Below are 113,741 nucleotides of genomic sequence, written 5' to 3' on the forward strand. Positions count from 1 at the left end.
GCCCCCTGAATTTTGCAGATCAGAAAACCTTTCATTTTTTCAGCCGCTTATGCTTTTTTAAAAATGCTCTGTTTCCAAAAGAAAGTCATTGCATGCACGCACTTTCGTACCTGGACCTTGCCGCGGCCGCGTGGTTTCTTGTCGCCTGGTTCGGCTTCAGCCTGATTGTCGACATCAGTCCCCTGCGCACCAGAACCCTGTCGGCCGTGATGGACGAGTACCGCCGCAGCTGGATGATCGCCATGAGCAAGCGCGAGGTTCGCATCATGGACACTTCCATCATGACCGGACTGCAGCAGGGAACAGCCTTTTTCGCGTCTACAGCGCTCCTCGCGATTGGAGGCGGTTTTGCCCTTTTGGAAGCGACCGATCGCATCGTTCAGATTACAGGCGATTTATCGATACCGGTCGAAAGCAGCCGTGCGCTGTGGGAAATCAAGGTCCTGGGGCTGATGCTCATATTCGCCTACAGCTTCTTCAAATTCGGCTGGGCCTACCGGCTCTTCAACTATGCAAGCATTGTCATGGGCGCCGTTCCGGAGAAGGGTAACGCGGGTGAAAACGAAATTCGGCAAATGGCCGTTCAGGCCGGAGACCTGAATGTATTGGCCGGCCGTCATTTCAATCGCGGCCAAAGAGCCCTGTTCTTTGCAATCGGATTTCTTGGCTGGTTCGCGGGCCCGTTCGTCTTTGCCGTCACCACGCTGGCCGTGCTTCTGGTATTGCTTCGTCGTCAGTTCGTGTCCCGTGCCAGGGTTGCCGTGTTGTCAGGGCAGTATCCCAGCTTGTCCCCCCTGAGCAAATCAGGCGAGTAGACCGAAACCGGATCGTCAAAGCCCTTGACCTGATAGCGACCGAACAGGCCCGACCGGCAGCCCATGATGTCTGACAACGCGTCGGAGACGAGAACTTCACGATGAAGGTCCTTGGCAAGCTCCGCAATTCGGGCTGCCAGATTGACGACCGGACCGACCACCGTGAAATCGAGCCGTGTTTCACTGCCGACATTGCCATAAAAGACATCACCGGCATGCAGTGCAATTCCAACGCTCAAGTCTGGGGTCTGGGCACATTTGTTAGACCGGTTTATCTCGTCGATCCGGCCAAGCGTGTCACGCGCTGCAAGCAGAGCACGCCTGGCGGCATCACGAGCTTCCTCTTCGGTCTCGTAAGGAAAGATTGCCATGACTTCATCGCCGATGAACTTGAGCACTTCTCCACCATGCGCTTCGACAGCGGCAGTCATGGCACCAAAATACTTGTTCAGGAAATTCACGATCATGTCGGCAGGAAGCGTGTTGGACAATCGCGTGAAACCGCGAATATCGGCAAAGCTTACGACGGCCTTGATCCACTCTCCCTGTCCGCGTCGCGTTGTTCCGTCGAGAACCTTCGACCCCGCACGCGGACCGACATAGGTATCCAGAACCGTTTCCGCGGTTCTTCGGAGCGTTTTCAGTTCACACACCAGTGCAAGTGGACGGATAAGGGATTCAAAAACGCTTATGTGCCCGGACCTGAAGCCGCCCGGCGCCTTGGTCGCAAAGCTTGCGACCTTGACTGATCCGTCCGAAAACGGCATCGGCAACGCGATATAGTCCGTGTACCCTTCATCGCGGAGGTCAATCGCGACCGGAAACTCTTCTGCTTCCTCGGGACGCTCCGAAATCCGGACCCTCACGGCCTGATTGGTTTGATGAACGCGTTGGATCGGACTGCTCTGATAGTCTTCGTCCGAGCTGTTGTCGGCAGTATAGAGCCGAAGCTCCTTGGTACCGTCACTGGCCCAGACCGAAGCCTCAGCCCTCACGTTGGGGTGCACCACCCATATTCCGGTGGTCGCCCTGTCGACCGGCACATTCCCGTCGCGCAGGCGCGCAGCCATTTCACTTACAATTTCCAGCGTATCATTGAGATACGACGCATCACTATAGAGCCACTGTACGACGTCTGCCGCGACTATCGGCGCTTCAAGGACCATCTGCCCACGTCCTTTTTGTTCCCTGAGACACCCATCATATGGTGCATTGCGGCGGACAGTAAAAGAGGTGATTTTCAACCAGTGTTAACGGTCCGGGCAATCTTTAGGATTTTGGTTCTGGAAAAAGTGACGCACTGCGCCCCGTCAACCGGTAGACAACAAGCCCAATCCACTCCCTGAATGCCAGATCAAACCGTCTCAACCCTTTCGAAACGCCTGAAAATCCAAGCATTCTGTCCGCTTCTCCACGAGTTCTGTAGTCGACTGGATAGGCAGTCAGGCCAGTCCAGCCTGCTCTTTCGAATACACCCATTGCTCTTGGCATATGATAGGCGGACGTTACCAGAAGCCAGCTTTGTTCAGGTTGGGGATCGACAAGCACCTTTGTTAGTACGGCGTTTTCCCAGGTATTTCTGGACTCGTCCTCCAGTATGATTCTGTCCGCCGGAATACCAAAGTCCTCGAACAATCTGGCAGCCCCTTCTGCTTCGGTCGCCTGTGATGCGACGATGAAGCCCTGCCCCCCGGTATGAATCACGACGGCTTTCGGAATCTGGGAAGCCAACCGCGCAGTAATGGTGATTCTCTCGCCGGACGTCGTCAGGGCCGTATCCCCGCGTGCTCCGGTGACAATGGTATCGACGGCGCCACCCAACACTATGATTCCATCAAATCCCTCAACGCTCGCAGGCCGTGGAAACCGCTCTTCGAGCGGCAGGATGATCCAGTTGGCCACCGGGGAAATTCCGCACACAGCCAACGCTACAACACCGAACCACGCCAGGCGGATACCGGTTTTTCGTCGGATGCCAAGTGCGGCAACTGACAATCCGAGCAATGCAAGTACAATGAAAAAGTTGGAAGGCTGGATAAAAAAGTAACCGACTTTTGCAAGATAAAAAAACATGAAATTAGCTCACGGCGTTCATTTTTCAGCAAAAATATGAGTATCTTAAAGTAGACGATTTTATGGCCAAATTGTCCACGGAAACAGAACTTCCAAAAAAGTTTTCCAACAAAGAATTCAAGGAAATAATTTCCCCAAGTGCAAATTAACGCTTATCAATATTAAAAATAATACATAATTTTTCGCGATATGCTCACTTTTATTCGAGATTTCGACGACCACATTACCGAAACAAATCTGTAATTCGAACGTAACAATATGCGGCGATGCTACCGCCGTTTTCCCACAATCGGGTCAATCCGGCGGAGGAAAAACACTCATTTTTGCTGTGAGTTATAATTGTCGGTTTTCACAAAGGTGATAACCGTGATCAAGGTCACAGGGGCGTGAACGGAACTGCGGCATTCTGTGTTCATCGTTGAAAGGCACAGTCGAGGGTATCCAAATGACACTCTATATGAAACTCGGTGGACGCGAAGCGGTCGTCAGATCAATGCCACGCTTGCAGGCGCGGCTGGAGCAGGACCCCTGTTTCGATGTCACAATGTTCCGTCAGGAGTTTGAGCACTCCGACGACCTGACCGAATTCCTGATCTTTCTTGCCGGTGGAGCCCCGTTCTACGATGGCAAGCCGGTTTGTGAACTCCTGTCACCCATCTGTACTTGCACGGATGTGTACGAGCGTTTTGTCGACCACCTGGTCGTCGTGTTTTTTGCCGGCAGCAGAAATGAAAATGATGAAGCCGAGTTCCGCAGTTTGATGGACGCCTTGCAGCCCCAGGTTCTGGATCCGAGGCCTGTCGACCCGATCATGGTCTATTCAGTTGAGCAGGAACTCATCAGCGCTTAACAGCGCGCGGTAGTATCTCGTAACAAAAACGCCGGCGATCCAGCGCCGGCGTTTTGTTCTCGAAATGGACGATTGTCAGCCCAGTTCTTCGACACTCGTAACGACTTTGCCCACAAGGCCGTATTCGATGCCTTCTTCCGGGCTCATCCAGTAGTCGCGGTCCGTATCTTTTTCAATTCGTTCAATCGGTTGACCGGTCGCATCGGCGAAAATCTTGTTGAGTCGATCCCGCATCTTGATGATTTCCTTGGCCTGGATCTCGATATCCGTTGCCATGCCGCCGGCTCCACCGGACGGTTGATGCAGGAGGAAGCGGGTATTGGGTGTGCAGAACCGCTTGTCCTTGGGAACTGACACGTAGATCAATGCACCGGCACTTGCCACCCATCCCATGCCGAGAATGCGCACTTCGGGTGCGATGAACTTGATCGTGTCATGGATCATGTCACCTGATTCAACGTGCCCGCCCGGAGAAGAAACGATCACCGTGATCGGATCATTGGAGACCTGTGCAAGGGCCAGAAGGCGCGCACAAACATCGCGCGCCATGTCCTGGCTCACTGGTCCGGTAATCAGAACAGTTCGCGCTTCAAACAGGTGCTTGTCGACCTGAATTGACGGCTGGCCCTTGGATTTGTCCTCATCGTCATCGTCGAGGCGTGCTGGCACCGGGGTCGAATAGTTTTTCATGCGCAGGATTAAGCTCCCTTGGCTGTTGCACCGGCCGGGCCGGCTGATTGAAGGGCTGGCGAAAAGACAAACGCCATGCCTGTTTGGTCCATGTGTAAGCGAAGTGGCGGTTCCTCGCAAACCTTGAAAATCTGAATAGCGCGATAAGAGTTATCAAATCGGGAACAAGGGTCCATGCGCGCCGGTTATTCTTCGTGCCGGGGGGTGTCCGGAAAAGAAGCACCCTTGCGTCCGACAACGAAATGCCACACCAGCATCACGGCAAACGGAAGCGACGGCCACACGAACCAGAGGGTCGAAAGACCCGACGTCAGAAGGTTCAGGACGAAAAACAATCCGATCATGAAAACGCACGTTCTCACGCGTCGAGGCTGCGCACGCAACCACCGTCGCGCCTGTTCAAACCCATTCGCAACGGCGCGGGTGTCCTTGTCCCAGCTCGCCGGGCCGGCTGCGTCATGCCCAGCATCACCGCTCTCACCGCCAACGTCTTTTTCGCCAGGAGTTTCTGCCGGCGCGTTTCGGCCGCCGAGCCTGACGGAGTAGGTTTCAACGGGATCGCTGACATTTTTCACCTTCTGCGGACCAAGCGGATCAAAACCGAGTGCAACCTTCGCTTTGACCTGATCATAGACAGATTGCGACAGCATGATCCCGCCACGCGGGGCGAGTTCCTGAAGTCGCGCGGCAACATTCACACCATCACCATAAATGTCATCGCCTTCGACCATGATGTCGCCGAGATTGATTCCAATGCGAAAATCCATCCTGTTGAGGTCCGGAAGATCCGCGTTGCGAAGCGACAGTTCATTTTGAATATCGACCGCGCACTGAACCGCTTCAATCACCGAAACGAATTCGATGATGACGGCATCACCCCAGGTATTGACGATGCGGCCGTTGTGTCTGTCTGTTAGCGCGGACATGACATCCCGGTAAGCTTTCAGCCGGTCCAGTGTCCCGTCTTCGTCCCGCTCCATCAACTTGGAATACTGTGCAACATCCGCGCACATGATGGCCGACAGACGTCGCTTGACCCGTTGCATGCTTAAAACCCCTGACTGCTCATGCTTAGGAATGGGAAGCCAGAGGACAAATTGCAAGAGAAAAACCGGAACTCGGGCCGATCGTGCGCAAAGACCTATTTGTCCAGGTCTGCAATGTTTCGCAAGGCCTGAAGCGCCTCATCGGCCCTTTCCGCGGGCACGAAAACATGGTCGTGGAAAAATGCGGCGACCACGTTGGCTGAAATCCCTTCTTGCGCAAGCGCGCCGGCAACCGCAGCCGTCAGGCCGACCGCCTCCAGTGAAGAGTGCACGGTTAACGTGATCCGCCGAAACCATTCGGCATCCGCAAGTCCCAATTCGCGTGCCCTTTCAACGGGCAGGATCGCGGTCGTTCCTTCTGTCTCGGCAAAGAGGGCGACCGGTGCATATTCAGCCAGGTCTTCAAATGTCCTGTTGGCAAAGGTACAAAAAACATACGGCTCCGGATCAAGCATCGGCCGCATGTGGGATATCAGGATTTTCAGATCTGTTTCGCCGGTCATGATTGGACTATCGCCTTGATGTTCTGTCAGTTTTCGCGTTTCGTCACAGCCAGGGCCATGTTGCAGAGCATCTCGAACATGATGGAGACCCCAAGAAACGCGGTGCCACCACTTTGATCGAATGGCGGTGAAACTTCGACCAGATCCGCTCCCACGATATTCACGCCATCCAGCATGCGAGCGACCTGAATTGACTGATAGGAATTCGGTCCACCCACTTCGGGTGTGCCGGTTCCGGGCGCAAAGGCCGGATCGACAAAATCAATGTCATAGGAAACATATGTCTCGCCGTCTCCCGCGATTTCCCTGGCTTCAGCCATGACATCCTCCGCACCGCGCTCATGAAATTCCTCGATCGGAATAACCCTGATGCCGACGCTCTTCGCAAAGTCACGGTCTTCGAAGTCATAGGCGGTACCACGAATGCCGATCTGAACAACGCGGGCGGGATCGAGCAATCCTTCTTCGACGGCCCGTCTGAATGGTGTGCCGTGCGTGTATTGCATGCCGCCGAAATAACTGTTGAACAGATCGGTGTGGCTGTCGAAGTGAATCATTCCCAGCGGCTTTGTCTTTGCGAGCGAGCGGAGAATCGGCAGCGAACACAAATGATCTCCACCTGCGGACAGTGGAACGATACCGGCTGCGACGATTTCGTCATAGAACGCCGTCATGCGATCAAGGCTGTCATCGACACTTGCCGGGTTTGGACCGACATCGCCCAGGTCGGCGCAATTGACGAGTTCAAACGGTCTTACCCCGGTTGCTCCGTTCTGGGCGCGAATCATTGTCGAAGCGTCCCTCAGCTGCCGTGGGCCGTGACGCGGACCTGGCCTGTTCGTTGTCCCGCCATCCCATGGCGTCCCGATCAGGCCGATCTGCACCTTTGAAATCCTCGGATCGTCCAACCCGACATGCGGCAATCGCATGAAGGTTGGTACTCCTGCAAAGCGCGGTAATTCAAACCCGGAAACCGGATGAAAAAACGGATCTGTCATGCAAGCCACCTTTAGACTGCGCCGCCGGGATCATTCGGCTCGGTTCTCTATTACTGTCAGAAAATGGCAAGCCTTCAACAAAAACCGGCTTACCAGGGAATGACAGCGCCCCGATGATCGAAAAACTGACCCGACTGTTCTGGTGAAAGTCCATCGATGACCGACAGGAGGCTCTGCGAAGCAGCCTCCGGCTCCTGAACTTCAAGACCAGTCTTGGAGAAGCCGTCCGTCAGAGATGTGCGAACTGTTCCCGGATGCAAGGCAACGCAAATGGCGTTGGGTTTCTTTCGTGCCAGTTCCACCGCTGCGGTTCGAACGATCTGATTGAGCGCCGCCTTGGCAGCACGGTAGGCATACCAGCCACCTGCCCTGTTGTCGGTGATCGATCCCACTCGCGCCGACAAAGTCACAAAAACACTTCGCTCCTCCCTCGGGAGAATCGGGAGAAAGTGTTTCATGAGCAGCGCGGGACCGATCGCGTTGATCGCAAATGACCTTGCGAAATTGACCGGATCAATCTCGCGCATGCTTTTCTCCGGACGCACTCCCTCGGGCGTCAGCGCACCCGTCGCATCGAAAACCAGCCCGACTGAGCCTGAAATTGATCTGGCACGGTTGGCGCATGCCTCGACGGATGCTTCATCGAGCAGATCAAGGCCGGGAACCGTCGAGCGGCTGAAACCTATCACCTCATCATACTGCTCGGAGCAATTCAGGGACCGCATCAACGCGGAACCGATACCGCCTGTAGAACCAAGGACCAGGGCAATTCTTGAAGACATGTCTGTTCCCGAAAACCAACTCCTGTCAGTACGATCAGTTCGCGCATGGAGATCAATACATCTGAAAAAGTCACAAACTAGGCAGTAACAGTTGCCTGCCAGATGCCATCGACATATTCAGCTTCGTCGTCACCCGGCCAGGGTGGCATCGAAATGCAGATGAACTTCAGGACTTCCTTGTCGTCGCTTCGGTACTGAAATGCGGTTCCGACGGGAATGTCGATCGAAACACCTGGCAAGAGATCGACAACGCTCTCGCTGTGACCGTCAGATCGCCAGATCTGTCCTTTGCCATCCAGCACATGCCAGAATTCGCTGACTGTCTTGTGCCGTGTCGCACGATTGATCTGCCCCAAGGGCACCGTCGAATGGATCATGTTCCCGGTCGGACCATCCATGATGAAGCGGATGTCGGCACCTGCAGGTGATTTCGCGTCGAATTTTTCATTCAGTCTGCTCTGCTTCACGACACACCCACCGATCTTTCAATCTTCATTTGAAGATACTCGGAAAACCAGCCTTCATACCGCTTTTGAAGCTCGGCGATTTCCCAGTCCTTGCCGGAAATCTCGTTCCTGCACCTCGCCGACCCGCATCGGCAGATCATTGTCCAGTCATCGTCGTCGCCGGTCGCATAGTCAAAAGTCAGTTCTTCTCCGGGCTCAACAACATGCATGGCATGAAAACAGATCTGTCCCTTTATCCCGACATTGGGATCACAGGAGTGATTGAGATGCATCATCGAGCCCACTCTTTCTTCCGGCGTCAGAGGTCCGATGAAAAGATTGTCACCTATCTGAATTTCAGCAGGACCAAGCGTCTCTGCCAGCCTATCGCGGGCAACGCGGTCAAAAATGTGCCCACCCTTCACGACAACCAGTTCACCTTCGTTGATCTTCTCCTTTGCAAAAAGTCCTGTACCATCCAGTGGACTGGTCCGTTTTTCCACTTTTTGCGAAAACCAGCTCGCTCCCATCGTTTCCTCTGCCCGATGCTCCGTTAAAATCCGGCTTGTTTTCACATCATGTGGTTTTGTTGAAGATCTCCCGCCCGATCAGCATCCGGCGGATTTCCGACGTCCCTGCCCCGATCTCGTAAAGCTTGGCATCGCGCAAGAGACGTCCCGTGGGGTATTCGTTGATATAGCCGTTGCCGCCGAGAAGCTGGATGGCGTCGAGCGCGACCTTCGTTGCATTTTCCGCAGCATAGAGAATAGCCCCCGCAGCGTCCTCTCGCGTTGTTTCTCCTCGGTCACAAGCTTTTGCAACCGCATACACATAGGACTTGGTGGCGTTCATCGTGACATACATGTCCGCAACCTTGCCCTGCACGAGCTGGAAGGTTCCTATGGGTTGCCCGAATTGCTCGCGCTCATGCACGTAAGGAACAACAACATCCATGGCCGCCTGCATGATGCCGACGGATCCGGCTGCGAGCACGGCGCGTTCATAGTCGAGACCCGACATCAGGACGTTGACACCCTTGCCCACTTCTCCAAGAACGTTTTCTTCCGGCACTTCGCAGTCCTGGAAAACCAGTTCACCTGTATCGGAGCCACGCATGCCCAGCTTGTCGAGCTTTTGCGCAACGGAAAATCCGGAAAAGTCCTTTTCGACCAGAAATGCGGTAATTCCCTTCGGGCCCGCATCCGGGTCGGTCTTGGCGTAGATGATCAGCGTGTCTGCGGTGGGACCGTTGGTAATCCACATCTTGGTACCGTTGAGAACGTAGCGGTCACCTTTCCTTTCGGCGCGCAGCTTCATCGACACGACATCGGATCCAGCCCCTGGTTCTGACATGGCCAGGGCACCGAGATGTTCGCCGGTGATCAGCTTTTCCAGATACCGTTTTTTCTGGTCTTCGCGCCCCCAGCGTCGCAGCTGGTTGACGCAAAGATTGGAATGGGCGCCATAGCTCAGTCCGACCGAGGCCGACGCACGGCTGACTTCCTCCATCGCGATGCAATGCTCCAGATATCCGAGTCCGGAGCCACCCCATTCTTCCTCAACAGTTATGCCGTGCAGGCCGAGTTCACCCATTTCCGGCCAGATTTCCCTCGGGAACCAGTCTTCGCGGTCTATCTTTTCGGCGAGCGGTGCAATCCGGTCCTGACTGAAGGAACGAACCGTGTCTCGAAGCATGTCGGCGGTTTCGCCCAGGTCGAAATTGAAACCGGGAAAATCGTTGCGAATCATAATCTTACCTCCCGACGCACCTGTCCTCAGGAACGTACGTAGCGAATGTAGTCACTCAGCTCGCCGATTCGATCGTAGAGCATCTGAGCGCGTTTGTTGTCTTGATTTGTATGCCAGTAGACCTTGCCGTTTGCGCCTGGCTCCAGATCCGCAGCAGTGTAGACGGCCTCGATGAGTTTTCGGCCGGCACCGCCCCCTCTGACCTCCGGGCTCACGTAGAGGTCCTCAAGGTAGCAGACCTGATCCAGTGACCAGGAACTGTCATGAAACAGGAAGTGGACAAAACCGACGATCCGGTCCTGCTTCTCCGCGACAAATGCACTATGGGACCCGGCTGAAAGCAGCCGCTCGAACAGGCCGTCGGTCACCTCTTGCGAGAGATCCTGCTGATAGAATTCCAGGTAGCTTGCCCAGTGTTGCTGCCACGCCGACTTGTCTGTCCGCGCCAGTTTTCGAACCAAGATGTCTGACATCGATCAATCCTTTACGCCGGAAACGCTCACCAATGTGAACAGGCCGGTAGCCACATGAACCTGCAGACCGTCGTCCAGCCCGTAGACATCTGCCTTGGCAATGGTCAGCGTCTTGCCCGGCTTGACCACACGCCCCCTGGCCAGAAGGACTGGCTGGTTCGCCGGGTTCAGCAGGTTGATCTTGTATTCGCTGGTGAGAACACCGAAGTCCGCAGCGAACAGGGAAAGCGCAGCATAACCGGCAGCGCTGTCGGCAATCGAAGATGTTGCCCCGGCGTGGAAAAAACCGTGCTGTTGTGTCAGTTCCCGGCGCATCTTCAGTTCAATATCAACGGCACCGGGTGCAAGATGCACCAGTTCCGCACCCAGATGCGTCATGAAGTCCTGAGCAGCGAAACTGTTCCTGACGCGGGTGTTCCAGACAGGGTCTCTGGGGCTGAGATCCATCACTCGGTCTCCACATGCATCTTGGTATGCAGTTCGCTCATGCGCGCTTTCGCACCGCTTTCCACCTCGTCGAGTTCGAGCAAGGTGAGCTCGATGTCCCGCTGTTTTTCGAGCAGTTCCTCTCGACGCGCGGCGATTCTCTCAAGCAGCAGTCGCAATTGTCCGGTTTCACCCGGTGAGCTGCCGTACATCTCGATCATTTCCTTGATTTCATTCAGGGAAAAACCGAGCCGTTTGCCACGCAAGATGAGTTTGATGCGCGTCCTGTCCCCTGGCGTATACAGACGCTGTCTGCCACGTCGCTGAGGTAACACCAGGCCCTGCGCCTCGTAGAAACGCAGGGTACGCGTCGTGATGTCGAATTCCTGTGTCAGCTGGGTTATCGTGAAATAGCGCTGCATGCCCGCTCCTTGTTGCCGGCACATTTCAGCCTTTTTACGTTAAAGTCAATAGATCAATTTTTTTCTATTATATTCAATAATTTAACTTCTATGATCGCAGTTCATCGATGGTCAAGTCAGCGTTCAGCACATTCATATCGACATTGCCTGAAATGCCTTCAATCGTTCCGCTGTCCTGATACTGCCAGAGGATCCAGTCCTTGGTGTAGGACGGCGAGTGCCAGATCGAGCGGGTCCACAAACGCCGGTTCAGACCCTGTCCCTTGAGATAGGTCCGGAAAAACTCTTCCGGCGCATAAAAAATGACCTGTTTTCCTGCCGATCGCTCAACCAGGGTAACGAAATCCGAAATCTCCTGAAGAACCTCGTCTACCGGCGGGCGCTTGGTGCAGTTTCCGGTAAATTCCAGATCCAGGACCGGCGCCAGCATCTGTGGGTCATCCGGCAGCACACTCAGAAAGTTTTCCGCCTGTTCCTGCCCCGGCTTGCACAGGCTGAAATAATGATAGGCACCTCTGGCCAGTCCGGCCGCTCCGGCACCAGCCCAGTTCTGCACAAACGCACTGTCCTTGAAGTCGCCACCTTCGCTGGCCTTCATGTAGACGAAGGCGACATCGTCAGCAGAAACCTTGTTCCAGTCGATTTCACCGAGATGATGTGAAACGTCGATGCCGCGTTTCGGAAATTCGTCCCGGTCCGGTTCCCAGTTCATGAAAAAAAACGCTGCTCCTGCGATCGAAATAACGCCTCCAACCACAACGTAGAACACCGTGCGAAAAATTGCCTGCAAGAACTTCATATTGCCACCCACACCCTAGGCGACACGAACTTGCCGGAAATTTCTTAAAATTCACGATAGAAAATTCGGCCAGAGCGGCGGTGCAGCCAATTCAAGGATGTTGCCGTCGGGATCCTTGAAATAAAGGCTCGTTCCACCGGCAGGCCAGACGACTTCGCTGATGACCGAAACGTCATGATGCTTCAGGTATTCGCGCCAGGCCTGTAACTCATCCGTCGATATATGAAACGCAAAATGACCATGCCCGGCAGTATCGTGCCCGGGGACGACCCCACCCGGCGTCGCAACATCTTCCCCGGTATGGCCGCGATGAAAGACGAGCAACGTCTGGGCCGGGCCTGCGTTATAGGCAAAGAGCCTGTCACCGGCCACCATACGTTCCAGGCCCAGGACATTGCTGTAAAAAGTATGTGCGGCTTCCATGTCATCAACATAGACGGCGGTTTCCAGAATGCCACCGACCTTCGGCGGCTTTACTTTTAAACCAATTCTCACTTGAAGCCTTTCGAGGAAGTTTCCGATCCAGCCTATAATCTACTATTTTCGTCAATGAAGCGATTAGTCTCCACCTCAATCAATCATTGTGGCGCTAAAGGGCGAAAGAGAGATTCGAATTTAAATGTGGGTGACAATTTGGAAACACAAACCATCAATTAGCCGGATTCCACATGGTTGATATTTTTCTCTTTCAACTCGAGAATGCGAGACTTTCTCGTCTGATCGTAGTTGGGAACAGTCAAATACCTTACGTGAGAACCTAGTATATTACGATCACCATGTCCGTTAAAATTTATACCTACCTGGTCAATTTGGAGTTTGGGGTTTTCCTCGAGAGCAGTCCAAAAGGATTTGGTGAAGATGCCCGGTCCAGTCAATTGGAGTATCGCGTTTTTTGGTCTTTCAAAATTCCGATTGGCAAAATAATGCGCATAACTGCAAATATTTTCGATAACAGTTTTTAAAACAGGGCTGTTTTTCTCAAATGCAAACCCCCATTGCGCTACAAATCTGTCAGGATGGGCGACCCGGTGCAGAATGCTTTGATTTGGCAATATCCTGTGTGAACCCGGCTCGAAACAGACCATTCCAGCAGCATCTTCACTATGTAGATTCTTTAGAGGAACCGATACTGACTTGTTAATATCAAAATAATATCCTCCGCGCTCAAATAACAAACAGTAACGAAAGATATCGACTTTCATCGGCCCCAATACGGCACCTTTGTAGATGTCAAATATCTTATGTTCACTCCACCTTTTTTTCATGTACTCATCTCTGTCAGAGGCAAGTATCAGGCAAAATTTCAAGTCTAAGTTTAATAGCTGAAAATCTCTTAAAGATTTCAAGTGATTTTTGCCAAATTCGTTAAAGTCCCAAGTCTGATAAACGACTTCGGGAATTCTGTTACTCGAAACAAATGGTTTATCTACAGAAAAACATGTTTGAAGATCCATTGGCTTCAATGGAAATTCCGTTAAATAATCTAAGTACTTTCCAAATCGCTTTTTTACAGAGTTCCTTATTCGCCTCATACTGCCCTCGCCCTTGCACTAGCAACGCAAGCACCAAATGACTCAAAGGAATTCAATCTTCAAGTGCAAATTTCAACGTGAAGAGCGTTTCGATTAAGAGCGAAGCGGTCGTCGTCGTCACCACTTTCTAAGTAATCAGCAATTTGACATTGATGTTGTTGCGGGTCGCATTCGAATACGGACAGACCTGATGCGCCTTGGCAACAAGGTCCTCTTTCACCTGACCGTCCAGACCCGGAAGTGAAATTTCAAGCGCAACTTCCAGACCGAAACCGCCCTCGGATCGCGGTCCGATTCCAACCGTCGAAGTTATTGATGTGCCGGCTGGTATTGCGACACCTTCCTGTCCACCGACGAATTTCAACGCGCCGATGAAGCAGGCCGCATAACCGGCCGCAAACAACTCCTCGGGATTGTTGCCGGCGCCGCCGGCACCACCGAGTTCCTTTGGAGTGGTCAGATCCACCTTGAACGATCCGCTCAGGGTTTCGGCCTTGCCGTCACGCCCGCCCGTGGCCCGCGCCCGGGTCTCGTAGAGAACTTCCACCGTCATCTCGTTTCTCCTTATCAGTCTGAAAAACAGACATTTTTTATCAGGATATTTTCAACTTATATCGTGCACGATATATTTTACACACATATACTGGGGCTGCAGTAGCGTCAACATGTTGCGACCATATCGCGCACGACTTATAAGTTTCGAATGAGTGAGACGACAGATCAGATGTCTCTGTTGGACGCGATCGGTATTTCCGCGCCCGAAGAGACCAAAAAACCCAAAAATGACACGTCTGAAAAAGCGAAAGCATCTTCAGGACAGCCATCGCGCAAGCGACCCGTGCGCACGAAAACCTCCAGGAAGTCCGGTGCTGATCCGGACCCCATTGAAGAGGTCCAGGAGAACGCGTCGGGGAAAACTGAACGAGCCGACGGAACGGTTTCTTCAGCTGTTGACGACGGCATTCCGGATGCAACGGCGCCATTGCCGCTGGATCGGTATCTTTGTTTCGCCCTTTACTCGGCGAACCATGCCATGCACGGCGTCTACAAGGGATTGCTGAAGGAGATTGGGCTCACCTACCCCCAATTCCTTGCCATGACCGTGCTTTGGGAAACCAACAACGTGCCGGTAGGAAAAATCACCACCAAACTGCAGCTAGATACCAATACACTGACACCATTGCTGAAGCGACTGGAAGCGATGGGTCTGGTGACGCGGACGCGCAACACGAAAGACGAGCGCCAGGTCATTCTCAAACTCACCCGCAAGGGTCGGGCACTTCAGAAAAAAACCGAGCATTTCGGCACTTGCGTCCTCTCGTCCACGGGGACCAGCATCGAAGAGGTCATGGATCTGCAAGGCAGGATCATGAAGCTGCGTGACAATCTGCGAGCAGCCGGATCGAGCTGACGGAAATCAGGTTCTGGAGACTAGAACGGTAACCCGAACCAGAGCGCTGCAATCCCCAGAAATGCAAAAAACCCGACGACATCGGTGACCGTCGTGACGAATACGCTCGAAGCAATCGCAGGATCGACGTTCAGCCGGTCAAGCGCGATCGGGATCAGCAGGCCGGAAAACCCGGCAAAAAGCATGTTGATGATGATTGAGCCGGCAATCACCACACCGAGACCAGGACTTGCAAACCAGACCCAGGCGGTTATGCCGATCAACAGCGCCAGGGCGACACCGTTCACCGCACTCACCAGGATTTCACGGTTGAGGACGCGCAAAAGGTTCCGGGCGCCCAATTCCTGTGTCGCGATGCCGCGCACGGCCACCGTCATTGTCTGGGTTCCGGCATTCCCGCCCATGGACGCCACGATAGGCATCAGGACCGCGAGGGCGACCATCGCCTCGATCGTGTCCTCAAAAAGTGCGATCACCACGGATGCGAGAATCGCAGTTCCGAGATTGACCACCAGCCACGCAAGACGCGAGCGCGCAATCGTGACGACCGTGTCGGAAATCTCTTCATCGCCCACCCCGGCCAGGGCACGCAGGTCCTCTTCCGCCTCTTCCTGAATCACGTCGACAATATCGTCAACCGTCAGAACACCGACCAGGCGTTCGTTTTCGTCAACCACAGCAGAGGAGACCAGATTGTAGCGCTCGAATCGTCGGGCGACCTCTTCCTGGTCCTCCGTTGCCAGCACCGCCTGCCGCGTCTCCTCCATTATCGAGGTGACCTTCTCGGCACGTTTGGTCCTCAGGATCTTGTCCAGGTGAACAGACCCCAGCAATTTGAAGGCCGGATCCAGGACATAGATTTCGTAGAAGCTGTCAGGAAGGTCCCGAGCTTCCCGCATGTAGTCGATGGTCTGTCCGACGGTCCAGAACGGCGCAACGGCGATGAATTCGCTCTGCATGCGCCGGCCGGCGCTTTCTTCGGGATAATCAAGTGCTTTCTTGAGCTGCGCACGGTCGGCATAGGGCAGTTCTTCCAGGATTGCCGCCTGATCGTCTTCATCCAGGTCTTCCAGAATGTAGACGGCATCGTCGGAATCAAGGTCTTCCAGACCTTCTGCAATGACCTCGTTGGGCAGGTCTTCCAGAACCTGTAGGCGAACGGCTTCGTCGGTCTCAGTCAGCGCCGTATAGTCGAACTCGTCCCCCAGCAATCGGATAAAGGCGGCGCGTTCATCGGCATTGAGCGTTTCCAGAAGGTCGCCGGTGTCAGCCTCGTGCAGATCGCCGGCAAGCTCTTTCAGCGCAACCCTGTCATCTCCTCCGATCGCCGCCTCGACAGCAGCGATGAAGTCCGGATTGAGATGCTCGTCCTCGTCGCGCACTGGGATTACGGGTTCCGGAGAAGGCGTGACGTCAAGCTCGGCCGCTTCGCTCATCCATTGCCTCCCTCGATCTGAATTACCCGTTGCTGCTGTCCAGAACTAGCCTTTACCGGTACAAAGCGCCACAGCAAATGCGGCACCGGTCCACAGGCGCTCCCCGTTTTGGCCGGAGCGACTTTGAGCAGTTTTTCAAAGCGGTCTGAATAGTTCAATATCCGGCGCAAGACCTGCTGCGCGCTGCGTTCCTGAGCTGTGTCAGATAGTCCTGCGTCTTCTTCGGCAAGATGGCTTCGCTGGACGAAATGCAGCGATCCGCCCGACTGAAGGCGCGTTTCGCGCGCGTGCTCTTCAGACACACCCTGCCCTCAGCCAGCGTCTTTTGCTCGACATACCAAAGTTGCTGACAGGTCATCGCACCGAACCGGCCCGGATCGGTAGCAAAGGCCTGTGACGAGACTGGCGCAAGCAGAACAAAATGAGCCAGACCAATTGTGAAGAGCAAGCCGGAAGCGGTACGTCTTGATGAGGAGAAGACTCTGGTGGGCATCATTGGCCTGACTTGTTGCAAAATTCTTCAAGCTTGATTGACGGCAATTGTCGGGAAACAACTCTGTTTTTCCAAGGGCACTGAAACTCCAAACACGGAGAGAAAGCGCTCACCGGAAAATCACTCCCAACGACCCAATAGCTCCGCATGAGGCACAAAATGTGACGCATATGCATCAGCACGTGCTTGCAGGAGAATTCTGCGCCCTTCTTTCGACCTGACCGAAACAAGATCGGCGGACGAAACAAGATCAGTCCAGCGTTCCAGAAACACCTCCGCAAACGCCCTTTTTCTGGCGATCCTGTCCGGAACCGGGTGGTAGTCGACTGTCTTCTGGCCGAAGAGGCCGACACGGCGAACGATCATGTATTTTGGATTCTCAATTGGCCCCAGCAATTGCTTCATGGCGTCCAGAAACAAGGCACATTCCTTGGCATCAGCGCCCTCGACCGTACAAAAATAGTCACCATGATGCGCTCTGACGCTGAGCTTCAGTTTCTCCTGAGGTGTCTTGATGTCGCCGGTGTGGATCATCGTCTCCAGGACGGCCTGACCCAGTTGTGCCAGGTTTCCGCGCAGGGTTCTGTTTTGAATGGTCAGGCGAACCGTGCGCAAAGGGTTGCCTCCCATTTTCAGCACCAGGAAAAACACCACGACAAAAGCCAGACCCAAGAATGCGGTGAAACCTGGTGGTTGATCCTTGTGTGGCAAAATCGCGAGAAATACCGCTCCTAGAAGTGTCCCCAATCCAAGCGATCCGATGTTGCTCCGGTAGACCCAGGTCTGAGGAGCCCTGCGCACTGTTACCATGCGTTTCAGGAGGGCTTTGTCTCCAAAGTTCTCCAGAGCCTTGTGCCATCGCTCATAAAGCAGGTCCCGGTTCGCGCATCTGGTAAATGACCCCGCATTCTGCTGGTCCGGGGTCTCGCTGGTCCAGCCGGATGCGGGAAAAGCCATGCGGCCCATGCCCGTTTCAATGTAGGGCGGATCTGCAACACTCAGTCCCTCGAATGCCCGGAACCGGCGACACAGATCATCCCAATCATCACCCAGCAGCCTGCTCAGGTAGCCAGGAGTGGGTGTCGTCGTTTTGAGCGGGTTGAGGGAACGGATGTCTCTCTGCACACCATCCAGTGAAAATTGCTTTTCTAGGCTGTTCACGCACGCCAGATGCCAGATGTTCGCGGTCTTGTTCGGCTTGTCAGGGTCAATCCGGATTGCCCGTCCCCGCATCTGGTTGGACAGCATGAACGAGCCGACCGTGGTGGCAAGCACCAGACTGTTGATGCAAGGCGCATCCCATCCCTCGCCCAAAAGCGCCTGTGTTCCGACGAGGATCGTAACGCCTCCCTTTTCAAAAACCTCGGTCACAAGGTGAACGATTTCGTGTCGGAAACGCGATTTCAGATCGATCTCCGCGTAGTCAGCATCGTGTGGCAAGGATCGGAGTTTGAAATCCTGTTTTCGAATACCCTTCTGGGCCGCAGCGGTCTCAAACAATGGAACGGCGTCGACAGGCAAAATCACCAGGGAGCCGGTGAGCAATCCGACCTTGTAGAAATAGTCGCCCTTTTCCCGAAGCATCTCGAAAAGCGGAACCGCTCCAATTTTTACCGGTTCATAATGGTGTTGTCCCGGCGACGGTGCCAGATCGCGGTAAATGTAGTCCGTGAGCACCACCATGCGCAGCGCTTGCCCGAGACCGGAGCTTTCCGCTGCGACAATGGATTGAATGCTCTGGATCTTGCCGAGACTGTTTCTCAGGCACCGGTCGATTTCCTCCACCTGGGCCAGCATGGGTTTTCCGCGCCGCAACGCCCCGAAGGATCGAAGATCCTTCAGGATTCTCTGCCTTAACCCATTGTCTTCGAACCACTTTGACGCGTCCCCGGACGTAATGCCGGTGACCAGGGTTTCCAGAAACTGGCGATCCAGTGCAGGCAGATCCTTGTTGGCCGTTGCAAACAACGCAAGCGCGTCCCCGGGAACAGGTCTTCGTGCTGCCTTCAGAAACACCAGTGCTGCAATAAAGAAGGCGGAATTCGAAAAAATCTCGTCTTCGTGTTCGAATGGCGCTGAAAACCAGGGAATGTTTTCAAGGCACGAAAGAAATGTCGCATCATTCAACAGCGCATGCGCAAAGGCATTCAGGCTGTTCCAGAATGCGTCGATGAAGTCCGTTTCGGAGGAAGTCGGCGAGGACAGGCAGATGAGGTCCTGATGCGGACAAAGATCACCGGCCCTGACCAGTTCGGGAACCGAGATCTCGCAATCGATTGGACCGCACAGATCTTCATAATTTGCCCATTCCGAAGCGCTGACGTCGTAGGGAGGCGTGGCTGTCAGGGCAACCGTTGTCACATCACTCGACAATGCTTTCTTCAGATCGACAAGAGATCTCTGCCAGTCCTTGCGCAGGTGATGCGCTTCATCGAAGATCAGGGTGCCAACGCCGGCATCCTTGAAGTGACTGATCAGATCCAGGTTCGCGGTATCAACCGCCTCGCCGGTTTCTTCATCGACCGCACCGGCAAGCGCGGCATGAAACCCCTGATAGGTCGTGATGGTGAGCAACTTCGGTCGCCTGACATCCAATGAGATCCAGCTCTGGTCCGCCCCGTCCTCAAGAAACAGGTCCACAAGTCGGTTTTTCCATTGGTTCCGGATCGCAAGTGACGGCGCAAAGACAATCGCAGGCTTTGCAAGCCTGCGCATGACTTCCAGTCCGAGGACGGTTTTGCCGGACCCCGGCGCGGCAACAACATGAAGCTGCGCGTCATCGAGATGGGACGTCAGCTCATCAAGAACTCTTTGCTGATAGGTCCGCCAGGGATGTTTGAAATCAAGGTTCTTCAACGCTTACCCGGACATTTCTCGGAATTGAAACAATACAAACCCAAAGTAGCCCGCATGAGCCTGCCTTGAGTAGCCCGGCAACCACAAAGATCCACAGCGCAGGTGAACACTCGCCACGCAAACGCACAACCCCGACCTGATTTTCAGACCATTGGTGGCAAGAGGTCATCATGCTGAGGAACTTTCGGTAACTCGAAATACCGGTCAACAAACAATCGCAAGGCTGCACCAAATGACGAAGTTGTGGAAGGCTCAACAAGCAAGAACCGGCCAAATGAATGGTGCGGTCGAGAAGCTCCCCTTAACTGGGTTTTCTCTTATTTTCCAATACCTGAATCCCACGTTGTCATAAGATGTTATGTCTATTGTTATGTCTTTTGCTATGTCCACCGCACCGTCATTAAAGTAAGCAGAACCGCTCCTCATGAGTCTTTGATAATTTTCAATACGATCGCATACTTTTTCCTGAAACTTGCCACAATGATTTGATTCCAAAGGGTGTAATTAGACAAAGCCACTTCCAAGATTTACACTTTAGAGAATATGTTGATTTACTTACTAATAAGGATATTTAACAATCGCCGACCATAAGAAGCCATTATGTAAAACGTAAATGCTATGCAACATATCAGTATTTTACTTACATATCTCGAGTCTCCATTATACGTTAAATAGATAACAATATAAAAAATCCAACAAATAGCAAAAATAATCAACTCTACTTTCATTGATGCTTCTTTTATTTTCATAATATTATCCACTCACATAACAGGATCCCATTACATTAGATTTCACACTTCCTCTACCTCCAACTCAAGCACTTTTTTTGTGACTCTATCCATGAGTTAACCGTAAACAAATCGTGTCCAGTCTCTAGATGAATTTGGTTGTCAGCGACCTGTATGACTTCAGATGACACAGACGAAATTCAATTCTCGCCGCAGCCTTGGCTCCTCTAGAGTCTCTTTGAGTATTCAGAGCACTTCACCGCCTTGACGCCATCAGGATAGATCTTAATGACCGGCATAGATGCGAAGTCCAAATGAGCGCAGCAACGCGTTGCGAATATGCAATTGGCGCAAAGCCCGCCTTTTGGCTGAAACATGGCTCTCGGCTCCTTATGAGTCACGGTTAAAATTCAGACAGCGGCCGCATCGGAAAGGTTGAACTACTGCTTCGAGCCCTTTTTGCTCGTCACATGGCAAGTATCAGGTTAGGTTCTCGTAGAATTTGGAAGGAAGAAATAGATCTAATGCCAGATATTTACGAACTCATTCTTTGCGACATTTCCGGCGAGCATAAACCTGTTGCCGCATTTCAGTCAGAACGCCCCTTTATGCCACTTCACGTTGGCGAACGCTTTGACGATCATGGTTGGGATCGCCTTGATGGTGTTGGGAAAATCGGCACACCTGAGGAACCGATCCGTTACCTTGTGTTTGCAACCAAGCATGTCGTCTTCGAGCTGGACGGCAAGACGACCTATCAGTTCTGCGTCGACCTACAGCCTTATAGCGGCCCACGCTCACCGGCTTGGGGGCACCACAATCCAGTCGTACAGTAATGCGCTTCATCGGATGGCAGAAAAGTCCGCAATGCTGACCTACGTGGTTGATTGATCGCCTTCGGAGGTTCCACCGAAAGCGGTGTTCTGCGCTCGCTCCTTAGGAGTCAAAGTTTCAGTCCAACTATGTTTTCATCTACTGAAAAAAAGGCGCTCCATTGGAGCGCCTTCATTTCTACTATCCGCGGAAATACTATGCGGCGGCGCTCTTTCTGCGGCGCCAACCGGCGATACCAAGCAGACCAATCCCACTGGCAAGAAGAGGTAGAGCCGCCGGCAAAGGTACTACGGTAGCGCTAGGGTCGAACACGCTCAGGGTTAGTGTGTAGTCAATTGTACGGGTAAGCGGAGCCGTGCTACCGCCTACAAAGCCTCCCGAATCTATGAAGAAACGAGCTTCTGAAGTACTAAAATCTGCAAACACAAAAGTATTTACACCAGTGTTCAGCGGTCCAGAAAGAATCCCACCGCCGACGAGTGGAGTGCCGGAACTGTTAACAAATCCCCCGGACGGACCAGTCACATTAAGAGTCAATGATCCGTTTGCGAGAAAACTGCCGAAAGGTAGAAAAAAATCATCCACGTCGTTTGAAAAGACAGAACAACTCGCACCAGCACTACATGTTGACACTGCCTGCCCTGTGATCGTAGTGGTTCCCAAGCCAATATTTTGGACGAAAATCGGGACAATATCTCCATCGACCGCTTCATTGTAAGTCAATGCGCTTGCATGAGTTGCAAACAGCAACGCAGTCGCCGCCACGGCGAAAGACAAGAATCTCTTCATATTCAAATCCCCTGTTCCTCAAAGGATTACACGACAGATATGTACGGGAGTCAATTTGGTCACGCGCGCCCTGGATCAACCACAGCGCGAGACTGATCGATCGGCTCCTTATGAACCAAGCGCCAATTTCAGAGCTTCCAGCACTTGCCCTTTTGTCACGGTCATCGAATAGGCCCCTAATCGTGAAAAAGTTTCCGTCTCCCATGATGGAGTTGCTCACCGCGTCGGGTGAATTCAAACGCAGCGCAGAGGCAGCATATGCCACCCAGGATGTTTGCGATCATGCGACAACCGATGAAGTCCTTGCATCCGGTGGTCCCGACTTCATGGCCGGGCAGCAAACCGATGAACCTGCCGAATGACATTGGACCACTCGCATGGCACGTCAACAAGCGTAATCAGAAAGGCCCCTCCTTACACCGTGAACACAAGAGGGAAATGACGTGAACATGCCGGGAAGCCTTGCAGAAAACCTGCAACATGTTGCCGGACGATGAGAACAAAGTAAGGCAAGTGTGCCCATCATGGATCTGGTGCAACACTTACAAAGCGCTGATGGCGTGGCGAATTCAAAACCCACGCACCTTAAAACCGTGAGACGATCCGGCTTGCGCTGCGATCATCGAAAAATGCCCGCAAAACGAATTCATCGACCCAGACACATGTCACTCCGGCGATGGAGCCCGCGCCTTTCATCACTTTAGGCAATCGTCCCGAGCTGTCGTATATCAGGTAGAGCGTGATGCCCAAAACCTTGTTTTTTCCCAAAACGGCAACCCAATGCCCAATTGACGGGCTAATCACATTGTTGAGCGCAACCATGGCAGGCGATCGCCCCGCATTTGTTCGCTCATCCAGAAATTCAATCAATTTGTTTTCAGTTGCGAAATTGCCGGAAGTCATATCGCGCAGTCGGAACCCACTTGCGCCCAGGCTTTCCAGATACCGCGCAGCATCCAGGACATGCAGGTCTTTTCCGGTGTTTTCCTTCCCGTGATCCTTCTCATCAATCGTTTCGTCAAATTTGTCGCGCGCCGCCAGTGCATCGTCGCGGTCAAAGCTGATCGAGGTCGGACCGAAAGAGGAATTTTCTGTTGCTGCCACGGCGTAGCCTGCAAAATAGCCGCAATCCGCGCCACCGGGCAGAGTCTGCTTTGCATTGATGAGATTGGGTCTATTGTTGAGCGCGGCCCTCAGTATCTCGCGCTCGACAGCCATCATGGCATGATCAAGGGCGGGCCATGTCTCTTTTGTGCCCACGATCCCGTCAATTGTCGGGAGCTTGAAGTTGTCCTGAAAAATAACAACCCGCCCTGCGGTGAGACGGCCGTATTTCCCATCCGTTTCCAGTAGCAGATCACTGTCCTTCAGATCACTGAAGGTTTTATGGCCCATTTTGGAAAGGGCTTTACCGCTTGGAGAATAGTGTTTTTGCAGGTTTTGCACTTTTGCGATCATATTCAGATTATTCTGGAGCACTTCGACAGTAAATGACTCCGTATAATTCTTTAGCAATGGCCAGTACTTGGGCCCATCAAAATCTGGCATTGTGCACGTCCTTTCCATCAATTCGTCTGCAATAAATCTGCGTCAATACTTGCGCACCAGTTAGCGCGATACCCCGGTGTCCAGCGTCTTGCCAGTCCCTCACCGATTAAAACACTTCCGGCCGATCAGCCATCCAGAAGGATTACCAAGATCAACAGGCGTTGGTATCGATCGCGAACACTTGAGTCTTTCCCTCTCACCCCTGACTGGCTGATCAACTCCTGCATTCTCGCTTTTGCTGCTCGCCCTTGTTCAAGTTCTTACAGGCATTTCGGGCTGTAGATCTCTGGCATCTCAATTCCGGACCGATTTGGCACTGAGAAACCCTCAATCACATCGAAACATTGACTTCGAAACAGCGCAAGAAGTTGTAGAAATTCTGATGCTTGCCAATTACTTAATGCGAATTCTCGATGTGCGGCGTGCTGCGGCAGAGACTGGTTAGAATGTTCATTGTGTTGCCTTTCTTTTTTCGGCCCTGCACCTAGAACATTGCAGGAACAAATACGAGATCCGGCATGACACGTCGAAGCGGTCGAAGGACCATCAACAAAGATCCAGCCCTTGAAAAACCCGGTTCCGGCCGCACCGGCGCAGTCCAGGTCATGTGTCAGGCAATGATCGGCTCGCCAGAATACAAAAGCGCCGGCTAAGTCGCCGACACTATTGATGATCTTGCTAAGAAGCTCACCGGTGACCGGACGCACTTTCACGCAGGGCCGGCGTCGACAGCTCCGAAGGATTGAAGCCGGTTATTCAATCCGTTCGATCAATCCAGGGTCGTTCCCCGTCCTGGACGAATTGACCTCCCGACCAACACGATAGAACTCGAAGCTTGCTCCGAGATTGTTGGACAGAAGCGCCTTGGCATCGCTCACTGCCGTAGCCGGATCCAGCCAGGCATCATAATGCTCGGGCGAAAGCACGATCGGCATGCGGTTGTGAACCTGATCGATCGGCGAGACGGCCGCGGCTGTCAAGATCGTGCAAGACGTGACTTCGGCATTGGTATTGTAGGCCCAGAGTCCGGCAAAAGAGAACGGCGAACCATCAGCGAGATGGATGAACCAGGGATCCTTGCCACCGTCATCGCCCTTGGTCCACTCATACCAGCCGTCCCCCGGTATCAGGCAGCGTTTTGATTTGTAAGCCTCCCGGAAGGACGGTTTCTTCTCAGCGTCTTCCGACCTTGCATTGAACATTGGGTACTTGCTCTGAAGTTCTTTTGCCCAATGTGGCACGAGCCACCAACGCCCTTCGGAAACGACTTGAGATCCTTCTTTGTCGAGATGCACGAACGGCACATCCTGTGTCGGCGCAATGTTGTAGCGAGCCGCGGTGTTGCGCTCCGCGTCCTTGTCGTTCAATCGGTAAAGCGCATGAATTTCACGCCACGGTTTGGCAAGAGTGTAACGACCGCACATGACTGGAGAGCCTCCCTGTTAGTGCGGCCATTAGAGACAAGTGGACACACAATTGAAAGCAGCACTGGTCATGTCTATGACGCAGCAGGGTTTGCGCCAATTGAGTACAGAAGTTGAGATTTCAAAGAAGTGCAACCTAGGTTGCGCGAGCTCTCTGGCCCGGATATGGTTACACCCAACAAATAATGATTCGTGCTGGGGCAACAATGACTTACAAACTTTTTGCAATTGGATTTCTTGTGACTTTTGGCCTTGCTGGTTGCCAGTCCGTTGTTTCCTCAAACCCTTCAAACGTGCTCATACAATACGATCCAGCAGCGCACGACGTAGCGAAAATGGCAAGCTTGGCGCAAGAAGAATGCCAAAAGCACAATAAGGACGCTGTGTATTCAGCGACGATTCCTTCGGCCGGCTGGGCGCTGCCAACAGCTTCTTTCAGGTGTGAATAGCCTAAGAATTAGCGCTACCTACCACATCCTTGCCGCGATCTGCCGTTCTTCCGGCCCACCGCCTGAGCATAGATCGCCGTTGTCTTCATGTCAGCATGACCAAGCCAGCGTTGCAGCATGTGCAGCGGCACGCTCGAGGCGATGGCGTGGATACCATAGGCATGCCGCGACTCCTTCGAAAAAAGCCTTCGGTTCGGTAATGCGAGCAAAGGATATAAACGCAATGGTTGTCTTTATCCATTCCGCACCATAACTTGCAACCTGACAATCGACTAACGGGTCAGTTCCACGTCAATTGTATCGCAACCAGGTTTAACCAAAGGTCGGTCAATGTTTTGCTACTTCGTGGTGACGCCGGATTTCGGAGATAACGGCAAGTGCATACTGTCGGATCACAACGCAAAAAAGATGATCATATTTTGCAAATTTGGCATCACCAAAGACGGCGACCTAGATGCTGTCAGGTCCGGGTATAGAACGCATAACCCGACATTCAGGTTTCTGAAATTTCAATTTAACGAGAACATAGTCGGCCAGCAGATCACCGTTGGCGCCCAAGGTGGTCAAACTTTCACTTTCACGAAAGACCTTGGTAAAGACTTGCAGAAAATTTTGCTTTCCGGGCCATTTGGTCAAGTCGGAAATACTGAGTGGATGTGTACCGATAACATAAATTTCACTATAAATGTATTCGACTATCTTCTTAAGAACTTTGATGTAAATCACAAAATTATCTCCAAAGATAATGTCCAGGAATTTGGCCGCAATATCTTTAATTTTGGTCGCCGCGGTGCCGCACCACTTTAAAGCGAACTCAATTCCAGTGGAACGTGACACTGAGCAAATTAACCGTTTTTATTGAGTGCTGTTGCGCCCGTTCGACCATGCAAGACGAGCTTACATTTTGTCCCGCATGGCTCCAGTAGTTCAACATGCATCAGTTTCGCGTGTCACTCTGAAAGAGGACACTGGTTGTGTAACGCTCTTCACCACATCCGCGCCGCAATCTGCCGTTCTTCCGGCCCGACGGCCTGAGCATAGATCGCGGTTGTTTTCATGTCCGCATGACCAAGCCAGCGTTGCAGCATGTGCAGCGGCACGCTCGAGGCGATTGCGTGGATGCCATAGGCGTGCCGCAGCCCCTTCGGATTGGCCTGTTGTCCGGTGATGCCGGCAACGGCCATGACGTGTTTCAGATGCCGCCATGTAGTTGACCGGGACACCGACCAGAGCGGCGCGGCCTGGTCGCCGGCGAACTCGGCCGCTTGTGGCGAAGATGCGCACTGATCTCGGGGCGAGCATACAGGGCTTCGGAAATTGACGGACGTTCCACAGCACCCAACAGAGCGAGTTCAGGAATTCACTCCAAACGTGCTAGAGCAAACAAGCATATCGAAATTTGCATAGCATCAGGAAAGCACGATGAGCAGTGATTTTGTCTGGAGTTTCAACGCTAAAGGAATGGGACGTCCGTTTGTTGAACGACGCTATCTCGATGGTGATACATCGATGATAGAATATTTGGATACAACTCTTGATGTTGGCCTAAATCCACTCTTTGAACCAGGTAGAACTTATGCTGGCCGCGCTGTCAAATCAAAGTATGTCCCCACAAAAATGGAATGGAGAAGCACAGAAAAATTGCCTCCAGATATCTTATTTCACAGGAATATATTATTAGTTTCCGAGAAAGTTAAATATATTGTTGAGGATATTGATGAATACGTGCATCAGTTCTTTCAAATACAAATATACCTTGAAGGCGGTTCGTTAGCGAATCAGATGTTTTTTTTCAATATTTGTACGCGAATAGACTCCATGGATAGGGAACGTACGACTTCAGATTTTGATGGACGCGTATGGCTACCTGGAATTGGTGAATTTGCTTTTTCAAAAAAACGATTGGAACGCATAATGTATGGATTGACAAACATGTGGACCCTGGGCGGTTCATCTCTAATTCTTTGAAGAAAAAGCTAGAAGAGGCTGACGTAACCGGTCTTTATCTTGAGAAATTTCCTTTATACTGAGGTTGTACCAATCGTCATTGTTCAGAGTCGATGCGCCCAGTGGCGCAATCCGATGGACATGATGGTCCAAGGCTCCTCGCCTTCGAAAGGAAACACCTATGCTTTTCTGGATTGTCGTGGTTGTGTTGGTGTTGATCGTCGTCGGAGCTGTTGGCTACTTCTATCTCGTCAGCCAAGCAACTTAGGCATTACCACATCCTTGCTGCGATCTGCCGCTCTTCCGGCCCGACGGCCTGCGCATAAATCGCCGTCGTCTTCATGTCAGCATGACCAAGCCAGCGTTGCAGCATGTGCAGCGGCACGCTCGAGGCGATCGCGTGGATGCCGTAGGCATGCCGCAGCCCCTTCGGATTGACCTGCGGTCCGGTGATACCGGCAACCGCCATGACGTGTTTCAGATGCCGCCAGGCTGTCGACCGGGACACCGACCAGAGCGGCGCGGCTTGGTCGCCGGCGAACTCGGCCGCGAACACCTTTCCGAGATCCTCGACCAGGGACTGCGGCAACGGGATTTCCCGGAAGACGATCTTGTTCCGCTTTTTCAGCGCGCGGATCGACACCACGCCCGTTTGCACCTGGAAGCTCTGAGCCGTACGCGACAAGGCTTCTGAGAGCCTGCAGCCGGAATAGGCGATCACCCGGCAGAGAAACCGTCTCTCCGATAGGCAAAATGCGTCAATCGACTTCCCAAGCGTTGCACTGAATCAAAAAGGCCGCTCGAAAGCGGCCTCTTGAGACATGTCCCAATCAAATGAATGGTGCGGTCGAGAAGACTCGAACTTCCACGGGTTTTACCCCACAGCGACCTCAACGCTGCGCGTCTACCAATTCCGCCACGACCGCATATTCGATTGTTTCCCGAAGCTGTCAGCGTCGAGGCGCCCCGTGTAGCAAAAGGAATTTGGGCGCGCAAGAGCCGATGTCGCAATAATTCACAGGCGCACGAATTTTCTTCACGCCGGGGTTACAGCGGACCGTCGATCCGCATCGGTCTGATTTCCGGCGGACGCATCAAAACCTCGGTGATCGAGATTCCTATCCGCTCGCCAAGCAGCACGACCTGCCCACGCGCCACCAGCGTGTTGTTGGCGTAGATCATGACGTCGTCGTCCTCCGACACGTCCAGATCGATTACAGCACCACGGCCCATGCGCAGAAGCTGATGAACCGGCATTTCGGATTCGCCAAGCACCACGGAAATGTCGACTTTGATTTCGTCAAAGGTGGTCATAAGACACCAAGATCCTTAAATAGGGCGGAACCCGCCAGCGCCCCACCATATCACGGCCCGGCAAGCCAGCTCAAAAAACAAAGAAGTGTCATCCACATGTCACCAGCCGATAGAGACGAGATTTCCCTCAGTTTTCTGCCGAAATCCGGGTCTGACCCGGTTGAGTGGAGAATTTCGGACGAGCTTGTCGACTATGAAACCGCGCTTGCAGAAATGGATGATCGGGTCGAGAGAATCATTTCCGGAAAAGCGCGCGAACAGGTCTGGCTGCTGGAACACCCCCCGCTTTACACCGCCGGAACCAGGGCGGAAGACACTGATCTCGTCGCGCCAGACCGCTTTCCCGTCTACAAGACCAAGCGCGGTGGCCAGCATACCTATCATGGGCCGGGTCAACGTGTAGCCTACCTGATGCTGGACCTGAAACGGCGCAAACAGGACGTCCGGGCCTTTGTTGCCGCCGTAGAGAGCTGGCTCATCAGCTCCCTCTGGCACTATCACATCCGTGGCGAGCGCAGGGAAGACAGGGTCGGTGTCTGGGTACAGCGTCCCGAAAAGGGTGCAGTAACGGAAGACAAGATCGCGGCAATCGGGATCCGGCTTCGCAGGTGGGTCACCTTTCACGGGATCAGCTTCAATGTCGAACCCGAACTCGAGCATTTCTCCGGCATCGTGCCCTGCGGAGTGACCGATCACGGTGTTACCAGCCTGGTCGATCTCGGCATTCCCGTGAGCATGGCAGAAAACGACATGATCCTGCGCGCCGAGTTCGAAAAGGTTTTTGGGCCGGTCGTTTCCGCTGATACCGACTAGACCTCGGTCCTGCAACAGCAGGTTTCCAGGAACGAACTCAACCTGGACACACCGCCGGGCTTCCATCCGAGCGCGTGCAGTTTCTCCGTGTCCATGGTTCCCGGCAAGGCCGCAGACTTTGGCGGCAGTTCGCCTCCCTGGCCGCAGGTAGCCCGCAGCATTTTCAGCAGCGTGTGTCGATCAAGCACAAGATCGGAAACGTTGAACACTTCAAAGTTTTTTGTCTCCGGGGAACAGGTAGTCGTCAAAGCAACCGCCGAGGCAAGGTCGTCGCCATGGACTTCTGTTCCGCATCTGGGATCGACCGGACTGCCGGACAGAAAGTCATCGAACAGGCCGGACCATTTGTGAGATGATGCGCCGGGGGCAAGCCCATAGATGCCGGTCGCTCGGAGCACGGTTCCGTAAAATCCGCCGTCGCAACAATCCGCCAGCAATTTTTCGCCGGCCAGCTTGACCTTGCCATAAAGCGTGTCCGGCGACGGATCGTCGGTTTCCAGCAACACCTCGCCAGCCCGATGATCACCGTAGACAGCCCTGCTGGAAAGAAAAACAGCCTTTCGGCAGCCGGCCTCTCTTGCTGCCGAGAAAAGTGCCTTTGTTCCCTCGACATTCAGATGCCGGAACCGTTCCGGATCCTGCCCTTCCCCGCCGCGGAACTTGCCCGGCTCATGCCTTAGGGCACAGTGGACGACCACGTCTGCAGCGGGCAGCACAGGTGCGGGGTCTGAAAGATCATAGGGAGAATAGGCGACCGGCAATTCCTTGATCGGAGCCCGGCCAAGGGCCGTGACACGGTGTCCTTTTCCAAGCATGTGGCTGGCAACAAAACGCCCGACCGTTCCGCTTGCACCGGTGATCAGAACATGCATCTCAGGACGCCTGTTGCTCGGCCCAATCCGCGGGACCGGGCAACCGGGTTGTATCCGCCGGCATGCCGTCTCCCGTCGCAAAAGACTGCCAGAGTTCGATCAGCGGCCGAAGCCGTTCGGCCTTGTCGTGCGCTGCCTGCCACGGCTTTTCATACTGGTAGTGGAGAATATGGATCTCCTTCCAGCTCCAGAGATCGGGCAGATTAAACCAGACATATTGCAGCATGTTGTAGAAAACCGGCAGCCCGTGCCAATCGGGAAAGTGATTTTCCAGAAAAGTCTGGTCGGTCCGCCTCCAGAATGCGTCCGGCCGGTCCAGTGCCGTCAGCATGTTTTCATAAGTTTCCAGGCTTGGCCGCGCGGTGAAAACACCGCTGTTGAGACGGTGAAAATCGGCAAGTCCTTCATAAACATTGGGAGCTGCGCTGAATTCGGGATAGTCGAACAGCCTGTCGCAATTCTGCAGGACCAGCGCGTCGGCATCGATGAAGACCACGCGATCATATTCCGCAAGCTGCCACAGGCGGAGTTTTACGAAGTTGTCGAGCGGCGTATGAAAGACCGGCTTGCCACCTTTCGTGAAAGGCGCAGCCCTGTGCAGGCGGCCTTTCTCGTGCCTTTCGTTGAAATCACCGGAGGTCGGCAGCCGATCGCAGCGTCCCAGGCGTGGTTCGAAGGACTTCAGCGCGACAAGATCTTCATCATCGACGCCCGGCGTGTAAAGCACGACCAGGTCGGCTTCGGTATTCGTCCGGCGGAGCGACCTCAAGAGAGCCGTTGCCCCGAGCACGTAGTCCCGATTTGTTACGAGGCTCACATAGGCATTGCGAGCACCGGCCGGGCGATCGAACTGAGGTCCGTTTGCCATCTGCCTGCCTTCAGGAAACTGATTTCAGACGCGGATGCTCCGGATCAAGCTCGATTTCGGAGGCGATTTCCCGTGTCCAGGCAGAAACCGCTGGCACCCGGCTGCGATCGACGCGGTAGGCGAAGGCCTTGGCCACATCGACAACTTCCTCAAGCAGGCCGTCTTCGAGCCGGATCGGATCAAGGCCCAGCTGAAGAAACTGTCCGTTTTTGACCACAAGATCGTTTTCAGCTGCCTCTTTGCGCGGATTGGGCAAGTAAGCGACCTTTGCATCCGTCAGACGGGAAATCAGCTCCGCGAGATCCCTGACGCGGTGTGTTTCCGTCATCTGGTTGAACACTTTCACACGGTCACCGCGCTGAGGTGAATTCTGCAGCGCAAGTTCGATACAGCGTACTGAATCCTGAATATGAATAAAGGCCCTGGTCTGGCCTCCGGTACCATGTACGGTCAGGGGATAACCGATCGCTGCCTGGATCAGGAACCGGTTGAGCACCGTGCCATAGTCGCCATCATAATCGAACCGGTTGATCAGCTGTTTGTGGCGCCGTGTCTGTTCGGTATGCGTGCCCCAGACGATTCCCTGGTGCAGATCGGTAATCCTGAGACCGTCATTTTTCGCATAGAACTGGAAGAGAAGCTGATCGAGGCACTTGGTCATGTGATAGATCGACCCGGGATTGGCCGGATATAGGATCTCCTGAGCGGCCTTCTCGCCCGAAAGCGTCTCAACTTCCACATCCAGATAACCTTCCGGAATGGCAGCACCGACACTCGAATAGCCGTAAACACCCATGGTTCCGAGGTGAACCAGATGCGCGTCAAGTTCAAGCTCGACCATCGCATTCAGCAGATGATGCGTCGCATTGACGTTGTTGTTGACGGTGTAGTTCTTGTGCTGGTCCGATTTCATCGAATAGGGCGCAGCACGCTGCTCGGCAAAATGAATTATTGCGTCCGGGCGATTGTCGTCCAGCCAGCCCTTGAAGACCTCATAATCTTCCGCAATGTCGATCAGATGGAAATGGATTGTCCTTCCGGTCTCCTGCTTCCAGATGCGCGTGCGCTCCTGGATGGAGTCCATCGGCGTGAGTGACTGTACACCCAGCTCGGCATCGATCCAGCGGCGGCTCAGATTGTCGATGACATGAACTTCGTCGCCCTGGTCGGACAGATGCAGGGATGTAGGCCATCCGACGAAACCGTCACCACCGAGAATCGCAATCTTCACGAGAAGTCTCCCTAGTTAGGCAGCAAAGAACAAAAGCGCCGATCTGATTGTTGCACACGAGAAATCAGATCATTGCGATAATTCAATGACAATTCAATGCCAAATCTCCCAATTGATACACAACTTGGTGGAATCACAGGCCCTTACGCAGTATCCCTGATCTCGAATGATCCGTTTGACGGCTCAACAACGTCGAGTTCGTTCACAGTCCTTACCCTGGCAAATCTCGGGCCGTGCCACACCGCATCGAGCATGTCCGAGACAGTCTCCTTGTTACCGGAAAACACCGCCTCCACCGCTCCCGATTTCAAGTTGCGCACCCAGCCGGACAGATCCCGGGCAATGGCCTCGTCGGCACACCAGGCCCGATATCCGACACCTTGAACCCGGCCTTCGATCAGCACATGAATGGTCAACAAGTCAGACATTGTAACCCTTTCCAATGGAAGCGGAGATCTTAAATCAAGCTCGCCTGGGTCGGAAATGCCACTTGTTCAATAGCAATTGGTCAAGGCTTGCCATGTGCAGCAATCTCGGAGCTCGTTCGCTTTTTTTCGTCCAGCATGACCAGCAGCGACGCGCCGACGATCACAAGCGCTCCCGGCCAAAAGGTACCCGTGGGAGCAAAACCGAACGCAAGGAAACCGACAGCGATATTCAACGGCAACTTCAGATGATCGAAAGGCTGTACAAACGCTGCGTCCGCACTCTGATAGGCCAGTGTCAAAAGGTAGTTTGCCAGAACCGTCAGGATACCGGCGCCGACCAACAGCCACAGCGCTGCTCCCGGTGGCACAAGGCCTCCTTCGCCCAATGCCAGGAGCGCGTTTACCGGTGTTAAAAGAAGAAGCAGATAGACCGTTATCGAATCCGCGTTCTCACTTGCCGTAAGTTTCTTTGTCACGAGAGATGTTCCGGCCCAAAACGCTGCAGCTCCGAGCGGTAGCAACGCGCCCCAGTTGAATGTTTCGGTCCACGGTTCGAGAATTACCATTCCTCCACCGAAGCCGGCGATTGTTGCAAGCCAGCGAACCGGTCCAACGCGCTCTTGAAAGAACAGTTTCGCGCCAATGATGACGAAGAAAGGGGATGTCATGACGAGTGCAATGGCCTGCCAGATCTCAACGCGTGCAAGGCCGGCGACCCACAACTGGATTCCGATCACCGCGAGAAAACCGCGGAACAGATGCCAGCCGATTTGTTGTGTTTTCAAGGCGGAAACACCGCGACGCAAAACCCAGGGCAACGCCACGGCCAGGCCGATTGCATATTGCCAGAAAGCTGCGGAAGTCGATGACACCCCGAGTTGCATCGTCGATGCCTGAAGGGCACCGTTGACAAGTGCGAAGGACGCGCCCGCCCCGACCATTGCCAATGCTGCGAACAGCGGTTTCCTGGAGGAAAAATTGTATTGTGCCGACATTGTCCATCTCGTTCCAGTTGTTCGTCCAGAACAGTCTCAAAAGACACGTGTCAGCGGATCCGAAAGTCGGACCGTAACCAAGTTCTCTATCATCCGGACTATAACCGTCGGCCCCGGCATCTCACCGGATCTGCTGACCCTCGGCATTCGCTGAACCTGCCAAGGCGCTCGCGGGCTCCAGGTTTCCCTGATACCGCCGGTGGGGACTTTCACCCCGCCCCGAGAACTGTTCTCTTACGGCTTATCTATCCGGGAAAAGCATGAGTGACAATGCCAGTCGGGCTACTTTTTCAGTATCGCTGAAATATCGGTAGGGTTCTTGGCAATCAGAACCGGATTCTCGGCTTCGAATTCTGTTCGACTTCCATCGCCAGAGAGAACACCGATACCGGCAACGCCGTTCTCATTTGCGCCGATAGGGTCATGTGTCCGATCACCGATCTTCGCCATGTCTGCAGCAGACAACACTTTGCCGCCGGAGTATGTGCCACAGGTCTGCCCGGTCAAACCTGTGGCCACTCAACTCCGAGAGCCGGGCTTTCCCGATCTACGACATCATGTCGAAGTGCTCGACATTCCGAATTACCTCATGCGCTTCTGTCTCACCCGGTGGTTCAAGTTTCTGCACAAGATTGGTCAATGCGGTATCCGGTATGGCCGCAGACCTGTTCAGGTTCTGATCGTAAAGCACGGCCAATGATGGCTCCACGTAGACGATTTCGACGCGAGCGCCGTATTCTCTGAACAAACGGATGGGTTTGCCCCTGAGTTGTTCGGAGATGTTGGTGGCATTCCAGACGAAGTCCTGTCCCTTTCGCAGATAAGAGCGCGCCAGTTCGTAGGCGGCCTGTATCACCCTTCCCTGGTTGCCGGTCGCCCGCCCGCCCATGCTTTCTCGAACCGTATCGAGGCTGACAACAGGCAGGTCAGGTCGATTTGACCGGATCCAGGTGTCTTTCCCCGCACCGGGCAGTCCCGACATGAGGGTGACATTGCAATTGAAGCTTTCGTAGGCTTCGAAAAAAGGATCCCGATCCTGTTTTTCAAAAAAAGCAACACGGCTCTCGTCATTGGCGAAGGCAAACGGTTCGCGGAGACTGCCGTTTTCCTCAAACAGCTGTTCGGCCAGGGCAACGTTGTCCAGAATGGACCGCTGATCTGCACAAATGCGACCCATTGCGTCGGCTTCGGCATGAAGACAAACAAGGTCAGCCTGGCATTTCCAGGAGGTCTTGATGGCCTGCCTTTGGCAGTCTTCCCGTTCGATAAGCCAGAATGGAATCTGATGGCAGACAATCAATCCGCAGACTTGCTCCCGCCAATCGAACGGGGCTCCGGCTTCCCACAACAGATGCCTTGCGATTCGCGCACCGAGCCTCGAATGCCCCCGCGACGAAATGCGACCATTTCCCTCAAAGCTCGTGGTCGCCGGTTTGCCGATGTCGTGGAGAACCGCAGCCCAGAAAACGCAGGAGCGTTGCCTGGTTGAAAGGTCCCGCCAACGCTGCAGCGACACCAGGGCCTCCACGACCATACGTGTATGGGTTCCGACATCGCCTTCGCCGTGATAGTGCGGGTCCTGGGGACAACTGTCCAGGGCACCGAGATGTTGCCAGAGCGGCCAAATCCGCTGCCAGTCCACCTTCCATACCGGCGCGGTCGGTACAAGTTCAAGGAGGGCCCCATAGGAGGTCCGAGCAGGCTTACTCGTGCTCATCATACGCTCCTTTCACGCCCAGAACCGCCGCAAAGATATCAATGCCATCGGCAAGTTGATTGGGCAGGATCGGTCGCGACTGCCAGTGACTGTCGGAATCTGAGAGAGTTTGGATGAACCCTCCCCTGACAAATTTGAACCTGTCCAGAACAAATCTCTCATCTTCCGTCTTGATGTAGAGACCTTCCGCGAGATCGCTGTCTTCCGTTTGCTGGTCGACCATATCAAGCCGGTTTTTCGAGGCTTCCGCCGCCCGCTTCAAGGCGTCCTGCCATTCCGCCGACTTGTAGAGAGACGGCTTCATCAGTTTCTCCACTTGCGCGACAGAGGTCAGTTGTCCGTCATGAACAACTGGCACCGGCATGACGGGAAGCCCTCCGAGCAGGTTTCTTCGACCAGTGGTACTGAGAAAACGGGCTTCTTCCCGGTCGTAGACATCAAACTCGAGAAAGTAGTGCGGCAGCCGATCGTAGAAGCTCGTATGTTTGGCATAGAGCCACTCACCAAACATGATGTACCGCGTTCCAAGCACTTCGCAGAATGCCGACGCGTGAATGGATGCCCATGTTTTGAGGAGGTTGAAATGGCGTTCGCGATGACCGCCGGTCAGGTAGTGGCCGCGACTTTGAAGGCGCAGTTCTCCATTTGCACTGAAGGAAACAGCACAGTTGGCACCGTCGATCTTTTCTTCGACAACAACGGGTATGCCCGCCAGTTCTGTGACAGGCTTGTCTTCGCCAATGTCACCCTGCTGAAGACGCGACCCCTCCAAGTGCCGCGTGCGCGGGTATTTCACAAGTTCCATGATATCGCTCGATCTTGTCCGGACGAAATCAACCCAATAGGTCAAGCGCCATCAATCGCCGTATTAACAGGCGTTAAACAACTTGTCTGGTCTGACGTCCGGTATTGCAAAATCGTCAATCCCTATCTTTCGGATCGACTTGTTTTCGGCAAAGTGCGCGAGCGGATTACATCTTGAATGCTCAAAAATTCGAGTTGTTTGTCCCTGCTCTTCTACAATGATCAGAGTGTTGCGAAAAGCCGGACATGGTCTGCAATGTCCAATTGCCTGCAACATGAGGAGAATTGGCAACAGACAAAATCTTGCACTTTCCGGATGGAACGTCTGGAATCAAGCCGCTTTCTGCACGAGTTGCAGGATTTCGGAGGGCTTTGCCGCGACCAGAACCGGCCCTTCCCCTTCCAGTTCCTCACGACTTCCATAGCCCCAGAGAACACCGATACCGGCAACGCCGTTCGCATTTGCCCCGATAAGGTCATGCTTTCGATCACCGATCATCAACGTTTGCGCGGCAGACAATCTCTCTTCTTCCAGAATATGGGCGATAAGGTCTGCCTTGGCGGACCGGTGTCCGCTCAATTCGGAACCGTAGACCTTGCCGAAATGCGGCATCATGTCGAAATGTTCGACAATTTTTCCCGCATAGGCATGCGGCTTCGAGGTACACACGTGGAGATCAAGACCGGCCTTTCGCAACGCCTCGAGCAGGTTGGTAATCCCGTCGATAAGCGTGTTTTCGTAAAGCCCCGAAACCGTATACCGCTCCCGGTAGTAAGCAACCGCTCTATCCTGCACCGAGCGATCACCCGTGTTCAGCAAAACCTCGAAACTCTCCCAGAGCGGAGGGCCAATACACCAGTGAAGATCCTTTGCCTCGGGCACAGGCGCGTCCATCTTTTCCAGTGCGTACTGGATGGACCGTGTAATGCCGTCAAATGGATCTGTGAGTGTACCATCAAGATCGAACAACAGGGTCTTGTAAGGCATGGATCCTCGATGACTACCGATGGAATCGGCCCGGACAGAAGTGTCGCGGGCCGCTGCATTAGAACCGGAAAGAAGACCCTGTCAATCTTTCGCGTCAGGAAAATTCCATGATGACGGCGTCAACGGCGAGACTGTCTCCCGGCGTCGCCTTGATGGCAGAAATCACACAGTCGCGCTCAGCACGGAGCACGTTTTCCATCTTCATTGCCTCGACGACCGCCAGCTGTTCGCCCGCCTTGACTTCCTGGCCTTCTTCCACCGCGATAGATACAACGAGCCCTGGCATCGGACAGAGCAGCATCCTGGATGTGTCCGGTGGCAATTTCTCCGGCATCAACCCGTCAAGCTCTGCAACACGCGGCGTCATCACACTCGCGACAACGGAATAACCCTGCCAATCGAGGCGGTATCCGCCGGTGACCGGCCGCACCTGCACTGTCACATCCCTGGAGCCGACTTTCCCGGACCAGAGAACATCACCGGGACACCAGTCAGATTTGACATTCATGATCGGACCGTCACCGATGGCAACATCCAGTTCGACCGGTGTGCCCGGGAACCCGGCGGCGAGCCGGATGGGCACGTAGGTCTTGTCCAGTTTGACGACCCAATCCTCTCGAACATCCCCTGAATGCGGCCGGAGCCGTCCGGGAAGATGGTCGAGCCGTTCTCGTTCCAGAGCACCCATAGACAAGGCGACCGCGGCAAGCACCGAATACGCGGGATCGTCCGGAACTGCCGGCAAGAACCCGTCCGGATATTCATCGGCGATGAAACTCGTTGCAAGGTCGCCCGAGCGCCAGCGTGGATGGTTCATCAAGGCGGTCAGGAACGGGACATTGTGCTGGATGCCATCGACATAGAAAGCATCAAGCGCGGAACTCATCGCATCGATCGCTTCATCCCGGGTCGGAGCATGCGTGATCAGCTTGGCGATCATCGGATCGTAGAACATGGAAATTTCCGACCCCTCGACGACACCCGTATCGTTGCGGATCGTCACATCCTCGCCGGCGACTTCTTCAGGCGGCTGGTACCGGACAAGACGCCCTATGGAGGGAAGGAAATTGCGGTAAGGATCTTCCGCATAGATGCGGCTTTCAACCGACCAGCCGTTCAATTGCACCTCATCCTGGGTCAGGGCGAGTTTTTCACCGGCCGCGACACGGATCATCTGCTCCACGAGATCGACACCGGTAATCAGTTCGGTAACCGGATGCTCTACCTGCAGGCGCGTGTTCATTTCCAGGAAGAAAAAGCTTTTGTCCTGTCCTGCAACAAATTCGACAGTTCCGGCACTGTCATAGTCGACGGCCTTGGCAAGAGCCACGGCCTGCTCGCCCATCTTTCGGCGGGTTTCCTCGTCCAGAAGCGGTGATGGAGCTTCCTCTATCACTTTCTGGTTCCGCCGCTGAATGGAACACTCACGTTCACCAAGGTAAATCGCGTTGCCGTGCTTGTCGCCCAGAACCTGGATTTCAATGTGCCGCGGGTTTTCAATGAACTTCTCGATAAAGACCCGGTCGTCGCCGAAGGAAGACGCAGCTTCCGATTTCGATCTGGCGTAACCGTCCCTTACTTCGTCGGCGTTCCAGGCAATTCTCATGCCCTTGCCGCCACCGCCGGCCGATGCCTTGATCATGACCGGAAAACCGATGTCCTTTGCGATTTCGACGGCCTGCTCGGGTGTCTCGATGACACCCAGATGCCCGGGAACCGTGCTCACATTTGCGTCGTTGGCGAATTTCTTTGACTCGATCTTGTCGCCCATCGCCTCGATCGCCCTGGTATTGGGGCCAATCCAGACAATGCCTTCTTTCGCCAGAGCGCCGGGAAAGCTCGAACGTTCCGACAAGAAGCCGTAACCGGGATGCACGGCCTCGGCGCCGGTCTGCTTGCAGGCCTCGATGATTTTTTCGGCGACCAGGTAGGACTCCGCTGCCGTCGCCGGGCCAATATGGACGGCCTCATCTGCCAATTCGACATGAAGCGCATCCCGATCCGCGTCCGAGTAGACCGCGACAGTGCTGATCCCCATGCGCCGCGCCGTTTTCATGACCCGGCAAGCGATCTCGCCCCGGTTGGCAACAAGAATTTTCGAAAACATGTATTTCCACCCAACTGGATCATTTTCTCGTTTGTAGGCCGCACACCAAACCAGCGCAACTTATCCAAAGGGCGAGAGGTGGTAATACGGATGGCTGGGATAGGTGCGGGAAAGAACCAGTGCCGCTGCGACGCACATGCCGACGACCTTCAGGATTTACCCCGCGTGCGCCAGGCGCGAGCCAGGTAGTGGCCGACATCGGCATTCATGCGGTTCGTGAGGAAACTTACGCTGGTGCATCAGTCGGTTAAATGGCACTTTATGTGGTGCCGATCACACTACTTACACAATGCCTAAAGCACACTTGAAAGTGTAGAGCGCCCCTGAACGGGCGTGACTAGTTTTATGACAGGGTGAAGTCTGAAACCCGAAATGGGGTTGGGCTTGTCTTTTCAAAGCCAGACACCAACGGAGGCAGAGATGAAAAAGTACCGTTTAGCGACCGTTGCTCTAATGCTCGGAAGCATCTTTATGGCAACCGCCGCCGAAGCCAGGCCGGACCTGCGCCAGATGTCCTGCCAGCAGGCACAGAATATGGTGAGACAGCATGGCGCCGTGGTTTTTACAACCGGTCAGCACACCTATTCGATGTTTGTCTCGAACAGAAGTTACTGCGACTTCAATCAGGAACTTTTCGTTCAGTATGGCCCGACACGCGACCATCGCAAATGTCCGGTCGCCTACGAATGCAAGGAACCGCTTTTCCCGCGAGGTGGCTTCAATCGCTGGAACTGATGCGATACGGGCCGGTTGAACCGGCCCGCACTCGTTAGTCACTGTCCTGGAAATCAAGGCCCTGTGTTCAGAGCGGAATATTGTCGTGCTTTTTCCACGGCATCTCGTCTTGTTTTGACCGCAGCAAGGCCAGCCCTTTGGCAACACGCCTCCGCGTTGAATGCGGTCGGATGACATCGTCGATATAGCCGCGCTCTGCTGCCACGAACGGATTTGCGAAACGGTCTTCGTAGTCCTTCGTCCGTTGAGCAATCCTGTCTGTGTCACCCAATTCGGAACGATAGAGAATTTCAACCGCGCCCTTGGCTCCCATCACCGCAATTTCCGCACTTGGCCAGGCATAGTTCAGATCGCCGCGAATATGCTTTGAGCTCATCACGTCGTAAGCACCGCCGTAGGCCTTTCGGGTGATCACCGTAATTTTCGGCACCGTCGCCTCGGCGTAAGCAAACAACAACTTGGCGCCGTGTTTGATCAGACCGCCATATTCCTGTGCGGTTCCAGGGAGGAATCCGGGAACGTCGACAAAAGTCACGATCGGTATGTTGAAACAGTCGCAAAAACGTACGAAACGTGCGGCTTTCCGGCTGGCGTCGGAATCCAGCACACCTGCAAGCACCATCGGCTGGTTTGCGATGATCCCGACCGACCGGCCTTCCATGCGCCCGAACCCGGTAATGATATTGCCGGCAAAATTCTTCTGGATCTCGAAGAAGTCCCCTTCATCGACAGTCTTCAGGACAAGTTCGCGCATGTCATACGGCTTGTTCGGATTGTCAGGGATAAGTGTATCCAGGCTCGTGTCGATGCGATCCGGGTCATCGAAATGTGTCAATTCCGGCAGATCTGCCTGATTGTTCATCGGCAGGAAATCGATCAGCCGGCGCATCTCCAAGAGTGCCTCGACATCGTTGTCAAAAGCTCCGTCAGCTATCGATGATTTCACGGTGTGAACAGAAGCTCCGCCGAGTTCTTCAGCGGTCACGGTTTCATTGGTCACGGTCTTCACGACATCGGGCCCGGTGACGAACATGTAAGACGTGTCACGCACCATGAAAATGAAATCGGTCATGGCGGGCGAATAGACATCGCCACCGGCACATGGCCCCATGATCAGGGAAATCTGAGGAATCACTCCGGACGCCAGCACATTGCGCTGAAACACTTCACCATAGCCGCCCAGCGCCGCGACGCCTTCCTGAATGCGTGCGCCGCCTGCATCGAACAAGCCGATGATCGGCGCCCTGTTGCGGAGTGCCATGTCCTGCAGCTTGGTAATCTTTTCGGCATGCGTTTCCGACAGCGATCCACCGAAAACGGTGAAATCCTTGGAAAACACATAAACGGTGCGTCCATTGACCGTGCCCCAGCCTGTCACAACGCCATCGCCAGGAATGTGCTGCTCTTCCATACCGAATTCGGTACAGCGATGCTGCTTGAACATGTCGAATTCTTCGAAGGACCCTTCGTCGAGCAGGACCTCGATCCGTTCACGCGCCGTCAGCTTGCCTTTGGAGTGCTGCGAATCTATCCGGCGTTGACCACCACCAAGTCGAGCCGTGTCGCGCCGCTGTTCCAATTCGGCCAGAACTTCTTTCATCCGGTCCTCCCAATTCTCATTCACAGAGGCCGTAACATGTTCCAGGTTCAAGGCAAAGTCAGCACATGGGCTTATGGGAGACTACGTCAATCCTCAAAAACCGGCGAATTTGAGGGAAATTTACAAAGGTTTTCGTTACACCGTTGTGTTTTGCCGAAGGGGATAGGATTATCGGGTCTGACGCAGCGTAATTGTTCATTTTCCGAGGTTTTATCATGTGAATTAGGGCGGCCTTTGCAGCCCCGCAGGAGGATTTGAAATGTCTTTATATAATCCCGACACGACCTGGATCGCGCTTTTGGGCGGTGGATTTTCCGGTTCGGTACTCGCCGGTGGCAGTGTTTTTCAATTCGATCTCTGGAACATGGGAAGCAAGCGGTTGCCCGTACAGGTGCTCGTGGTCGGAAAAAGAGCCGGCATCATGGCTGAAATCGGATCAGCTTTTGCCTTGCTGCTGGTGACCGGGTGCAAGACCGAAAGGGAGATGGACGGCATCACGTCGTCGGGTGTCGATTGGGAAGCGTCATTGGTTGGAGATCTGGACGCCAGCATCAAGTCCGGGGCCAAGCTTTTCAAGGAAGTCATGAAGCATGCGGGCAAAAAGACCGGCGAGTGGGCCGTTCAGGAATCCGGCAAGCGATTGGCTCAATACATTACAAACGATCTTGGTGTCGTTAAATCCGGACCGCAATTCAATCTGCTCCCCACCCCTCTTTCCGTTTCCGCCGGCGCCGGTATCTTTTATGAATGGCAGAAGCTGCATCTGCTCGATAACGAAATCGGCTGGAATTACATTTCTCCTAAGTATTCGGTCGAGAACAAGGGCGGTGCGGTCTACATGCAAATGAAGGACATTCCGGTCAAGGACGGAACAACCATTCACCTCGGTTTCGGCGTGTCGGAGTGGCTTTCCATCGATCCGGACATCAGATGGGCGCCGACGCGAGGTGGTCCAAGTATCGGCCGCAGCAAACTGCATATTGATTGTGTGGTCTACGGCGGTGTTTTGTATCAGTCCCGCAACAAAGGCAGCCATCCCGGCATCAACTTGAGCCAGCTCCAGCCTGCGGGGCGCAGCGAAACCGGAATGTTATCGGTTACGCAGACGAAAGAAGTCGCCAAAAGCGGCAAGCTGACCATTTATCCGAAAATCTTCAAGTTCACCAACTACGCCTATTGGAGTGCCGACGACACAATGAAGGTCCATGTGGACAGCAAGGGACAATTCACAAAGGTCGAAGGCACAGCCAGTTACAGAGACTAGATGTCTTCTGAGTGACATGACTGCCTAAACACTGGGCAACTGCGCCGCGAGAATGTTCTTTGACACCTCCCGGAATTTTGCCATGATTGCGAAACAAGCAAACAAGGCTAAGGGGAGGCAATGGCGGACGATCGGACTTTCTTCAATGAAATGCTCGACGATGCCGGTGGCGCACGCTCGCCCTATTCAAGGCTGGCCACGTGGCTCGAAGATAAACCGGCAAATTTTCTGACCAAAAAAAGCCGGGATGCGGAAATGGTGTTCCGCCGACTCGGAATTACCTTCGCAGTCTACGGCGCGCAGGAAGCAACCGAACGTTTGATACCGTTCGACCCCATACCCCGCATCATCTCTGCTTCGGAATGGCGCAGGCTTTCGGCCGGCATCGATCAGCGCGTTCGCGCCCTGAACGCTTTCATGCACGACATCTATCATCGTCAGGAGATCCTCAGGGCGGGCCGAATTCCGGCAGACCTTATCCTGCAGAACGAAGCATTTCTGCCTGAAATGGCCGGGTTCACGCCGGCACGCAAGGTCTATGCGCACATAATCGGAACGGATCTCGTACGTGTTTCCGAAAACGAATTCTACGTTCTTGAAGACAACACCCGCACGCCATCCGGCGTTTCCTACATGATGGAAAACCGGGAAACCATGATGCGTCTGTTTCCCGAACTCTTTCAGACGCACCGCGTTGCACCGGTCGAGCAATATCCCGAATTGTTGCGAAGGACATTGGAGAGTGTCGCGCCCGACCCGTCGAAGTCGGCGCAAACGATCGTATTATTGACCCCAGGCATCTACAATTCCGCATATTTCGAACACGCCTTTCTTGCCGACTCCATGGGTGTGGAACTGGTCGAGGGACGCGATCTGTTCGTCGATGCCGGCAAGGTCTTCATGCGTACGACCCGCGAACCGGAACAGGTGGATGTCATCTACCGGCGCATCGACGACGCCTTCCTTGACCCCCTCACCTTCAATCCGGACAGCATGCTGGGCGTTCCCGGACTGTTCGATGCCTATCGGGCCGGCAATGTCACGATCTGCAACGCGCCCGGAACCGGCATTGCTGACGACAAGGCAATCTACGCCTACGTTCCTGATATCATCGAGTTCTACACGGGACAGAAACCGATACTGAAGAATGTCCCGACCTGGAATTGCTCAAGAGCGGATGATCTGGCTTACGTTCTCGACAATCTGGAGAAGATCGTCGTCAAGGAAGTTCACGGCTCGGGCGGCTATGGCATGTTGATAGGCCCAACGGCGTCCAAACGCGAGATTGCGGAATTCCGGAAAGTTCTGGAGGCCACGCCTTCAAACTACATCGCGCAGCCCACCCTGGCGCTTTCCGCCTGTCCGACACATGTGGCATCCGGTGTCGCGCCGCGCCATGTGGATCTAAGGCCCTTCGTTCTGATTGGCGACCAGGTTCGCATCACCCCTGGTGGACTGACCCGCGTAGCCCTCAAGAAGGGCTCACTTGTCGTCAACTCAAGCCAGGGCGGCGGCACCAAGGACACCTGGGTACTCGAGGACTGACTGTTTATGCTCGGAAGAACCGCTTCTTCGCTGTTTTGGATGTCCCGCTACCATGAGCGCGCCCAGAACGTTGCCCGGTTGCTGGAAGTCGCCTATCGCGGGGCAATGATGTCCCACAGGGGCCAGGAACACGGAACGCACTGGACCTTCGCGCTCACCTGCTCCGGCTGCGACGCTGATTTCAGTGAAAAATACGACGAACTGAATATCCGGAATGTGACCGTTTTCCTCATGTTCTCAAAAGAGAACCCGGTAAGTGTGCGCAACAGTCTCGAACTGGCCCGCAACAATGCACGAGCTGTTCGCACCGGCATCACGGCTGAACTCTGGGAAGCTATCAACACCACGTGGATAGAATTCATCGAGGTCAATCCGCAGACGATCACGCAGGAACGGTTGCCGGACTTCCTTGCCTGGGTCAATCAGCGTGCGCACTTGTTCCGTGGAGCTCTCCTGAACACAATTCTGCGCGATGATGGTTATTTTTTCTCGCAGATGGGCAATTTCGTCGAACGGACCGACAACACCGCCCGGATCCTGAACACGCAGTATTGGGCGCTTCTGCCTGACAGCGACATTGTTGATGACGGCTCCATGGAACGATACCAATGGTCAGCCATCCTCCGGGCTCTTTCAGGCCGCAGAAGCTACCGGTTCGCCTATCCAAATGCCAGGCTCAAGGCGTTTAACATTGCCGAGTTCCTGATCTTGAGAAAGGAAATGCCGCGGTCCTTGGCCCATTGCTACAACTGGATAGCTGATACAGCCGAAGAACTTGCGCAGTTCTATAGTTCCCGGGAGCCGAGCCTGGATCTTGCCAAGGAAATCGCCAGCGGTCTATCCGAGAAACAGATGCGCGAAATCTACCATGATGGCCTGCACGATTTTCTGACCGACTTCATCGGCAAGAACAACCAATTCGCGCTGCAGCTTTCGAAAGACTACAATTTTGCCTGACCAACAAACCCTGTTTTCCGGTGCCGCATGCAACTGAAAGTCCGACACACGACCCGCTACCGCTATGACGTCCCGCTCGCCAACGCCATGCAGCAGCTGCGCCTGACTCCGGAAGACGGGCCTTCGCAAAAGGTTGTCGAATGGGAAATCGACGCACCCGGCATTGCAAGGGCGACCACCTACAAGGACGCTTTCGGCAACCGTGTACATATGGTGTCACGCAGCGAACCCGTCGAAGACGTGGAAATTACGGCGACAGGTATTGTCGATACGGTGAATACGGACGGTGTGCTCGGTCACGAACCCGATGCCGTGGTCCCACCGCGCCTCTACACCAGGGTGACCCCCCTCACCCAATCCAACCAGGCCATCCGAAGACTTGCCACCCATGCAGAAACCCACGACCGGATTTCGGGGTTTCACGCGCTCATGCACGCGATCCGGGAGAAAGTGGACTACAAGATCGGCGTTACGGAAACGCACGCGCCTGCGGCATCGGCACTGGCGGCCGGTGAAGGCGTTTGTCAGGACCACGCCCACATTTTTATCGCTGCAACCAGGTCAATTGGCGTTCCGGCCCGTTATGTATCCGGATATCTTCTTCTGGAAGACGAACAGGCCTCCGAAGCACACCATGCATGGGCGGAAGTCCTGATTGAAGGGCTGGGCTGGACTGCATTTGATGTATCGAACGCCATCTGTCCGACAGATCGGTACGTTCGGCTGACAACCGGTCTTGATTCCCGTTCCGCTGCTCCCATCCGGGGCATCCGTTTCGGAGGCCTGGAGGAAAATCTTCAGGTTGAAGTCGACGTTTCCCAGGCAGCTTTTCAACAACAGCAATGAATGTCGTTTTCCAACACCCTAATCCCGGCCCACTGTGCTAAGACCAGCCGAAACAAACAAAGACCTATCTAATGTCTTCTTTCGATTGGTGTTGCAGGTCATTGGAACAGTCTGAGGGGCTCTGGGATGACGTATTGTGTCGGATTGAAACTGGATCGAGGTCTGGTGTTCGCAGCGGATACCCGCACCAATGCCGGCGTCGACAATATAGCTACCTACAAGAAACTTCATGTCTGGGAAGAGCCCGGAGAGCGCGTGATTACGCTTCTTTCGGCCGGTAATCTGGCGATAACGCAGGCTGTCGTTTCACTTCTCAGCGAACATATCACATCAGCTGACAATGACCGTGCCACGCTTTTGACGGCCAAGACCATGTTCCAGGTAGCCAGGCTTGTCGGCAGTGCGGTGCGCGAGGTCAAGGAAATTGACGGTGAGGCTCTGGCGACCAGTGCCGAGAGTTTTTTCGTGACGTTCATTCTCGGCGGACAGATCGAGGGCGAAGAACCGCGCATGTTCCAGATCTATGCGGCGGGCAACTTTATCGAAGTGGCCGAGGACACGCCGTTTCTGCAGATCGGTGAACATAAATACGGCAAGCCCATCCTCGACAGGGTAACCCGGTCTGACATGCGCCTTGGCGAAGCCGCCAAGCTCGTTCTGCTGTCTTTTGATTCGACATTGAGATCAAATCTTTCCGTCGGCACGCCGATCGACATGTTGCTCTACAACAAGGACACCTTCTCAACAGAACGCCAGGTCCGTATCGAACAGGACGACCCGTATTTTCAGAAACTTTCGCATGGCTGGTCTGAAAAACTGCGCGACGCTTTTGGAGAACTGGACGAATTCGACGTCTGAACCTTCGAAACACATGTCAGCAAGCCGTCACAAAGCAGCATTAGAAGCGGACCGATCAATCCGGAGGCCTTCATGAGCAGCACTGCGAGCGAACTTGAACCCGTCGCCTGGACAAGGGAAACGTCGCAGGAACCTCTGGAAACAAACGACGATACGCTCAAAGCCGTCAGGGAAATGATCAAGGCGGGCAAGAGAACCCAGATCGTCGAACTGCTCAAGAAATGGGATCCGATCGATGTCATGCAGTTGCTGACGCGGTTGAGATTGAAGCACGCCCGCAAACTGTTCCAGTGGCTGCCCGCAAATCCGTCGATCAAGGTCGTCGCGGAACTGCGCCCCGAATTCCGCTCGATTCTCATGGAAGCCACCACGCTTGACCAGTTTCGCGACATTCTAGCCGGTCTGGATCCGGAAGATGCCACTGAAATCCTCAACGAGTTTCCCGATGATGTAGCCGACGAACTCATCGCCCGCCTGCCGGATGTCGAGGAAATCGCGACCAGGGCTTCCTATGCCGACGATACTGCCGGCCGGGTCATGGCGCGCAAGTTCGTTGCCTTGCGAGAAGATTGTACGGCCGGGGAAGCCGTTGAACAGATGCGCGAGGAAGCCGATCGGATCCGCAAGGTTTTCACGGTTTACGTAACCGACTTTGATGGCAAGCTGACCGGCACCGTCGAAGTCGGCAAGCTACTGCTTGCACCGGACGAGCAGACGCTCGGCAAGCTGATGAACAGGGACGTGATTGCCGTTTCAACCGACACGGATCAGGAGGAAGTGCTGCGCCTTGCCCGCAAACGGGACATGCGCACAGTTCCGGTCGTGAGTGGCGAAGGTCACCTGATCGGCAGGATTACCCCAAAGCAACTGACCAGGATTGCGGCGGACGAGGCCAATGAAGATATGCTGCTGATGAGCGGTGTCTCAGGCGAAGCGCGTTCGGATGACACGGTCTTCAGAATTGTGCGCGGCCGCCTCCCCTGGCTGCTGGCCGGTCTCGTTGGTGCAAGTGTCGCGGCAACCGTGGTCGGTTCTTATGAAGATCAGCTTGCCGAAGCAGCCATCCTTGCGGCATTCATTCCCGTCACCATGTCGATGGCCGGAAATGCCGGACTTCAGGCTTCCGCTGTCGCCGTGCAGGGCATCGCCACCGGCGCACTTTGGTCGGGCGACATTTTGTTTCGTCTTGTGAAGGAATTTTTCGCGGCCTTGTTCAACGGCGCGGTTGCCGGTGTGATACTCGCAGCTCTTGTGCTGATCGCCTCCATGATCGTGCCATTGGAGGCTCCTGGCCGCCTCGCGATAGCGACGTCACTTTCGCTCCTGTGCGTCACAACGCTCGCAGCGATGGTCGGCGCGACCGTTCCCATCATTCTTGACAAGATCGGCATTGATCCCGCGATGGCGATCGGCGTTTTCATCACTTCGTCCAATGACGTTCTCGGCGTCCTGATCTTTTTCCTGATGGCGACGACGTTCTACATGTCCTGAAACCGTGCTGACGGCCTCAGGCCTTTTGCAGGATCAGGACCGCGGCATCGAATTCGGTGCGTTTGTAGGCTCGGATCTGCGCAGCCTCCGCATCTTCACCCCACCGATCGATGTTGAAGTCTTCCTCGACATGCGCTGCAGTCCATGCGTCGTCAGCGCCAAGATGGTTTTCCTTCACGGCGAGAGCCAGCAGCGCGGACCCTGTCAGACTGGTCGCCGTGTGGAGCGCGGCAAGACGAAGCGGCGTTTCATCAGATATCCTGGTCTTGAAAGAGCTCAGCAGGTGATCCGGCTGTGCTGCGTGAATGATGCCTTCAATAAGCACAAATCGCCCACCCAGTAGTCCACCGGCCCAGTCAACCACCGGATCCCAAAGATGCCGCTGGGTGTCCACGAGACTTTGAGGGTCGTCAGCCCGGTAGCACAACGCATCGTTTCCGGCAAAACCGACGATGTCATCCGCAACCTCTTCGAAACGCTCGGAAACCGCGTCCTGAGCGGAATTGGCCATCCTGGTCAGCGGCATCGTTGCGGGATTTATTTCCTTTTGCTGGACAGCCCATTCCGCCGCGACCGCCTCGGCAATAACCCGATTGGGCAAAAGCAGCGTCGCCTTTCCGGGCGTTTTCACGGTTCGGCCGTCCAACTGTATCGAATAGCCATCCTCCGTTTGTGCGCAGGATGCCACTTCATAGAAACGTTTCGGCAGTTCGCGCTTTGAAAGTTCTCTAGCGCGTTGTTCCGGATCCTTGGCCAAGTCTTCATGTAACTTATCAAGAAAATCACGCATCAGGCTGTTTCCTTGTCATATTTCAATATCTCATTCAACGCTTGATCCAGTTGATCGAAGGCGTGAATAATCTTGTCCGCTCCCTCTTCGGCGAGCCTTGAATGATCATGATACCCCCAGGTCACGCCAACCGCATGAACACCTGCAGTCCTGGCCATCGCGATATCAAAGCCAGTGTCTCCTATCATGACCGTCCTGGAGCGATCCGCACCGGTTTCGGACAAGGCGCGTTCGATCATGTCCGGGTGCGGTTTGGAGGGCGACGTATCGGCTGTCTGGATGGTTACAAACCTTCCATTCAGGTCGTGGGTCTCCTGCATGTGCCTGACCCCGCGCATGGCCTTGCCGGTCGCGACACCCAGCAAAAAGTCGTCTCTTGCATGGAGCCGCTCGATTGCCTCCTTCGCACCTGGATAGAGCGGATCCACCTCGAGCCCCTGTTTACGCCTGGAGATCTTGGACTGACGATAGGCGTCGGCCATTGCCGGCACCTTGTCCAGATGCCCACCTCCGACAAGATCCGCGAACGCTTCTTCCAGCGACCTTCCGACGATGGAAAGGGCGGTCTTGCGATCCGGCATGGGCAATCCGACAGCCTCGAACCCGACCTGTAGCCCATGAAAAATTGTATCCTGACTGTCGACCAGGGTGCCGTCGACGTCAAAAATGATCAGGTACATGATGAGCCTTTTGCAAATGCTGTAGAAGGCTCGCATGTGCAGGGTTTTGCGCTCGGGGTCAAGAGCCGTCGGACTGAACCGGGTCGTACAAGACAGATTGGCGCCGTTCCCGCCAAACACCGGGAACGAACGAGACCAAAAGGCAATCCACAGCCGGTCGCTTCAAAGCCGCTGACTTTGGGACAATTCGAAATTCGAACAACTGCCTGAAATTCGCCTCTTTATGGTGGTTTTCGAGGGGTCAGCCCTGCGTAAGGTTTGATTAACCACGTTTGTAAACCAGCCGGTTACCATAACGCTGGATACTCGTGTGCGGGTGGGCAAAGTCGATTGGGGCAGTTTGTCGCCAGATCGAAAGACTTTCGGAACGCAGTTTGAGCAACTGCGGGCAACAGGGTGGTTTTGCCTGAATGCAGCAGAATACAAATCAGACTGATCGAACGGACCGGAAGCGTGTCCATCGTGTTTTCCATGTGCTGATTGCCGGAATGGCGATCGTTCTCGGTGGTCTCATAGCCTCAGTCACGTTGTTTGATGCGCCGCGGACACCTTCCCGCGATTCCGCTGCACACGCGGCTGGCGACAGCCAGTTCTTTGCGTCGGTCACTTTCAATGACGAGACTGCCCGTGTCGGCAACTCTCAAGGCGTCGACGATCAGGCAGGAAACGAACAACAACTGATCCGATCAGCCACCGAACAACTGGGTTCCGCACTCCCGCAATTCACGAGGGAAAAAGAGGCGAAGAGCGCAGCGAAACGGAAACTTGCTGAAAAACTCGCACGGCTGAACCTTGCACTTTCGCTGACCGAGAGGCGAACGGAACCGAATGAAATTGAAACGGCCTCCGGCGTCTCCGGATCCCGCTTAACAGAACGTACGACGGCAGTGGCCGAAGAAGAAGAGATGGTAACGGGTTCGCTCCCGTCGCCCCGCGCGATTGCCAAAGATGACGTTTCCGGCACAGCCGAGACGCTTGCGGAAACTGAAGAGCCATCGAATGCTGCCGAGCCTGAACTGGAGGTCACTGCTGCGTTCTCCCATCCGGTTCCAGGCAGCAAACCGGCACCTCCTGTAGAGACGGCTCGAGCAGCGGTCGGTGATGAAAGTCAGAAACGGCAAACACCGGCTCCAGTCCTTGCCTATGCGACACCGGGAACTCCGGAAACGGAAAACAACGGTGCTTTCGGCGGTATCGGAAAGCTGTTCAGCGGTCTCAAGGGCGGTCTTCCCGGTCGTGGCCGCGGCGTAGCGGTTTATGACATCAGCGCCGCAATCGTCCACATGCCTGACGGTTCCAAGCTGGAAGCGCATTCCGGCATCGGGCATCGCAAGGACAATCCGAAATATGCGCATGTGCGAAATCTTGGCCCGACTCCACCGAATATCTATGACCTGAGAATGCGCGAAAGGCGTTTTCACGGTGTTGAGGCCATCAGGATGACGCCGCACGACAATGCGGCGATGAAAGGCCGCGATGGCATGCTGGCGCACACGCCATTGTTGCGCCGGTCAAACGGGTCGCATGGCTGTGTTGCCTTCAAGGATTACAACAAGTTCCTGAAGGCCTTCAAAGCCGGCAAGGTCAAGAAGATGATCGTCGTTCCATCCATGGATAAACTGCCGAAATACATGGCAGCTCTCAACAAGGGCGCCGGCGCATAGACGGCTTGCGGTCCGTCGGCAGATTGTTTAGAGCGGGTATTCCATCGTCCTGTCCGGAGCCTTTCCTTGACCAAGATACTGGCCGTTCTGCTGATCCTGATTGCCGCGATTCAGGTCATCAAACCCCTGGGCTGGCCTGGCCTTCAAAAACGCTCCGACGCCTGGAAGCTTGTTGCCGGCGTTGCTGCCGTCACAATCCTGTCCGTGATTGTGAGTGCACTCTTCCAGGGGCTTTGATCCGGTATTGAGGTTCGAATAGCCTTTCTCACCTGTAGCAGTTGAGACCAGCCAATGCGCAACGAGACGACCCTGCATCTGATTTGCGGAAAAGTTGCCTCGGGAAAATCGACGCTGGCGCGATCGCTGGCAGAAAATCCCGACACGATCCTGCTGCAGGAGGATGTCTGGTTATCAGGCCTTTACGCCGATCAACTCAAGACGCTGTCCGACTATGTCAGATACTCTGAAACGCTGAGAAACACGCTGGAGCCGCATATCGTGGATCTCTTGCGCGCCGGTCTTTCCGTGGTACTCGATTTTCCTGCAAACACGCTTGAATACCGGCGTTGGATGCGGCGTCTGTTTGAAACGGCAGGTTGCTCCCATCAATTGCACCTGATCGATGTTGCGGACGACATTTGCAAGCAGAGGCTTCGGGTGCGCAACGCCTCTGGAACGCACGAGTTTCAGGTTTCCGACGACCAGTTTGACCGGATCACGAGCCACTTTCAGCGGCCGTCAGACGTTGAGGGGTTCAACATCGTTGTCCATGGATCCGAACGTTAAACGGAGGAGACCGGTCAGCGTTTGATGACCGTCTCGTCGGGATCGTCGGCCTCAGGATCGTAGTCGCTCGCGTTGAAGCCGAGAAGGTTCCAGGTCTGCTGCATGTGCGGCGGCAACGGCGCCGACACGTCGATCTTGCCATGACCCGAAGGGTGTGGAATGACGATACGGCGCGCAAGCAGGTGCAGGCGGTTTTGAATGCCGCCCGGCAATTCCCAGTTCTCGATATTGAAATACTTGTCGTCGCCGATGATCGGATGACCGATGTGGGCAGCATGCGCCCTCAGTTGGTGCGTCCGGCCGGTAACGGGCTTCATGGTAACCCATGACAGTTTTTGCGCGGACTGCTCGAATACGGAATAGAAGGACACAGCATGCTGGGCATCGTCATCTCCCTGCCGCACGACCTGCATCCGTTCTTCAGCCTCGCTGCGGGCAAGAAACGTCGAGATGCGGCCCTGTTTCGGCTTGGGCACGCCTGCGAGCATCGTCCAGTAGATCTTGCGGGTATTGCGATGCCGGAAGGACTTTGTAAGTTCCTGCGCTGCCTGACGCGTGCGCGCGACAAGGATGATGCCTGATGTCTCGCGGTCGAGACGGTGAACCAGGCGCGGCTTGTTGCCCTTCCTGTCCGTAAAGGCATCCAGCATGCCATCCAGGTGGCGCTTGAGACCGGACCCGCCCTGGACAGCGAGACCGGCAGGCTTGTTAAGGACCATGACCTGATTGTCCTCGAACAGCAGCATCTCCTCGATGGCTTTGCGATCGTCGGCAATCAGTTTGGTGGACTTGGGTTTGGCATTCTTCTTGTCGTCCGCGGGAAGCTCGACACCCAATGGTGGAATTCGGATCATCTGGCCCTTGGCGACCCGTGTGCTGGCCTCAACGCGCTTGCCATCCACCCGCACCTGGCCGGTACGCAGGAGCTTCTGCAGCCGTCCGAACCCGAGACCGGGATAATGTGCCTTGAACCAACGGTCGAGGCGCATGCCCGCTTCATCGGCGGTCACATGTTTTTGTTCTACTGCGGACATATTGTTCTCAAATCAGGCTGCGGGCCGCAAAAGGCCACTGTCAACCAGGGCACGGGACACGAGCACCGCGCGGACATTCGTTCCGGAGCGTATAGGCGTAATCAGGGTGAAATGAAAGGGAAACTTAAGAGACGACCTGGCGGGCTATCATCAATCCTGCGAAGACCGCGCCAATCGACAGAAGGACGGACGCCAGTACATAGATCATCGCAAGATAGGTATCTCCCCGCTCCCACAGCACCGACGTGTCCAGCGAAAAGGCGGAAAATGTCGTGAACCCGCCGAGTATGCCGGTGGCAATGAAGTACCGGACCGTCTGAACATGCTGAAAATCGGACTTTACCAGCCATCCGATCAAAAGCCCCATTGCAAGCGAACCGACCACATTGACGGTGAGCGTCCCGACCGGAAAGCCGGCACCAAAAACTCTCAGCGTGAAAAGGCCAACCAGATGGCGCGCGCCGGCTCCGAGCCCTCCGCCGAGCATGACAAGAAGAAGATGTTTCAAGTGATTTCAATCTTTTTCAAACGACAGTTTCCGATTTGCGCAGCAGTCAGCACGAAGTTCGTAACTTGTAGGACACCGGCAGGCAAGCGGAAGTGAGGAAATGCCTTTCAGTCACTTCCGATCGAGAAGCTTCCTCAAAATCTTGGCTTTGGAATGCACCGGAACACCATTGACAAAAATACCCATCGAGTCTCCATTGATTTCGCCAATAGGTTGAAGTGTTTGACATGGATTATTGTTCAAGCTCTCGGACCTTTCCGAGTTCTCGACAACATCTGCGAGGTAAAAATGAGAAGCGCCATAGGTCTGCTGTCCGGCCTGGTTTTGACCGGTTGCGTTGCGGACGGGTCTCCTTCGGGATCACAGCCCAGCAAGGATGAGTTGCTTTGTATCGAATCTGGATTCGTCCCGGGAACATTGGAATTTTCGCAGTGCCTGGCAACTGCAAAAATTGCCCGGGAAGCAGCCGCCGACTACGAAAAAGAACAGCAAAAGGAGAGAGAAAAACGCGATACGATCAGTGACGAAATGGCCAACAGGATCTGCGTCGACTACGCCAAAAGCCAGATGCCATTTCCCGTTATCAGGAACCAGAGTTCACCTTTCAACGTCAATGGCGGATACGAAAAAACGGTGAAGGTGAGTTTTGAACTTGATAATCCGAAGACATCGTATTCCAGCAGAAGTGCCGTTTGCAAAATTCGCGGCAGGGATATTGTCGACTTTAAGATCAACTAGGCCGCATCCTGGCAATTTCTGACATCCGAATTCACTGATTGAGCGGTCTTTGACCCTGGAACGGACAAGAAAACGAATGCTACGAAAACCACAAGAGCGTAATCGACCCATAGTTCCGTATTCATGTAAGAGGCAAACTTTGCGCCCAATGCGGCGCCTACCAAACCGAAAAGAAATCGGCCGACAGATGCCGGCAGATCTTCTGGGCTTGTCAACAATCCCAAAAATTCAAGAAAGCCAGACAGACGCCCGCTCCTTATGAGTTGCAGCGAAATTTCCTAACCGGCTCTTTGAGCACTTGCGTTCCAGTGAGACTATTCTTGCCCATGCGGTGCTCGGGTGCACATTTCGTGCACCCCGCGCCATTCTTCGGACCGTTACATGTGTATGCAGGACCTTTAGTAAGTTGTCACCCTAAGATCTTTCGGCACTTCCAGCCTGCCAGTCGCATCGTTACGGCTGTAGCCTTTGCCAGCAATACAATTGTCCCAAATGTCATCGTTGACACCTGTTTCGCTGCCATATTCCGTTTGCCGAATTCCCTTTGCCTGGGCGGCACAATCAGCGCGATCAGTAAAAAGCTGTTGTTGACTTGCTGTTGGATGATCGTAAGCCACACGATCCACAGTGGTACTTGTTACACATCCCCCCAGAGCCAACAGACCTAAAATATTAACTATCGAAAAAGCAATTTTCACCGGACACTTCCTCTAAATTGTAATAATATTGGAACGGAAAATCTTTCAAGGCATAAATCTTTACCATAATTCAATCATCGTTGCACCATTGCGGCACCGACTTTTGTAAATTGCGCACGATCGCCCTAGCCTCTTCAACATTGCGAGACACACCAACTCTGTTTTCGCCGTCTTTGGAACTTGACCGTACGGGTTAATGCACCCTGACCCGGTGCCCTAAGGTGCCATTCGTCACCCCGAATGAAGATTATTCTTGGTTTTCCTGAAAACGCGTGGCTTTGGCTAATTCGTGATGGTTGATCTCTCGCTATTTTCAGTTATCGCCGCTCCATGTTCGCAAGCAGAATTTTCAACCAGATCCTGGCAGAGACCGTCCACGCTCTCTGAGTCGCGCGCATCGAACACAACCATTTAACGGCTGACAGCAGGCATGCACAAAACAGCGAAGCCCGGTCCCACAACGATGAAAAGTACCGGCATTCAAGGCCCGTGCCTCAACTTGATGGCCATGATGTGCCATCCAAAAAACGGACGGAGAACGGCAAGGCAACCAATATGCCGATTGAGCACGTCGGTGCCCAAAACTCATGGCGGATAAACAAATCTCCGAGCCAATAACTTGCTTGCTTCCTTCACCGCTTTCCTTGTGAACCATCGTTTGATTTTGACCACGCCTTTCGCGTGGCACGGCACCTGCGGCCTGAAGAAGAATTGTCAAAAGCTGTGACAGTCGCAAACAGGGTGATGGAGATCATGCCGGTCATGACATTTTCCAGACTATCGCCAGGGAAAAATGGGCATTTGAACAATCGAAACTATGCATGAACCCGAAACTGCATTGAAAGCAGTGCGATGCTCCAAATACACTTGGCACCGCGAAATTCGTTTGGACCCATTTGCCGAGCTGTTCCTCAGATGATTGAAACCCGTCCGATAAACTCGAATGATCAGGACCTTGTCTGTCGCCACCGCATTTCGATGTTCTGTGATGATGGCAGACGAAAAGCGTCGGAGCTTGAAACCATGGATCGCTCGTTCCGGGCGTGGCTGAAGCCGCGTCTGGTTGACGGAACATATTTTGGTTTCATTGTTGAGGACGACGGCAAGCCGATCGCGGGCATTGGATTGATGGAGCTGTCGTGGCCACCTCATCCGCTGCATCAGGATGATGGCCGGCGGGGGTATGTCTTGAATATGTTCGTCGAGCGCAGCCACCGAAAGCGGGGCATTGCAAAACTGCTTTTAGATCTGGCGGATCAGGAATTCAGCCAGCGGAAACTACAATATGCGATCTTGCATAGCACATCGGCCGGTCGACCTGTTTACGAGACGGCGGGATGGCAGCCGACCTCTGAAATGGCCAAGGTGATTGAATAGTCCACTGGCACTGCCACGTATGGCAACTGGGAGAAATGGAATGCTAACTGATTTGCTCATGAGACAGATTAGGAGTTTTGCTGCCGAAACAGGAATTCGGGCTGATTGCCTGTCTTGTAGTCATTGGCTCCGTCGACGCTTCGACAATAAACACCCGGCAAACCAGTTTCACGCTTCCTCCTCCACATGCGCGAAATCCGGATAGATCGAGCGTATCAGGTCGTCGACCCGGTCGATTTCTTCAGGGATCGTCAACAGTTTTTCACGCTCCTCCTGAAGGATCGCAAGGAAGATCCGGGCCCGTGCCTGGTTGACCTGTGGTTGCGGCAGAACGCCCTCGCCGGCGGCCGACAGGACGATGCTGACAAGCCTGTCGGCGGCATTGAGCCGTCCCCAAAGGTAGTCGTGCTCTCTCCAGCTTCGATTGAAGAATGCGCCGAAAGCGTTCAAAGACTTGCCCTTCAGTTCAAAACCTTCGGTGTAAAGACTGTCGGCGTCTCTCGGACTGATCCGGTCGACCAGGATTTCGGTCACCTCTGAAAAGTCGTTTCGCTGCAGGACGGGGAATGTGATCAGGTCATAGAAACCGAAACCGATATAGGATCGCAGCAACGACATGTGCCGGTCCCGGTCGAGAAGGTCTCTCGCCGTTTCCGCGAAGAGTTCGTCGTGCAGTCGGTCGAGATCGGCCAGGCCCATCATCTTGGTCAGACTGTCCAGCAACGGCTCGACATGATCTTCAGCGCCGTATTGGCTGCCGGCCGCCGTTGTCAGGAATGCTTCCGACAATTCCTGGCTCTTGCCGCCGAAGAACCTGTCCGTCCATCGCCAGCCAAGATGGTCAATCTGCTCGTATAAAATACCTTTCAGGTAGTCGAGCGCATTGGCATCAGGCGGCGGTAACATGCTGTCCTTGTCCGCATGATAGAAGCCGTTCAGCTTGCGGATCGCGAACCGTAGCCGGCGGATCCGATAGTCGACGTCAAGGCCCCTCAGGAGCGCGACGATGTGCGGATCCGTGCGTCCGAGCCCGTCCTCGCTGTCCGCGGCAAGCTTGTTGAAATGCCTTGAAAACAGGGAAAGCGCGGCTTCCTCCCGCATCTGGACATCAGGGGACCTGCTTATGCGTCCGGTCAGGCCGGCGAGCCGCTCTGCAAGCGCATGCAGTTTCAGGGACTGGTAGTTCAGGAAGGCAAACCCTGCCTGTTCGAAGGCTGTGGTCGTCGCATCCCGCCTGCATCTGGACAACACTTCTGCCGTGATCGCCCGCCGTGTCGGCAGCAGGCTCGAAACGGCCTGTTCAACGACCGGTCCCGTCGCGTCGATCAGCTGGGAGAGCCAACGGCTTCGCCGATTGTTCTGCTCCAGTTCCTTCAGGTCGTCTCCGATCGGCTCGTTTCGAGGGATATGCGCCAGGGATGCGAGGATCACCCGGAAAAAACCGGGAAGCTCCAGCGGGCCTTCCCTGGTTTCGCTTACGTCAACCGGTGCCGGGTCGACATAGATCAGCCGCCTTGCAACCTCGCGTGCAGCCGGTCTTTCCTCGATGATTTCAATAACCGGTGCAAACGGCTTGTTCATCACGACACTGCCGTCGACGAAACAGTGTTGTGCCATCGTCTCGGGTGTCAGGCAAAGTTCACGCCCGAGAAAGTCGTCGCGGTAGGGCCAGGCAACCCCTTTCCTCGACAAGACACGCTCCATCTCGGCCACGGTTGCAGGCGGAAATGCCCCCGGGAAGGACGATGTGGCGCGGGCCGTAAAAACGAGTTCCGGTATGTTGTCCGTGTCGAACTGGCTGTCGACATATCCAGGAGTGCGGTGTACAGCGCGGAAATTCAGGATCCGTCGATGATCCCATTCCTCCACATATGCAGGGTCGTCCAGCAAAATCCGTCGTTTGACACCGTTGTAATCGGTAATCGTGACGAAGAGATTCAGGGTCTGCCCGCGCGGAATAAGCGTCCTTTCACTGTCGTCGCCATTTTCCATCTTGCGGCAGGCATCAAGCATCCAGCTAATGAAACGCTCTCCGGAAAATGGAGGTGAGAACCACCTTGCCTGCATGAACTGGCGCAGCTTTTCCCGGGTCTCCACACTTTCGATCTGCTTGTTCAGCCGCGTTGATATCAACTGGTCGAGAACAGGTGAGATGGAGAGTTTCAGGTATCGGGACAAACCCGACTGGGGGCGTGAAAGCCGGGTAACATCCGCATTTTCAAGCCACATCTCGCTATGGCTTTCGAGCGGCAGGTCATGGGCGATCGCCCGGGCCAGCATGATGCCGTTGACACCACCGGCCGAGGCGCCTGCGATGGCATCGACAACGACGCGTATGTCGGCAACACCGGACAGGAGGTCGAGCAGGTCCTGATAGGCACACTGCACCGGCTGTAGTGGATGTGTCTCGCAATCGTTGGAATTGCCGCCGTTTCTGTCCAACCTGAAACTGGAGGCGCGAACAAGATTCAGAATCTCCCGGCTTACACCATGCATGTAAATGGCCAGCGAAACGCCACCATAAAGCACGAGTGCAAGTCTGAGTTCGATTTCCTTCATGAAACTGCCAACCGGATTGTTATCAAGGATCTACCAGAAAAGGATTGCCATATTCCTTAAGTGGCGACGAAATGAATTGAACAAAGACAAGCGAGACTATGCAGCCATCATACCTGATCACACTTGCGCGTGAAAAAAGTGTAGCGGATTTGTTCAAACAGGTCGCAAGGCAATCAAAATCGGACCCTTTGTTCAGCGTCGCACGTACTCTGCCGCGGCATTCCGGGACATATGCTTGCACCAGACGCTGTTTGCCCGGTACCAAGCTTGCATTGATCACGTCAGGGAGAAAGCAGGAGCGATCTTTGTATCATTCGCGTAGGATCAGAATCCGGTGGGTTGCCTGGCCCGTCAACGATGAGATGCCAGGATCGGGTCTGCTGGATTTGGAGGGCATTGGCCGTGGAACTCAAACAAGTGCTTGCATCATATGGTGCGGCCTGGAACGAAACCGATCTTTCGAAGCGCCTCGGATTTCTTGAATCCTCCTGGAGCGACGGCGGCCGATACATGGATCCTGCCGGAACCGCGCAAGGTCGAGATCAACTGGCGAACTATATTGGCGAGTTTCAGGCGCGAATGCCCGGAGCACGCATAGAACTCACCAGTGACGCAAGCCAACACAACGCGCGTATTTATTTCAAGTGGCGTCTGGTGACTGCCGATGGAAACACGGCGATCGACGGTGTCGATTTCGGCACGCTTTCAGACGACGGGCGTCTTCGTGAAATCGTCGGATTTTTTGGAGCGCCACCAGAGCGGACAGGCTGATGGTCCTGTCACCATATCAGATTGCAGGTGCAAGGAATTGACCAGTCAGCCTCGTTCCTTGCGCAATCGGCTCCAGTAGTCCAGCCTCTTGCGAAGATCCCTTTCAAAGCCCCGCTCCGGAGGATCGTAGTAGGATTGCCGTCCAAGTTTTTCGGGGAAATAGTCTTGCCCGGAAAATCCGTCCGGTGCGTCGTGATCGTATTGATATCCTGCGCCGTATCCTTCCTGCTTCATCAGCTTGGTGGGCGCATTCAGGATGTGTTTCGGCGGCAAAAGCGAACCACTTGATTTGGCGTCCCGCATCGCAGCCTTGTAGGCTACGTAAGCACCGTTCGACTTTGGTGCGGTCGCGAGATAGATCACAGACTGGGCAAGCGCCAGTTCACCTTCGGGCGATCCGAGCATCTGATAGGCGTCCCTTGACGCATTGGTCTGAACCAGGGCGTTTGGATCTGCAAGTCCGATGTCCTCTACGGCCATTCGGATAAGCCGGCGCGCGAGATACATCGGGTCCTCGCCGCCATCCAGCATGCGGCAGAACCAGTAGAGCGCAGCATCGGGATCGGATCCGCGTACGGATTTGTGCAGCGCTGAGATCAGATTGTAATGACCGTCCGCGCTCTTGTCATAGATGGGAGCCCGACGCTGCACGATCTCCTGCAACCGGTCGGCATCGAATATTTCGTCTTCTGCCGCAGCGCGCCAGACGTCTTCGGCAAGCGTCAACGCGGAACGGCCATCGCCATCTGCCATCCGCATCAGCACCTGGCGCGCATCGGGCTCCAGCGGCAGGTCCTTTTCCTCCGCGTCTTCCGCACGGTTGAGTAATTGCCCGATCGCATCCAGGGAAAGCGAGTGAAAAGTCATCACATGCGAGCGGGAGAGCAGCGCCGAGTTGAGTTCAAAAGACGGGTTCTCCGTTGTTGCCCCGACAAGCGTGATCGTGCCGTCTTCCATGACCGGCAGAAAGCTGTCCTGCTGCGCACGATTGAAACGATGGATCTCATCGACGAACAGAAGCGTGGCCCGACCGCCCATGCGTCTTGCCTTGGCGGCCTCGAACACTTTCTTCAGATCTGCGACACCGGAAAAAATCGCCGAAGTCTGTTCGAACGCAAGATCTGTTTCATTTGCAAGCAGGCGCGCAATCGTCGTCTTTCCAGTGCCCGGAGGACCCCAGAAGATCAGGGAACCGAGCGATCTCGTTTTCAGCATGCGTGACAGCGTGCCTTCAGGCCCGAGCAGATGTTCCTGACCGACGACATCATCAAGCACGGCGGGACGCAACCGGTCAGCCAGTGGACGCGGTCCGGCTTTCGCAAGCCCGGAAGCTTCGAACAGATCGCTCACATCACGCTCTATCTGAGTTCGAGTTTCGAAATCTTGCCATCACGCTCGACCTCCAGACGCCATACACGCGGAGGTGTCTTGGTGATCGTTTCAAGCATGCGCGTCGATTCCACTTTCTGATTGTTGACGACACGAATGATATCGCCGGGACGCATGCCCACCTGATTGGCGGCACTGCCACGATTGACAGATGCGATGACGACACCCTCAAACAGGCCTTCCAGACCCAGTTCTTCCGAAACCGCCGGAGACAGATTCATAACGGTCGCGCCTTCAAACGGCGAATATTCACGCAGCACCCGTGCGTCCCGAGGAACGGTTTCCGGAGCAGGTTGCAGGGACACCGGAATGGCAATTTCCTGCCCTCCCCGCACGACCAGGAATTCGGACGTCTCGCCAATCATCTTGGTCGCAAAACGGTATCCGAAGGAATTCGGGTCAATCACCTCCTTGCCCTCGATGGCGATGACAAGATCGCTGACCTTGAGGCCTGCATCATGGGCAGGAGAATCGTCAAAGACAGCAGTCACCAGGACGCCGCGTGGACGCTCAAGCGACAGCGCCTCGGCAATTTCAGCGTTGACCATCTGAACAGTGGCACCCAGCCAGGGCCGTCGAACCTTGCCACCCTGATCGGCTGCCTGGGCGACGAAACGGGCCATATGAGCCGGAATGGCGAAGCCGATGCCGTTCGACCCGCCGGAGCGTGAGAAGATCGCGGTATTGATACCGACGAGCTTTCCGGTCATGTCAACCAGTGCGCCGCCGGAATTGCCCGGGTTGATCGCTGCGTCGGTCTGGATGAAAAACTGGAAATCCGTGACACCGACCTGCGTGCGCGCGAGCGCGGAGACAATTCCCTGGGTGACGGTCTGCCCGACGCCGAACGGGTTGCCGATCGCAAGGACGATATCACCGACCTCCAGACTGTCTGAATTGGCAAAACTCACGTGTTCATACGGGCCTTCTCCCCGGATCTTCAGCACTGCCAGATCCGTTCGTTCATCCATCAGAACGATGTCCGCATCGAATTCCCTGCGGTCGCTGAGCGCAACCCTGACGGCATCAGCGCCCTTGATAACGTGATGGTTGGTAATCACCGTTCCGTCCGCAGAAATGATAACGCCAGACCCCAGCGATGATTCCACCCGTTCGCGCGGACGGCCAGAGCCACCGGGTTGCCCGAAAAACCGGCGGAAAAACGGATCTTCGAAGAAGGGGGAAACACGCTGACGCTGCACGACCTTGCGACTGGCGTAAACGTTCACCACCGCTGGCGCGACCTGCTTCACCACGGGCGCGAACGAAAGCTTGATCTGCGCCTCGTTTTGCGGGATCAGCCTGAGGTCCGCCGGTGTCGGCTCAACCGTTTGCGCGAACGTTGCAGTTGCCAGGAGACCGGTCAGCGTCGCCAGCAGAATGCGGCACAAAGGGCGAAATCGGTTTGAATTTGCCAGGCGCATTGACAGAGCCCTCTCTTTCGATTCTTTTTCAGTATCGGCGATACATGGCAGATAGGGTGGAATGGAGGCAATTGCAAAAGCAACACATCGCCAAAATGACGGCCAGATTTCACAATTTCCTATCTCAAACCACTTGCTGCATCAAATGACGGCATAATCGGCCAAACGCATTCGCGCGCGATAACATTGCAGTCCAGAGCCAGACAGCAGGCGCAGTTGTAATGCGCTATCTCCGCAACTCAGCTGCCGCCTTTTCGCAAGGGGCCTGGTATTGCAGTTCCGGCAAGGATGTTCATGACGAAAAAACCGGAAGCCGCAGTCCCATCAGCAGAACCTTGAGGATTACCAAAACCATCCGGCCACCTTTCCACCTTGCATCGAAGCAGCAGGATTGCCACAACGCGTATCCGGCTGACGGGAAATAAAACGCGAAACACGCAATCAAAAAACGTGGGTGGTTCTTTCCAGTAGTCTCCGACGTGCACCCTCTTCAGCTGTCAAGATCCCTACCTCAATGGACAATTTTGAGTCAGTTGTCAGTTGGTCAGACAACTCGATTGCGACATTTCGTCAGGAAGATATCAGGGCCGTACATGCATGGTTTCCTTTTTGACAAAGCACGCACCCGGCACGCGGCCTGTCCTGTATGTCGGCCGCGATAGACCATGTCTGGATTACAATTCAATCAAACATGGCTTATCGTAATCAAGGGCTGTGTGTCCGCTCATTTGTTTCGATCAGGTAAGGGGGCTTAACAGCAACGTGGGAGGAAGCGCAGGATTTATACTGCAGGGCTACGGATACATTGCTATCGCCTGCATAATATCGGGGGCCATTGTCGCTGTTCTGGAATGGTTCTTGTTCCAACATAAAACCAGCTGGAAAAGTGCTGCACTATTTTTTCCAGTAGGTTTATTGTTAACTGGATTTGTATCAGCAGTTCTAGTTGACCTTGCAATGGGAAGAGATTTATCTGGCGCGCAATTACTTGCGCAAGCCACGTGGAAAATTGGACTTGTTTCAGTCGTCCCTTACATCCCAATCGGATTGCTCGCCCGCTCAATTACATTAAAAGCCTTGAATTCCATGGTGGGATCCAGGGAGACGTGACAACCGCAATTTCACGATAGCCGAGGTTTGGCCGTATTGCTCGCAGAACCGCCACTCGTTCTCAATTCGGTGCGTGACAGCAAACACGCAAAAGCCGCGAACACGCCCATCTGACCGGGGTGTTTGCGGCTTTTGCGAACTTTGCATTGTCCGCTGGAGGTGGTTTACGCCGAGCGAACCTGATCCAGGAAACTCCGGACTTCCCGGTCCAGTTGCTCTGCCTCTGTCGCCATGTCCGCGGCTTCTTCAGAGAAGTTCTGGGCCGCCATGTTTGTGTCGTTCGACAGGCTGGATACGTTGCGGATGTCTTCCGTCACCTTGGACGTGCCACCTGCAGCCCTTTGTGTGTTTTCGGCAATGCCTTGCGTCGCGTAGCTTTGTTCTGTAACGGCGGCCGCAACCTCGCTCACCGATTGGGTGATCTCGTCGATGGTTTTCTGAATGTCGCCGATAGCCCCGACGGCATCGTCCGTTGCTGTCCGGATCGCATCAATCTGCAGCTGGATCTCACCGGTTGCCTTGCCCGTCTGTGATGCGAGATCCTTGACCTCCGAAGCCACGACCGCAAACCCCTTGCCGGCTTCGCCCGCTCGCGCTGCCTCTATCGTGGCGTTGAGCGCAAGAAGATTGGTCTGATCTGCAATGTCGCTGATAAGCGTGACGACCTCACCAATCCGGTTCGCAGCCTCGGCGAGCGATTTGACGGTTTCATTGGTGGTTTCGGCGCGCTTGGTCGCCGCGGCGGCCACACTCGAAGACCGCTCGATCAGGCTGGAAATTTCCTGTATCGAGCCGGAAAGCTGATCTGATGCTGCAGCAATCGACTCGACTTCCGCAAGCGCCTCTTCGGACATGGTCGCTGCATTGGCCGACGTCTCTCCTGCCGTATCGGTCATCTCGCGCATCTTGTCAGCGGATTGCCTGAGAGACGCAGCCGAGCGGGCGACCTTGTCTACAACCGTACCGACCGTCGCCTCGAATTCACCGGCCAGGTTGGCCAGCATGTCGTGCCGCTGTTCCGCCTGGATGCGTGCCGCATCTGACTCTTCCGCCGCTCTTCGTTCGTTTTCCTCAGTCGCATTTTGGCGGATCTGCAGCACCGCACGTCCGATATCGCCGATCTCGTCCTTTCTGCCAGCCGCTCTAATCTCCGCTCCAAGGTTACCCGAGGCAATGGCGTTCAGGGCACCAACGAGTGCTGACAGCGGTCCGGTAATCGACCGGGAGAAGAAGAGTGCAATGACAGCGGCGACCGCGATCGTTATCAGGGACCAGATAATCATCTGGTTCCGCATGTTTGTGACTGCGGCAAGTGTTTCACCGACGCTCTTTTCTGCAACGATTGCCCAATTCTGCCCCTGGAAAATCAGGGGGCGAGCAACCACCAAATCAGCCACTCCATCCGCTCCTGTCACGATTTCAGCAGATTCCAGTCCACCGGTGGCAGCGAGTATCGGGGCGGCTTCGGTTGTGAGTTTGAGTGCAGTCGGTTCTGCGGCAAGCGGCAGGTCAGACAGCACAATTCCGTCCTGCCCGACAATATAGACCTGCCCGGTTTCACCAAGATCATCCCGGCTTGCGACAATGGCATTCAAATTGGAAGTGTTGAGGCGAACGACAACCACGCCACTTAGGCTTACGGTGCCGAACGTATTCAAAAAAACGGGGGATGCCAGAAACAGCGATCCTTCACTGCCGGACGGCTCGTAGGACGCAAAGGATGTTGATGCGATTTCTCCTTCACCCAGTTCCAGCGCAGCATTGAAGACCTGTTCCAGACCGGTGCCTTCGGCGGGGCTGCCTTCGCCGAACTGCCTCAGAAACTCATCTCCCTTGGTCACCGAATAGAGGACAAGTCCGGCGGGATCGAGCAAGTAGATATCGGCGTAATCACTGTTCTTCCAGAGATTGTAAATTGCCGGATGCGCCTCCGAATGGCGCCATGCATACATGGTTTTTTGCTCACTCCCTGAAAGCGACGCCCGTTCACTGGCAGTCTCAGCAGCTTGAAAATAACCGAGGATCTCCTCCCGTTCCTTCCCAAGATTGAGCGAAGCCTGACCGAGGGTGTGCAAAGCATCGGCAACACTTGAGGCCAGGGTAACCACTTCACCTTCCGCTGATTTCAGTTTGCTCTCAAGCAACGCAGACCGTGCGGTAATGACCATACCGAGTTCCGCCTCGGCTGCCTTCTGCAAGCCGTCCTTGCCGGTCATGTAACCGATGACACCGACAGCTGCGCATGCTGCAACCGTAATGACGATCATCAATGCCGGAATGACAAAGGAAAGACGAAAAGATGATTTCGTCCCCGATGAGGATGATTTTGAAAACACGATATTTCTCCCAGCCCTACCACAACCTCAAGGAGGTGTTGCGGCAAACCTAGGTAGTTTTCATTAATGCAATGATAATCTGGGGTTTCATTTTTCAATGGTAAAACCGGCGCTGGACTTGTCAATTCGGCAACAAAAAAGGCGGGCAAATTGCCCGCCTTTCAAGTCTGTTACGTCGCTGACTTCTTACGCTGCGTTTTCAGCGGTTTCTTCAGCCTCGGCACGAGCACGATCGTCAGCACCACGAGCATCCGGGTCACGATCGACCAGTTCGATGACCGCCATCGGTGCGTTGTCGCCATAGCGGAAGCCCGCTTTGAGAACGCGCGAGTAGCCGCCGCTGCGGTCCTTGTAGCGTTCGCCGAGCGTGTCGAACAGCTTGGCAACCATGGCCGTGTCGCGAATCTGCGAAATGGCCTGGCGGCGCGCATGCAGATCACCACGCTTGCCCAGGGTGATGAGCTTGTCGATGATCGGCTTCATTTCTTTAGCCTTCGGCAGCGTCGTCACGATCTGTTCATGCTTGATCAGCGAAGCTGCCATGTTTGCGAACATAGCCTTGCGGTGGCTAGAGGTCCGGTTGAGCTTGCGGCCGGATTTACCGTGGCGCATGGCCCTCTCCTTTTTCTTTCAGGCAATCTGCTCTTTCACTAGTAGCATTTGCCCGGTTGAGCCCTTAGGGACGCGTACGCCCCTTAATACTGATGGTCTTCGTAACGCTTGGCGAGATCGTCGATGTTCTCCGGCGGCCAGTTGGCGACTTCCATGCCGAGATGGAGACCCATCTGGGCGAGAACTTCCTTGATCTCGTTGAGCGACTTGCGGCCGAAATTCGGTGTCCGCAGCATTTCCGCTTCGGTCTTCTGAATGAGATCGCCAATATATACGATATTGTCGTTCTTCAGGCAGTTTGCAGACCGGACAGACAGTTCCAGTTCGTCGACTTTCTTCAACAGTGCCGGGTTGAAAGCAAGTTCCGGGACAGTGTCCTCGGCGACTTCGCGTTGCGGCTCTTCGAAGTTGACGAAGATGGAAAGCTGATCCTGCAGAATGCGTGCGGCAAATGCCACTGCATCATCCGGCTTGACGGAACCATCGGATTCGACGGTCAGGGTCAGCTTGTCATAGTCAAGAACCTGGCCTTCACGGGTGTTTTCCACCTTGTAGGAGACCTTCTTGACAGGAGAGTAGAGGCTGTCGACAGGAATAAGTCCGATCGGAGCATCTTCCGGGCGGTTGCGGTCGGAAGAATGATAGCCTTTACCGGTATTGACGGTGAATTCCATGCGAATTTCCGCGCCCTCATCCAGGGTGCAAAGCACCAGATCCGGATTGAGCACTTCCACATCACCAACGGTCTGAATGTCACCGGCGGTCACAACACCTGGGCCCTGCTTGCGCACGACCATGCGCTTTGGACCTTCACCTTCCATGCGGATGGCGATTTCCTTGATGTTGAGCACGATATCGGTGACGTCCTCGCGAACACCGGGGATCGACGAGAACTCGTGCAGAACGCCATCGATCTGAACTGCAGTCACAGCCGCCCCTTGCAGGGAAGACAGCAGAATGCGGCGCAGCGCGTTGCCCAAAGTCAGGCCGTAACCGCGCTCAAGAGGCTCGGCAACGACGGTTGCCAGAAAGCGCGGATCATGACCCGGCTTGATCTCGAGTTTGGTCGGCTTGATCAATTCTTGCCAGTTTTTCTGAATGGTCACGTTTTCGTCCCTTCGGCTATCCCGCCCGGCTCTTCAAGGCCGGGCCATTCTTTGCCATTTGGAGAAACAGGTACCTAAAGCCGGAAAGCCTTAGACGCGGCGGCGCTTACGCGGACGGCAGCCATTGTGCGGAATCGGTGTTACGTCACGAATGGACGTAATCAGGAATCCGGCAGCTTGCAACGCGCGCAGAGCAGATTCACGACCTGAACCCGGACCACGGACTTCGACCTCAAGAGTGCGCATGCCGTGTTCAGCAGCTTTCTTTGCAGCATCTTCAGCAGCAACCTGGGCAGCATACGGCGTCGACTTACGAGAGCCCTTGAAGCCGAGCGCACCAGCAGACGACCAGGAAATCGCGTTGCCCTGTGCATCGGTAATCGTAATCATGGTGTTGTTGAATGTGGAATTCACATGCGCAACGCCGGAAGAGATGTTCTTGCGTTCGCGGCGACGCACACGCGTCGTGTCTTTAGCCATTCTTGTATCCTTGTATTGATCTCTTCACTGCCGTAATTCCGGCAGCTCCACCACCAATCGCGGCGCTGATGATTATTTTTTCTTGCCAGCGATCGGTTTCGCCGGACCCTTGCGGGTACGTGCGTTCGTATGCGTCCGCTGTCCACGAACCGGAAGTCCGCGGCGGTGACGCAGGCCGCGGTAGCAGCCAAGGTCCATAAGACGCTTGATGTTCATTGCCGTGTCACGGCGAAGATCACCTTCCACCATATAATCGCGGTCGATGGTTTCACGGATGGACAGAACTTCAGCATCGGAAAGTTCATTCACACGGCGGGATGTGTCGATATTGTTCTTTTCGACGATTTCCTGGGCGAACTTTGCGCCGATGCCGTGAATATACTGAAGCGCGATGACAACGCGCTTGTTTGTCGGGATGTTAACGCCAGCAATACGTGCCACGTTTGTCTCCATGTCTAGAGCTGTCGGCCATTTCGGCAAACCGCAGTTGTTAAAGCCCGCGTCCGGTGGAGTCCGGCCCTTGCGGGGTGCGAAATGCCGGGAACTCCCGGCACAGAGAATGCCGGTCCCACTTACATGGAACCGGCCAAACTGTCTGATAGAGCGCGTCCCTTAACGCTCTTAAACCTTCTCGTCAAGCCCTTGAAGAACGGATTCGATAGAAGCCGATACTTCATCAATGGCCTGCATGCCGTCGATCACCGAAAGATGGCCTGATTTCTCGTAGTAAGGCACAACGATTGCGGTATCGCGGTTATAGGCTTCAAGACGCTGCTTGAATACTTCAGGGTCGTCATCCTTGCGGACTTCCTGACCGGCAGCCTTGGCATCTTCTGCCCGCTTGATGATCCGGTCAACGAGCTTTGTCTGATCAACACGCAGTTCCAGAACCCGATTGAGCTTCAGGCCGCTGTCTTCAAGCATCTCGTCCAACGCCTCCGCCTGTGCAAGAGTGCGCGGGAAGCCATCCAGGATAAAGCCGTTTTCGGCATCATCTTCAGCAATCCGGTCCCGGATGATACCGACGACGATTTCGTCCGATACCAGACCACCGGCATCCATGACTTCCTTGGCTTTCAAGCCGACAGGGGTCTGCGCGGCGACCGCCGCACGAAGCATATCTCCGGTGGACAGCTGTGGGATGCCGTACCTTTCGACAAGGCGTGCAGCCTGTGTCCCTTTACCCGCCCCCGGCGGTCCAACCAGAATTAGCCTCATCGACGTTTCCCCCTGAGTTTAGCTTTCTTCACCAGTCCCTCATACTGATGCGCAAGCAGGTGGCCCTGGATCTGCGACACGGTGTCCATTGTCACGCTTACGACAATCAGCAAAGAGGTTCCCCCGAAATAGAACGGAACGCCAGTAGCCGAAATGAGGAATTCGGGTAATAGACAAACGATGGTGATGTAGATCGCACCCACGACAGTGACGCGTGTCAGGACATAGTCGATGTATTGCGCAGTCCGCTCTCCAGGACGGATGCCCGGGATAAAACCGCCGTGTTTCTTGAGGTTATCGGCTGTATCGCTCGGATTGAAGACAATCGCCGTATAGAAGAAACAGAAGAAGATGATCATGGCTGCGTAGAAGACCATGAACAGCGGTTGTCCGTGACCAAGCGCCGCAGTTATGTAAGTCAGCCATTCGTTGCCGCTGCCTTGACCGAATCCGGCGAAGGTAGCTGGAACGAGCAACAGCGACGACGCGAAGATCGGTGGAATCACACCGGCCGTATTCAGCTTCAGCGGCAGGAACGAGGTATTGCCCTCGAACATCCGGTTGCCCATCTGCCGTTTCGGATACTGAATCAGCAACCGCCTTTGCGCCCGTTCCATGAAAACAATGAAACCGATCACTGCAACGGCAAGAATTATGACCGCCAGAATAATCCAGGTCGCCAGAGACCCCTGGCGTCCAAGTTCCAACGTCTGCACAACGGCGGAAGGCAGACCGGCAACAATACCGGCAAAGATAATCAGAGAAATACCGTTGCCGATACCACGCGACGTGATCTGTTCACCAAGCCACATCAGGAACATGGTGCCGCCGACCAGCGTAATCACGGTTGAGGCCCGGAAAAACCAGCCCGGATCCGTCACGACGCTCTGGGATTCCAGTCCGACAGCAATCCCGTAGGCCTGGAAAGTCGCCAAAACGACTGTGCCGTAACGCGTGTACTGGTTAATGACCTTTCGGCCTTGCTCACCTTCCTTTTTCAGCTGCTCAAGCGTCGGAACAACCGTCGTCATCAGCTGCATGATAATGGAGGCGGAAATATACGGCATGATGCCGAGGGCAAAGATCGCCATGCGCTCGATCGCACCACCGGTGAACATGTTGACCATGCCGAGAATACCGGTCTGGGCCTGCCCGAACACCTGTGCGAACGTTTCCGGATTAATTCCGGGCATCGGGATATAAGTACCCAATCGATAAACCAAAAGCGCCCCTAGCGTGAACCAGATGCGCTTTTTGAGCTCTTCAGCCTTCGCAAAAGCTGAGAAATTCAGATTTGAAGCCAGTTGCTCGGCGGCCGATGCCATGCCCTACTCCGGTTGTATGCTTGCCCAGAAACGGGTAAAGCCCAGGCTGTTAAGCCTGAGCTCCCAGAACGGCAACCTTGCCGCCCGCTTTTTCAATTGCTGCAACAGCGCCTTTGGAGGCACCGGCAACTTCAAAGGTCACTGCCGTTGTCAATTCACCGTTGGCAACGATGCGGACACCGTCACGAACCCGTTTGACTACGCCTGCAGCCTTGAGCACTTCGACGGTCACCGTCTCAGAAGCGTTCAGTTTGCCGGCGTCTATAGCCTTTTGAACACGGCCAACGGACACAGTGTTGTAGTCCTTGGCGAAAATGTTCGTGAAACCACGTTTCGGCAGACGGCGGTGAAGCGGCATCTGACCGCCTTCAAAGCCTTTGATTGACACGCCGGAGCGAGACTTTTGACCTTTGACGCCACGGCCACCGGTCTTGCCCTTGCCGGACCCGATGCCACGTCCAACGCGAGTGCGCTCTGATACGGCACCTTCGTTGTCACGAAGTTCGTTGAGCTTCATTTTGTTTCTCCTCACCCCGTCCTTATGCGTTGTCTTCGACGACGCGAACGAGATGCTGGACCTTATTGATCATGCCGCGCACTTCAGGAGTGTCCTTCAGCGTGGAACGGCGGTGCATCTTGTTCAGGCCAAGACCGACGAGCGTCGCGCGCTGATCCTTCGGACGGCGCAGCGGGCTGCCGATCTGTTCGACCGTAACAGTCTTTTCTGTGTTCGCCATGGAACCTACCCTCTTTCAGCTGGGGTCCGGAGCCGCCAAGGTCAAGCCTCGGCGGCAGCCGGAGCCGCCTCTTCGTTGTTGTCACGACGCCGCGACTGCAGCACTGAAACCTTCAGGCCACGGCGGGCGGCGACAGAACGCGGGCTGTCTTCCTTTTTCAACGCGGCAAACGTTGCACGAACCATGTTGTAAGGGTTCGATGTCCCGAGGGACTTTGCAACAACGTCCTGGACGCCGAGCGTCTCGAACACTGCACGCATCGGGCCACCTGCGATGATACCGGTACCTGCCGGAGCTGCGCGCAGCAGAACCTTGCCGGCACCATGACGGCCTTCCACATCGTGATGGAGGGTACGACCTTCGCGAAGCGGCACACGGATCATCGTGCGCTTTGCAGCTTCTGTTGCCTTACGGATGGCTTCCGGCACTTCGCGTGCCTTGCCATGACCGAAGCCGACACGGCCCTTCTGGTCACCAACCACAACAAGCGCTGCGAACCCGAAGCGACGGCCACCCTTGACCACTTTTGCAACGCGGTTGATGTGAACGAGCTTGTCGACGAATTCGCTGTCTCGCTCATCGCGATCGCGATTATCCTGTCTCGCCATTTTATACGTCTTCCGTTCTTAAGAGCGCCAACGGGCGCTGGTCAGAATTCAAGTCCACCTTCGCGGGCTGCATCGGCAAGCGCTTTGATACGCCCATGATACATGTACCCGCCCCGGTCGAACACGACCTGCTTGACGCCTGCGGCTACTGCTCGCTCTGCGACAAGCTTGCCAACGGCAGCAGCTGCTGCGACGTCGGCGCCCGTTTTCAGGCTGCCCTTGAGATCATTTTCGATCGTAGAAGCAGAGGCAATTGTATGCCCCTTCGCATCGTCAATGATCTGGGCATAGATCTGCTTCGACGAGCGGAAGATGGAAAGGCGCGGGCGTTCGCCGGCGGCTTTCCTGATCGAACGACGCACGCGATCGCGGCGGCGTTCGAAAGCTTGTTTGCTGTTCGCCATGATCCAGGTCCGTTACTTCTTCTTGCCTTCTTTGCGGACGATGAACTCGTCTGCATAACGTACGCCTTTACCCTTGTAGGGTTCCGGCGGGCGGAATTCGCGGATTTCAGCAGCCACCTGACCGACACGCTGTTTGTCGGTACCTGTGATGTTGATTTCCGTTGGTTTCGGGCATTTGATGTCGATGCCTTCCGGGATCGGATAGACAACATCATGCGAGAAACCCAGCGCGAGCTGAAGATTTTGGCCCTGGACCTGGGCGCGGTAACCGACACCGGTGATCGCGAGGTCTTTCTTGAAGCCCTCCGTTACGCCGGTTATCAGGTTCAACACCATCGTCCGGCTCATGCCCCACATGGAGCGAGCAGGCTTGGTATCGTTGCGTGGATCAATCTTGATCCCGTCATCAGTCATTTCGGCCAGAACAAGATCATTGAGCACGAAAGCTTTTTCGCCTTTCGGGCCCTTGACCGTAACTGTCTGGCCGTCGATCGATGCCGTTACCCCGCTTGGCACGGGGACTGGCTTTTTGCCAATACGAGACATGTGACCAACCTTGTCGTTGTTTAAAGATAAGGTAACCGCATCAGAAGACGCGGCAAAGCACCTCACCACCTACATTTTCATCCCGCGCCTGATGGTCGCTCATGACACCGCGCGGAGTCGATATGATCGACACGCCCAGGCCATTGGAGACATGCGGGATGTTTCTCACCGACGAGTAAACTCGGCGTCCCGGCTTTGATACCCGCTCAATCGTGCGGATAACCGGTTCACCGTCGAAATACTTCAGTTCGATTTCCAACTCGGACTTACCGCCCTCGTAGTCAACCGTGGTGTAGCCACGGATGTAACCCTCTTTTGCAAGCACATCAAGTACGTGTGCACGCAATTTGGAATTTGGTGAGTTGACCTTGTTCTTGCGACGCATCTGGGCGTTGCGAATCCGGGTCAACATATCCCCCAACGGATCAGTAATTGCCATCGGAGTTTCTCCTTACCAGCTCGACTTGACCAGGCCCGGGATCTTACCCAGGGAGCCAAGTTCACGAAGCGCGATACGTGACATCTTCAACTTGCGGTAAAAACCGCGCGGGCGACCGGACACTTCGCAACGGTTGCGAACGCGGTTCGGTGCAGAGTTCCGTGGCAGTTTCGCCAGCTTCAGACGTGCGTTGTACCGCTCTTCCAGAGACAGGCTTTCATCTTTAGCCATCGCCTTGAGAGCAGAGCGCTTCTCAGCATATTTCTTGACAAGCTTCTCGCGGCGCTTGTTTTTCTCGATTGCGCTTTTCTTCGCCATCGTCGGTCCCTTCCTTGCCCGTTACTTCGTGAACGGGAAGTTGAACGCGCGCAGAAGCTCGCGTGCCTCGTCATCAGTCGGCGCCGTGGTGCAAACGATCACATCCATACCCCAGATCTGGTCGACCTTGTCGTACTCGATCTCCGGGAACACGATATGCTCTTTGATACCCATGGCGTAGTTGCCACGACCGTCGAAGCTCTTCGGGTTCAGGCCACGGAAGTCACGAACACGCGGAAGCGCGATTGTGATCAGACGGTCCATGAATTCGTACATCTGCTGACTGCGCAAAGTCACCTTCGCACCAAGCGGCATGCCTTCACGAACCTTGAAGGTCGCGATGGATTTCTTGGCCTTGGTGATGACCGGCTTCTGGCCGGCAATTGCAGCCAGGTCTTCAGCAGCAATACGCGCTTTCTTGGAGTCTGCAACCGCCTCGCCAACACCGATGTTGAGGACGATCTTTTCCAGTTGCGGAACCTGCATGACGTTCTTGTACTGGAATTTCTCCAGAAGCTGCTCGCGCACGACGTCATTGTAATGCGTCTTCAGACGCGGCACATTAGTGGTCTCAGCCATCGATCAGGTCTCCCGAACGTCTGGCCACACGTACCTTGGTGCCATCGTCCTGCACTTTGAAACCGACACGCGTCGGCTTGCCGTCCTTAGGATCGGCCAGCGCGATATTGGACAGGTGGATCGGTGCCTCTTTGGACACGATACCAGCTTCCTGCGCCTGGGTCTGTTTCTGGTGGCGGCGGACCATGTTGATACCACGGACCAGGGCCTTGTTGTCGGACTTGATCATCTGAATGACCTCGCCGGACTTACCCTTGTCACGACCGGTCAGAACGACCACCGTGTCGCCTTTTTTAATTTTCGCAGCCATCAGAGCACCTCCGGCGCGAGCGATATGATCTTCATATGGTTCTTGGCGCGGAGTTCACGCGGCACCGGACCGAAGATACGGGTGCCGACCGGCTCCTTGTTGTTGTTGACCAGCACGGCCGCATTGCGGTCGAACCGGATCACGCTGCCATCGGGACGGCGGATATCCTTAGCCGTGCGCACGACGACAGCCTTCATCACGTCGCCCTTTTTGACGCGCCCCCGCGGAATAGCCTCTTTGACGGAAACAACGATGATGTCTCCGACCTGGGCGTATTTACGCTTGGAGCCGCCGAGCACTTTGATGCACATGACACGACGGGCGCCGGAATTGTCGGCGACGTCGAGGTTTGTTTGCATCTGAATCATGACTGGCTGCCTTGTTCTTCTAGTGGCGCTCGGGTCACGGGCGCCTGATGCTCACTGAATGGAGCGTGGTCACTGAGCGACCACAGTCCAACGTTTGTTTTTCGAGACCGGCGCACACTCTTCAATCTGAACAGAGTCGCCAACCTTGTACTGGTTGCTTTCGTCGTGTGCGCGGTACTTCTTCGTCCGGCGCACAGTCTTCTTCAGCAGCGGGTGGGTGAAGCGGCGCTCCACGTTAACCGTCACCGTCTTGTCATTCGCGTTGCTGACAACGGTGCCCTGCAGGATACGCTTCGGCATTGCCGTCTCCTTACGCGTTAGTCGACACGCGCTTTTCGCGCATGATCGTCTGGATACGCGCGATGTCCCGGCGGATCTGCCGGACTCGCGCTGTGTTTTCGAGCTGACCCGTTGCCTTCTGAAAGCGCAGATTGAACTGTTCTTTCTTCAGGACTTCAAGCTCACCACGGAGCTCGTCGGGGGTCTTGGCCCGTACATCGGTCGCCTTCATGGCTTAACTCCTCGCGTGCCTTACTCGCCGATACGCTGAACGAAACGGCACTTGATCGGCAGCTTGGCGGCGGCAAGACGCATGGCTTCACGCGCAATGTCTTCCGGCACACCGTCGATTTCAAACATGATCCGGCCAGGCTTGACACGGCAAGCCCAGTAATCCGGAGAACCTTTACCCTTACCCATGCGGACTTCGGCTGGCTTCGATGAAACCGGAACGTCCGGGAAGATACGGATCCAAACACGACCCGCACGCTTCATGTGACGGGTCATAGCACGACGGGCCGCTTCGATCTGACGTGCAGTCACACGCTCTGGCTCCAAAGCCTTCAGACCGAATGCGCCGAAGTTGAGGTCGGTGCCCCCCTTCGACAAGCCGTGGATGCGGCCCTTGTGCTGCTTGCGGAACTTTGTGCGCTTCGGTTGCAGCATCGTTCTTCTCTCGTCTTTCTTGTCTTACGAGCGGCTGGCAGCTTGACTTAAGCTGCGCGCTCGCGGCCCCGATCCCGGCGTCCGCCGCGATCACCGTGGTTACCTTCGGAAGCAGCCGTTGCGCGACGCTCGGACGCCATCGGGTCATGCTCCAGAATTTCACCCTTGAAGATCCAGACCTTCACACCGCACACACCGTAAGCCGTGTGGGCGCTCGCAACACCGTAATCGATGTCGGCACGCAGTGTGTGAAGCGGCACACGGCCTTCACGGTACCATTCGATACGCGCGATTTCCGCACCGCCGAGGCGGCCGCCGCAATTGATCCGGATGCCCTGGGCGCCGAGACGCATGGCGGACTGAACAGCCCGTTTCATGGCGCGGCGGAAAGCAACGCGGCGTTCCAGCTGCTGAGCGATCGAGGCGGCAACCAGTGTCGCGTCGATTTCCGGCTTGCGAACTTCAACGATGTTGAGGTGCACTTCCGAATTGGTGATATCGGCAATCTTCTTGCGAAGACGCTCGATGTCGGCACCTTTTTTACCGATGACCACACCCGGACGGCCGGAATGAATGGACACGCGGCACTTCTTGTGCGGGCGCTCGATCACAACCTTTGAAACCGCGGCCTGCTTCAATTCCTTCAGGAGGAATTCACGGATGCGGAAATCTTCATGAAGAAGATCGCCGTATTCGTTCTTGTTCGCGTACCAGCGGGAATCCCAGGTGCGGTTAATCCCGAGGCGCATGCCGATCGGGTTTACTTTATGTCCCATCAGGCGGTCTCCTCAAGTTCACGCACGACGATGGTCAGGTTCGAGAAAGGCTTCTCGATCCGACCGACACGGCCGCGTGCACGGGCCTGGAACCGCTTGATGACAAAAGCTTTGCCAACATGAGCTTCGGCAACCACCAGGTTGTCGATATCCAGGTCATGATTGTTTTCCGCATTCGCAACGGCTGACATCAGTGTTTTCTTGACATCCTGCGCGATGCGCTTGCGGGAGAACGTCAGGTCCGCAATGGCGGAACCGACTTTTTTGCCGCGGATCGCAGCCGCAACGAGGTTCAGCTTGCGAGGAGAAACACGCAGCATACGGGTCATTGCCCTTGCCTCGTTGTCAGCGAGCGTCCGCTCACGCTTCGGCTTGCCCATCGTTACTTCCTCTTCGCCTTCTTGTCGGCGCCATGACCGTAATAGGTCCGGCTCGGTGAAAACTCACCGAACTTGTGACCGATCATTTCTTCAGACACCAGCACCGGAACGTGCTTTTGACCGTTGTAGACGCCGAAGGTCAAACCGACGAACTGCGGCAGGATCGTTGAGCGGCGGCTCCAGGTCTTGATGACCTCGTTCCGGCCGGACTCACGTACCTTGTCCGCTTTGTTCAGCAGATACCCGTCGACAAACGGACCTTTCCAGATCGAACGTGCCACGATCCTTGCCCTTTACTTCTTGCGCGCGTGGCGGCTGCGGACGATATATTTATCAGTCTGCTTATTGCGCCGCGTACGCTTACCTTTGGTCGGTTTACCCCAAGGAGTAACCGGATGACGACCGCCAGAGGTCCTGCCCTCACCACCACCATGTGGGTGATCGATCGGGTTCATGGCAACGCCGCGAGTATGCGGACGAATGCCAAGCCAGCGGGAACGGCCTGCCTTGCCGAGATTTATGTTGCCGTGGTCCGGGTTGGACACGGCACCAATGGAAGCCATGCATGTGCCAAGCACACGGCGCTGCTCACCAGACATGAGACGCAGCGTGGTGTAGCCCTGGTCACGGCCTACGATTTGAACGAATGCACCGGCAGACCGAGCGATCTGGGCGCCTTTGCCCGGCTTCAGCTCAATGTTGTGCACGATCGTTCCAACCGGAATGCGCGACAGCGGCGCTGCGTTGCCCGGCTTCACGTCGACGTTTTCACCGGCGACAACTGTGTCACCGACAGCCAGGCGCTGAGGCGCCAGGATGTAGCTCAGTTCGCCGTCTTCGTAACGGATGAGAGCGATGAATGCGGTCCTGTTCGGATCGTACTCGAGGCGCTCGACCGTTGCCGGCACGTCCCACTTGCGCCGCTTGAAGTCGACAAGACGGTAAGACCGCTTGTGACCGCCACCGCGGTTTGGAGACGTCAGACGACCGGTGTTGTTACGACCGCCCTTCTTGGACAGACCCTCGGTCAGAGTTTTGACCGGCTTGCCCTTATGCAGGCCAGAGCGGTCAACCTGAACAAGCTGACGGCGACCTGGGGACGTCGGATTGAATGTCTTTAGTGCCATTTTCTAAGTCCCCGCCTCAGAGCCCGGTGGTCACGTCGATGCCGTGACCTTCCTGCAGCGTAACGACGGCCTTCTTGAAGTCGGACTGGCGGCCAAGACGTCCGCGGAAGCGCTTCACCTTGCCCTTGCGGACCAGGGTATTCACTGCCGTGACCTTGACGCCGAACAGTGCTTCGACAGCGGCCTTGATTTCCGGCTTTGTTGCGTCATTGGCAACCTTGAAGACAACCTTGTTCTCTTCGGAAGCCATCGTCGACTTTTCGGTGATTACCGGGCCAACGATTTTGTCATAGTGAGGAAGTTTGCTCATTTGAAGCGCTCCTCAAGTGCGGACACCGCAGCCTTGGTCAACACCAGGGTGTTGGCCCGCAGGATGTCGTAAACATTGATACCCTGCACCGGCAGCACATCCACATGCGGAATGTTGCGGGACGCCAGTGCGAAGTTGTTGTCGATGTCGGCACCGTCAATCACAAGAGCGCTGGTCAGGCCGAGCTTTTCGAGCTGGGACTTCAGAGCCTTGGTCTTTGCTTCGGCTGCCTTCGCGTCTTCGACGACAACGATGCTGTCAGCTCGCGCCTTCGCGGACAAAGCATGCTTCAGACCGAGGGAGCGAACCTTCTTCGGCAGATCATGGCTATGATCACGAACGCTCGGACCGAACGCCTTGCCACCACCGCGGAACTGCGGGGCTTTCTTGTTACCGTGACGTGCGCCGCCGGAACCCTTCTGGCGGACGAACTTCTTCGTCGAACCGGAGATATCCGCGCGTTGCAGCGTATTGTGGGTACCCGCCTGGCGCTTGGCCAACTGCCAGCGCACCACTCGGTGGATCAAATCGGTGCGCGGCTCGAGACCAAAGATCTCGTCAGACACCGTGATCGAACCGGCCGCCCCACCTTCGAGGGTCTTGACCTGGAGTTCCATCACTCACTCTCCTTCCCGGCAACCTCAGCCGCTTCGGATGCCTTGAATGCACCCGGAACCGGAACGTTTTCCGGCAGCGCCTTTTTGATCGCGTCGCGAACCAGGATCCAGCCGCCTTTGGCACCCGGAACCGAACCTTCGACCATGATCAGGCCACGCTCAACATCAGTGCGCACAACCTTCAGGTTCTGCGTGGTCACGCGGGCATCGCCCATATGACCGGCCATTTTCTTGCCCTTGAACACGCGGCCCGGGTCCTGACACTGACCCGTGGAACCGTGTGAGCGGTGCGAGATCGAGTTACCGTGGGATGCACGGCCACCACCGAAGTTGTGGCGTTTCATCGCCCCGGCAAATCCCTTGCCGATGGACGTCCCGGTCACATCCACGAACTGGCCTTCGACGTAGTGATCCGCGGTCATTTCCGCGCCAACGTCGATCAAGTTGTCCGCTGTTACGCGGAACTCGGCAACCGTCCGCTTAGGCTCGACCTTTGCAACAGCAAAATGACCGCGCAGCGCCTTGGGCGTATTCTTTACTTTACGGGTACCCGCGCCGAGCTGCAGCGCAGTGTAACCATTCTTTTCGTCAGTCCGGTGGGCTACCACCTGGCAGTTTTCCAGCCGCAAAACCGTGACTGGAACATGCTCGCCCGCATCGTTGTAGATGCGGGTCATGCCCACTTTCTGAGCGATCACTCCAGAACGCATGATGTGTCCCCTTGACCCCGCCTTAGAGCTTGATCTCGACGTCAACACCAGCGGCCAGGTCGAGCTTCATCAGCGCGTCCACCGTCTGGGGCGTCGGATCCACGATGTCGAGAAGACGCTTGTGCGTACGCATCTCGAACTGATCGCGGCTTTTCTTATCGATATGCGGTCCGCGAAGTACCGTGTACTTCTCGATCCGCGTCGGCAGCGGCACGGGACCCCGCACCTGAGCACCGGTCCGCTTGGCCGTATTGACGATCTCCTTGGTGGAGGCGTCGAGAATACGGTGGTCAAACGCCTTCAGGCGGATCCGGATATTCTGACCGTTCATTGTTATTGTTCCCAATAAGACTGCGGGCCTGCCCGCGCTACGTTTTGTTACACCGGCAGGCCCGGCTGTCGATTATTCGATGATGGATGCGACGACGCCTGCGCCGACGGTACGGCCACCTTCGCGGATCGCGAAGCGCAGGCCTTCTTCCATGGCGATCGGCACGATCAGTTCAACGTCAACGGAGACGTTGTCGCCAGGCATCACCATTTCCGTGCCTTCCGGCAAGGACACCACACCCGTCACGTCCGTCGTACGGAAGTAGAACTGCGGGCGGTAGTTGGTGAAGAACGGCGTATGACGGCCACCTTCTTCCTTGGTGAGGATGTAAGCCTCGGCCTTGAACTTCGTGTGCGGGGTAACGGAACCCGGCTTGCAAAGAACCTGGCCGCGCTCAACTTCCTCGCGGCCAACGCCGCGGATCAGCGCACCGATGTTGTCGCCGGCTTCGCCGCTGTCCAGCAGCTTGCGGAACATTTCAACGCCGGTAACCGTCGTCTTGGTGGTGTCCTTGATGCCGACGATCTCGACTTCTTCACCCACCTTGACGATACCGCGCTCAACACGACCGGTCACAACAGTACCGCGGCCGGAGATCGAGAACACGTCTTCGATCGGCATCAGGAACGGCAGATCCTTCGGACGATCGGGCGTCGGGATGTACTCGTCGACCTGCGCCATCAGCTCGCGGATCGCGTCACGGCCGATCGCCGCATCGCGGTTCTCGACAGCTGCAAGCGCTGAACCCTTGACGATCGGAATGTCGTCGCCCGGGTACTCGTAGGAAGCCAGCAATTCGCGGATTTCCATCTCGACAAGCTCAAGAAGCTCTTCATCGTCGACCTGGTCGACCTTGTTCATGAAAACAACAAGAGCCGGAACGCCAACCTGACGGGCAAGCAGGATGTGCTCGCGCGTCTGCGGCATCGGGCCGTCTGCTGAAGACACGACAAGGATCGCGCCGTCCATCTGCGCGGCACCCGTGATCATGTTCTTCACGTAGTCGGCATGGCCCGGGCAGTCAACGTGAGCGTAGTGACGGTTTTCCGTCTCGTACTCAACGTGTGCCGTGGAGATCGTGATACCGCGTGCCTTTTCTTCAGGCGCGCCGTCAATCTCGTCATAGGCTTTTGCTTCGGCGCCGCCAGTTTCGGCAAGCGTCATCGTGATTGCAGCAGTCAGCGTCGTCTTGCCATGGTCAACGTGGCCAATCGTGCCAATATTAACGTGCGGCTTGTTGCGCTCAAATTTTTCCTTCGCCATCGGATTACTCCGTTTCTCTATTTCTTCTTGACGTTAAGAGGTCAGGTTCAGGCGTATTTCGCCTGAACCTCTTCGGCGACAGCCTGCGGCACCTGCTCGTAGTGATCGAACACCATCGAGTACTGTGCGCGGCCTTGAGACATGGAACGCAGATTGTTCACGTAACCAAACATGTTGGCCAACGGAACCATTGCGGTGATGACTGTCACGATGCCCCGGTTCTCCGTACCCGCGATCTGGCCGCGGCGGGAGTTCAGGTCACCAATCACGTCACCCATGTAGTCTTCCGGGGTGACAACCTCGACCTTCATGATCGGCTCGAGCAATTTCGGGCCTGCCTTCTGAATGGCTTCGCGGAAGCCGGCACGACCGGCAATCTCGAAGGCCAGAACAGAAGAGTCGACATCGTGGTATGCACCGTCGGTCAAAGTTGCCTTGATGTCGAGCATCGGGAAACCAGCCAGCGGTCCAGAGGACATGACGCTCTCGATACCTTTGGTAACGCCCGGAATGTATTCTTTCGGAACATTACCGCCGACAACCTTGCTGTCGAAGACATAACCTTCGTTCGGCTCTGCCGGCTCGATGGTGAGTTTGATACGAGCAAACTGACCGGAACCACCGGACTGCTTCTTGTGGGTGTAGTCCACATCGGCAACCTTGGTGATTGTTTCGCGATAAGCAACCTGAGGTGCACCGATATTCGCTTCGACCTTGAATTCACGCTTCATGCGGTCGACGATGATATCAAGGTGCAACTCGCCCATTCCGGCGATGATAGTCTGACCGGATTCCTCGTCCGTCTTCACGCGGAAGGACGGATCCTCGGCTGCCAGACGGTTCAGGGCAAGGCCCATCTTTTCCTGGTCACCCTTGGTTTTCGGCTCGACCGCGATCTCGATGACCGGCTCGGGGAATTCCATGCGCTCCAGGATCACCGGCTTAAGCGGATCACACAGCGTGTCGCCTGTCGTCGTGTCCTTCAGACCCGCAATAGCAACGATGTCGCCTGCATATGCAACATCAATGTCCTCGCGGGAGTTGGAGTGCATCTGCATCATGCGGCCAACGCGTTCACGCTTGTCTTTCACCGTGTTGAGAAGGGACGTACCCTTGTTCAGAACACCGGAATAGATGCGGCAGAACGTCAGCGAGCCGACGAACGGGTCGTTTGCAATCTTGAATGCCAGCAGGCCAAGCGGCTCTTCGTCCGAGGACTTCCGCTCGACTTCAGCTTCGGTCTTCGGGTCAATGCCCTTGATCGCCGGCACTTCGACCGGGTTCGGCAGGAAGTCGACAACTGCGTCCAGCAGTGGCTGCACACCTTTGTTCTTGAATGCAGAACCACAGAAGATCGGAACGAATTCGCCGCTGATGGTACCCTTGCGGATCAGCTCTTTCAGCTTTTCCATGGTCGGCTCTTCACCTTCCAGGTAAGCTTCCATTGCCTCTTCGTCCACTTCGACGGCAGTCTCGATCATAGCGTCGCGCAGTTCTTGCGCACGATCGGCAAGATCGGCAGGAATGTCGACTTCATCCCAGGCAGCACCAAGATTTTCAGCCTGCCAGATCAGAGCCTTCATTTTAAGAAGGTCGACACAGCCGGCAAATTCGCTCTCGGCGCCAACCGGCAGCTGCATGACCAACGGAGTCGCGCCAAGGCGTTCCTTGATCATGGTGACACAGCGATCGAAATCGGCGCCCAGCTTGTCCATCTTGTTGACGAAGATCATCCGCGGGACGTTGTACTTGTCGGCCTGACGCCAGACAGTTTCGGTCTGCGGCTCGACACCGGCGTTAGCGTCCAGAAGAGCAACGGCGCCGTCGAGAACACGGAGCGAACGCTCAACTTCAATGGTGAAGTCAACGTGGCCCGGGGTGTCGATGATGTTCAGCCGCTTGTCGTTCCAGAAAGCGGTGGTTGCAGCAGAGGTGATCGTGATGCCACGCTCCTGCTCCTGCTCCATCCAGTCCATGGTGGCGGCACCATCATGAACTTCGCCGATCTTGTGGCTCTTGCCAGTGTAGTAGAGGATCCGCTCGGTCGTAGTGGTCTTGCCAGCATCGATGTGAGCCATGATGCCGAAGTTACGGTAGTCCTCGATATTATGCGTGCGCGACATAGCGTCAGCCCTTCGAAGTAACTTTTACCAGCGGTAGTGCGAGAACGCGCGGTTGGCGTCTGCCATCCGGTGCGTATCTTCACGCTTCTTAACTGCGGTACCACGGTTGTTTGCAGCATCGAGCAGCTCGCCGGACAGGCGGTCAACCATTGTGGTTTCGTTGCGGTTGCGCGCGGCGGTAATCAACCAGCGGATCGCAAGAGCCTGACGGCGCTCGTTGCGGACCTCGACCGGGACCTGGTAGGTCGCACCACCAACACGGCGGGAGCGGACTTCCACTTGCGGCATGACATTTTCAAGAGCCGCATGGAAAACCTCGATCGGGTTCTCGCGGGTCTTGTTCTCGACCACGTCGAAAGCACCGTATACGATGCGCTCGGCGGTGGATTTCTTGCCGTCATACATGATGGAGTTCATGAATTTGGTGACGACCATATCCCCGAATTTCGGATCCGGGTTGATTTCGCGTTTTTCTGCGCGGTGACGACGGGACATCTAATGTGCTCCTTACTTCGGCCGCTTGGCGCCGTATTTCGAACGGCGCTGCTTACGATCCTTGACGCCCTGGGTATCGAGCACACCACGGATGATGTGGTAGCGAACACCCGGCAAATCCTTCACGCGGCCGCCACGGATCATCACCACCGAGTGTTCCTGAAGGTTGTGACCTTCACCCGGGATGTAGCCGATGACTTCGAAGCCGTTGGTCAGGCGGATCTTGGCCACCTTACGCAGAGCCGAGTTCGGCTTCTTCGGCGTCGTCGTGTAAACGCGGGTGCAAACACCACGCTTCTGAGGGCAGGCCTCCATGGCCGGCACCTTGTTCCGCTTCGGCGGATCTTTCCGCGGCTTGCGGATCAACTGGTTGATGGTCGGCATTCTTTGCCCTTTACCTTGTCCATCCAAAAATTCGTATGCAACTGCAGTCCCTCGCCGATCTTGCAAGCCAACAAACATGCAAAATCGCGCCCGCACGCTCTGAGAGCGGCCGGCGCTGCGAAAAACCAGAGGACCACGAGTAAACCCGCGGTCATGCAATCGACGCGTATTCGCCTATCTATACCCGGCAGCGTTTAAAAGGATTGGGTCCTGCGCCTTGGATCAGCGCTGGACGGTTCACTCTTACCGCCTGCCCTTGGGATGCGCGGAACCTACTCATATGCACCCCATGCGTCAAGTGCTTTGTCGAAAAAACCATGATTGCATTGACGATCATCCATCAGTTCAAATTATTGCAATGAATTCAATGGCCTGACATAACTTTGCGCACTATTTGAAGTGGATTCGAGTAATTTTATTTCGTAGCCGAATTCTGCGAGCGATCAAAGCAAGGAATCGTTCGGGTATTCCTTGTTAAATGTCTGTAAGATTCACAGGTGAAACCGGCTATAGCTCAATGCCGACTCACCACAGGTCCCGGCCAACGTCGACGATCGGTCTCGCGCCTCACATTTCCGGCTCGAATATGCTGCTTCAAACGCCTCGCGGAACACGTGCCGCACAACAGCCCGGGAGTGCGTCATCCGTAACGAACCCGGTCAGCCTTCACCGGAAAAAGTCACGATTGCCACATTGCCCGCGAGCGCATCCTGGTAGGCCCCTTCGTAAAGCGGATCGTCGGGTTCCCCGTCCATGACCCCGATCTGGTCGAGCTCGGCTTCGGCAAAACCCTGGCCCTGCAGGGCTTCAAGGGTTCTGCGAACCGCATCATCATCGTCCGGCGCTCTCAGAAGCGCATGAATCGTCACGGCATCATCCGGGAGCGCTTCTTCGTTTTCCCAGACCCGGCCGATGACGATATAGACCACCGGTTCCATTTCGACTTCGTTGTCGTTCATCATGTTGCTCTCAACTCTGGTCCATACAGAAAGGCCGCCCGGAGGCGGCCTTTCGATCAGTTTTGCCAGTGCCGATTACTCGGCTGCACCCGTCATATCTTCCAGCAGGCCTTCAGCCGCGCTTTCTGAAGATTGCTGGCGCTGCGCTTCCTGGATCAGGTCATCGCGATGCGAGGCAATCTTGCGGATACGTTTCATGACCCCGCCGGTACCGGCCGGAATCAAACGGCCGACAATGACGTTTTCCTTCAGGCCGACAAGCGGATCGGTCTTGCCGTTGACCGCTGCATCGGTAAGGACACGGGTCGTTTCCTGGAACGACGCGGCAGAGAAGAACGACCGCGTCTGCAGAGATGCCTTGGTAATACCCAGCAGAACGGGAACACCTTTCGCGGGGTCCCGGGCATTGTCGATGGCCTTCTCGTTCGCTTCCTCGAAGTCGATCTTGTCGATCTGTTCGCCCGAAAAGAACTCGGTATCGCCCGGATCGGTGATTTCGACTTTCTGCAGCATCTGGCGGACAATCACTTCGATGTGCTTGTCGTTGATGGTCACACCCTGCAGACGATAGACTTCCTGGATCTCATTGACGAGATAGGCAGCAAGTGCCTCCACGCCCTTGACAGCCAGAATGTCATGCGGTGCCGGGTTGCCGTCGAGAATGTACTCACCTTTTTCAATGGCATCGCCTTCCTGAAGGTGGAAGTGCTTGCCCTTCGGGATGAGATATTCGACGGGTTCCGCGCCATCCTCTGCCGGATCGATGATGATGCGACGCTTGTTCTTGTAGTCGCGGCCGAAACGGATCGTACCATCGATTTCAGCGATGATAGCATGATCCTTCGGACGGCGAGCTTCGAACAGTTCCGCAACTCGCGGCAGACCACCGGTGATGTCCTTGGTCTTGGCACTCTCCAGGGGAATACGCGCCAGGACGTCACCAGCTTTGACCGTGGAGCCAGGCTGAACGGACAGGATCGCATCCACGGACAGTATCAAGCGAGCATCGGATCCGCGCGAGTTTTTCGAAATCGTACCCTTGTCGTCCTTGATGACGATGGCAGGCTTGAGATCCGCACCACGCTGCGACGACCGCCAGTCGATGACGATACGCTTGGTGATACCGGTCGCCTCATCGGCAGTTTCCTGGACAGAAGCTCCGTCAACCAGATCTTCGAAGTCAACCACGCCGTCAACTTCCGCAAGCATCGGACGGGTGTAGGGATCCCATTCGGCAATCCGCTGACCGCGCTTGACCGCGTCACCTTCGTCGACATGCAGCTTGGAACCGTATGCGACACGGTGAACTGCACGCTCGTTTCCGTCGCTGTCGATAACAACGATGGACATGTTGCGTACCATGGCAATGAGGTTGCCGTCGGAGTCGCGTTGCACCGACCGGTTCCGGATCTTGACCGTTCCGTCAACATTGGACTCGATGAAGGAGCTGTCGACGACCTGCGCCGTTCCGCCGATATGGAACGTACGCATGGTCAGCTGGGTGCCCGGTTCACCGATGGACTGTGCCGCGATGACGCCAACAGCTTCACCGAGGTTGACCGGCGTGCCACGTGCGAGGTCACGACCATAACAGGTTGCACAGACGCCGGTTTCGGTTTCACAGGTGAGAACCGAACGGATCTTGATCTGCTGGACCTTGGCTCCTTCGATCGCCTCGACATCCTTCTCGTCGATGAGCGTACCCCTGGGCACGATCACTTCGCCGGTCAGGTGGTTGACGACGTCCTCTGCCGTCGTACGGCCGAGAACGCGCATGCCGAGAGAGGCAATGACATTACCGGCATCGACGATCGGTGCAACGGTGATGCCGCGTTCAGAGCCACAATCCGGCTCCAGGATGATTGAATCCTGAGCAACGTCTACGAGACGACGGGTCAGATAACCCGAGTTCGCCGTTTTCAAGGCAGTGTCGGCCAGACCCTTGCGGGCACCGTGGGTGGAGTTGAAGTACTCCAGAACCGACAGGCCTTCCTTGAAGTTCGAGATAATCGGGTTTTCGATGATCGAACCGTCCGGCTTGGCCATCAGGCCGCGCATGCCGGCGAGCTGCTTCATCTGCTGTGGCGAACCACGCGCACCGGAGTGAGACATCATGTAGACCGAGTTCATCGGCTTTTGACGTCCTGTCTCGTCGTCGATCTGAACCGCCTTGATGCGCGCCATCATTTCATCAGCGATCTTGTCGGTGCATTTCGCCCAGGCATCGACAACCTTGTTGTACTTTTCGCCCTGGGTGATCAGACCGTCATTGTATTGCTGCTCGTATTCGGTCGCGAGCGACGAGGTTTCGGCAACCAGGTTCTGTTTGGTATCAGGAATGACCATGTCGTCCATACCAAACGAAATGCCGGCATTACAGGCATTCTTGAAGCCGAGTTCCATGATCCGGTCGCAGAAAATAACCGTCTCCTTCTGACCGCAGGCACGGTAGACCGTGTCGATCATCTTGGAGATTTCCTTCTTGGTCATCAGCCTGTTGCAAGCTTCGAACGGGACTTCGAAGTGCTTGGGCAACAACTCGGCGATCAACATCCGACCAGGTGTCGTCTCGATGATCTCGGAAGTCGGGTTGCCGTCCGCATCAATGGACTTGTAACGACCCTTGATCTTGGTGTGCAGCGTGATGACCTTGTTGGCCAGCGCATGATGGATTTCACCGATATCACCGAAGGCCATGCCTTCGCCCGGTTCTCCCTCTGCCATGATGGAGAGGTAGTAAAGACCGAGAACAATATCCTGCGACGGAACAATGATCGGACCACCGTTGGCCGGGTGCAGAATGTTGTTGGTGGACATCATCAGCGTACGCGCTTCAAGCTGGGCTTCCAGCGAAAGCGGCACGTGAACAGCCATCTGGTCACCGTCAAAGTCTGCATTGAACGCCGAACAGACGAGCGGATGCAGCTGGATGGCCTTGCCTTCGATCAGGGTCGGTTCGAACGCCTGGATACCGAGACGGTGAAGCGTCGGCGCACGGTTCAAAAGAACCGGGTGCTCGCGGATCACCTCGTCGAGAATATCCCAGACTTCCGGACGTTCCTTCTCCACAAGCTTCTTCGCCTGCTTGACGGTCGAAGAGAAACCCTTGGCGTCGAGGCGCGAATAGATGAAGGGCTTGAACAGTTCAAGTGCCATCTTCTTCGGCAGCCCGCACTGATGAAGTTTCAGCTCCGGGCCAACCGTGATCACCGAACGGCCGGAATAGTCGACGCGTTTGCCGAGCAGGTTCTGCCGGAAACGGCCCTGCTTGCCTTTCAGCATGTCGGACAACGACTTCAACGGACGCTTGTTGGCACCGGTGATGACGCGGCCGCGGCGACCGTTGTCGAACAGCGCGTCCACAGATTCCTGAAGCATACGCTTCTCGTTCCGGATAATGATGTCCGGAGCGCGCAATTCCATCAGGCGGCGCAAACGGTTGTTCCGGTTGATCACGCGACGGTAGAGATCGTTGAGGTCAGACGTCGCGAAACGTCCGCCATCGAGCGGCACCAGCGGACGCAGATCCGGTGGAATGACCGGGACAACCGTCATGATCATCCACTCCGGACGATTGCCGGATTCCATGAATGCCTCGATGACCTTCAAGCGCTTTGCCAGTTTCTTCGGCTTCAGCTCAGTGGTTGCTTCGGCGATTTCCTGGCGCAACTTTTCGCTTTCGCGCTCGAGATCCATGCTCATCAGGATTTCGCGGATCGCTTCGGCACCGATCATCGCCGTGAAGGCGTCTTCACCGTAGTCGTCCTGAGCGGCGACATAGTCTTCTTCGGAAAGAAGCTGATGCTGCTTGAGCGGGGTCAGACCCGGCTCGAGAACCACATAGTTCTCGAAATAAAGAACGCGTTCCAGATCCTTCAGTGTCATGTCAAGCAACAGACCGATGCGGCTCGGCAAGGACTTCAGGAACCAGATATGCGCAACCGGAGCGGCCAGTTCAATGTGGCCCATACGCTCGCGGCGAACCCTGGACAAGGTGACTTCAACGCCACACTTCTCGCAGATAACGCCTTTGTATTTCATGCGCTTGTACTTGCCGCAAAGGCACTCATAGTCCTTGATCGGGCCGAAGATACGTGCGCAGAACAGGCCGTCGCGTTCAGGCTTGAACGTACGGTAGTTGATGGTCTCCGGCTTTTTGATTTCGCCGAAAGACCAGGACAAGATCTTTTCCGGGCTCGCAAGCGAAATCCGGATATTGTCGAAGGTCTGTGCGGGAGCCTGTTGATTAAACAGGTTCATGACCTCATGATTCATGATCCATCTCCTTCGATGCGCGGCCGGAGAGCGGGTCCAAACACCCCTCTCCGTGACCGGCATGCCAAGTCATATTGCGTCCGTTGACGGGATTATTCTGCGGCATCCGCAGTTTCTTCCTCGCCAATCGCGGGTACATCAGTCCGTTGCAGTTCAACATTGAGACCCAGGGACCGCATTTCCTTCACAAGCACGTTGAAGCTTTCCGGTATGCCCGCCTCGAAGGTGTCGTCGCCGCGAACGATGGCCTCGTAGACCTTCGTACGGCCGGCCACGTCGTCCGACTTGACTGTGAGCATTTCCTGCAGCGTATAGGCTGCACCGTATGCCTCGAGCGCCCAGACCTCCATTTCCCCGAAACGCTGGCCACCGAACTGCGCCTTACCACCAAGCGGCTGCTGGGTAACAAGCGAGTACGGGCCGATCGAACGGGCATGGATCTTGTCGTCGACAAGGTGGTGGAGCTTCAGCATATAGATGTAGCCCACGGTCACCTTGCGGTCGAACTCTTCACCGGTTCGTCCATCAAACAGCACGGACTGACCGCTCGAGTCGTAACCGGCGATGTTCAGTGCTTCGACAACATCGGGTTCACGCGCACCATCAAAGACCGGCGTCGCGATGGAAACACCCTTCTTCAGCTGGTCGGCCAGGCGAACGATGCTCTCGTCATCGTATTCCTGGACGTTGTCGCCCTTCATGTTGTCGCCGTAGATCTCGACGATCTTTCCGCGAAGCTCGTCAAGCTGACCGGAGCGCTTGTACTCTTCGTACATTTCGCCAATCCGGTTGCCCATGCCGCGGCAGGCCCAGCCCAGGTGAGTTTCCAGGATCTGGCCGACGTTCATGCGGGACGGCACGCCGAGCGGGTTCAACACGATATCGACATGCGTACCGTCTTCCAGGAACGGCATGTCCTCGCACGGGTTGATCTTGGAAACCACGCCCTTGTTGCCGTGACGGCCGGCCATCTTGTCACCCGGCTGAAGCTTGCGCTTCACGGCAACAAAGACCTTGACCATTTTCATGACGCCAGGAGGCAGTTCGTCACCGCGCTGCAGTTTTTCGACCTTGTCGATGAACCGCTGCTCGAGACGCTTGCGGCTGTCGTCGTACTGACCGCGCAAGGCTTCGATTTCGGACATGAACTTTTCGTCGTCGGTAGCGAACTGCCACCACTGCGACCGCGGGAAGTCGTTGAGAACATCCCCGGTCAGAACAGCGTCCTTGCCAAAGCCCTTGGGACCGGCAACAGCAGTCTTGTCCATCAGCATTTCTGCGAGACGGCCATAGACGTTGCGGTCGAGGATTGCCTGCTCGTCGTCCCGGTCCTTTGCGAGACGTTCGATTTCCTCGCGCTCGATCGCCATCGCCCGTTCGTCTTTTTCGACGCCATGGCGATTGAAGACACGCACTTCGACCACAGTACCCGAAACCCCTGGCGGCAGGCGCAGGGACGTGTCGCGCACGTCGGAGGCCTTCTCGCCGAAGATGGCTCGCAGAAGTTTTTCTTCCGGAGTCATCGGGCTCTCGCCCTTCGGCGTGATCTTGCCGACAAGAATGTCACCCGGGTTGAGTTCCGCACCGATATAGACGATGCCGGCCTCGTCGAGATTCTTCAGCGCTTCTTCTGAAACGTTGGGAATGTCGCGGGTGATCTCTTCCGGACCAAGCTTGGTATCACGCGCCATCACCTCGAATTCCTCAAGGTGGATGGAAGTGAAGACGTCGTCGGAAACGATCCGCTCGGAAAGAAGGATGGAATCCTCGAAGTTGTAACCGTTCCACGGCATGAACGCGACAAGCACGTTCCGGCCGAGAGCCAGGTCGCCCAGATCCGTGGACGGGCCGTCAGCAATGATGTCGCCCTTGTGCACCCGATCACCGACACGCACCAGCGGACGCTGGTTGATGCAGGTGTTCTGGTTGGAGCGTTGGAACTTTTGCAGCCTGTAGATATCGACACCGGACTTGCCGGGATCGAGATCTTCCGTCGCACGAATAACGATACGTGTCGCGTCTACCTGATCGACCACACCCGCGCGGCGTGCACCGATCGCGGCACCGGAATCGCGCGCGACAACCGGTTCCATACCCGTGCCGACAAATGGCGCTTCGGCGCTCACAAGAGGCACCGCCTGACGCTGCATGTTCGAACCCATGAGCGCACGATTGGCGTCATCGTTTTCCAGGAACGGAATGAGCGCTGCCGCAACAGAAACAAGCTGTTTCGGCGAAACGTCCATCAGGTCGACCTTGTCGGACGGAACCATCATGTTCTCACCTGCATGACGGCAGGTGATAAGTTCGGTTGTGAACCGGCCTTCCGCGTCATATTCCGCATTGGACTGCGCCACATAGTGCTTGGCTTCTTCCATTGCGGAAAGATAGATGACTTCGTTGGTTACGACCCCATCATCGACCTTGCGGTACGGGCTTTCAATGAAGCCGTACTTGTTCACGCGGGCAAAGGTCGCCAGCGAATTGATCAGACCGATATTCGGACCTTCCGGGGTCTCGATCGGGCAGATGCGGCCGTAGTGTGTCGGGTGAACGTCGCGAACCTCGAAGCCTGCACGTTCTCGTGTCAGACCACCCGGACCGAGCGCCGACAGGCGGCGCTTGTGGGTGACTTCAGACAACGGGTTGGTCTGGTCCATGAACTGCGACAGCTGCGAAGACCCGAAGAATTCGCGGACGGCAGCAGCGGCCGGTTTCGCATTGATCAGATCCTGCGGCATGACCGTGTCGATTTCCACGGAACTCATGCGTTCCTTGATCGCGCGTTCCATGCGAAGCAGGCCGACGCGATACTGGTTTTCCATCAGTTCGCCGACCGACCGCACACGACGGTTGCCAAGGTTGTCGATGTCATCGATGTCGCCTTTGCCGTCACGCAGCTGGAGCAGGACACGGATGACTTCAAGGATGTCTTCCTTGCGCAGTGTGCGGACCGTGTCTTCACACTGCAGGTCAAGACGCATGTTCATCTTCACGCGGCCAACGGCAGACAGGTCATACCGTTCGTCGTCAAAAAACAGCGACTGGAACATCGCTTCCGCAGTGTCGATGGTTGGCGGCTCTCCCGGACGCATGACACGGTAGATGTCAAAGAGCGCATCCTCACGGGACTCGTTCTTGTCGACCGCAAGCGTGTTTCGGATATAGGCACCGGTGTTGACGTGATCGATATCGAGCATCGTCAATTCGTGATAACCGCGCTCAACAAGTTCTTCCAGCAGCTTGCCGGTGATCTCGTCGCCCGCTTCCGCGTAGATCTCGCCCGACTGCGCGTCAACGATATCTTCAGCAAGATATTGACCGTGCAGGTCTTCGTCCGTGACCTTCAGGGCCGTAATGCCCTTTTCACTCAGCTGACGGATCGTGCGTGCCGTAATCTTGCGGCCACCTTCAACGACGACTTCACCGCTATCCGCATCGATCAGATCATAGGAGGCCTTGGTTCCCTTCAGGCGAGCACCATCGAACGGCATGCGCCAGGAACCATCCTTCTGACGCGTGTAGTCGATACGCTTGTAGAAGGTGTTCAGGATTTCCTCGCCGTCGAGGCCAAGAGCCATCAGCAGCGACGTGACCGGGATCTTCCGACGGCGGTCGATACGTGCGTGGACAATGTCCTTGGCATCGAATTCGATATCCAGCCATGACCCGCGATAGGGAATCACGCGGGCGGCGAACAGAAGCTTGCCGGAGGAATGGGTCTTGCCCTTGTCGTGGTCGAAGAAAACACCCGGGGAACGGTGCATCTGGGAAACGATCACGCGCTCTGTGCCATTGACGATAAAGGTGCCGTTGTCTGTCATGAACGGCATGTCGCCCATGTAGACATCCTGTTCCTTGATGTCCTTGACGGACTTGGCCCCTGTGTCTTCATCGACATCAAAGACGATGAGACGCAAGGTTACCTTCAGCGGTGCGGCGAACGTCATGTCACGCTGGCGGCACTCGTCCACGTCGTATTTGGGAGCTTCGAATTCGTAGGATACAAACTCAAGTAGGGAAGTTCCGGCAAAATCGGAAATGGGAAACACGGACTGGAAGACCGCTTCAAGGCCTTCTATCTTGCGGCCGCCGCCCTGCATCTCATCGACCTGAAGAAATTGGTCGTAGGATGCTTTTTGTACCTCGATGAGATTGGGCATTGCCGCGACATCGCGGATCGATCCGAAATATTTACGGACCTTTTTGCGACCGTTGAACGTTTGGGTCATTGTCGCTCCTCGTATCGGCCGGGTAACGGCTTCCCGAAACGCCCCTTATCCAATCGGGCCGCCCTGCCCGGGCGCTTCGGAAAACCGTCCCCCAAGATCAACCTGCTGCAACCAAAGCGGAAAGGTTGACCGGGTTATGGGGCCCAGGACACCTGACTCGCACGCCGCGAATCAACTTGCCCTAGTGGTGCATTTGCCCCGGAAACGGGTTGGACCCGCCGGGGCAACAAACGGTCCCGACAAACGGGACCGTTCAAAAGGCAAAAGCCTTTGTTACTTAAGCTCTACAGAAGCGCCTGCTTCTTCCAGCTTCTTCTTCAGCTCTTCAGACTCGTCCTTGGCAACGCCTTCCTTGACAGCCTTCGGAGCGGACTCGACGAGTTCCTTAGCTTCCTTCAGGCCAAGACCGGTAATTGCGCGGACTTCCTTGATGACGTTGATTTTCTTGTCACCAGCAGATGTCAGAACAACGTCAAATTCGGTTTTCTCTTCGGCAGCAGCAGCTTCACCGCCACCACCGGCAGCGGCAGCAACTGCAACCGGAGCTGCGGCAGAAACGCCCCACTTTTCTTCCAGAAGCTTGCTGAGTTCAGCAGCTTCCATGACGGTCAGTGCGGACAGTTCTTCTACGAGCTTTTCAAGATCAGCCATTTTTCTCAGTACCTTAAATTCGAACCAGTGTTGGTTTCGTTAGACAGTGTGTTTGGACGCCTTATGCGGCTTCGTCCTTGTCGGCATACGCGCCGAAGACGCGGGCGAGCTGCCCGGCCGGTGCGTTGACTACCTGAGCAATCCGGGAAGCCGGGGTCTGGATCATGCCAACCAGTTTCGCGCGCAGCTCATCGAGCGACGGCATGGTTGCCAGAGACTTGACGCCTTCCGGGTTCAGATTGGTCGTTCCAAGAGCACCGCCAAGAATTTCCAACTTGTTGTTGGCTTTGGCGAAATCGACAGCTGCTTTCGGTGCTGCTACCGGATCGTCTGAATAGACGAGTACGGTAGGGCCCTGAAACAGGTCGGAGAGATGCTCAAGGTCGGTGCCTTCAAGGGCGAGTTTCACAAGGCGGTTTTTTGCGACTTTTACAGAACCGCCGGCTTCACGCACAGATGCCCGCAATGCAGTCATCTGAGCAACCGAAAGACCTGCATAGTGCGCGACAACAACGACGCCGGTGTCAGCCAGCTCGGCGTTGAGAGCCGTCACGAACTCGTGCTTTTCCGCTCTTTCCACTTGCCTTCTCCATTTGGTGGCGTTGCCGCCACCGGTTACCTTTGCCGCACTCGGTCGGTTCCGAACCCGGAACCGCCTCAAGGGCGACGCTCAGGGTCCTGTCCCCTCACCTTCACGCAGAACGCGCGGCAAGGTCTGGTTCGAACCTGGTTTTCCGCAATCGCGGAGAATTCGGTTCTCACCCATCTATGCAGGCCGTTTGCTTAAGCCGGTCTCCCGGCACCTGCAGTCTCGGACAGGGCAACCCGGCAGCGAACCGCCGGGTCTATTCGGCCTTTCGGCCGAAATCTTTACTCAACCCGGTCTCCCGGATTATTCGCCTGAAATGCTGGCGAGATCGATTTTCACGCCCGGGCCCATCGTGGAGGACACGGCAATACGCTTCATGTAGGAACCCTTGGCACCGGACGGCTTGGCCTTTTGAACCGCGTCAACCAGAGCCTTTACGTTCTGGGAGATCGCTTCTTCGCTAAAGGACACCTTGCCGACACCGGCATGAACGATACCGGCTTTTTCAACACGGAATTGCACCGCACCGCCCTTGGCATCATTGACAGCAGCCTTGACGTCCGGGGTCACGGTTCCGACCTTCGGGTTCGGCATCAGGCCACGCGGGCCGAGCACCTTGCCAAGACGGCCAACCAGCGGCATCATGTCAGGCGTTGCGATGCAGCGATCAAAATCGATCTTGCCGCCCTGCACTTCCTGAACCAGCTCTTCGGCACCGACAACGTCTGCACCGGCTGCTTTCGCTTCGTCAGCCTTGTCACCGCGAGCAAAAACCGCAACGCGAACATTCTTGCCTGTTCCGTTCGGCAGAACACATACGCCGCGGACCATCTGGTCTGCGTGGCGCGGATCCACACCGAGATTGATCGCAACTTCGACGGTTTCGTCGAACTTGGTCTTGGAACGCCCCTTCACGAGGCCGATCGCCTCGTCAAGAGAATAAAGCTTGTTCCGGTCAAGGCCTTCACGAGCGGCCGAGATACGTTTTCCAACCTTCGCCATGATCTTACTCCGTTACCTCAAAGCCCATGGAGCGGGCGGAGCCTTCAACCATCAGCATTGCTGCGTCGACGTCATTGGCGTTCAGGTCCTTCATCTTGGCTTCGGCGATTTCTTTCACCTGCGCCCTGGTCACGGAACCCACGGTGCCGCGACCCGGTGTTCCGGAACCCTTCGGCAGCTTGGCAGCCTTCTTCAGGAAGAAGCTGACCGGAGCCGTCTTCACTTCGAAAGTGAAGGACTTGTCCGAGTAGTACGTGATCACGGTCGGGCACGGAGCACCCTTTTCAACATCCTGGGTCTGCGCGTTGAACGCCTTGCAGAATTCCATGATGTTCAGACCACGCTGACCAAGCGCCGGACCAATGGGCGGCGACGGAGTAGCGGAGCCTGCCGGCACCTGAAGCTTCAGGAAGCCTTGAACTTTTTTCGCCATCATTCTCTCCAATCATTCGCAGCTGAACGGCGATCCAGCTGGTTGGGAGTGGTGGTCCGGCCCCTCGTCGACATCCGGCGAAGAATGTCAGAACCTTCCACCGATTTTTCCCGGAAACCGGCCACAGGGACCTGATACCGGGCACTCAAACCGCCCCTCGGGACGGCAAACGGTCAGAGCTTGTCGACCTGACCGAATTCCAGTTCCACCGGCGTTGCTCTTCCGAAGATGGAAACCGCCACCTTGAGGCGCGCCCGCTCGTCGTCAACTTCCTCGACAAGACCGGAGAACGAAGCAAACGGCCCATCGGACACGCGCACCTGCTCGCCAACCTCGAAGCTGACCGACGGCTTCGGCCTGTCAACGCCTTCCTGCACCTGATTTATGATGCGAAGCGCTTCTTTTTCCGGAATCGGCATCGGCTTCTGGTCCGCACCGAGGAACCCGGTCACCTTCGGCGTATCCTTGATCAGGTGGAACGCCTCGTTGGTCATGTCCATTTTCACCAGGACGTAGCCGGGAAAAAACTTGCGCTCGGCATCGACCTTGCGGCCGCGGCGCACTTCGACAACCTTTTCCATGGGAACGAGGATTTCCTCAAACAGATCGGTCAACCCTTTCTGCTCGGCCTTCTCGCGGATGGAATCGGCGACCTTTTTCTCAAAATTGGAATAGGCATGCACAATATACCAGCGCTTGGCCATGGTTCTCAGTTCCGTTTCTTGTTCTTGTCTACAAACCGGACGGTCGGTCTTACTCAGCCGCCGACACCCAGAAGAGCACCTATCCCCCAGCTCATCAGCTGATCGGCCAGGAGAAAGAAAATCGAAGCGATCAGCACCATGACGAACACCATGGCGGTGGTCACGGCTGTTTCCTTGCGCGTCGGCCACGTCACCTTGGACGTTTCAGCGCGTACTTCCTGGATAAATTTAAAGGGATTGGTCTTCGCCATTCCGGTTCCGGTCTGTTAAATACGAGTGGGCGCGCGAAAAATCTTCGCGCGCCTCACTCGAGGAAACTGTTTAAGCCCTCGAGGCAGATTAATCAAGAGCAAATTGGCAGGGGCAGCAGGGTTCGAACCCGCGACCTACGGTTTTGGAGACCGTCGCTCTACCAGCTGAGCTATACCCCTTCAGAGGATCGCCGACGCGACCTTGCTCCTGATACCCTCTGAAGCCACGCATCGCAAGACTTAAGAGGGACGGTTGCCGGGTACAAGACCCGGCAACCGAATTCATCTTATTCGATGATGGATGCGACGACGCCTGCGCCGACGGTACGGCCACCTTCGCGGATCGCGAAGCGCAGGCCTTCTTCCATGGCGATCGGCACGATCAGTTCAACGTCAACGGAGACGTTGTCGCCAGGCATCACCATTTCCGTGCCTTCCGGCAAGGACACCACACCCGTCACGTCCGTCGTACGGAAGTAGAACTGCGGGCGGTAGTTGGTGAAGAACGGCGTATGACGGCCACCTTCTTCCTTGGTGAGGATGTAAGCCTCGGCCTTGAACTTCGTGTGCGGGGTAACGGAACCCGGCTTGCAAAGAACCTGGCCGCGCTCAACTTCCTCGCGGCCAACGCCGCGGATCAGCGCACCGATGTTGTCGCCGGCTTCGCCGCTGTCCAGCAGCTTGCGGAACATTTCAACGCCGGTAACCGTCGTCTTGGTGGTGTCCTTGATGCCGACGATCTCGACTTCTTCACCCACCTTGACGATACCGCGCTCAACACGACCGGTCACAACAGTACCGCGGCCGGAGATCGAGAACACGTCTTCGATCGGCATCAGGAACGGCAGATCCTTCGGACGATCGGGCGTCGGGATGTACTCGTCGACCTGCGCCATCAGCTCGCGGATCGCGTCACGGCCGATCGCCGCATCGCGGTTCTCGACAGCTGCAAGCGCTGAACCCTTGACGATCGGAATGTCGTCGCCCGGGTACTCGTAGGAAGCCAGCAATTCGCGGATTTCCATCTCGACAAGCTCAAGAAGCTCTTCATCGTCGACCTGGTCGACCTTGTTCATGAAAACAACAAGAGCCGGAACGCCAACCTGACGGGCAAGCAGGATGTGCTCGCGCGTCTGCGGCATCGGGCCGTCTGCTGAAGACACGACAAGGATCGCGCCGTCCATCTGCGCGGCACCCGTGATCATGTTCTTCACGTAGTCGGCATGGCCCGGGCAGTCAACGTGAGCGTAGTGACGGTTTTCCGTCTCGTACTCAACGTGTGCCGTGGAGATCGTGATACCGCGTGCCTTTTCTTCAGGCGCGCCGTCAATCTCGTCATAGGCTTTTGCTTCGGCGCCGCCAGTTTCGGCAAGCGTCATCGTGATTGCAGCAGTCAGCGTCGTCTTGCCATGGTCAACGTGGCCAATCGTGCCAATGTTAACGTGCGGCTTGTTGCGCTCAAATTTTTCCTTCGCCATCGGCGTCGCTCTCTGTCCAATACTCGGTTCGGTCGATACAGGCTCGAGGCGGGACGCACCCCGACGCCTTGGACAGATCCGCGAGCGACGTTTTGCTTCCCGTAGAACTATGTTCAGGATTTCCGGGCGAAAGAGCCTTCCGTTCCGGATATTCCGGTATGCCCCTTGATGGAGCGGGTGAAGGGAATCGAACCCTCGTCGTCAGCTTGGAAGGCTGCTGCTCTACCATTGAGCTACACCCGCACAACGAGAGAATCAGGAACGATGGTGGAGGAGGTTGGATTCGAACCAACGTAGGCATAGCCAACGGATTTACAGTCCGTCCCCTTTAGCCACTCGGGCACTCCTCCATCTCGTCCTGCTTCACGCCGAAGCGATCAGGATGGCTTACCGGAAAGCCCATCCAAAAGGGGCGAGCAATCCCGTGGCGCGTGTTATGCAGATGCCAACCTGCCCTGTCAACGCCGATTTTGCAAAGAAATGAACAAAATCAACGAGACGCCCGAAACTGCCGCTTCGTGCGCTTAAGATTACCCCGGCTACCAGTTTCTCAAGATTGTCGACATGCGCGCTGATTGTCACGGAATCCCGGCATTTTTCCCGCGTTTTGCAAGTTTTTTCTGCGCGGACCTGTGGACAAGTCCAAGGTAGCGCGAATGCCTCCGGTTTCCATGAAGTTCGCGTATGCGGTGCACAAGCACCGGTAAATCCATGCGATTCAGCTTGCTGGCACAATTCAGTTGTTGTACCTACAACAAATGACACCCGCACTGAACGATATCGACTTTGCCGACATGGGCCGCACCTGCCTCGGCCACGCGGCGCGGCGCACGGCAAACCTTCTGACGCGGCACTACAATCGTCACATGGCGGCGCTCGGGTTGGAATTGACGCAGGCCCAGCTTCTGGCGGTCATAGCAGACGGCACCGCACCCTCCGCATCAGCGATTGCCCGCTATCTCGGCATCGACCGGTCGACGCTCGCCCGCAATCTGCGCCCCCTGGAAGCAGCCGGCCTGATCCGCCGCCGGGAAACGAAGGGACGCACGGTCCTTCCGATCCTCACGCCGGCCGGCGAGCAAAAGGTCGTCGAAATCCATCAAAGATGGCTGGCCGCCCAGGCGGAACTGAGCGCCATGCTCGGGCCGGAGGGTGCCGACGCGGTTCGCTCGCACATGTCAGCCCTGCGCAAGGCGGTCCACATTCTGGAAGACAACGACCGGACAGCAGTCCCCTCACCGTCCCGCCGGGACTGAACGCCATTTTCAAGGACATCTCATGAGCGACACGGAAACCATCACCGAAAACGGCAAGACCCATGAAATCGGCGCGTTGCCGAAATCCGCCTTTGCTACGATGACCGGCCTCGACATATTCGAACGCATGATGGCCGGTGACCTGCCGGCACCCCCCATCATGATTCATTCCAATATAAGAATGAAGGAATTCGAAGAAGGACGCGCGGTCTTTACCGGGCTACCGGCGAAAGAATTTCTCAACCCGCTCGGAACTGTTCACGGTGGCTGGATTTCGACCCTGATAGACACGGCACTCAGCTGCGCCGTCCACACCACCTTGAAGCCCGGCGAGTTCTATACGACCACGTCCCTCAATGTAAACATGGTCCGCCCGCTTCATCCCGGCAGCGGCGAAGTTGTCTGTGAGGGCCGAATCGTCCACCGCGGCTCGAGACTGGCAACATCGGAAGGCGATTTGCGGGACGGCAAGGGCAAGCTGATCGCCCACGGCACCGTCAGCTGCATGATTCTAAAGCCGTCTTGAAGAGCTTCAGTTTGACGAGCTGGATCACGCGCAATTTTCAACTTATCCTAGCGCCTGCGCAGCACTAACACCCAAGAGGAGCCTCATGCGACAAAGAATGGCCAAGATCCTAAAGTCGCTGGGTGTCTTGTTCACAGCTTGCGGCGCAATGGGTTTTGTACCAACCATATTGCTTTTCATCTTTTTGAACGGCAGTGCAATTGGTGGCGCCGTGATTGATGAGCGCTACTTCGTATGCGGTCGAGAAGGATGCAGTGAAGTTTGGCCCGTATTTTACCACATATCTTGGTACGTCCACACATTCACGTTCTCAGCTTTCTTCGCGATGCTTTGCTGTTTTCTAGGACATGATCTGCTTCTGCGACGGCTGACTTTCCCAAAAGGACCACCGCTTAGTTGATCGAAAAAGATCCGCTGCACTTCGCCTTGACGGACTGCAATACTCGTAACTGCTCTTCATCGCCCGAGCAAAGCAGAGCCCCACATTTGGCCTTATGGACAAATGGCGTTAAGGTGAAAACGACTTGCAATTACTCTAGCCTGGACAATTTATGAAGAAAAAGATCGGCGATTTTTTAGAGCTTCTTGGTTTTATGCTCTCAATAGTGGCGATCCCTAGCTTCTTCTTTTTTTAGTTTTTACCATCCTGATTGGTGGCGACGCACTTAATGGCTACATGAGACATGGCGAATACTTCGTTTGCAGTCATGGTGAATGCAAGGAAGTCTGGCCGCTAATCTTCAACATTTCCTGGTACTCAGGGATCGTGATGGTTTCCGCATTCATTCCTATGTGTCTTTTATGTGCTGCTGGTCGAGCTCTCCAGAGGAATGAGGCAAGCGAGATCGAGCACTGAAGTACGCCCAATTTGGTCATCGGCTCTCATTCAAGATGTACCGGAGAGCCATATCGAGACCCAACTTGGCCTTCCCCTCCGCTGCGTTTGCCGCTACAGCAATCGCCATGACGGAAAACCCCAAATCAGGCCGTCCTGGACAGCGTCCGGGCCAGAAGCCTTTTAAAAAAAAGAAAACCGGCGGAAAACCCGCCCCGCGCCGCCCCGGTCTGCCACCGGAAGGGCCGGTCCTTCTTTATGGCCTGCACACGGTCGAAGCGGCCTTTGCCAACGCCGACCGCAAGCGGCTGAAGCTCTTCGCCACTGAAAATGCGCAAAACCGGCTCGTGGAGCGCGGTGTTACAATCGACGTGCCGGTGGAAACGATGATGCCGCGTGCGCTCGACAGGATGGTCACCAAGGACGCTGTGCACCAGGGCATGATCCTGGAGGCCGATCCCCTGCCCGCCTATGGTGCCGAGCATCTGAAGGGAGCGCGGCTTGTTCTCGCTCTTGATCAAGTCACCGATCCGCATAATGTCGGCGCGATCCTGCGCTCTGCCGTTGCCCTTGACGCCGATGCTGTCGTCACCACCGAGCGGCACGCTCCCGAAGAAGGCCCGGTGCTGGCAAAATCCGCCTCGGGTGCACTCGACATGATCAAGCATGTTCGGGTGAAGAACATGGCAAGGTTCGTTGCCGAGATGAAGGAGAAAGGCTTCGGCTGCATCGCGCTCGACAGCGACGGTCCGGCCAGCCTTGAAGAGACCGCCTTTACCGACAAGACCGTTCTTGTTCTCGGCTCGGAGGGCAAAGGCGTGCGCCACGGTGTGCGCGAGGCCTGTGGACTGCTGGCGCGGCTCGACATGCCCGGCGAAATCCGCTCGCTGAACGTCTCCAACGCAGCCGTGCTGTCTCTTTATGTTGCGCGCATGAAGATGGGTCTTTGACCCGATCCGGTTCACGATTCCTGCAACCGGAAAACGTTCGGGTCACTCGCGCCGTTGTGCGACCGTCAGGAGCGGCGCCAGTATCAGGCTGACACCGATCATCGGCAGAAGGATCATCAAGCCGGTCCTGATCCCGTAGGCATCTGCCAGGGCACCGATGGCCAACGGCCCGACCAGAAAGCCCAGGAGCGCGATAAAGGAAAGAACCGCAACATTGGAGGCAGCACTGCGTCCGGGAGCCGCCGCGGCTGCCGTGACACCAAGCGGAAATGCCAGCGCCGCCCCGATCCCCAGGACACCTAGTGCCAGCAACGCCGACCCGGTGCCGGGAGAAAACCAGATGCCTGCCACCCCGATCAACCCCGTCAGAGCCAGCAATTGCCCGAGGCGACCGGGTGCCGCGACCTGCCGCAGCCGGTCCCCGAAAAGCCGCGTTGTGGCGACGCACAGCGAGAAAACGGCGACCCCCAGGCCGGCCATACCCGGGTTTGCGGCAAATGTATCGCGCAGAAAAACGGCCGCCCAATCAGCAATTGCCCCTTCGACCAGGGTCGTGCCGAACGTGAACACGCATATTCCGATCAGCAGCGGGTGCGGCAACTGAAACGCCTGTGACTTGGCGGAAGGTTGCGTGTCTTTGCTCTCCTTGGGCAATTTCCCCGTCACCGGCAAAACAGCCGATTGAACGACCAGGGCAATACCGAGACCGGCAAACACCGGTTCAATTCCCAGACCGGCGACACCCGCGCCGATCAGGGTTCCCGCAAGAAGACCGAAACTCCAGAACCCGTGCACCTTGCTCATGATCTTGTCGCCGGTCCGTTTTTCATGCTCGTCCGCCAGGACATTCAGACCGAGCTCCAGGATGGACATGGAGCTGCCGACGCACGCAAGCACCGCCATGAGCATCCACTGCGACGTCGCCAGAAAGGGCAAAAGCATCACGGTCAGAAAGACCGGGTAGAACAGCTGAATAATACGGCGTGCGCCCATCCGCGTGGCAAGCCTACCCGCAAAAATCAACGTTGAGAGCGTTCCGAGCGGTGCACCAACCAGGGCAATAGCGAGCTCACTGTTGGTCAACCCGAGCGATGTTTGAACGCCCGGAATATGGGGCAACCAGGCGCCAAGCGCGATCGGCTGCAAAAAGAAGATCAGGCAAATACGGGCTGAGGGCGACATGACGACAATCTGAAAGGAAAACCGGAACGAAGAGAATCGGTCCTGCGGAAAACTGCGGCCCTTCTTATTATCGCCCTCTGATCGCCTGTTCCAGACTGTTTCCCTGCCGCTGGAGACAAAGCATTCGCAAGACCTCATGGTTTGCTGGCCCATCGTCTCGCAAGGGACGGTTTCAACAGCCGGACCATTTCATGTGCTGCCGTCCTGTCTCGACAGGCTGCGCGCTCATTTGGCGTCCTGACCTTTCGGCAAATTTCCCAAGCCCTCGGCCTTCTAGGTCGCTCGCCCTGAGCCGGGGTTTCCCGAAAATGAATCGAGGGTCCCGTCATGCCCGGGACGGCAGTCGGGTCGATAATGACGACACGAACAACGCGGAAAACGTCCGCCAGGTATTGCGATTTGCTTGTGGCTTGACCGACTTTCCGCCCATCCCGGGACGCGACATTATCCACAGCGCTCTGGCGAATTCAGGTGCGTTTAGAAAGGGTTGGACATAATTTTTGTCCGTATCACCAATTTTTTCGCATCTGGCATGGACAAGCGCGTGCAATCTGGTAGAAGCCATCCCCGGCGCCGGTATAGCTCAGTTGGTAGAGCACGTGATTTGTAATCTCGGGGTCGCGGGTTCGAATCCTGCTGCCGGCACCAGTTATCCCCTTGAAATCGTTGAAATCTTCGTTTCTCGGATGAGGACATGTGAGCCTCAAGGTATCTTCCACCTCACACGTGTGAGATTTTGTTCCGATTTTTTGCACTGATTTCCGTTCGGTCGCGCACGATATTTAGCTCTCACGGCCTGCTCCCGACATTTTCGAGAGGCGCAATGAATGTCAGCGCTGAACCCGGAGCCGGCTTAAGCCGCGCGCTGCACCAACAACCGCAATGCGGACTTTCCGACATGGGAAACATCTGTGGGAACGGCTGTTAACCGGTTTTGCCCCGGAACAAGCGCATTGTATGCGGCATCTTCCGCAGACGACACCTAGAAATTTTCAGATGTTTCCTCGTAGGGCACTCCTGTCGCGCTGATTTTCTCGACGAGCCACGAGAGACTGATGCCTGAATATGATTGAAGCTTGACTGAGTCTCGAAAATGGAAATGGATCCAGTATTCACGTTTATCAATATCTTCGTGCTTTTGAATGGTCCTGAACTCTATCTGCTTGATTTCCTCCAGCGGAGCTTCAAATCCTTCTTCTTTCCCATGGGCGTGATCTGGGACATGCCATAAGAGGTCACGATCTGTGAGACGGAAATGCCACTCACCCGTGGTGGAGTACGCGCGCGCCGCAAACACTGCCTCCTTCAACAGGCAATAAATCCCGCCACCGATGCATATGAAACCCAAAAAGGACCACACATTCCACGTCTCTACAGCTTCAATATGTAGCTCAAGGACTGTTCCCTCTGGTAACAGCCACGTCCCAAACCCAATTAGTCCAAATGAAATTAGGGGCGCAATAATGAGCCTTGCGATGTTTCGTCCTCGAACGGACTGTCTAATGTCGAAGTGCACATTGTCATCGGTAATTTCAGTCAATTTTTTCTTTCGGCGGGCTCAGGCATGAGGTTCGACTAAAGCATCCAGGACACATCTGGTCTAGATGCAAAACTGCCGCTTGGCTGATGCAACGCGCCCTCACATGAACCCTGACACAGTCCGTCATCACGGTAATCGGAACAGATGGCCGTGTGGTTTTCCGGAGAGATCGGCTCATCTTGTTGACCAAATTTTTGCGGCCTGATTGCGGTATTGCCAATGCCATTGATTGATAGTGTTTCGTTTGAATGTTTCACGCTCGAGCAAGATAGTTTCACCACGCCCGAAGCAGACATCGGCAGGTGTCAGGTCGCCGAGGCTCTTGTGCCTCTCGGCGTTGCAGGCAACGCCTGCCGGCCAGCAGATTTCAGTGATGATCGTAGTGGCTGACAAAGCGTTCGATGCTGGCGTCAAGATCCCCCGGCAAGAATTTGTTTTCCAAGAAGATGAGGTTTTTCAAGGTTTAATGCCAGCGTTCAATTTTTCCCTGTTTTTGCCAATGTCAGGGCGCACCACGAACATGATCCATGCCTTGGTCGCCGAGCCAGTCAGCAAGTTCACCAGAGATGCAACTCGCACAATTGTCGAACTGCAGGCGGGGTTTGCGCCGAACGGCTACCTGATCGCAGCCAAAGGCTTCAAGGACCAATTCCAGTGTCGGTGACATCACCAGCCGTCATCGTCATGCACAGCTGCAACGCGACAACGTACCGGGAGAAGTGTCGTCCAGGCCTTCCTGGAAGAGTTGCCGCAGAACCAACCGCCAGCCAGGCTTTCCAAAGCCGGTGGATACAAAGCACTCACCCGATTTCGGCATCAATTGGTAGCATCTGCTGAACGCCTGACCCAAATGGTCCGGTGTCCCTCAAAACACTACCTGTGAACCCCATTCGCGGAATGGTTCCGGCAACACATAAACTACCGTGTGTATTGATGCATCCAACCGAGACTGCCCTCGGTCGGGCCATCAGGTTTGTATTCTGCCCCAATCGGGCGTCGCCATCCCAGTTCAGAAATTGCCGAAAAAATCGACGGGTAGTGCAGTTCACCATGGTCTGGCTGCCTCCGGTAAGGAACGGAAGCGATTTGAATGTGGCCTACAATCAAAAAAAGGTCTGTCAGGCGGGTTATGACATCGCCCTCTGAACGACCAACATGGTAGCAGTCAAACATGAGTTTGAGGTTCGAAATCGCGAGCTCGGCAATAATGCCGCTTGCCTGCGTCGTCGTCTCGAGGAAGTAGCCGGGTGCATCATGTCGGTTGAGCGGTTCAATCAGAATGATCCGCCGGGTTCGATCGGCTGCATATGCCAGATTTTCGAGAAAGACCGCGTGCGCCTTTGGGCCTGTCGCCTTTCCCGCCATCACATGGATGGCCGCCGCATCGACAGCGTCGGCGTATTCGATAGCCAGATCTATTGCTGCGCGTGCTTCGGCCTGACGGCCCGGAAGCGCCGACAAGCCGTTTTCTCCAGCAGAAACATCACCGCGCAACGTGTTCAGTCCAAGCATGGTCAGACCGGTGTCCTCGAGCGCAGCCTTTATCTCTGATGCATCTGTTTCATATGGCCAATGGCACTCAACGGCATGGAAGCCGGAATCCTTGGCTGCCCTGATCGCTTCGGGCAGAGGCAGATCATTCCACAAGAACCCGAGATTGGCGGAAAACCTGGTCAATCATCCCACTCCACATCGAACTTTGAGACAACTGCCTGAACCTGTTCTGTATTGAGTTCCAGAACGCCCGAGCCACGGAGCAAGAGTGCCAAACGTGCGGTTGCCTCAAGTTCTTCGATTGCGTTGCAGGCAGCTTCAACATCCTTGCCGGCGACAACGGGGCCATGATTGGCCAGCATCACCGCACTTCTTTTGCCTTCCAGTCCTCGGATGGCTGTTCCCATTGCCGGGTCTCCCGGCACAAAAACCGGCAAAAGCTTCACCTTTCCAAGCAGCATGATGCCATATGCCGTCAAGGGCGGCAGAAAGCTGTCAGGGTCGACGTCCGGAAGCATGGAAAGAGCCACCGAATGACACGAATGCAGATGAACAACGGCACCCGCCGTTGAACGGGTGTCGTAGAACGCCTTATGCAATGGCATTTCCTTCGTCGGCTTGTCGCCTCCGACATGTTGTCCCTGGTGATCGAACTTACTGAGCCTGCCCGGGTCAAGACGCCCGAAACTCGTGCCTGTCGGCGAGACCAGAAGCCCTCCGTCTTCCGTGCGGGCCGAAATGTTGCCCGTAGACCCATGCGTTAGCCCGCGTTCGAAAAGCGACCGTGCAAGCAGACAGATCTGGTCCCGTAAGGCCGCTTCGTTCATCCTTGAAGAACCCGGTCTGCTTTTTCGAAAAAATCATCGGCTCCGAAATTTCCGGATTTCAATGCGACGACAAGGTCTGGGCCAGCTCTGAGCGCCGGAACACCTGGATCGATTTCCGGACCGATTTCCAGCGTTTCCAATCCAAGACCTTCAACGACAGCTCCGGATGTTTCGCCGCCAGCGGTGATGATCCGGGTCACACCACCTTCGTGTGCACGCCGCGCGGTTTCCGCAAAAAAGTTCTCCAAGGCATTTGCCGTCCGCTCCCGGCCATGTTTTGCCTGCACTTTCGCAACTTCGGCCGGATCTGCGGAACTATGAACCAGAGGGAGGCCCGCGGTGTTGAGAAGCCACTCGGCTGCCACAGCCGGCACCAGGCGGCCTTCCACAACGTCGGCGGCCTCAATCTCAAATGCTGGATAACGGGCGCTATGAACGGCGACTTGCCTGCGTGTCGCGCTGGAGCATGAACCGGACAAGATAACGGCTCTGCCTTGTTGCCCAGTCCAGGGGACCCTGGAGGGCGTGCAACCAAAATTTGCCGGCAAACCAAGGGCAACACCGGACCCTCCCGTGACAAGCGGCAATCCCCGTGCTGCCCGCCCGATCGCAAGCAGGTCCTCGTCTCTGATGGCATCGATCACAATCAGCCGCTTTCCGTTGGATTGCTCCTTATCAAGGGCCTCTCGAATTGCGTCCACACCATCAAACACAGAGCTCGCGGCCACATGCCCAACGCCAAGATTGGTCTGCCGTGCCAACCAACGCCGAATGTCTGAGTCGGTCATCGGCGTGAGCGGATGCGACTCCATGCCGGATTCGCTCAACAGAGAGCCCTTGACGAACAGATGCCCCTGATAGACAGAACGGCCGGTTCCTGGAAATGCCGGACAGACAATGACTTTCTTGGCGCCAAGGGCATCTGCGAGCGCTTCTGCCACGGGGCCGATGTTCCCTATAGGCGTGGAATCGAAAGTCGAGCAGTATTTGAAGAAAAACTGCTCGCACCCTTGGGTTTTCAACCAATCCAGTGCTTCAAGCGATAATGAAACGGCTTCCCTGGGATCGACCGATCGGCTTTTGAGCGCTACGACCCCGGCATCAACGGTTCGGGCCGCATCGAAACCCGGCGTACCGGAATACTGCGTTACGCGCATACCCTGTTTTGCCAGCGTATTGGCCAGATCGCTTGACCCTGTAAAGTCGTCTCCTATGCACCCCAGCCGCATCAGCTTTCCCCCGGTAGCTGCAAACCGGCGCTGCGGGCATATACCTTTGTGACGGCGGCATCGTCCTCGTGACCCAGCCCCATTTCAACCGCGGTGGTGTACTGACGAAGGGCCGCTTCCGTAATCGGCGTTTCCAGACCGGACTTTTTTGCTGTTTCCAGAACAATGCCAAGGTCCTTCGGCCAGATGACAACCTGGCTGTGCGGCGTGTAGTCCCCGGCAGCAACATGTGGAGCACGGTTTTCAAGCATCCAGCTCGTTCCGGCACATCTGCTGATGACGTCGATGAACTTCTGCGGGTTGATGCCCTGCGTCATGCCGAACGTCATTGCTTCTGCCATTGCCGCGATGTGCACACCCGCAAGAAGCTGATTGACCGCTTTCATCGCCGATCCCGCACCAGCCCTGTCTCCCAGTTGGAAAACGGTTTCTGCAGTGGCATCCAGAACCGGCTTGGCAGCCGCAAAGGCTTCGGGTGTCCCGGCGGCCATTATTGAGAGTTTACCCTCTCCTGCCTTCACTGATCCACCAGACACAGGTGCATCGAGATAATGAACGCCATGCGACTGGCAACGCGCCTCCATCGTCCTGGCAAATTCCGGAGGCACGGTCGCGCATGCCACCACCACAGCTCCCGGCCTGAGTTTAGGAACAAGACCAGCGTCTCCAAACAGGATGGTCTCGATCTGCTCGGCGTTGAGCACAACGGCCACGACCACATCGAGCATGGCGGCTACCGTTTCGACCGCATCGTCCGCACCGCCCTCTCTCCGGAAACAATCCATGCGCTCGGAAACGATGTCCTCCCCGAAAACTTCGTAGCCGCTGCGAATGCATGACTGCGCCATACCAAATCCCATGGACCCGAGACCGACGACGGCAATTTTCACAGGGCCGGTCATTCGGCTCCCCCCTTTGTTTCGCGAAACGCTTGAGCGGCATCCCTGCAGTTACTATGAACCCGGTAGACCTTGTCGGAGGACGTAATGAACATCGTCTTTCCGCTTTCCCCACCGAAACAGACATTGGAAGTCTGTGCAGGCAGCAAGATCTTGCCGACAAGAGCTCCTTCCGGCGAAAGGCAGTGAATACCGTCAAGAGCCGAGGTCCAGACATAGCCCTGTTGGTCAACGCGAAATCCGTCAGGAATGCCGGGTGCAACGACGGCAAAAACACGTCCGTTTTTCAACGTTGTGCCATCGACTTCGAAAACCCTGATATGGTGGGGAAGGTTGTAGTCAATGCCGGGAAAGCTTGCACCGCGAATGGCACCGGAATCGGCAATGTAGAGTTTGGTCTCATCCGGCGAAAAAGCCAGGCCATTCGGCTTGTCGAAATCCGTTGCGACAGCACGTATTTCCCCGTCCACCGACACGCTGTAGACATAGCAACCGTCAAGTTCACTCTCAGCCAGGTAACCTTCAACGTCGGAGTTGATGCCGTAGGGTGGATCGGTAAACCAGACCGATCCGTCCGAGCGGACCACGACATCGTTGGGGGAATTCAATCGTTTGCCTTCGAATTTGTCGACGATTGTCTCCACAGCGGTCAAGTCAAACGGATCTTGCCGCCGGACAACCCGTCGCCCGCCATGCTCGCAGGACACCATCCTGCCTGACAGATCAAGCGTGTTGCCATTTGCGAACTCACTGTTGATGAGTGCGATCGACACTCCATCCCGTTCGCTCCACCGCAACATCCGCTTGTTGGGAATGTCGTTGAAGAACAGCCCGCCGTTCAACCAGACCGGGCCTTCCGTCCAGATACAATCCCTGGCGATGACTTCGGGAGCAATCGACGTATCGACGAATTCTTCAAAGAGCGGATCAACCGTTATGTAGCGGGGCGTCATGCGTGTGCTCCTTTCCGCATGGTCTGGAACAAAAGCATAGCAAGAATGATGACACCGAAAACAATGCTTTTCCAGGCGTCGCCGATCTGCATCACAGAGAGTATCGAGGTCAGAAGCGTGATAAACAGGGCACCGCCGACAGTTCCGAACAGTCCGCCCCGTCCCCCCAGAATGGATGTTCCCCCGATAACGACTGCCGCAATGGTCGGCAGGAGAAACGGATCTCCCATGGACTGGTAGGCTTGGTTTGCATAACCGGCCAGCAATACGCCGCCCATCGCGGAACACATGCCCGCCAGCGCAAATGCGGCAAAGACAACACTTGGTGTAGAGACACCAGACAGAAACGTTGCCTTCTCGTTGTAACCGATCGACCGCAAATAGCGTCCAAATGGCGTCCTGGTCAAAAACAGCGTGATAACGGCGCAGACAGCCATCCAGATAAGAAAGCTCATGGGCAGGCCGAGAACACGTCCTGATGCCATGGAAACCATGAGCGGACTCGCTTCCCCTTTCGGGTTGAACCCACCAGTGTTGAGAACCGCGAGCCCCAACAGGATCGAATTGATGGCAAGCGTCCATACCATTGAGGGAATACGGAGGACCGCGACTCCAATTCCATTCACGATGCCGATCAGGGCTCCGAACGCCAGCGCGGCAGGGACAGCCAGAGCCGTCAGCAGCGGATCACCGGAACCGACCAACGCCGTCGACAGAATGGCGGCACCGGTCAGGACCCAGGGCACCGAGAGATCGATGTGGCCCAACAGAATGACAATCGTTGCTCCCGTTGCCAGAAGACCAAGAAATGCCGCGATCTGAAGCTGCTGTGTCAGATAGTCGAAGGTCAGGATTTGCGGGAAGAAGAAGCTTCCCGCGATTATGAGCAAGGCGGTGCCGATATACGGCATCAGACTGTCAGGTGTGATTGCGCGGTTCATCGGCCGAACACCTCAAGTCTGTTGCGTGCCCGCAGCACGTCTGCGCCACCCACTGCGATTGCAGCTGCCAGGATCAGGCCTTCAAACAGGGGTTGCGCAAGCGAGGGAATGCCTGAAAAGAACATGAGCGAAGCGATGGTCTTGAGAATGAAGGCCCCGGCCATTGCACCGACGAGCGACCCGACGCCGCCACGAAGCAGAACGCCGCCCAGAACAACCGCCGCGATTGAATTCAACGTGAAATTCGCCGCTATTCCGGCATCTCCGGTGGTGGTAACGAAGCTGTAGTACAGGCCGGCCACCCCGCCGAAAAGACCGGCCAGCGTGAATGCGGCGATGCGGATCAGCCGTGTGTCCATGCCCGACTGGAAAGCTGCCTGCTCGGAAGATCCCAACGCATAAAGTCCCAACCCCAGTCCTGTTCGCCGGAACGGTATCCAGAACGCGAAGATCAGCAAGCCGGAGAGAACCAGCGCCGTCGGCACGCCGAAAACATCCAGCGTCACCGCGTCCGCAAGATCGTAGTTGATCGCACCGCCCGGGGTCGGCCGAAGCATCAGCGCGACACCAATGAAAATCGACGCCGTCGCCAACGTAACGACGATCGGTTGAATGCGGCCGTAGACAACAACGAGCCCATTCACGAGGCCGCAGGCCGCGCCGGCGGCCAAGACGGCGACAATGCCGAAACCGATCCCGATAGCCGAGCCGTCCAGCAAGTGTGACGCCAGGGTGTTGGTCAGGGCCATGACGGCACCGACAGACAAGTCGATACCGCGCACAACAACGGCAAAGAACTGTGCGATGGCCGCCAGACCGAGGATGAGACATTGGTTGGCCCAAATTGTCAAAACGTAGGTGGATGCCCCGCGCGGGTGCGTTCCCAGATAAAGAGAAAGAAGCACCAGCAAGACAATTGCGGCAATGACTTCGCGCCTGTTTGAGCGAATGTAATCAAGCATGAACCACCTTGCGTTCTTCAGTGACGTTCAGTGATGCGGCAATGATGTTCTGCGCGGTCATGTTGTCTCCACTCATGGAAGCCGCCAGACGACCGGCATAGAAGATATGGGTTTCATCGCACAGTTGGATCAGTTCTTCGTAGTCCGTGCTGAGGAGCAAAATGGCTGTGCCTTCATCGGCAAGGCGACGCAGCATCTGGTAGATCTGGGTCTTGGTCTTCACGTCTATGCCGCGGGTCGGATCTG

At 55.6% G+C, this 113,741-nt stretch carries 122 protein-coding genes, 5 tRNA genes, 1 pseudogene and 1 riboswitch (1 of these 129 only partly in view); of the genes and pseudogenes, 25 read left to right on the forward strand and 103 right to left on the reverse strand.

Features of this window, described 5'->3' with window-relative positions; genetic code table 11:
* Positions 1-92 precede the first annotated feature (92 nt).
* Positions 93-815, forward strand: a complete 723-nt coding sequence (locus LA5095_RS13415; RefSeq protein WP_055115810.1) for a DUF599 domain-containing protein — start codon at positions 93-95, stop codon at positions 813-815.
* On the opposite strand, the gene LA5095_RS13420 is transcribed toward LA5095_RS13415, so the two are convergent.
* Together LA5095_RS13420 and LA5095_RS13425 are read right to left on the reverse strand one after the other, a co-directional pair.
* Complete coding sequence (locus LA5095_RS13420) at positions 734-1,981, reverse strand: adenylate/guanylate cyclase domain-containing protein (RefSeq protein ID WP_055115812.1); 1,248 nt, start codon at positions 1,979-1,981, stop codon at positions 734-736. The genes LA5095_RS13415 and LA5095_RS13420 overlap by 82 nt on opposite strands.
* 103 nt (positions 1,982-2,084) lie before the next feature.
* Entirely contained in the window at positions 2,085-2,888 is an 804-nt protein-coding gene (locus LA5095_RS13425; RefSeq protein ID WP_055115814.1) for a YdcF family protein, read from the reverse strand.
* Positions 2,889-3,333: 445 nt separating this feature from the next.
* Between LA5095_RS13425 and LA5095_RS13430 the strand changes: the two genes are divergently transcribed.
* Complete coding sequence (locus tag LA5095_RS13430; RefSeq protein WP_055115816.1) at positions 3,334-3,738, forward strand: globin family protein; 405 nt, start codon at positions 3,334-3,336, stop codon at positions 3,736-3,738.
* Between the two features lie 75 nt (positions 3,739-3,813).
* Here LA5095_RS13430 and LA5095_RS13435 read toward each other — a convergent pair whose 3' ends face one another.
* From LA5095_RS13435 to LA5095_RS13505, 15 genes are all read right to left on the reverse strand, one after another.
* Entirely contained in the window at positions 3,814-4,428 is a 615-nt protein-coding gene (locus LA5095_RS13435) for an ATP-dependent Clp protease proteolytic subunit (protein WP_055115818.1), read from the reverse strand.
* A 185-nt stretch (positions 4,429-4,613) separates the two neighbouring features.
* Positions 4,614-5,474 (reverse strand): adenylate/guanylate cyclase domain-containing protein, encoded by an 861-nt coding sequence (locus LA5095_RS13440; protein ID WP_055115820.1) that lies wholly within the window; start codon positions 5,472-5,474, stop codon positions 4,614-4,616.
* 95 nt (positions 5,475-5,569) lie between these two features.
* On the reverse strand, positions 5,570-5,977 hold the full coding sequence (locus tag LA5095_RS13445) for an ACT domain-containing protein (protein ID WP_055115822.1): 408 nt from the start codon (positions 5,975-5,977) through the stop codon (positions 5,570-5,572).
* Between the two features lie 26 nt (positions 5,978-6,003).
* On the reverse strand, positions 6,004-6,975 hold the full coding sequence (gene speB / locus LA5095_RS13450; protein ID WP_055115824.1) for an agmatinase: 972 nt from the start codon (positions 6,973-6,975) through the stop codon (positions 6,004-6,006).
* An 89-nt stretch (positions 6,976-7,064) separates the two neighbouring features.
* Complete coding sequence (locus LA5095_RS13455; protein WP_055115826.1) at positions 7,065-7,757, reverse strand: SDR family oxidoreductase; 693 nt, start codon at positions 7,755-7,757, stop codon at positions 7,065-7,067.
* Between the two features lie 77 nt (positions 7,758-7,834).
* The gene (locus tag LA5095_RS13460; RefSeq protein WP_055115827.1) at positions 7,835-8,224 is read right to left on the reverse strand and encodes a cupin domain-containing protein; all 390 of its coding nucleotides are present in this window, start codon (positions 8,222-8,224) and stop codon (positions 7,835-7,837) included.
* Positions 8,221-8,733 (reverse strand): SET domain-containing protein, encoded by a 513-nt coding sequence (locus LA5095_RS13465; RefSeq protein WP_055115829.1) that lies wholly within the window; start codon positions 8,731-8,733, stop codon positions 8,221-8,223. The genes LA5095_RS13460 and LA5095_RS13465 overlap by 4 nt, the downstream gene beginning before the upstream one ends.
* A 46-nt stretch (positions 8,734-8,779) precedes the next feature.
* A complete protein-coding gene (locus LA5095_RS13470; RefSeq protein WP_055115831.1) occupies positions 8,780-9,952 on the reverse strand; it encodes an isovaleryl-CoA dehydrogenase in 1,173 nt (390 codons plus the stop codon).
* 26 nt (positions 9,953-9,978) lie between these two features.
* Entirely contained in the window at positions 9,979-10,425 is a 447-nt protein-coding gene (locus tag LA5095_RS13475) for a GNAT family N-acetyltransferase (RefSeq protein ID WP_029061833.1), read from the reverse strand.
* 3 nt (positions 10,426-10,428) lie between these two features.
* Complete coding sequence (locus LA5095_RS13480; RefSeq protein WP_029061832.1) at positions 10,429-10,872, reverse strand: PaaI family thioesterase; 444 nt, start codon at positions 10,870-10,872, stop codon at positions 10,429-10,431.
* Entirely contained in the window at positions 10,872-11,273 is a 402-nt protein-coding gene (locus tag LA5095_RS13485) for a MerR family transcriptional regulator (RefSeq protein WP_029061831.1), read from the reverse strand. Before LA5095_RS13485 ends, LA5095_RS13480 begins: the two co-directional genes overlap by 1 nt.
* A gap of 88 nt (positions 11,274-11,361) precedes the next feature.
* Positions 11,362-12,072: a GH25 family lysozyme gene (locus tag LA5095_RS13490; RefSeq protein WP_055116811.1), complete on the reverse strand. Its 711-nt coding sequence runs from the start codon at positions 12,070-12,072 to the stop codon at positions 11,362-11,364.
* A 51-nt stretch (positions 12,073-12,123) separates the two neighbouring features.
* Positions 12,124-12,567 carry a VOC family protein gene (locus LA5095_RS13495; RefSeq protein WP_235808755.1) on the reverse strand — a complete coding sequence of 148 codons (444 nt, stop codon included), beginning with the start codon at positions 12,565-12,567 and terminating at the stop codon, positions 12,124-12,126.
* Between the two features lie 158 nt (positions 12,568-12,725).
* Entirely contained in the window at positions 12,726-13,526 is an 801-nt protein-coding gene (locus tag LA5095_RS13500) for a glycosyltransferase (RefSeq protein ID WP_158510375.1), read from the reverse strand.
* Positions 13,527-13,731: 205 nt separating this feature from the next.
* Positions 13,732-14,157: an organic hydroperoxide resistance protein gene (locus LA5095_RS13505; RefSeq protein WP_055115835.1), complete on the reverse strand. Its 426-nt coding sequence runs from the start codon at positions 14,155-14,157 to the stop codon at positions 13,732-13,734.
* Between the two features lie 150 nt (positions 14,158-14,307).
* Here LA5095_RS13505 and LA5095_RS33450 point away from each other — a divergent pair, with 150 nt between their 5' ends.
* Complete coding sequence (locus LA5095_RS33450) at positions 14,308-15,015, forward strand: MarR family winged helix-turn-helix transcriptional regulator (RefSeq protein ID WP_082442402.1); 708 nt, start codon at positions 14,308-14,310, stop codon at positions 15,013-15,015.
* A 20-nt stretch (positions 15,016-15,035) separates the two neighbouring features.
* Here LA5095_RS33450 and mgtE (LA5095_RS13515) read toward each other — a convergent pair whose 3' ends face one another.
* The 3 genes from mgtE (LA5095_RS13515) to LA5095_RS13525 all read right to left on the reverse strand — a co-directional run bounded on the left by mgtE (LA5095_RS13515) (position 15,036) and on the right by LA5095_RS13525 (position 19,800).
* The gene (mgtE, locus tag LA5095_RS13515) at positions 15,036-16,451 is read right to left on the reverse strand and encodes a magnesium transporter (protein WP_055115837.1); all 1,416 of its coding nucleotides are present in this window, start codon (positions 16,449-16,451) and stop codon (positions 15,036-15,038) included.
* A gap of 154 nt (positions 16,452-16,605) precedes the next feature.
* Positions 16,606-16,947, reverse strand: coding sequence for a hypothetical protein (locus tag LA5095_RS13520; protein WP_055115838.1), 342 nt, complete (start codon positions 16,945-16,947; stop codon positions 16,606-16,608).
* A gap of 117 nt (positions 16,948-17,064) precedes the next feature.
* Positions 17,065-19,800: a DEAD/DEAH box helicase family protein gene (locus LA5095_RS13525; protein ID WP_055115840.1), complete on the reverse strand. Its 2,736-nt coding sequence runs from the start codon at positions 19,798-19,800 to the stop codon at positions 17,065-17,067.
* A 1,252-nt stretch (positions 19,801-21,052) separates the two neighbouring features.
* Here LA5095_RS13525 and LA5095_RS13530 point away from each other — a divergent pair.
* On the forward strand, positions 21,053-21,364 hold the full coding sequence (locus LA5095_RS13530; protein ID WP_055115841.1) for a hypothetical protein: 312 nt from the start codon (positions 21,053-21,055) through the stop codon (positions 21,362-21,364).
* Positions 21,365-21,557: 193 nt separating this feature from the next.
* Here the strand turns inward: LA5095_RS13530 and LA5095_RS32375 are convergent, their stop codons facing one another.
* Positions 21,558-22,151 carry a PEP-CTERM sorting domain-containing protein gene (locus LA5095_RS32375; RefSeq protein ID WP_144435982.1) on the reverse strand — a complete coding sequence of 198 codons (594 nt, stop codon included), beginning with the start codon at positions 22,149-22,151 and terminating at the stop codon, positions 21,558-21,560.
* A 182-nt stretch (positions 22,152-22,333) separates the two neighbouring features.
* Between LA5095_RS32375 and LA5095_RS32380 the strand changes: the two genes are divergently transcribed.
* Complete coding sequence (locus tag LA5095_RS32380) at positions 22,334-22,513, forward strand: hypothetical protein (protein WP_144435983.1); 180 nt, start codon at positions 22,334-22,336, stop codon at positions 22,511-22,513.
* A 223-nt stretch (positions 22,514-22,736) separates the two neighbouring features.
* Here the strand turns inward: LA5095_RS32380 and LA5095_RS13540 are convergent, their stop codons facing one another.
* From LA5095_RS13540 to LA5095_RS13555, 4 genes are all read right to left on the reverse strand, one after another.
* Positions 22,737-23,699, reverse strand: coding sequence for a peptidoglycan-binding protein (locus LA5095_RS13540; RefSeq protein WP_145902522.1), 963 nt, complete (start codon positions 23,697-23,699; stop codon positions 22,737-22,739).
* A 752-nt stretch (positions 23,700-24,451) separates the two neighbouring features.
* Complete coding sequence (locus tag LA5095_RS13545; protein ID WP_055115847.1) at positions 24,452-25,123, reverse strand: SOS response-associated peptidase; 672 nt, start codon at positions 25,121-25,123, stop codon at positions 24,452-24,454.
* 899 nt (positions 25,124-26,022) lie between these two features.
* On the reverse strand, positions 26,023-26,409 hold the full coding sequence (locus tag LA5095_RS32390; protein ID WP_144435985.1) for a hypothetical protein: 387 nt from the start codon (positions 26,407-26,409) through the stop codon (positions 26,023-26,025).
* 149 nt (positions 26,410-26,558) lie between these two features.
* Positions 26,559-26,795 carry a tyrosine-type recombinase/integrase gene (locus LA5095_RS13555; protein ID WP_268873253.1) on the reverse strand — a complete coding sequence of 79 codons (237 nt, stop codon included), beginning with the start codon at positions 26,793-26,795 and terminating at the stop codon, positions 26,559-26,561.
* 199 nt (positions 26,796-26,994) lie between these two features.
* Here LA5095_RS13555 and LA5095_RS13560 point away from each other — a divergent pair, with 199 nt between their 5' ends.
* The gene (locus LA5095_RS13560; protein WP_055115853.1) at positions 26,995-27,540 is read left to right on the forward strand and encodes an imm11 family protein; all 546 of its coding nucleotides are present in this window, start codon (positions 26,995-26,997) and stop codon (positions 27,538-27,540) included.
* 250 nt (positions 27,541-27,790) lie between these two features.
* Here the strand turns inward: LA5095_RS13560 and LA5095_RS13565 are convergent, their stop codons facing one another.
* The 3 genes from LA5095_RS13565 to LA5095_RS13575 all read right to left on the reverse strand — a co-directional run bounded on the left by LA5095_RS13565 (position 27,791) and on the right by LA5095_RS13575 (position 28,833).
* Complete coding sequence (locus tag LA5095_RS13565) at positions 27,791-28,282, reverse strand: tyrosine-type recombinase/integrase (RefSeq protein ID WP_082442403.1); 492 nt, start codon at positions 28,280-28,282, stop codon at positions 27,791-27,793.
* Between the two features lie 76 nt (positions 28,283-28,358).
* Positions 28,359-28,445, reverse strand: a tRNA-Leu gene (locus tag LA5095_RS13570).
* A gap of 121 nt (positions 28,446-28,566) precedes the next feature.
* Positions 28,567-28,833, reverse strand: a complete 267-nt coding sequence (locus LA5095_RS13575) for a FliM/FliN family flagellar motor switch protein (protein ID WP_055115856.1) — start codon at positions 28,831-28,833, stop codon at positions 28,567-28,569.
* Between the two features lie 96 nt (positions 28,834-28,929).
* On the opposite strand from LA5095_RS13575, the gene lipB reads away from it, so the two are divergent.
* The gene (gene lipB / locus LA5095_RS13580) at positions 28,930-29,646 is read left to right on the forward strand and encodes a lipoyl(octanoyl) transferase LipB (protein ID WP_055115858.1); all 717 of its coding nucleotides are present in this window, start codon (positions 28,930-28,932) and stop codon (positions 29,644-29,646) included.
* Here the strand turns inward: lipB and LA5095_RS13585 are convergent.
* From LA5095_RS13585 to LA5095_RS13630, 10 genes are all read right to left on the reverse strand, one after another.
* On the reverse strand, positions 29,643-30,518 hold the full coding sequence (locus LA5095_RS13585; protein WP_055115859.1) for an NAD-dependent epimerase/dehydratase family protein: 876 nt from the start codon (positions 30,516-30,518) through the stop codon (positions 29,643-29,645). The genes lipB and LA5095_RS13585 overlap by 4 nt on opposite strands.
* Before the next feature lies 1 nt (position 30,519).
* Positions 30,520-31,386 carry a glycosyltransferase gene (locus LA5095_RS13590; RefSeq protein ID WP_055115861.1) on the reverse strand — a complete coding sequence of 289 codons (867 nt, stop codon included), beginning with the start codon at positions 31,384-31,386 and terminating at the stop codon, positions 30,520-30,522.
* Positions 31,387-31,396: 10 nt separating this feature from the next.
* Positions 31,397-32,617 carry an NAD-dependent epimerase/dehydratase family protein gene (locus tag LA5095_RS13595; protein WP_055115863.1) on the reverse strand — a complete coding sequence of 407 codons (1,221 nt, stop codon included), beginning with the start codon at positions 32,615-32,617 and terminating at the stop codon, positions 31,397-31,399.
* 143 nt (positions 32,618-32,760) lie between these two features.
* Entirely contained in the window at positions 32,761-33,045 is a 285-nt protein-coding gene (locus LA5095_RS13600) for an acylphosphatase (RefSeq protein ID WP_055115865.1), read from the reverse strand.
* Positions 33,046-33,125: 80 nt separating this feature from the next.
* On the reverse strand, positions 33,126-34,040 hold the full coding sequence (locus LA5095_RS13605) for a DMT family transporter (protein ID WP_055115867.1): 915 nt from the start codon (positions 34,038-34,040) through the stop codon (positions 33,126-33,128).
* Between the two features lie 77 nt (positions 34,041-34,117).
* Positions 34,118-34,271, reverse strand: a riboswitch (FMN riboswitch).
* A gap of 51 nt (positions 34,272-34,322) precedes the next feature.
* Positions 34,323-34,559 carry an HAD hydrolase-like protein gene (locus tag LA5095_RS13610; RefSeq protein ID WP_055115869.1) on the reverse strand — a complete coding sequence of 79 codons (237 nt, stop codon included), beginning with the start codon at positions 34,557-34,559 and terminating at the stop codon, positions 34,323-34,325.
* Positions 34,560-34,587: 28 nt separating this feature from the next.
* On the reverse strand, positions 34,588-35,757 hold the full coding sequence (locus LA5095_RS13615) for an AAA family ATPase (RefSeq protein ID WP_055115871.1): 1,170 nt from the start codon (positions 35,755-35,757) through the stop codon (positions 34,588-34,590).
* Positions 35,744-36,562, reverse strand: coding sequence for an RNA ligase family protein (locus tag LA5095_RS13620; protein ID WP_055115873.1), 819 nt, complete (start codon positions 36,560-36,562; stop codon positions 35,744-35,746). Before LA5095_RS13620 ends, LA5095_RS13615 begins: the two co-directional genes overlap by 14 nt.
* Before the next feature lie 330 nt (positions 36,563-36,892).
* Complete coding sequence (locus LA5095_RS13625; protein WP_055115874.1) at positions 36,893-37,549, reverse strand: HAD family hydrolase; 657 nt, start codon at positions 37,547-37,549, stop codon at positions 36,893-36,895.
* Positions 37,550-37,643: 94 nt separating this feature from the next.
* Entirely contained in the window at positions 37,644-39,656 is a 2,013-nt protein-coding gene (locus LA5095_RS13630) for an acetyl-CoA carboxylase biotin carboxylase subunit (protein WP_055115876.1), read from the reverse strand.
* A gap of 420 nt (positions 39,657-40,076) precedes the next feature.
* Here LA5095_RS13630 and LA5095_RS13635 point away from each other — a divergent pair, with 420 nt between their 5' ends.
* Positions 40,077-40,391 carry a hypothetical protein gene (locus LA5095_RS13635; RefSeq protein WP_029061813.1) on the forward strand — a complete coding sequence of 105 codons (315 nt, stop codon included), beginning with the start codon at positions 40,077-40,079 and terminating at the stop codon, positions 40,389-40,391.
* Between the two features lie 67 nt (positions 40,392-40,458).
* On the opposite strand, the gene LA5095_RS13640 is transcribed toward LA5095_RS13635, so the two are convergent.
* Positions 40,459-41,991 carry an acyl-CoA carboxylase subunit beta gene (locus LA5095_RS13640; RefSeq protein WP_055116816.1) on the reverse strand — a complete coding sequence of 511 codons (1,533 nt, stop codon included), beginning with the start codon at positions 41,989-41,991 and terminating at the stop codon, positions 40,459-40,461.
* Between the two features lie 259 nt (positions 41,992-42,250).
* Here LA5095_RS13640 and LA5095_RS13645 point away from each other — a divergent pair, with 259 nt between their 5' ends.
* The 6 genes from LA5095_RS13645 (at position 42,251) to mgtE (LA5095_RS13670) (ending at position 48,952) form a co-directional block, all read left to right on the forward strand.
* The gene (locus LA5095_RS13645) at positions 42,251-43,255 is read left to right on the forward strand and encodes a hypothetical protein (protein WP_055115878.1); all 1,005 of its coding nucleotides are present in this window, start codon (positions 42,251-42,253) and stop codon (positions 43,253-43,255) included.
* A 120-nt stretch (positions 43,256-43,375) separates the two neighbouring features.
* The gene (locus tag LA5095_RS13650) at positions 43,376-44,800 is read left to right on the forward strand and encodes a circularly permuted type 2 ATP-grasp protein (protein ID WP_029061810.1); all 1,425 of its coding nucleotides are present in this window, start codon (positions 43,376-43,378) and stop codon (positions 44,798-44,800) included.
* 6 nt (positions 44,801-44,806) lie between these two features.
* A complete protein-coding gene (locus LA5095_RS13655) occupies positions 44,807-45,757 on the forward strand; it encodes an alpha-E domain-containing protein (protein WP_055115880.1) in 951 nt (316 codons plus the stop codon).
* A 27-nt stretch (positions 45,758-45,784) separates the two neighbouring features.
* Positions 45,785-46,603, forward strand: coding sequence for a transglutaminase family protein (locus tag LA5095_RS13660; RefSeq protein ID WP_055115882.1), 819 nt, complete (start codon positions 45,785-45,787; stop codon positions 46,601-46,603).
* 126 nt (positions 46,604-46,729) lie between these two features.
* Positions 46,730-47,461, forward strand: a complete 732-nt coding sequence (locus LA5095_RS13665; RefSeq protein WP_055115884.1) for a proteasome-type protease — start codon at positions 46,730-46,732, stop codon at positions 47,459-47,461.
* Positions 47,462-47,533: 72 nt separating this feature from the next.
* A complete protein-coding gene (gene mgtE, locus LA5095_RS13670; protein WP_055115887.1) occupies positions 47,534-48,952 on the forward strand; it encodes a magnesium transporter in 1,419 nt (472 codons plus the stop codon).
* Positions 48,953-48,968: 16 nt separating this feature from the next.
* On the opposite strand, the gene LA5095_RS13675 is transcribed toward mgtE (LA5095_RS13670), so the two are convergent.
* Both LA5095_RS13675 and LA5095_RS13680 read right to left on the reverse strand, forming a co-directional pair.
* On the reverse strand, positions 48,969-49,742 hold the full coding sequence (locus LA5095_RS13675; RefSeq protein ID WP_055115889.1) for an ATP12 family chaperone protein: 774 nt from the start codon (positions 49,740-49,742) through the stop codon (positions 48,969-48,971).
* On the reverse strand, positions 49,742-50,422 hold the full coding sequence (locus LA5095_RS13680; RefSeq protein ID WP_055116818.1) for an HAD-IA family hydrolase: 681 nt from the start codon (positions 50,420-50,422) through the stop codon (positions 49,742-49,744). Before LA5095_RS13680 ends, LA5095_RS13675 begins: the two co-directional genes overlap by 1 nt.
* A 410-nt stretch (positions 50,423-50,832) precedes the next feature.
* Here LA5095_RS13680 and LA5095_RS13685 point away from each other — a divergent pair, with 410 nt between their 5' ends.
* The 3 genes from LA5095_RS13685 (at position 50,833) to LA5095_RS13690 (ending at position 52,872) form a co-directional block, all read left to right on the forward strand.
* Positions 50,833-52,086 carry a DUF2778 domain-containing protein gene (locus LA5095_RS13685; protein ID WP_055115891.1) on the forward strand — a complete coding sequence of 418 codons (1,254 nt, stop codon included), beginning with the start codon at positions 50,833-50,835 and terminating at the stop codon, positions 52,084-52,086.
* Positions 52,087-52,152: 66 nt separating this feature from the next.
* Positions 52,153-52,323, forward strand: coding sequence for a hypothetical protein (locus tag LA5095_RS32915; protein ID WP_172670694.1), 171 nt, complete (start codon positions 52,153-52,155; stop codon positions 52,321-52,323).
* A gap of 54 nt (positions 52,324-52,377) precedes the next feature.
* On the forward strand, positions 52,378-52,872 hold the full coding sequence (locus tag LA5095_RS13690; protein ID WP_055115893.1) for a P-loop nucleotide/nucleoside kinase family protein: 495 nt from the start codon (positions 52,378-52,380) through the stop codon (positions 52,870-52,872).
* 14 nt (positions 52,873-52,886) lie between these two features.
* Here the strand turns inward: LA5095_RS13690 and LA5095_RS13695 are convergent, their stop codons facing one another.
* Together LA5095_RS13695 and crcB are read right to left on the reverse strand one after the other, a co-directional pair.
* Positions 52,887-53,906, reverse strand: coding sequence for an RluA family pseudouridine synthase (locus tag LA5095_RS13695; RefSeq protein ID WP_055115895.1), 1,020 nt, complete (start codon positions 53,904-53,906; stop codon positions 52,887-52,889).
* Positions 53,907-54,030: 124 nt separating this feature from the next.
* Positions 54,031-54,414 carry a fluoride efflux transporter CrcB gene (gene crcB / locus LA5095_RS13700; RefSeq protein WP_055115897.1) on the reverse strand — a complete coding sequence of 128 codons (384 nt, stop codon included), beginning with the start codon at positions 54,412-54,414 and terminating at the stop codon, positions 54,031-54,033.
* A gap of 288 nt (positions 54,415-54,702) precedes the next feature.
* Between crcB and LA5095_RS13705 the strand changes: the two genes are divergently transcribed.
* Positions 54,703-55,152: a hypothetical protein gene (locus LA5095_RS13705; protein WP_055115898.1), complete on the forward strand. Its 450-nt coding sequence runs from the start codon at positions 54,703-54,705 to the stop codon at positions 55,150-55,152.
* Between the two features lie 398 nt (positions 55,153-55,550).
* Here LA5095_RS13705 and LA5095_RS13715 read toward each other — a convergent pair whose 3' ends face one another.
* A complete protein-coding gene (locus LA5095_RS13715; protein WP_144435986.1) occupies positions 55,551-55,850 on the reverse strand; it encodes a hypothetical protein in 300 nt (99 codons plus the stop codon).
* Positions 55,851-56,873: 1,023 nt separating this feature from the next.
* Between LA5095_RS13715 and LA5095_RS13720 the strand changes: the two genes are divergently transcribed.
* Positions 56,874-57,227, forward strand: coding sequence for a GNAT family N-acetyltransferase (locus LA5095_RS13720; protein ID WP_408008590.1), 354 nt, complete (start codon positions 56,874-56,876; stop codon positions 57,225-57,227).
* A 168-nt stretch (positions 57,228-57,395) separates the two neighbouring features.
* On the opposite strand, the gene LA5095_RS13725 is transcribed toward LA5095_RS13720, so the two are convergent.
* Entirely contained in the window at positions 57,396-59,786 is a 2,391-nt protein-coding gene (locus LA5095_RS13725) for a patatin-like protein (RefSeq protein ID WP_055115905.1), read from the reverse strand.
* A 402-nt stretch (positions 59,787-60,188) separates the two neighbouring features.
* On the opposite strand from LA5095_RS13725, the gene LA5095_RS13730 reads away from it, so the two are divergent.
* Positions 60,189-60,557, forward strand: a complete 369-nt coding sequence (locus LA5095_RS13730) for a nuclear transport factor 2 family protein (RefSeq protein ID WP_055115907.1) — start codon at positions 60,189-60,191, stop codon at positions 60,555-60,557.
* A gap of 45 nt (positions 60,558-60,602) precedes the next feature.
* On the opposite strand, the gene LA5095_RS13735 is transcribed toward LA5095_RS13730, so the two are convergent.
* Positions 60,603-61,907: a replication-associated recombination protein A gene (locus tag LA5095_RS13735; protein WP_055115909.1), complete on the reverse strand. Its 1,305-nt coding sequence runs from the start codon at positions 61,905-61,907 to the stop codon at positions 60,603-60,605.
* Between the two features lie 8 nt (positions 61,908-61,915).
* Entirely contained in the window at positions 61,916-63,370 is a 1,455-nt protein-coding gene (locus LA5095_RS13740; RefSeq protein WP_055115912.1) for a DegQ family serine endoprotease, read from the reverse strand.
* 858 nt (positions 63,371-64,228) lie between these two features.
* On the opposite strand from LA5095_RS13740, the gene LA5095_RS32395 reads away from it, so the two are divergent.
* Positions 64,229-64,480: a hypothetical protein gene (locus LA5095_RS32395; protein ID WP_145902523.1), complete on the forward strand. Its 252-nt coding sequence runs from the start codon at positions 64,229-64,231 to the stop codon at positions 64,478-64,480.
* Between the two features lie 164 nt (positions 64,481-64,644).
* Here LA5095_RS32395 and LA5095_RS13755 read toward each other — a convergent pair whose 3' ends face one another.
* The 45 genes from LA5095_RS13755 to LA5095_RS13975 all read right to left on the reverse strand — a co-directional run bounded on the left by LA5095_RS13755 (position 64,645) and on the right by LA5095_RS13975 (position 100,251).
* Positions 64,645-66,816: a methyl-accepting chemotaxis protein gene (locus LA5095_RS13755; RefSeq protein WP_208992692.1), complete on the reverse strand. Its 2,172-nt coding sequence runs from the start codon at positions 66,814-66,816 to the stop codon at positions 64,645-64,647.
* A 186-nt stretch (positions 66,817-67,002) separates the two neighbouring features.
* On the reverse strand, positions 67,003-67,428 hold the full coding sequence (gene rplQ / locus LA5095_RS13760) for a 50S ribosomal protein L17 (protein ID WP_055115919.1): 426 nt from the start codon (positions 67,426-67,428) through the stop codon (positions 67,003-67,005).
* A gap of 83 nt (positions 67,429-67,511) precedes the next feature.
* Positions 67,512-68,534, reverse strand: coding sequence for a DNA-directed RNA polymerase subunit alpha (locus tag LA5095_RS13765; RefSeq protein WP_055115921.1), 1,023 nt, complete (start codon positions 68,532-68,534; stop codon positions 67,512-67,514).
* Positions 68,535-68,624: 90 nt separating this feature from the next.
* On the reverse strand, positions 68,625-69,014 hold the full coding sequence (gene rpsK / locus LA5095_RS13770; protein WP_006936427.1) for a 30S ribosomal protein S11: 390 nt from the start codon (positions 69,012-69,014) through the stop codon (positions 68,625-68,627).
* Between the two features lie 72 nt (positions 69,015-69,086).
* Entirely contained in the window at positions 69,087-69,455 is a 369-nt protein-coding gene (gene rpsM / locus LA5095_RS13775; protein ID WP_055116822.1) for a 30S ribosomal protein S13, read from the reverse strand.
* 180 nt (positions 69,456-69,635) lie between these two features.
* Positions 69,636-70,232, reverse strand: coding sequence for an adenylate kinase (locus LA5095_RS13780; protein ID WP_055115922.1), 597 nt, complete (start codon positions 70,230-70,232; stop codon positions 69,636-69,638).
* Positions 70,229-71,557, reverse strand: coding sequence for a preprotein translocase subunit SecY (secY, locus tag LA5095_RS13785; RefSeq protein ID WP_029061788.1), 1,329 nt, complete (start codon positions 71,555-71,557; stop codon positions 70,229-70,231). Before secY ends, LA5095_RS13780 begins: the two co-directional genes overlap by 4 nt.
* A 49-nt stretch (positions 71,558-71,606) precedes the next feature.
* A complete protein-coding gene (rplO, locus tag LA5095_RS13790) occupies positions 71,607-72,074 on the reverse strand; it encodes a 50S ribosomal protein L15 (protein WP_055116824.1) in 468 nt (155 codons plus the stop codon).
* 22 nt (positions 72,075-72,096) lie between these two features.
* On the reverse strand, positions 72,097-72,294 hold the full coding sequence (gene rpmD / locus LA5095_RS13795) for a 50S ribosomal protein L30 (protein WP_006936433.1): 198 nt from the start codon (positions 72,292-72,294) through the stop codon (positions 72,097-72,099).
* A 41-nt stretch (positions 72,295-72,335) separates the two neighbouring features.
* Positions 72,336-72,902 (reverse strand): 30S ribosomal protein S5, encoded by a 567-nt coding sequence (gene rpsE / locus LA5095_RS13800; RefSeq protein WP_035898399.1) that lies wholly within the window; start codon positions 72,900-72,902, stop codon positions 72,336-72,338.
* Between the two features lie 41 nt (positions 72,903-72,943).
* Positions 72,944-73,306, reverse strand: a complete 363-nt coding sequence (gene rplR, locus LA5095_RS13805) for a 50S ribosomal protein L18 (RefSeq protein WP_055115924.1) — start codon at positions 73,304-73,306, stop codon at positions 72,944-72,946.
* Positions 73,307-73,318: 12 nt separating this feature from the next.
* On the reverse strand, positions 73,319-73,852 hold the full coding sequence (rplF, locus tag LA5095_RS13810) for a 50S ribosomal protein L6 (protein WP_055115926.1): 534 nt from the start codon (positions 73,850-73,852) through the stop codon (positions 73,319-73,321).
* A gap of 40 nt (positions 73,853-73,892) precedes the next feature.
* Positions 73,893-74,291, reverse strand: coding sequence for a 30S ribosomal protein S8 (gene rpsH, locus LA5095_RS13815; protein WP_029061784.1), 399 nt, complete (start codon positions 74,289-74,291; stop codon positions 73,893-73,895).
* 12 nt (positions 74,292-74,303) lie between these two features.
* Positions 74,304-74,609 (reverse strand): 30S ribosomal protein S14, encoded by a 306-nt coding sequence (gene rpsN, locus LA5095_RS13820; protein ID WP_055115929.1) that lies wholly within the window; start codon positions 74,607-74,609, stop codon positions 74,304-74,306.
* Between the two features lie 21 nt (positions 74,610-74,630).
* Positions 74,631-75,188, reverse strand: a complete 558-nt coding sequence (rplE, locus tag LA5095_RS13825; protein ID WP_055115931.1) for a 50S ribosomal protein L5 — start codon at positions 75,186-75,188, stop codon at positions 74,631-74,633.
* Positions 75,181-75,498 carry a 50S ribosomal protein L24 gene (rplX, locus tag LA5095_RS13830; RefSeq protein WP_029061781.1) on the reverse strand — a complete coding sequence of 106 codons (318 nt, stop codon included), beginning with the start codon at positions 75,496-75,498 and terminating at the stop codon, positions 75,181-75,183. Before rplX ends, rplE begins: the two co-directional genes overlap by 8 nt.
* The gene (gene rplN, locus LA5095_RS13835; RefSeq protein WP_008191626.1) at positions 75,498-75,866 is read right to left on the reverse strand and encodes a 50S ribosomal protein L14; all 369 of its coding nucleotides are present in this window, start codon (positions 75,864-75,866) and stop codon (positions 75,498-75,500) included. Before rplN ends, rplX begins: the two co-directional genes overlap by 1 nt.
* Before the next feature lie 69 nt (positions 75,867-75,935).
* Complete coding sequence (rpsQ, locus tag LA5095_RS13840) at positions 75,936-76,166, reverse strand: 30S ribosomal protein S17 (RefSeq protein WP_029061780.1); 231 nt, start codon at positions 76,164-76,166, stop codon at positions 75,936-75,938.
* 10 nt (positions 76,167-76,176) lie between these two features.
* Positions 76,177-76,377, reverse strand: a complete 201-nt coding sequence (gene rpmC / locus LA5095_RS13845; RefSeq protein WP_029061779.1) for a 50S ribosomal protein L29 — start codon at positions 76,375-76,377, stop codon at positions 76,177-76,179.
* Between the two features lie 20 nt (positions 76,378-76,397).
* Positions 76,398-76,811, reverse strand: coding sequence for a 50S ribosomal protein L16 (gene rplP, locus LA5095_RS13850; protein ID WP_055115933.1), 414 nt, complete (start codon positions 76,809-76,811; stop codon positions 76,398-76,400).
* Between the two features lie 47 nt (positions 76,812-76,858).
* A complete protein-coding gene (rpsC, locus tag LA5095_RS13855) occupies positions 76,859-77,587 on the reverse strand; it encodes a 30S ribosomal protein S3 (RefSeq protein WP_055115934.1) in 729 nt (242 codons plus the stop codon).
* Positions 77,587-77,967, reverse strand: a complete 381-nt coding sequence (gene rplV, locus LA5095_RS13860) for a 50S ribosomal protein L22 (protein WP_035898396.1) — start codon at positions 77,965-77,967, stop codon at positions 77,587-77,589. Before rplV ends, rpsC begins: the two co-directional genes overlap by 1 nt.
* Positions 77,968-77,969: 2 nt before the next feature.
* Positions 77,970-78,248 carry a 30S ribosomal protein S19 gene (gene rpsS, locus LA5095_RS13865; RefSeq protein ID WP_029061775.1) on the reverse strand — a complete coding sequence of 93 codons (279 nt, stop codon included), beginning with the start codon at positions 78,246-78,248 and terminating at the stop codon, positions 77,970-77,972.
* Positions 78,249-78,260: 12 nt separating this feature from the next.
* Positions 78,261-79,094 (reverse strand): 50S ribosomal protein L2, encoded by an 834-nt coding sequence (gene rplB / locus LA5095_RS13870; protein WP_055115936.1) that lies wholly within the window; start codon positions 79,092-79,094, stop codon positions 78,261-78,263.
* A 16-nt stretch (positions 79,095-79,110) separates the two neighbouring features.
* Positions 79,111-79,404, reverse strand: coding sequence for a 50S ribosomal protein L23 (locus LA5095_RS13875; RefSeq protein WP_029061773.1), 294 nt, complete (start codon positions 79,402-79,404; stop codon positions 79,111-79,113).
* Positions 79,401-80,021, reverse strand: coding sequence for a 50S ribosomal protein L4 (rplD, locus tag LA5095_RS13880; RefSeq protein WP_055115938.1), 621 nt, complete (start codon positions 80,019-80,021; stop codon positions 79,401-79,403). Before rplD ends, LA5095_RS13875 begins: the two co-directional genes overlap by 4 nt.
* Positions 80,021-80,731 carry a 50S ribosomal protein L3 gene (gene rplC / locus LA5095_RS13885; protein WP_055115940.1) on the reverse strand — a complete coding sequence of 237 codons (711 nt, stop codon included), beginning with the start codon at positions 80,729-80,731 and terminating at the stop codon, positions 80,021-80,023. Before rplC ends, rplD begins: the two co-directional genes overlap by 1 nt.
* 22 nt (positions 80,732-80,753) lie before the next feature.
* Positions 80,754-81,062: a 30S ribosomal protein S10 gene (gene rpsJ / locus LA5095_RS13890; protein ID WP_006936455.1), complete on the reverse strand. Its 309-nt coding sequence runs from the start codon at positions 81,060-81,062 to the stop codon at positions 80,754-80,756.
* A 72-nt stretch (positions 81,063-81,134) separates the two neighbouring features.
* Positions 81,135-82,325 carry an elongation factor Tu gene (gene tuf, locus LA5095_RS13895; RefSeq protein ID WP_055115943.1) on the reverse strand — a complete coding sequence of 397 codons (1,191 nt, stop codon included), beginning with the start codon at positions 82,323-82,325 and terminating at the stop codon, positions 81,135-81,137.
* Between the two features lie 47 nt (positions 82,326-82,372).
* Positions 82,373-84,448, reverse strand: coding sequence for an elongation factor G (gene fusA / locus LA5095_RS13900; protein ID WP_055115944.1), 2,076 nt, complete (start codon positions 84,446-84,448; stop codon positions 82,373-82,375).
* Positions 84,449-84,472: 24 nt separating this feature from the next.
* Entirely contained in the window at positions 84,473-84,943 is a 471-nt protein-coding gene (gene rpsG / locus LA5095_RS13905; protein ID WP_029060801.1) for a 30S ribosomal protein S7, read from the reverse strand.
* 12 nt (positions 84,944-84,955) lie between these two features.
* Complete coding sequence (rpsL, locus tag LA5095_RS13910) at positions 84,956-85,327, reverse strand: 30S ribosomal protein S12 (RefSeq protein ID WP_006936459.1); 372 nt, start codon at positions 85,325-85,327, stop codon at positions 84,956-84,958.
* 659 nt (positions 85,328-85,986) lie between these two features.
* A complete protein-coding gene (locus tag LA5095_RS13915; protein ID WP_055115946.1) occupies positions 85,987-86,286 on the reverse strand; it encodes a hypothetical protein in 300 nt (99 codons plus the stop codon).
* A gap of 75 nt (positions 86,287-86,361) precedes the next feature.
* Positions 86,362-90,561: a DNA-directed RNA polymerase subunit beta' gene (gene rpoC, locus LA5095_RS13920; protein ID WP_055115948.1), complete on the reverse strand. Its 4,200-nt coding sequence runs from the start codon at positions 90,559-90,561 to the stop codon at positions 86,362-86,364.
* Positions 90,562-90,653: 92 nt separating this feature from the next.
* Positions 90,654-94,793 (reverse strand): DNA-directed RNA polymerase subunit beta, encoded by a 4,140-nt coding sequence (gene rpoB / locus LA5095_RS13925; RefSeq protein WP_055115951.1) that lies wholly within the window; start codon positions 94,791-94,793, stop codon positions 90,654-90,656.
* A gap of 273 nt (positions 94,794-95,066) precedes the next feature.
* On the reverse strand, positions 95,067-95,444 hold the full coding sequence (gene rplL / locus LA5095_RS13930) for a 50S ribosomal protein L7/L12 (RefSeq protein ID WP_055115953.1): 378 nt from the start codon (positions 95,442-95,444) through the stop codon (positions 95,067-95,069).
* 61 nt (positions 95,445-95,505) lie between these two features.
* On the reverse strand, positions 95,506-96,024 hold the full coding sequence (rplJ, locus tag LA5095_RS13935) for a 50S ribosomal protein L10 (RefSeq protein ID WP_029060806.1): 519 nt from the start codon (positions 96,022-96,024) through the stop codon (positions 95,506-95,508).
* Between the two features lie 312 nt (positions 96,025-96,336).
* Entirely contained in the window at positions 96,337-97,035 is a 699-nt protein-coding gene (rplA, locus tag LA5095_RS13940) for a 50S ribosomal protein L1 (protein WP_055115955.1), read from the reverse strand.
* Between the two features lie 4 nt (positions 97,036-97,039).
* Positions 97,040-97,468 carry a 50S ribosomal protein L11 gene (gene rplK, locus LA5095_RS13945; RefSeq protein WP_055116827.1) on the reverse strand — a complete coding sequence of 143 codons (429 nt, stop codon included), beginning with the start codon at positions 97,466-97,468 and terminating at the stop codon, positions 97,040-97,042.
* A gap of 173 nt (positions 97,469-97,641) precedes the next feature.
* Positions 97,642-98,172: a transcription termination/antitermination protein NusG gene (nusG, locus tag LA5095_RS13950; RefSeq protein ID WP_029060809.1), complete on the reverse strand. Its 531-nt coding sequence runs from the start codon at positions 98,170-98,172 to the stop codon at positions 97,642-97,644.
* Between the two features lie 53 nt (positions 98,173-98,225).
* Positions 98,226-98,423, reverse strand: coding sequence for a preprotein translocase subunit SecE (gene secE, locus LA5095_RS13955; RefSeq protein ID WP_029060810.1), 198 nt, complete (start codon positions 98,421-98,423; stop codon positions 98,226-98,228).
* Positions 98,424-98,527: 104 nt separating this feature from the next.
* Positions 98,528-98,603: transfer RNA gene (locus LA5095_RS13960), tRNA-Trp, on the reverse strand.
* A 107-nt stretch (positions 98,604-98,710) separates the two neighbouring features.
* On the reverse strand, positions 98,711-99,901 hold the full coding sequence (tuf, locus tag LA5095_RS13965; protein ID WP_055115943.1) for an elongation factor Tu: 1,191 nt from the start codon (positions 99,899-99,901) through the stop codon (positions 98,711-98,713).
* 169 nt (positions 99,902-100,070) lie between these two features.
* A tRNA-Gly gene (locus LA5095_RS13970) sits at positions 100,071-100,144 on the reverse strand.
* A 22-nt stretch (positions 100,145-100,166) separates the two neighbouring features.
* Positions 100,167-100,251: transfer RNA gene (locus LA5095_RS13975), tRNA-Tyr, on the reverse strand.
* 408 nt (positions 100,252-100,659) lie between these two features.
* Here LA5095_RS13975 and LA5095_RS13985 point away from each other — a divergent pair.
* The 3 genes from LA5095_RS13985 (at position 100,660) to LA5095_RS13995 (ending at position 103,468) form a co-directional block, all read left to right on the forward strand.
* Positions 100,660-101,157, forward strand: a complete 498-nt coding sequence (locus LA5095_RS13985) for a MarR family winged helix-turn-helix transcriptional regulator (protein ID WP_186009631.1) — start codon at positions 100,660-100,662, stop codon at positions 101,155-101,157.
* Between the two features lie 22 nt (positions 101,158-101,179).
* Positions 101,180-101,683 carry a PaaI family thioesterase gene (locus tag LA5095_RS13990; protein WP_055115959.1) on the forward strand — a complete coding sequence of 168 codons (504 nt, stop codon included), beginning with the start codon at positions 101,180-101,182 and terminating at the stop codon, positions 101,681-101,683.
* Between the two features lie 963 nt (positions 101,684-102,646).
* A complete protein-coding gene (locus LA5095_RS13995) occupies positions 102,647-103,468 on the forward strand; it encodes a TrmH family RNA methyltransferase (protein ID WP_144436020.1) in 822 nt (273 codons plus the stop codon).
* A 42-nt stretch (positions 103,469-103,510) separates the two neighbouring features.
* Here the strand turns inward: LA5095_RS13995 and LA5095_RS14000 are convergent, their stop codons facing one another.
* Entirely contained in the window at positions 103,511-104,650 is a 1,140-nt protein-coding gene (locus LA5095_RS14000) for an MFS transporter (RefSeq protein ID WP_158510377.1), read from the reverse strand.
* Between the two features lie 572 nt (positions 104,651-105,222).
* On the opposite strand from LA5095_RS14000, the gene LA5095_RS14005 reads away from it, so the two are divergent.
* Positions 105,223-105,298, forward strand: a tRNA-Thr gene (locus LA5095_RS14005).
* A 334-nt stretch (positions 105,299-105,632) separates the two neighbouring features.
* Here LA5095_RS14005 and LA5095_RS14010 read toward each other — a convergent pair.
* From LA5095_RS14010 to LA5095_RS14055, 10 genes and pseudogenes are all read right to left on the reverse strand, one after another.
* Positions 105,633-106,190: a hypothetical protein gene (locus LA5095_RS14010; protein WP_144435988.1), complete on the reverse strand. Its 558-nt coding sequence runs from the start codon at positions 106,188-106,190 to the stop codon at positions 105,633-105,635.
* A gap of 174 nt (positions 106,191-106,364) precedes the next feature.
* Positions 106,365-106,909: pseudogene (locus LA5095_RS33225) on the reverse strand (transposase family protein); the annotation flags it as partial.
* A 199-nt stretch (positions 106,910-107,108) separates the two neighbouring features.
* On the reverse strand, positions 107,109-107,867 hold the full coding sequence (locus LA5095_RS14020; protein WP_055115967.1) for a hydroxypyruvate isomerase family protein: 759 nt from the start codon (positions 107,865-107,867) through the stop codon (positions 107,109-107,111).
* Entirely contained in the window at positions 107,864-108,511 is a 648-nt protein-coding gene (gene otnC / locus LA5095_RS14025) for a 3-oxo-tetronate 4-phosphate decarboxylase (RefSeq protein WP_055115969.1), read from the reverse strand. Before otnC ends, LA5095_RS14020 begins: the two co-directional genes overlap by 4 nt.
* The gene (otnK, locus tag LA5095_RS14030) at positions 108,508-109,740 is read right to left on the reverse strand and encodes a 3-oxo-tetronate kinase (protein ID WP_055115971.1); all 1,233 of its coding nucleotides are present in this window, start codon (positions 109,738-109,740) and stop codon (positions 108,508-108,510) included. Before otnK ends, otnC begins: the two co-directional genes overlap by 4 nt.
* A complete protein-coding gene (gene ltnD, locus LA5095_RS14035; protein ID WP_055115973.1) occupies positions 109,740-110,642 on the reverse strand; it encodes an L-threonate dehydrogenase in 903 nt (300 codons plus the stop codon). Before ltnD ends, otnK begins: the two co-directional genes overlap by 1 nt.
* Entirely contained in the window at positions 110,639-111,592 is a 954-nt protein-coding gene (locus LA5095_RS14040) for an SMP-30/gluconolactonase/LRE family protein (protein WP_055115975.1), read from the reverse strand. Before LA5095_RS14040 ends, ltnD begins: the two co-directional genes overlap by 4 nt.
* Positions 111,589-112,533 (reverse strand): ABC transporter permease, encoded by a 945-nt coding sequence (locus tag LA5095_RS14045; protein ID WP_055115977.1) that lies wholly within the window; start codon positions 112,531-112,533, stop codon positions 111,589-111,591. The genes LA5095_RS14040 and LA5095_RS14045 overlap by 4 nt, the downstream gene beginning before the upstream one ends.
* On the reverse strand, positions 112,530-113,495 hold the full coding sequence (locus tag LA5095_RS14050; RefSeq protein WP_055115979.1) for an ABC transporter permease: 966 nt from the start codon (positions 113,493-113,495) through the stop codon (positions 112,530-112,532). Before LA5095_RS14050 ends, LA5095_RS14045 begins: the two co-directional genes overlap by 4 nt.
* Positions 113,488-113,741: the end of a sugar ABC transporter ATP-binding protein gene (locus tag LA5095_RS14055; RefSeq protein WP_055115981.1), read on the reverse strand. It continues 1,264 nt past the right edge of the window; the window shows 254 of its 1,518 coding nt (coding positions 1,265-1,518); its start codon lies off the right edge, out of view — the gene reads right to left on this strand; it ends in the stop codon at positions 113,488-113,490. The genes LA5095_RS14050 and LA5095_RS14055 overlap by 8 nt, the downstream gene beginning before the upstream one ends.

Source organism: Roseibium album, assembly GCF_001404515.1.
GTDB lineage: Bacteria > Pseudomonadota > Alphaproteobacteria > Rhizobiales > Stappiaceae > Roseibium > Roseibium album.

Coding starts and splice junctions, on each gene's coding strand:
- LA5095_RS13415 (WP_055115810.1), top strand. CDS start 93: ATGCACGCACTTTCGTACCTGGACCTTGCCGCGGCCGCGTGGTTTCTT.
- LA5095_RS13420 (WP_055115812.1), bottom strand. CDS start 1,981: ATGGTCCTTGAAGCGCCGATAGTCGCGGCAGACGTCGTACAGTGGCTC.
- LA5095_RS13425 (WP_055115814.1), bottom strand. CDS start 2,888: ATGTTTTTTTATCTTGCAAAAGTCGGTTACTTTTTTATCCAGCCTTCC.
- LA5095_RS13430 (WP_055115816.1), top strand. CDS start 3,334: ATGACACTCTATATGAAACTCGGTGGACGCGAAGCGGTCGTCAGATCA.
- LA5095_RS13435 (WP_055115818.1), bottom strand. CDS start 4,428: ATGAAAAACTATTCGACCCCGGTGCCAGCACGCCTCGACGATGACGAT.
- LA5095_RS13440 (WP_055115820.1), bottom strand. CDS start 5,474: ATGCAACGGGTCAAGCGACGTCTGTCGGCCATCATGTGCGCGGATGTT.
- LA5095_RS13445 (WP_055115822.1), bottom strand. CDS start 5,977: ATGACCGGCGAAACAGATCTGAAAATCCTGATATCCCACATGCGGCCG.
- speB (WP_055115824.1), bottom strand. CDS start 6,975: ATGACAGATCCGTTTTTTCATCCGGTTTCCGGGTTTGAATTACCGCGC.
- LA5095_RS13455 (WP_055115826.1), bottom strand. CDS start 7,757: ATGTCTTCAAGAATTGCCCTGGTCCTTGGTTCTACAGGCGGTATCGGT.
- LA5095_RS13465 (WP_055115829.1), bottom strand. CDS start 8,733: ATGGGAGCGAGCTGGTTTTCGCAAAAAGTGGAAAAACGGACCAGTCCA.
- LA5095_RS13470 (WP_055115831.1), bottom strand. CDS start 9,952: ATGATTCGCAACGATTTTCCCGGTTTCAATTTCGACCTGGGCGAAACC.
- LA5095_RS13475 (WP_029061833.1), bottom strand. CDS start 10,425: ATGTCAGACATCTTGGTTCGAAAACTGGCGCGGACAGACAAGTCGGCG.
- LA5095_RS13480 (WP_029061832.1), bottom strand. CDS start 10,872: ATGGATCTCAGCCCCAGAGACCCTGTCTGGAACACCCGCGTCAGGAAC.
- LA5095_RS13485 (WP_029061831.1), bottom strand. CDS start 11,273: ATGCAGCGCTATTTCACGATAACCCAGCTGACACAGGAATTCGACATC.
- LA5095_RS13490 (WP_055116811.1), bottom strand. CDS start 12,072: ATGAAGTTCTTGCAGGCAATTTTTCGCACGGTGTTCTACGTTGTGGTT.
- LA5095_RS13500 (WP_158510375.1), bottom strand. CDS start 13,526: ATGGATCTTCAAACATGTTTTTCTGTAGATAAACCATTTGTTTCGAGT.
- LA5095_RS13505 (WP_055115835.1), bottom strand. CDS start 14,157: ATGACGGTGGAAGTTCTCTACGAGACCCGGGCGCGGGCCACGGGCGGG.
- LA5095_RS33450 (WP_082442402.1), top strand. CDS start 14,308: ATGAGTGAGACGACAGATCAGATGTCTCTGTTGGACGCGATCGGTATT.
- mgtE (WP_055115837.1), bottom strand. CDS start 16,451: ATGAGCGAAGCGGCCGAGCTTGACGTCACGCCTTCTCCGGAACCCGTA.
- LA5095_RS13520 (WP_055115838.1), bottom strand. CDS start 16,947: ATGATGCCCACCAGAGTCTTCTCCTCATCAAGACGTACCGCTTCCGGC.
- LA5095_RS13530 (WP_055115841.1), top strand. CDS start 21,053: ATGCCAGATATTTACGAACTCATTCTTTGCGACATTTCCGGCGAGCAT.
- LA5095_RS32375 (WP_144435982.1), bottom strand. CDS start 22,151: ATGAAGAGATTCTTGTCTTTCGCCGTGGCGGCGACTGCGTTGCTGTTT.
- LA5095_RS13540 (WP_145902522.1), bottom strand. CDS start 23,699: ATGCCAGATTTTGATGGGCCCAAGTACTGGCCATTGCTAAAGAATTAT.
- LA5095_RS13545 (WP_055115847.1), bottom strand. CDS start 25,123: ATGTGCGGTCGTTACACTCTTGCCAAACCGTGGCGTGAAATTCATGCG.
- LA5095_RS13560 (WP_055115853.1), top strand. CDS start 26,995: ATGAGCAGTGATTTTGTCTGGAGTTTCAACGCTAAAGGAATGGGACGT.
- LA5095_RS13575 (WP_055115856.1), bottom strand. CDS start 28,833: ATGACCACCTTTGACGAAATCAAAGTCGACATTTCCGTGGTGCTTGGC.
- lipB (WP_055115858.1), top strand. CDS start 28,930: ATGTCACCAGCCGATAGAGACGAGATTTCCCTCAGTTTTCTGCCGAAA.
- LA5095_RS13585 (WP_055115859.1), bottom strand. CDS start 30,518: ATGCATGTTCTGATCACCGGTGCAAGCGGAACGGTCGGGCGTTTTGTT.
- LA5095_RS13590 (WP_055115861.1), bottom strand. CDS start 31,386: ATGGCAAACGGACCTCAGTTCGATCGCCCGGCCGGTGCTCGCAATGCC.
- LA5095_RS13600 (WP_055115865.1), bottom strand. CDS start 33,045: ATGTCTGACTTGTTGACCATTCATGTGCTGATCGAAGGCCGGGTTCAA.
- LA5095_RS13605 (WP_055115867.1), bottom strand. CDS start 34,040: ATGTCGGCACAATACAATTTTTCCTCCAGGAAACCGCTGTTCGCAGCA.
- LA5095_RS13615 (WP_055115871.1), bottom strand. CDS start 35,757: ATGAGCACGAGTAAGCCTGCTCGGACCTCCTATGGGGCCCTCCTTGAA.
- LA5095_RS13620 (WP_055115873.1), bottom strand. CDS start 36,562: ATGGAACTTGTGAAATACCCGCGCACGCGGCACTTGGAGGGGTCGCGT.
- LA5095_RS13625 (WP_055115874.1), bottom strand. CDS start 37,549: ATGCCTTACAAGACCCTGTTGTTCGATCTTGATGGTACACTCACAGAT.
- LA5095_RS13630 (WP_055115876.1), bottom strand. CDS start 39,656: ATGTTTTCGAAAATTCTTGTTGCCAACCGGGGCGAGATCGCTTGCCGG.
- LA5095_RS13635 (WP_029061813.1), top strand. CDS start 40,077: ATGAAAAAGTACCGTTTAGCGACCGTTGCTCTAATGCTCGGAAGCATC.
- LA5095_RS13640 (WP_055116816.1), bottom strand. CDS start 41,991: ATGAAAGAAGTTCTGGCCGAATTGGAACAGCGGCGCGACACGGCTCGA.
- LA5095_RS13645 (WP_055115878.1), top strand. CDS start 42,251: ATGTCTTTATATAATCCCGACACGACCTGGATCGCGCTTTTGGGCGGT.
- LA5095_RS13650 (WP_029061810.1), top strand. CDS start 43,376: ATGGCGGACGATCGGACTTTCTTCAATGAAATGCTCGACGATGCCGGT.
- LA5095_RS13655 (WP_055115880.1), top strand. CDS start 44,807: ATGCTCGGAAGAACCGCTTCTTCGCTGTTTTGGATGTCCCGCTACCAT.
- LA5095_RS13660 (WP_055115882.1), top strand. CDS start 45,785: ATGCAACTGAAAGTCCGACACACGACCCGCTACCGCTATGACGTCCCG.
- LA5095_RS13665 (WP_055115884.1), top strand. CDS start 46,730: ATGACGTATTGTGTCGGATTGAAACTGGATCGAGGTCTGGTGTTCGCA.
- mgtE (WP_055115887.1), top strand. CDS start 47,534: ATGAGCAGCACTGCGAGCGAACTTGAACCCGTCGCCTGGACAAGGGAA.
- LA5095_RS13675 (WP_055115889.1), bottom strand. CDS start 49,742: ATGCGTGATTTTCTTGATAAGTTACATGAAGACTTGGCCAAGGATCCG.
- LA5095_RS13680 (WP_055116818.1), bottom strand. CDS start 50,422: ATGTACCTGATCATTTTTGACGTCGACGGCACCCTGGTCGACAGTCAG.
- LA5095_RS13685 (WP_055115891.1), top strand. CDS start 50,833: ATGCAGCAGAATACAAATCAGACTGATCGAACGGACCGGAAGCGTGTC.
- LA5095_RS13690 (WP_055115893.1), top strand. CDS start 52,378: ATGCGCAACGAGACGACCCTGCATCTGATTTGCGGAAAAGTTGCCTCG.
- LA5095_RS13695 (WP_055115895.1), bottom strand. CDS start 53,906: ATGTCCGCAGTAGAACAAAAACATGTGACCGCCGATGAAGCGGGCATG.
- LA5095_RS13705 (WP_055115898.1), top strand. CDS start 54,703: ATGAGAAGCGCCATAGGTCTGCTGTCCGGCCTGGTTTTGACCGGTTGC.
- LA5095_RS13720 (WP_408008590.1), top strand. CDS start 56,874: ATGGATCGCTCGTTCCGGGCGTGGCTGAAGCCGCGTCTGGTTGACGGA.
- LA5095_RS13725 (WP_055115905.1), bottom strand. CDS start 59,786: ATGAAGGAAATCGAACTCAGACTTGCACTCGTGCTTTATGGTGGCGTT.
- LA5095_RS13740 (WP_055115912.1), bottom strand. CDS start 63,370: ATGCGCCTGGCAAATTCAAACCGATTTCGCCCTTTGTGCCGCATTCTG.
- rplQ (WP_055115919.1), bottom strand. CDS start 67,428: ATGCGCCACGGTAAATCCGGCCGCAAGCTCAACCGGACCTCTAGCCAC.
- rpsK (WP_006936427.1), bottom strand. CDS start 69,014: ATGGCTAAAGACACGACGCGTGTGCGTCGCCGCGAACGCAAGAACATC.
- LA5095_RS13780 (WP_055115922.1), bottom strand. CDS start 70,232: ATGAGGCTAATTCTGGTTGGACCGCCGGGGGCGGGTAAAGGGACACAG.
- secY (WP_029061788.1), bottom strand. CDS start 71,557: ATGGCATCGGCCGCCGAGCAACTGGCTTCAAATCTGAATTTCTCAGCT.
- rplO (WP_055116824.1), bottom strand. CDS start 72,074: ATGAAGCTCAACGAACTTCGTGACAACGAAGGTGCCGTATCAGAGCGC.
- rpmD (WP_006936433.1), bottom strand. CDS start 72,294: ATGGCGAACACAGAAAAGACTGTTACGGTCGAACAGATCGGCAGCCCG.
- rpsE (WP_035898399.1), bottom strand. CDS start 72,902: ATGGCGAGACAGGATAATCGCGATCGCGATGAGCGAGACAGCGAATTC.
- rplR (WP_055115924.1), bottom strand. CDS start 73,306: ATGGCGAACAGCAAACAAGCTTTCGAACGCCGCCGCGATCGCGTGCGT.
- rplF (WP_055115926.1), bottom strand. CDS start 73,852: ATGTCTCGTATTGGCAAAAAGCCAGTCCCCGTGCCAAGCGGGGTAACG.
- rpsH (WP_029061784.1), bottom strand. CDS start 74,291: ATGGCAATTACTGATCCGTTGGGGGATATGTTGACCCGGATTCGCAAC.
- rpsN (WP_055115929.1), bottom strand. CDS start 74,609: ATGGCGAAGAAAAGCGCAATCGAGAAAAACAAGCGCCGCGAGAAGCTT.
- rplE (WP_055115931.1), bottom strand. CDS start 75,188: ATGGCTGAGACCACTAATGTGCCGCGTCTGAAGACGCATTACAATGAC.
- rplX (WP_029061781.1), bottom strand. CDS start 75,498: ATGGCTGCGAAAATTAAAAAAGGCGACACGGTGGTCGTTCTGACCGGT.
- rplN (WP_008191626.1), bottom strand. CDS start 75,866: ATGATTCAGATGCAAACAAACCTCGACGTCGCCGACAATTCCGGCGCC.
- rpsQ (WP_029061780.1), bottom strand. CDS start 76,166: ATGCCGAAGCGTATCCTGCAGGGCACCGTTGTCAGCAACGCGAATGAC.
- rpmC (WP_029061779.1), bottom strand. CDS start 76,377: ATGAAGGCGACCGATGTACGGGCCAAGACCCCCGACGAGCTCCGTGGT.
- rplP (WP_055115933.1), bottom strand. CDS start 76,811: ATGCTGCAACCGAAGCGCACAAAGTTCCGCAAGCAGCACAAGGGCCGC.
- rpsC (WP_055115934.1), bottom strand. CDS start 77,587: ATGGGACATAAAGTAAACCCGATCGGCATGCGCCTCGGGATTAACCGC.
- rplV (WP_035898396.1), bottom strand. CDS start 77,967: ATGGGCAAGCCGAAGCGTGAGCGGACGCTCGCTGACAACGAGGCAAGG.
- rplB (WP_055115936.1), bottom strand. CDS start 79,094: ATGGCACTAAAGACATTCAATCCGACGTCCCCAGGTCGCCGTCAGCTT.
- LA5095_RS13875 (WP_029061773.1), bottom strand. CDS start 79,404: ATGAGCAAACTTCCTCACTATGACAAAATCGTTGGCCCGGTAATCACC.
- rplD (WP_055115938.1), bottom strand. CDS start 80,021: ATGGAACTCCAGGTCAAGACCCTCGAAGGTGGGGCGGCCGGTTCGATC.
- rplC (WP_055115940.1), bottom strand. CDS start 80,731: ATGCGTTCTGGAGTGATCGCTCAGAAAGTGGGCATGACCCGCATCTAC.
- rpsJ (WP_006936455.1), bottom strand. CDS start 81,062: ATGAACGGTCAGAATATCCGGATCCGCCTGAAGGCGTTTGACCACCGT.
- tuf (WP_055115943.1), bottom strand. CDS start 82,325: ATGGCGAAGGAAAAATTTGAGCGCAACAAGCCGCACGTTAATATTGGC.
- fusA (WP_055115944.1), bottom strand. CDS start 84,448: ATGTCGCGCACGCATAATATCGAGGACTACCGTAACTTCGGCATCATG.
- rpsG (WP_029060801.1), bottom strand. CDS start 84,943: ATGTCCCGTCGTCACCGCGCAGAAAAACGCGAAATCAACCCGGATCCG.
- rpsL (WP_006936459.1), bottom strand. CDS start 85,327: ATGCCGACCATCAACCAGTTGATCCGCAAGCCGCGGAAAGATCCGCCG.
- LA5095_RS13915 (WP_055115946.1), bottom strand. CDS start 86,286: ATGAACGACAACGAAGTCGAAATGGAACCGGTGGTCTATATCGTCATC.
- rpoC (WP_055115948.1), bottom strand. CDS start 90,561: ATGAATCATGAGGTCATGAACCTGTTTAATCAACAGGCTCCCGCACAG.
- rpoB (WP_055115951.1), bottom strand. CDS start 94,793: ATGACCCAAACGTTCAACGGTCGCAAAAAGGTCCGTAAATATTTCGGA.
- rplL (WP_055115953.1), bottom strand. CDS start 95,444: ATGGCTGATCTTGAAAAGCTCGTAGAAGAACTGTCCGCACTGACCGTC.
- rplA (WP_055115955.1), bottom strand. CDS start 97,035: ATGGCGAAGGTTGGAAAACGTATCTCGGCCGCTCGTGAAGGCCTTGAC.
- rplK (WP_055116827.1), bottom strand. CDS start 97,468: ATGGCGAAAAAAGTTCAAGGCTTCCTGAAGCTTCAGGTGCCGGCAGGC.
- nusG (WP_029060809.1), bottom strand. CDS start 98,172: ATGGCCAAGCGCTGGTATATTGTGCATGCCTATTCCAATTTTGAGAAA.
- secE (WP_029060810.1), bottom strand. CDS start 98,423: ATGGCGAAGACCAATCCCTTTAAATTTATCCAGGAAGTACGCGCTGAA.
- tuf (WP_055115943.1), bottom strand. CDS start 99,901: ATGGCGAAGGAAAAATTTGAGCGCAACAAGCCGCACGTTAACATTGGC.
- LA5095_RS13985 (WP_186009631.1), top strand. CDS start 100,660: ATGACACCCGCACTGAACGATATCGACTTTGCCGACATGGGCCGCACC.
- LA5095_RS13990 (WP_055115959.1), top strand. CDS start 101,180: ATGAGCGACACGGAAACCATCACCGAAAACGGCAAGACCCATGAAATC.
- LA5095_RS13995 (WP_144436020.1), top strand. CDS start 102,647: ATGACGGAAAACCCCAAATCAGGCCGTCCTGGACAGCGTCCGGGCCAG.
- LA5095_RS14000 (WP_158510377.1), bottom strand. CDS start 104,650: ATGTCGCCCTCAGCCCGTATTTGCCTGATCTTCTTTTTGCAGCCGATC.
- otnC (WP_055115969.1), bottom strand. CDS start 108,511: ATGAACGAAGCGGCCTTACGGGACCAGATCTGTCTGCTTGCACGGTCG.
- otnK (WP_055115971.1), bottom strand. CDS start 109,740: ATGCGGCTGGGGTGCATAGGAGACGACTTTACAGGGTCAAGCGATCTG.
- ltnD (WP_055115973.1), bottom strand. CDS start 110,642: ATGACCGGCCCTGTGAAAATTGCCGTCGTCGGTCTCGGGTCCATGGGA.
- LA5095_RS14040 (WP_055115975.1), bottom strand. CDS start 111,592: ATGACGCCCCGCTACATAACGGTTGATCCGCTCTTTGAAGAATTCGTC.
- LA5095_RS14045 (WP_055115977.1), bottom strand. CDS start 112,533: ATGAACCGCGCAATCACACCTGACAGTCTGATGCCGTATATCGGCACC.
- LA5095_RS14050 (WP_055115979.1), bottom strand. CDS start 113,495: ATGCTTGATTACATTCGCTCAAACAGGCGCGAAGTCATTGCCGCAATT.